The organism is Paenarthrobacter sp. 10L412 (genome assembly GCF_056395565.1).
In genome coordinates, this window is sequence record NZ_JBFTJT010000014.1 from 1 (window position 1) to 113,354 (window position 113,354).

Sequence of the window (113,354 nt, forward strand, 5' to 3'; positions counted from 1 at the left end):
GTCCTGACCCCGGCCGACTACGTGAACCACATCGACAAGTGGAACTTCACCGTTCCCTTCGTCTGTGGCGCCACCAACCTCGGTGAGGCCCTGCGCCGCATCAACGAAGGCGCGGCGATGATCCGTTCCAAGGGCGAAGCCGGCACCGGTGACGTTTCCAACGCCACCGGCCACATGCGCAAGATCCGTTCCGAGATCGCCAAGCTCGCAGCCCTCCCCGAGGACGAGCTGTATGTCGCGGCCAAGGAACTGCAGGCCCCGTACGAGCTGGTCAAGGAAGTCGCCGCGACGGGCAAGCTCCCGGTGGTGCTGTTCACCGCCGGCGGCATCGCGACCCCGGCTGATGCTGCGATGATGATGCAGCTCGGTGCCGACGGCGTCTTTGTTGGCTCGGGCATCTTCAAGTCCGGCAACCCCGCAGAGCGCGCTGCCGCCGTCGTGAAGGCGACCGCCTACTACGATGATCCCGACGTCATCGCCAAGGTCTCCCGCGGCCTGGGCGAAGCCATGGTCGGCATCAACGTCGACGAAATCCCCCAGCCCCACCGCCTCTCAGAGCGCGGCTGGTAAGTTTCGTAGGACGCCCACCGTTCCGTTTTGCGACCTGAGAAAGGAACCGATCGTGGTTCACAAAGTAAAAGCTGTCATCGCCAAGGAAAAGAACGCTCCGGTTACCTTGGAGACCATCCTTGTACCGGATCCAGGGCCGGGTGAGGCGTTGGTGGATCTCCTCACCTGCGGTGTGTGCCACACCGATCTGCACTACCAGCAGGGTGGCATCTCGGACGATTTCCCGTTCCTTCTTGGCCACGAGGCCACCGGCGTGGTCAGCGCGGTGGGCCCGGATGTCACGGAAGTCGCCCCAGGCGACAGGGTCATCCTGAACTGGAGGGCGGTGTGCGGTCAATGTCGTGCCTGCGCCAAGGGCCAGCCGCAGTATTGCTTCAACACCCACAACGCCACCCAGAAAATGACGCTGGAGGACGGCACTGAGCTTTCGCCGGCACTGGGAATCGGCGCCTTCGCCGAGAAGACCCTCGTTGCCGCGGGCCAATGCACCAAGGTGGATGATTCGGTGGATCCCGCCGCAGTAGGTCTGCTGGGATGCGGCGTGATGGCCGGCATCGGCGCGGCCATCAATACCGGTGAGGTCAAGCGTGGCGAATCCGTCGCCGTCATCGGGTGCGGCGGCGTCGGTATTGCCGCGATCGCCGGCGCCAAGCTGGCCGGCGCCACCACCATCATTGCCGTGGACATCGATGCCAACAAGGTGGACATGGCCAAGTCCCTGGGAGCCACCCACGGAGTGAACTCCAGCCTTGAGGATCCGGTAGAAGCCATCCGGGCCCTGACGGGAGGCAACGGCGCAGACCTGGTGATTGACGCCGTCGGACGTCCCGAAACTTACAAGCAGGCTTTCTATGCCCGCGACCTCGCAGGCCGCGTTGTCCTGGTTGGTGTTCCTTCGCCCACCGCCACCCTCGAGTTGCCGCTGCTGGATGTCTTCGGCCGCGGCGGTTCCTTGAAGTCCTCCTGGTACGGCGACTGCCTGCCTTCCCGCGACTTCCCGATGCTGGTGGAGCACTACAAGCAAGGCAACCTGAACCTGGACGCCTTCGTGACAGAACGCATCACGATCGACCAGGTGGAGGAAGCCTTCGCCCGGATGCAGGAGGGCAAAGTCCTTCGCTCCGTAGTGGAAATCGAGCCGGCGGTGGCGCTCTGATGGCCGTCACCGTACAGAACCGGGTCACCTCCGGAACGTTTTCGCTCGACGGCGGCACGTGGGACGTGGACAACAACGTCTGGATTGTTGGGGATGACCAGGAATGCGTCATCATCGATGCCCCGCACGATGCCCAGGCCATCATCGAGCAGGTGCAGGGCCGCAAAGTCCTGGCCATCCTGCTGACCCACGCCCACAACGATCACATTGGGGCCGTGCGGGAGGTTGCTGACGCCGTTGAAGCGCCTATCTACCTGCATCCCGAGGACCTGGTGTTGTGGGAACAGGTCTATCCGGACACCACGCCGGACAAGTACCTCAGCGACGGCGATGTTTTCACCGTTGCGGGAGCTGAATTGCGGGCCATCCACACGCCGGGCCACTCACCCGGTTCCACCTGCTTCCTGCTTGAAGAGCAGGACACGGTCTTCACCGGAGACACCTTGTTCAACGGTGGTCCGGGAGCAACCGGGCGGTCCTACAGCGATTACCCCACCATCCTGGCATCCATCAGGGAACGGCTCCTGACCCTGCCCGCCCACACTGTGGTGCGCACCGGGCATGGGGACAACACCACCATCGGAGCCGAGCGCGAGACGCTGGCCCTTCTAAAGCAGGACTAAGCAGCCGACTACCGGAGTCCCGCACTGTGCGCCAAAGCGATGGCCTCAGTGCGGGACCGGACGTCGAGCTTCCGGAAGAGGTTCCGGATATGAAATTTCACAGTATTTTCGCTGACGTTGAGTTCAGCTGCGATGGCCCGGTTACGTTGGCCTGCCGCCAGTAATTGAAGGACTTCCAGCTCCCTTGCCGCAAGGCCCCATGCCGCGACATCCCCCGCCGGCGCTGACGGCGGATCCAGCGGCAGCACAACCGAGATGTCGGCTCCCCAGCCCTGCATGACGTCCAGGCTCATCCTGCCGTTAACGGCTTGCACGCGTTGGCGCAAGCGTTCGATGTTGGGAGCCTCGGGGGATAGCTCGCCCCTGCCATCGTCACGGACATTGATGAGCAGGTTCTCGCCATCGCAGTCCCACTGTGCCCGGACACGATGCACGTCGGGTTGCTCGGCGATGGCCAGGACCAGGCCTCGAACCACGGCGCGGGCGGCGTGGGCTACTTCGCCCGGCAGAGCCCTGCCGTTCGCAGGCGGTTCAATGAACTGGATATCGATGTTGCTGAAGTGCATCAGCGGCCGGAGGTCCTCGCGAAGCCTTTCGAACGCCGTGCTGACCGGTTCCTCCACAAGATCGCTGGTGCGGTCGTTGAGGGTTCGCAGGCTGATGAGCGCCTTGACGGTCATGTCGGTCACGGCCGTCCTGGCTGCGTGGTCGTCCATGGAGTTGGATCTCAAGGCCGCGAGCACAGTTTCCAAGGTGGTGGAGTGCTGATCCACCAGCTCGGCAGTTACGCGGATCCGCTCCGCTGATGCGGCGCGGGACTCCAGAAGGTACGACGGCGGCGCGTCGGAGACCTTCTCCTGGATACGGGCCGCTGTGAGCCGCCAAAGGTAGGAGAGGACACGCTCCGCATCTTCTGCCTGGCCTTCTGCAGGATCCGTCAGGACCAGGAGGGCGTTGCTCGGTGTATAGCCCAAGGCCAGTACCGCCCGCTCTTTTCCCGCTACAACAGCCGTGCCTCGCCATGGGCCCTCATCCGGAATCGCGGCCCGTACACGGTCCAGTTCCGGGATGGAAACCCTGCTGACAATGCTTTCCTCGCCCGCCTTCTTTTGCGGCCGGCCCGTGCAGTCCTCGGTAAAGATCACCAGGGCGCTGGACTTGATGAAGGGTGCAAGGGCAGTACGCAGGCTCTCTGCAATACGCATCAGGGGTGCCTGCGCGATATCTGCGACTGCGTCCAGAAGCTGCCACGGAAGGGTCCCGGTATCCGGGCGGCGTTTGCTATCGGTCAGCTGGGTCATGGATGCAGCCTAGCCGTAACGTGAGCCAGCGCGCCAACGTTAACTACCCAAAAGGGTGGTATGAACTGCTCGTTTTCGGCGTTCCGCCTACCCGAACTGCCCGGAAGACTTGTCTATAGGCCCGAAAGGCTTGACCACCTATCCACGAAGGAGTGAATGTGAACGTCACCGCAGAAACAGCAACTGCCACGAGCGCGGACGTAGCCGGCAATGTATCCCTGATCCTCGGCGAAGTCGCTGACACTACTTCCGGCATTGACTACGCTCAGTTGGCCCGTCTTGCCGACAGGATCAAGGGGGCCGGCCGTGTGTTCCTTGCAGGAGCCGGACGCAGCGGCCTGGTCCTCAGGATGGCGGCCATGAGGCTGATGCACCTGGGCCTGACCGTCCACGTCGCCGGTGACACCACCACGCCAGCCATCAGTTCCGGAGACCTCCTGGTGGTCGCGTCCGGTTCAGGTACGACGTCCGGTGTGGTCAAAGCTGCCCAAACCGCACTTGAAGCAGGCGCACAGGTTGCTGCGATCACCACCAATGCCTCCTCACCCTTGGCGGGGCTGGCAGACGCGTTGGTGATTATCCCGGCGGCCCAAAAGACGGACCACGGTTCAAACATTTCGCGCCAGTACTCCGGCAGCCTCTTTGAGCAGGCGCTGTTCCTCGCCACGGAGTCGGTTTTCCAGACCCTCTGGGACGCCGCCGACGAACCCGCTGAACAGCTCTGGCTGCGTCACGCCAACCTTGAATAGGCCTGAGTTAGCTGCTCAGTTGAGCTAGCTGGCTGGGGCCGACTCCAACTCACCAACACAACCCACAAGAAAGTAAGAACACTATGAAACTTCAAGTCGCACTGGACCTCCTCACCATCGAGGCAGCCCTGGAACTGGCCGGCAAAGTAGCCGAGCACGTTGACATCATCGAGCTGGGCACGCCGCTGATCAAGGCAGAGGGCCTCTCCGCAGTAACGGCGATCAAGGAAGCACACCCCACCAAGATCGTCTTCGCCGACATGAAGACCATGGATGCTGGAGAACTCGAAGCCGACATCGCCTTCAAGGCCGGTGCCGACCTCGTCTCAGTGCTCGGAACGGCAGATGACTCCACCATTGCAGGTGCCGTCAAGGCAGCCCAGACCCGCAACAAGGGCATCGTGGTTGACCTGATCGGCGTTGCTGACAAGGTCACCCGTGCAAAGGAAGCCCGCGCTCTGGGCGCCAAGTTCATCGAGTTCCACGCTGGCCTGGACGAGCAAGCCCAGCCTGGCTTCGACCTTCGCGGACTCCTTAACGCCGGTGAAGAAGCCCGTGTACCGTTCTCGGTTGCAGGCGGCGTCAACCTCTCCACCATCCAGGCAGTGCAGCTGGCCGGTGCCGACGTAGCCGTGGCCGGCAGCGCCATCTACAGTGCCCTTGACCCGGAACTGGCTGCCAAGGAACTCAAAGCCGCCATCCAGTAAGGCCTGTTACCACCTCACGCAACCCGCTTGATGCAGCCGCCCGGAAAGTACCCTTTCAAAGGTACTTTCCGGGCGCCTCGCTTTGTGTGCCTCACTTTTTCGGACGTCAGGTTTCCGGGCTCCGAAGGTGCGCCTGTTCCAGCAGCTCCGTGAGCCAAGGCCGCTGCGCATGGCGGAACGTCAACCCCTCCGGGAGGCCTTGGACCGTGGGCTTCGAGCCGACAATGTCGATGGTGATGCGGCCACTTCCCATGGGGGCGTTGCCGATGTGGAGGTCTCCGAAGGACGGCGGCAAAACGGGGTCCAGCCAGACGCCGCCCAACGAAATGTGGGCGTCGTAGCGCATGAGGCCCATGACCAGTTGAATGGGCGTTGTGGCAGCCCATGCCTGGGGTGAGCAGGCGGTTGGGTAAGGAACGGGTTCGCTGAACTGTTTCCGGTCGAAGCCGCAGAAGAGTTCCGGGAGCCGGCCACCTGAATACTGGGCGGCTTCCAGCAAGGCTGTGGCAATCCGTTGTGCTTCTTCCACAAATCCGTACCGCAGCAGCCCTTGGACGATCAACGCATTGTCGTGCGGCCAGACTGAGCCGTTGTGGTAGCTGGCCGGGTTGTAGGCGCCCATGTTGCTGGCCAACGTCCGGATTCCCCATCCACTGAACATTTCCGGGGACATCAGGTGCTCCACGACAGAGGGGGCCTTGTCCTCATCCATCAAGCCAAACCACATGGAGTGGCCCATGTTTGAGGCGCATGCGTCCACAGGCCGCTTGTCGCGGTCCAACGCGACGGCATAATAGCCCTTGTCCGGAAGCCAAAACTCTTCGTTGAACTTCTGCTTGAGGCGATCCGCGCGTTCCTGAAGCTCTGCAGCCAAGGTGAGGTCGCCGGCGTCGTACGCCATCCACGCCCGCGACGTATAGGCGCCGTGCACGTACGCCTGGACTTCGCACAGCGCCAAGGGAGGTTCAGCAAGGGTGCCATCGGCAAAGTTGATGCCGTCCCAGGAATCCTTCCATCCTTGGTTGATGAGCCCGTGCTCGTTGGGCCGCGCGTACTCCACAAAACCATCGCCGTCCCGGTCGCCGTAATCGCGGATCCACTCAAGGGCGCGGTCAGCGTTGGGCAGGAGGGCGGAGATAGTGTCCTTGGAGAATCCCCAGCGGCTGACCGATCCCAGGACAACCACGAAGAGTGGGGTTGCATCAACGCTGCCGTAGTACGCGGACTTTCTGCCGAGAGCGAGGCCGCTGGAGACGTCGAGCCTCACCTCATGCAGGATCTTGCCCGGTTCTTCCTCGCTGATCGGATCCACCACTGTTCCCTGGCGATCGGCCAACGTTCGCAGCGTGCCCAGGGCCAGTGACGGGTCCACCGGCAGGGCCATTTCCGAAGCCCACAGCGAGTCACGGCCAAACAACGTCATGAACCACGGCGCGCCGGCAGCAACCACTACCCTGTCCGGATGTTCCGGGTCCTGGATCCGGAGGGCGCCCAGGTCCTCATAGCTGCGGCGGAGCGTGCTTTCGATGGAGTGGTTGCTGATCTGCAATGCAGGGATCCTGGCCACCCACTCCTGCCTGCGCCTATCGCTGGGGGAGAGCTCACCCTGGCTTGGATGGGCGAACGGCACCGGCGTCCCGGCTCCATCAACGGTGGGCACCACGCTCACGCGGGTACTCCAGCTCCCAAAAGGCGGAATTTTAGCGGTGAAGCCCAAAGCCTTTGCTCCCGCACCCGCACCTTCGGCCTGGATCACGACGCTTTTTCGGAAACCCTCCCACTTGCCGCGAATTTCCAGGGAATTGCCCTCAGGAAGCCGGGTTTCAGTCCAATGACGGGTAATCCTGGCCTCCTTTACCTCAAAAAGGTCCGCGAAGTCAGACTCGACCGTCAGCAGGATTCGGCAATCCGCCGCGTTGGTGGAGTAGTTCCGGACCGTAATCTTCTCCAGGATTCCGGCTCCTACCTCGCGCAGGCGCTCCACCAGCAGCGGACTGTCCGCATATCCATCGGAACGCGGCACCCGGCAGGCAAAGAGCGCACGGTAAGGTTCCTTGGTCTCCGCCGCCAGTGGCTCAAGTGGTTGTCCGTTGACCGTCAATTCCCATTTGGACAGGATCCGGGTGTCCAGATGGAAGACACCCTGGGGTAGCTCCGGGCGGATGTCTCCGTTGGCAGCAGAAATGCAGAATGATGAGCCTTCCACCAGCGTGACCGTACCGGAACCAAGGGGCCCGGCGGCAGTATCGGCGTTCCATCCAGCCACGTCTGTGCCTCCAATCAGGGCGGAACGATGCCCCACACAAACCGTTGCACGGCTCGCCTGGATGCCGAGGCAGCCCGTATGTGTGGACGTATCCGAAGCTACGCCGATGCGGCGGTGGGCACCAGAGGCGCAAAGGTTCGATTGACGCTGTCGCCGCAGCGAATGCAATGCAGAGTTAACCTACTTTCCGGTACAGGCGAACCTCAGGAGGACTATAGTGGGTGAACAGGACATTCGCTGATGCAGCCCGGCGGCCCGTTTTTTCTTCCGCCACCGGAGGCCCCGCAATGACCGACACCCAAATCAGTAGTTTTCTGAGTGACTGTGTGGTGTTTGATGACGACACCGAGGAGGGTCTGGATTTTGACACCCTCTACGGCCTCTACATCAGTTGGTGCGTCCTCGGACGCAAAGTGCCCATTCCTGATTCCGCTTTTAGGACCGCCCTTGAACTTGAAGGATTGCGCGCCAGGAAAGATCATGGCCAGCGTCTCTACCCCGGCCTGAACATGGTGGGCCCCGCAGCCAGGGACTACGTGTTGAACAGTGTCCCCGTCTGGACGGAAACCGACACCACGGTCCCTGCGTTGACCCAAATAGATGAGGACTCGGTTCCTTCCTTGAGGTAACCCCCTGAGTTCCGGAATTGTTGTACAGCTGATGCCCTTAGGATGCCTTCCTCGGGGCATCAGCTGTATACACAGACTCGAAAGAGAGTAGTAATTTGAAGCCGTCCATCGTCTGGTTCCGCGACGACCTGAGGGTCAGGGACAACCCTGCCTTGCGTGCCGCCGTCGATGATGGCGCGGCGGTGGCCCTCTACGTCCTGGACGAAGAATCGCCCGGTATCCGCCCCCACGGCGGTGCCGCGCGGTGGTGGCTGCACTACTCGCTGGCGGCACTGCGGGACGATCTCGCGGCGCTCGGAATACCGCTGCTGCTGCGTTGGGGACCGGCCGCCCCGATGGTTCAGGAGATCACGACGACGATCGGCGCCGGCGCGCTGTTCTGGAACCGCCGTTACGGCCCTGCGGAGCGGACGGTCGACGCCGGGATCAAGACGTGGGCTCGTGAGGCCGGCATGCATGTGGAGAGTTTTCAGGCGTCCCTGCTTCATGAGCCGTGGGAAGTCACCACCAAGACGGGCGGGCAGTACAAGGTTTTCACCCCTTTCTGGCGGACCGTCTCAGCGCAGGACTTCCGGGACCCGTTGGCTGTGCCGGACGAAGGGCGAAGCTACGCTGGCGAACTCCCTGCGTACGATTCGCTGGAGTCATGGCACCTGCTGCCCACCACCCCGGACTGGTCCGCAGGGTTGCGGGAGGCGTGGACGCCCGGATCGGCTGCCGGACACCAACGGCTCAAGCAATTCGTGGCGGATGGACTCACCAATTACAGCGAAGGCCGAAATCGCCCGGATATCGATGGCAGCAGTTGCCTCTCGCCTTATCTGCGGTGGGGTGAGCTCAGCCCCTTTGAGGTATGGCATGCGCTGGCTTCCAACAGATCGGAAAGCACAAGTATTTTCGCTTCCGAGCTCGGCTGGCGCGAATTCTGTTGGCACCAGTACTTCCACAACCCGGAACTCGCCACAGCGAACCTGCGCAAGGAGTTTGACCGCTTCCCGTGGGCTTGGCCCGATAGAGACGGTCACGAGTCTGCAGCCGGGGAGCTCCGCGCCTGGCAGCGGGGCCGCACCGGTTTCCCCATGGTGGACGCCGGGCAGCGGCAACTCTGGCAAACAGGGTGGATGCACAACCGGGTGAGGATGGTCGCGGCGAGCTTCCTGGTGAAAAACCTCGGCATCCATTGGCAACTCGGCGAGCAGTGGTTCTGGGACACCCTTGTGGACGCTGACCCGGCGTCCAACCCTGCCAACTGGCAGTGGGTGGCGGGCTCAGGGGCGGACGCTTCGCCGTTCTTCAGGATCTTCAATCCCCAAGCCCAACGCCTCAAATTCGATCCCCAGGGCAAGTACATAGCCCGCTGGATCCAGGAGTTCGGCACGCCGGATTATCCGGAGGAAATCGTGGATCTCAAGACCACCCGGCAGGATGCCCTGGAGGCCTACAAGGGACTCAAAGAGGTGCACTAGCTACTGCCCGCTGATGAACAGGGCAGGAAAAACGTCCTCTGGAAATTAGTAGGAAGTCCGAGTATATTCGGTTCAGAGATGACTTGGACCACAGTCGCTGAGGCGTTCCGGCCGATTACTGGAGCCAGCCGCACGGCAGTCATTCAACGATGCAAAGGAGCATTCCACCATGGTGCGCGAGCTTTCACACTACGTAGACGGCCAGAGGATCGACGGCACGTCCGGTCGGTTCAGCGATGTCTACGATCCCTGCACGGGCGAAGTGCAGGCGCGGCTTCCGCTGGCCAACGCGGACGAGGTCCGCAACGCGATCGCAAATGCCGAGAAGGGCCAGCTCGAATGGGCGGCCATGAACCCGCAGCGCCGGGGACGCATCCTGCTGAAGTTCGTGGATCTGGTCAACGAGAACATGGACGAGCTCGCCCAGCTCCTGTCCTCCGAGCACGGCAAAACGCTTGCCGATGCCAAGGGAGACATCCAGCGCGGCATCGAGGTAGTCGAATTCTCCGCAGGGGCGCCACACCTGCTCAAGGGTGAGTTCTCGGACAACGCGGGGCAGGGCATTGACGTGCACTCACTGCGCCAACCGCTGGGCGTGGTTGCCGGTATTACGCCGTTCAACTTCCCAGCCATGATCCCCCTCTGGAAGTCGGGCCCCGCGCTCGCAGCCGGCAATGCCTTCATCCTTAAGCCCTCGGAACGGGATCCCTCCGTTCCGCTGCGGCTCGCCGAGTTGTACAGCGAAGCCGGTGTTCCCAATGGCGTCTTCAACGTGATCAACGGTGACAAAGAAGCCGTCGACGCCTTGCTTGAGGATCCGCGCGTCAAAGCCATTGGCTTCGTTGGATCCACACCGATCGCCCAATACATCTACGCCACGGCGGCGGCACACGGGAAGCGTGCCCAGTGCTTCGGCGGGGCGAAGAACCACATGGTGATCATGCCCGACGCCGATCTGGACATGGCTGCCGACGCCCTGATTGGTGCCGGCTACGGCTCCGCCGGCGAACGGTGCATGGCGATCTCGGTTGCAGTTCCCGTCGGCCAGGAAACCGCGGACGCGTTGGTGGCCAAGCTGACCGAACGTGTGAAGGACCTGAAGGTGGGCCACAGCCTGGACAAGGACGCTGACTTTGGGCCAGTGGTTGCTGCCTCGGCGAAGGAACGGATCGAAGGTTACATCCAGTCCGGCGTGGACGAAGGTGCAACCCTGGTCACCGATGGTCGCGGGCTCACCGTTGAAGGCTATGACGGCGGCTTCTGGGTTGGCCCCACGCTCTTCGACAATGTCACCAAGGACATGAAGATCTACAAGGAAGAGATCTTCGGCCCGGTTCTCAGCGTGCTGCGCGCGGCTGACTATGACGAGGCGCTCAGGCTCTGCAGCGAGCACGAGTTTGGCAACGGCGTCGCAATTTTCACCCGCGACGGCGACTCCGCCCGCGACTTCGCCAGCCGAGTAGAGGTAGGCATGGTGGGCATCAACGTGCCCATCCCAGTGCCGATCGCTTATTACACGTTCGGCGGCTGGAAGGCCTCCGGCTTCGGCGACCTGAACCAGCACGGCGCCGACGCCTTCCGCTTCTACACCAAGACCAAAACCGTGACGTCGCGGTGGCCCTCCGGCATTCGCCAGGGCGCCAGCTTCATCATGCCGGCAGGCAGCTGATGGGGGCTTTGGACACAGAAGAAGTTCTTTTCCAGCGCCGCGGCCACCTTGGCATCGTGACGCTCAACCGGCCCCAGGCAGTCAACGCCCTCAGCGCGGGAATGGTGAAAGCCATGCTCCAGCAGTTGGCTGCCTGGGCTGATGACGACGCCGTGGCAACCGTCCTGGTGCACGGCGCTGGCGACCGTGGGCTGTGCGCCGGCGGAGACATTGTGGCCATCTATAAGGACATGTTGCAGGGCGGAACGGAAACGGCGGAGTTCTGGGCCGACGAGTACCGGCTGAACTCGCTCATTGCCCGTTACCCCAAGCCCTATGTCGCCTTCATGGACGGGTTGGTGCTGGGCGGCGGCGTCGGGGTTTCGGCGCACGGCTCGGTGCGCATCGTCACTGAGCGGACGCGCACAGGCATGCCTGAGACCACCATTGGGTTCGTGCCCGACGTCGGCGGCACCCTTTTGCTGTCCCGCTCGCCCGGGGAGACAGGAACCCACGCGGCCCTGACCGGCGCCCACCTCACCGGGGCGGACGCCTTGTTCCTTGGGCTCGCGGACCACTTCGTGCCGTCCGAAAGCCTCCCTGCTTTGGCGGAGGCGCTGGAAAGCTCGACGGCGGAGGACGCCGTCGGGCGCTTTGCCCAAGCCGCGCCGGACTCGCCCCTGGCCGCCCAGCAGGAGTGGATCAATGCCGCCTACGCGCAGGACGACCCGGAGGAGATCGTACGGAGTTTGCGCTCGCTGGGGGATTCGTCGCCGGAGGCAGCTTCCGCGGCCGACACCATTGAGACGAAGTCGCCCACATCTGTGAAGGTCACTTTGGCATCCCTGCGACGCGTGCGGGGAATGTCGCTGGAGGAAGCACTGGACCAGGAGTACCGGGTGGGATTGCGCTGCCTGGCCGGGCCCGATTTTCGGGAGGGGATCCGGGCACAGGTAGTGGACAAGGACCGGAACCCTCAGTGGAAACCGCCCACGTTGTCCGAGGTGCGCGAGTCCGACGTCGAGGCCTACTTTGCGCCGCTCGGTGAGCGGGAGTTGGGGCTCGCAGTTAACCAGTTGAAGGAGACGATATGACAGAGAACGCAGCATCGGCAACGGGACTCATCGCTTTCCTCGGACTCGGCCATATGGGCGGGCCCATGGCCGCCAATCTGATCAAAGCCGGGCACGAGGTGATCGGCTATGACCCTGTGCCGGCGGCCGTCGAGGCAGCCAAGGCCCACGGGATTCCCATGGCGTCCACCGCACAGGAAGCCGTGGATGGTGCCGCCGTGGTGTTGACCATGTTGCCCAGCGGCAAGCACGTGCTGGACGCGTACCGCGGTGTTGACGGGCCCGGACTGTTGTCAGTTGCCGCGCCGGATACCTTGTTCCTGGATTGCTCCACGATCAATGTTGACGAGGCCCGGGAGGCCGCTGTCATTGCCTTGGAAGCGGGCCACCGTTCCGTGGATGCGCCGGTTTCCGGGGGCGTTGTGGGTGCCGAGGCCGGCACCCTGACTTTTATGGTGGGCGCCTTGCCGGAAGATTTTGAGACCGTCCAGCCCATCCTGGAACTCATGGGCAAGAGGATCGTGCACTGTGGCGATCACGGTGCAGGGCAAGCAGCCAAGGTCTGCAACAACATGATCCTGGGTGTGTCCATGATTGCTGTCGCAGAGGCCTTCGTGCTCGGCGAGAAACTTGGACTCACGCACCAGGCACTGTTTGATGTCGCTTCCAACGCTTCCGGTCAGTGTTGGGCCCTCACCACCAACTGTCCTGTTCCCGGTCCCGTCCCCACCAGCCCGGCCAACCGCGACTACCAGCCCGGTTTTGCGGGGGCACTGATGGCCAAGGACTTGAGGCTGGCCGTAAATGCGTTGGAAAGCACTGGAGTTGCAGGAGAAATGGGGCCGTTGGCATCCCGGATCTACGATGCCTACGCCGCTGGCGAGGGTGCCGGACGTGACTTCTCAGGCATCATCACGGACATACGCGACAAGTCTGCGTGAGAGGTTGGAACTGAACTTATGACGATTTTGGCGGAGAGGGAGAGCATGACGGAGCAGTACGGGAACATCCTGGTGGAACGCCGGGGCCGCGTTGGGTTGGTGACCTTGAACCGGCCGCAGGCGCTGAACGCGCTGAACACGGCACTCATGAACGAACTTGTGGATGCAGTCACCGCAATGGACACCGATCCTGATATCGGCGCCGTGGTCATCACGGGATCCGCCAAGGCGTTCGCGGCGGGGGCCGACATCAAGGAGATGTCCTCCAAGAGCTACATGGAAATGTATGCGGCCGATTGGTTCCGCCGTTGGGAGGACCTCACGCGACTCCGCATCCCCGTCATTGCCGCGGTCTCCGGCTTTGCCTTGGGCGGGGGCTGCGAATTGGCGATGATGGCGGACTTCATCATTGCCGGGGACAACGCCAAGTTCGGCCAACCGGAGATCAACTTGGGTGTCATCCCCGGAATGGGCGGCTCCCAGCGGCTCACCCGTGCCGTGGGTAAGGCCAAGGCGATGGACATGGTCCTCACGGGCCGATTCATGGACGCCGAGGAAGCTGAACGCTCAGGCCTTGTCTCCAGGATTGTCCCCGCAGCTGAAGTCATTGACGAGGCCGTGAAAGCCGCCGAAGTCATCGCTTCCAAGTCCAAGCCCGCAGCCATGGTGGCCAAGGAAGCCGTCAATGCCGCGTTTGAAATGGGCCTGGCACAGGGAGTGCTCTTCGAACGGCGGGTGTTCCACTCACTGTTCGCCACTGAGGACCAGAAGGAAGGCATGGCCGCGTTCAGCGAGAAGCGGCAGCCCGAGTTCAAGCACCGGTAGTTGATTGGCCCCATCCTTCGTTGTGAGGCCCGCTTTGCGCCCATGACGCGACGCGTAGCGCGCAAAGCAGGCCCCGCAACGTAGTTTTGGGATGCACGAGGATAGACTCGTTGGCACCGACAAATGGGGAGAGAACATGTCAACGGAGATCGTTCAAACCGGCCAAACGGAAGCATCCGTCCAACCGATCAACCGCCAGGCCATCGTCGCAGCAGCGATGGCAGTGCTGGCCCTCGTTGGTCTGTTCTTCGCGGGGATGGCCGTCATCGCAATTTTCGTTGTGGGCGCAGGTCACGTGGCCCTCAACCAGATCCAGCAACGTGGAGAACGCGGACGGCCCTTCGCGATTGGTGCACTTGTTGTTGGCTATGGCATCGGCCTGCTGTCCTTGGCCTCAGCCCTCATCTTCGCGTTCACTTCCGCTATTCACTAACGCTTTCTCCGTCACTACCCGGTAGTTGCCCCCTCTTAAAGAAGGGATAGCCAGGCAACGAGGTGGGGACATGATGACGGCTCGGTTCTGCGATAACGATGACTGTTTGGATGAGTGGCACTGGACACAACTCGGGGAGTTTCCTGAGCCATGCCCGGAGCAGGCTGAGGAGGCGCCCCTTACTGCGGATCTACCCCTAAGCCAGGACGTCTGACGGAGCGACGTCTGACGGGACGACGTCTGACGGGACCAGGGCCGCATCGAAGAACGCCCGTTCCAACCGGACGGCTACGGCGAACGTCTTTGCGACACGGCTGCGGTCTTCCGGGGATACAGGTTCGACGGCGTTGAACTCGTCGCATAGCCAGGTCACCCAGGCGTTGTACTCGGGATTGTTGTGCAGGCGGATCCACTCCGAATGTTTCGGTGCGGCCGGCCATGAGGCAGGATCCCCGGCTCGCGCGGCCCAGTCCCCGTACAGCCATTCGGCAACAAGGAGGACGGCCAGGACGTCCGGGTAGGAGCGGGTAGCCAAGGCGCTGCGCATGAGGGCGTCGAAGTCGCGGGTCACGATTCCAAGTGCGGGTGCGCTCCTGTCAGCCTCCGGAACGTCCAGTTCGTTGAAACAATCCTGGAAGTACGAGTTCTCGTCCGAGGCGAATGCGCCCAGTACCCGCGCGAACACCAGCCGGGAAGGCAGCGACGGAGCTGAAGCCACTGCTTGTCCGAGGAGCGCTGTGAAGGCGTCGCAGAACTGGTAATCCTGCACAAGGTAGCGCCGCAGGTCGTCATCGGAAAGGCTCCCGCTGAGCAACTGATCCACGAACGGATGATTGACGGCTGCGTCCCAATCATTGATGCACTCGTGCTTGAGTTCTTCGGCAAAGCCCACGTGTTTCCTCCTGAAGTGTCAGCAACGCACCCTAGCAGCCGGTGGCGACTTCGGACAGTACGACGCCGGCCGGGCAGTCAGACTGACTACCCGGCCGGCGTCGCTGTTCCTTGGGCTATGTGGCCCGTTCAGCAGAGTCTCCCGCTCCTTTCCGCGCGCATCGGGTCCGGCCAGTTGCCGACGAAGTCGGGCCAAAAGCCGATGTCCCGGCTGGCGGATGCCTTTGCGTGGGTGCGGACGGGGACCTGGATCTTGCGAAGCATGAGTGCCTCCTGACTAATGGATATGCCTGCGTCGGTTGTCGCAGGTGGTGGTGCCTGCCAAAGCAGGAGCCACCGCATTAGTCAGGTCGGGACCCTGGATCGTACGAAGGTTGTGGTGCTGCGCTTCGCTGGGGGTCCACGACAGGTCCAGCTCGAGGCGGCGGCAATGGTGAGAGGACCTCCGGAATGTCCGACGCCCCGGGGGCGGAAGCGCTTGAGCCGCGGGCTCCTGATGAGCCCGCAGCACTTGGCGTCAAGGCTGGATGAAGCGGCGGGTCCGGAACGGGATTCACTGGACCGGGCATCACGGCGGGCGGAATGCCCACTGGATCATGCATGGACAACGGCAGGGGGAGGCTGATGCCTCCGAGCAGAGGAGCTCCGGCTTGCGTGGACTGGAGTACGACGGCGAGCGGCAGCGTGGGAGCGCCTGCCGGGGAGGTAGTGGCTTCCCGGAGGGTCGGCACCGCAGGCGGAGCGACGTCGAGCGGGGTTGGCGACTGATTCGGCAGCGGGTCCGGTAGGGGGCCTGGCAGCGGAGGAAGCGGGTCCGGTAGGGGGCCGGGCAACCCCGGCACATCGGGCAAGCCAGGCAGCGCGGGCACTGGAAGAATGTCAGGTACTTCGGGCAGGAGGCCCGGGACATCCTCCACTGGAAGTAGCCCCTGTACCTCGGGCACCACGACGTCGAGGGGAGCCTCCGGGACAGTCACAGACGGAAGAGCGGGAACTGAGGGAACAGTTGGCACGGCGGGAACAGTTGGAACTGCGGGAACCGCCGGAACCTCCGGCAGCGGGTCCAGAGTGGAAACCACTGAGTCCACGGTGTCAGCCACAGGCGTGAGGGACGTCTCCGAACTCTGCGTGAGCGCCGTTGTACCGCCAGGAAGCGGAAGAATGTCCGTCGCTGCTGAGGAAGGTCCGGCCAGCCATATCATCCACGAAGTTGACCCCAGCGCGGCCAAGAGGAAAGGGCGCAGAAGTACGCTGCGGCGTTGTCCTCTTAGGCGTTGTCCCGGGTCCTTGGCCATGGCTCCACCCCCAACTGCGGCAATGGAACTTTAGGATACGCTCGCAAGCGCCGTGAGTCACTCCTCCGTGAAATCTCCGGCATCCCTGCGGAAGGTGCCCAGGACGCGGATGAGGTGATCGACGTCGTCGGCTCCGAAGCCCGAGTTGCCGAAGACCTCGGAGTTAAGAGCCGCCGTCGCCTTCTTCGCCAGGGTGCGGCCTTCGGCGGTGAGTTCGATCAGGGTGGTCCGTCCGTCGGTTGGGTGCGGGGAACGTGCCACCAGGCCGGCCTTTTCCAGACGGTCGACGGCGTTGGTTACCGAGGTAGGGTGCACCTGCAGGAGCGCACTCGCCTTGTTCATGGGGAGTGCGCCGCTGCGGGCGAAACTCAGCAGCGCGAGGAGTTCGTAGCGTGCGAACGTCAGTCCGAACGGTTTGAGGACCGTCTCGATGCGCGCAAGCAGGATCTGCTGGGTGCGCATGATCGCGGTGATGGCAGCCATGGGCGCGGCAACATCGCCCCAACCATGCCTTTCCCAGTTGCGTTGGGCGTCGGCGATGGGGTCGCGGGGGAGTGGGGTGCCCATGGGCCTCCTTCTTTGCTCGGGTGGCTAGTCTTTCAGATTCGGGAACTCTTCTTCGGTGTACTCCAGGCCGAGACCTGCCGGCAGCGGTCCACTACCGTGCCGTGCCACTTCTGTGCCGCGAAGTTCCACACGCCTGATCTTGCCTGAAATGGTCTTGGGCAGTTCGCCGAATTCGAGTCGCCGGATGCGCTTGAAGGGCGCCAAGTGCTCGCGGCAGTATCGCAAGATGTCCTCGGCGACGGCGGGTCCGGGTTCGTAGCCGGCGGCGAGCACCACGAACGCTTTCGGCACTGACAGCTTCACGGGGTCCGGAGAAGGCACGACGGCGGCCTCCGCCACTGCGGGGTGTTCGATCAGTACGCTTTCGAGTTCGAAGGGCGACAAACGGTAGTCGGAGGATTTGAAGACGTCGTCGTCCCGGCCCACATACGTGATGACGCCGTCGGCGTCCCTGCTGGCCATGTCGCCGGTGTGGTAGTAACCGTCGCGGAAGGCTTCTGCTGTTTTCGCTTCGTCGCCGAAGTAGCTCTTCATGAGCCCCACGGGGCGAGGGTCCAAGCGCAGGCACAGTTCGCCGTCGTCGGCTTCCTTGCCGGTGAGTGGATCGACCAGGACGACGTCGTACCCGGGCAGCGGCCGGCCCATGGAACCGATCTTCACCGGCTGTCCCGGCGTGTTAGCGATCTGGACGGTGGATTCGGTCTGGCCGAAACCGTCGCGGATAGTGACGCCCCACGCTTCCTCCACCTGGCCGATGACCTCGGCGTTCAGCGGTTCGCCGGCGGACACTACCTTGTGTGGCGGCGAGGTCAGTTGCGCGAGGTCCGCCTGGATGAGCATGCGCCAGACGGTGGGCGGTGCACAGAAACTCGTGACTCCTTCGCGGCCCATTTGGTCCATGAGGGCGGCCGCATTGAAGCGTTCGTAGTTGTAGATGAAGACGCAGGCCTCGGCGATCCAGGGTGTGAAGACGTTGGACCAGGCGTGCTTGGCCCAACCGGGGGAGGCGACGTTGAGGTGCACGTCGCCGGGTTCAAGGCCGATCCAGTACATCGTGGAAAGGTGGCCCACGGGGTAGGAGGTGTGGGTGTGCTCCACGAGCTTGGCGCGCGACGTGGTGCCGGACGTGAAGTACAGCAGCATCGTCTCGTCGGCTTTGGTGGGGGCGTCGGGCGTGAACTCCTGCGGAGCGGAGAAGGAATCTGCGTACTGCCTGGCCTCCGCGTTGGCGTGTTCCCCGCCGATCTCGATCAGCGTGTAATCGCCCTCGACGCCGGTGAACTTGCCGATGTTGGCGCTACCCACGGCCACCCAATTGGCACCGCCCCGTTCTACCCGGTCCTGCAGATCGCGGGCACCCATGAGGGTGGTGGTGGGGATCATGACAATGCCCAGCTTGATGCCGGCAAGCATGAGCTCCCAGAGCTCCACTTGGTTGCCGAGCATGATGATCATGTGGTCCCCGCGCTTGACGCCCTCGCTGCGCAGCCAGTTGGCGAGTTGGGAGGACCGCTGCGAAAGGTCCGCAAACGTGCGCCGGGTGGAACTGCCGTCCTGCTCAACGATGACCAGTGCCGGCTTGTTTCCCCGTTCCGGATCCGCAGCGATCTGGTCGAACCAGTCCAGGGCGAAGTTGAACTCGTCAAAACGTGGCCATTCGAATTCCGCGTGCGCCTGCTTGTAGTCCTCGCGCAGTTCCAGCAGCCGGTCACGGGCCGCACGGAAGTCTTCTGTGACTGTCATAGTCCGCCTTTCGCTGGGGATTACTGTCTCGGCGCCATCGCCGAGCATCCCGCCTAGTGGTCCACATCACCTTGCAATATACTAGGACATCCAAGGGTTTGGAAGAGCCTGCGTTGGACATGACGAAGGGGTCAAATGCTCGACGAAAAAGCAGCTGCCGGCACCGTTACCAGCGGCGAACCGAAACAGAAAGTCCTCCCTCCTTATCCGGAGGCGGACCTAATGCATGTAGTTGACCTGCTTCCTGCGGGGGAGCGGGCGCGGTACGCGGAGGTACGGGAGTTCCTCCAAACGCGGATCCGCGCTGCCAGCATCGAATACTGGAACCGCGAAGAGTTCCCGTTCGGGCTCTTGGCCGAGATGGCCAAATATGGGCTCGGCGGGCTGCAGACCGACGGCTCCTCCAAGCTGTTCAAGGGCCTCATGTACACGGAGATCGCCCGGGCAGACGTGTCGCTTTCCGCACTCGTGGGCATCCACAACGAGCTCATTGTCGGCATGATCCATGAGCTGGGCTCTCCCGAACAAAAACGGAAGTGGCTGCCCGGGCTGGAGGCCTTCACCCAGTTGGGCGCCTTCGCGCTCACGGAACCGGACCATGGCTCGGACATCGCCGGAGGACTCTCGACGACGGCGCGACGCGACGGCGGCGAATGGGTCATCAACGGCGCCAAGCGCTGGATTGGGGCCGGCACGATTGCCGACTTCGCCCTGGTGTGGGCCCGTGATGTGTCTGATCACCAGATCAAGGGCTTCATTGTGGAGACGGACCGGGCAGGTTACTCGGCCACCAAGATCACCAACAAGATCGGCCTCCGCATCATGCAGAATGCGGACATCACGCTGGACGACGTCCGGATTCCTGTGGAAAACATGCTGCCCGGTGCCACGGCGTTCTCGCGGGCCAATGACCTGTTGCGGGATTCGCGGGCCTGGGTTGGTTGGCAAGCTGCAGGCATCCAGCTTGCGGCCTTCGATATCGCCCGCTCCTACGCGCTGGAACGCAAGCAGTTCGGCAAGGAATTGGCCAGGTTCCAGCTCATCCAGCAGCAACTTGCGGACATCCTGGGCAATGCCAATGCCTCGCTGTCCTTGATGGTGGAACTGGCACGCATCCAGCAGGCCGGGAAGCTGGAAATGGTGCAGGCCGCGATGTGCAAAGCAACCACAACGCGCTTGGCGCGCTCGTCCGTGGCTATGGGCCGATCGCTGATGGGCGGAAACGGCATCACCACGGATTACGAGATGGGCAAGCTCTTCGGCGACGCCGAGATCCTGTACACCTACGAAGGCAGCTACGAGATCAACTCCATGATCGTGGCCAGGGCGGTAACGGGAAAGTCGGCGTTCGTCTAAGACGACAAAGAGGGCATCTCTTCGCCGGTGGAACGCTGGCGAAGAGATGCCCTCTTGTTGGAAACTGCTATGAACTTTGGGTTAGGACCTGGACGGGCTCCGGGGAGGCAGGCTCCGTCGATGCCGGCTCCGGGGAGGCTGGTTCGGGGGAGGGGGCCGCGGCTGCGTGCTCGGCCAGGACTCCCGTCCGGTGCCTGATACGGAGGCGGTAGAGAAGTGTTCCGCCGATAATCACCGCAGCAACGAACATGACGCCGCCCCATTGCAGATACCACTCGAAGGGCGGCACAGAGTTGTAAATCTCCGGCCGTGGCCAAATCAGGTTCAGCGTCATCGCGCCGCCCCAAAGCACTGCCAGGATGTTCACGGGCAGTCCCCATTTGCCGAGACTGAATCCTGGTTCTGACCCGTCGTCCTTCAGGGGCCACTTCTTCAGGAAGCGGCGCCGCAGCATCGGCACCGTGACCAGCAGGTAGGAGAGGTAAATCAGGACGATGCTGATGCTGGAGAGAATGGTGAAGATGGCCGGCTGGGAGATGTTGACGATCAGCGGAATCACTGCCACTACGCCGATAACGATGGCAGCGACTGTCGGGGTTTTGCGGGTAGGGTGCACTTTGCTGAGCTGGCGGCTGAAGGGAAGGTTGTTGTCCCTGGCCATGGCGAACATCATCCGGATAGCTGCTGCGTGTACGGCCAGGGTGCAGACCACTACGGCCACGACGATGCAAACCAGGAATGCCTTGCCGAAGGGGCCGCCCAGCACGGAAAGCACGATGTACTGGAGTCCGCCATCGGCAGCTCCGAGCTTGGGATCGGAAAGATCGGGTGCGGCCAGGATGCCGCCCAGGAGGAGGAGTCCTCCCAAAAGGAAGGACGCCGTAACGGCACGCAGAATGGCCTTGGGGGCCGTGCGCTTGGGGTCCTTGGTTTCTTCGCCCAGGGAGCTTGCTGTGTCGAATCCGTACATGACGTAGCCGGAGGCCATGGCGGCAATCATGAACACCCCGAAGAAGCCCAGAGGATGTCCTTCGCCAAATCCGGCAGTATCCAGGAGGACTTCCGGTCCGCGGACGGAATGCCATATCAGCGCCGCGATCAGCAGGACGGCCGCAACCAGTTCCACGAACACGCCCACGCTGTTGATCATGGTCATGAGTTTCACGCCGAAAGCGTTGATGAGCGTGGAAATGCCGATCATGATGCTGGCAAGGATGACGCCGTTGACGGCGAAGTCGTAAGGGCCTGCTCCATCGCCCACCAGTTGGAAGCCACTCCAGATCTGCGGCAACGTGATTTGAAGGGCCAAGGCAACGGAACCCAGAGCCATGATCGAGGAAATGAGGAGCAACCAGCCTGCCAGCCAGGCCCACGTTCCGCTTGAGAGCCGTTTGGCCCAGTTGTAGACCGATCCCGCCACCGGGTAGCGGCCGGCCAGTTCCGCAAAGCACAGGGCCACCATCAGCTGGCCGACGAAGACGATGGGCCATGACCACGCGTAGGCGGGCCCGGCCGTGGAAAAGCCGAAGTAAAAGAGTTGAAAAACGCCGGTGAGGATGGAGATGTAACTGACGCCGGCGGCGAAGCTGGCGAACTTGCCGATGCTGCGGTCAAGGGTTTGGGCGTAGCCAAACTCGTCCATGCCGCTTGCATCGCTCTTGCGTGGTCCTAATTTGCTGGGTTCTGACATTCGAACTCCTAACTCAGACGTGCACCGAATGGTGATGACCTGCGGCCGCCATTGGTCGCAGTCGAAATCAAAGGGCCGGGCACCACTGTGTGCCTGACGGCTGTTTCCCCCATTGTTGTAACGGGGCTGGCTGGGCCTTCGATGTGGTCGAAGTCCAGGCCATGCCCGCCAAGCCGCAACCGTATAGGTGTGGCGTGGGTCATAAGACGAGGTTAGTTCAGATTGAACAGGCGTTCAAGACTTGTTTATGAACAAATGTTCAAGAATAATGCAAGTGCCCTTGCCCGGCTTCAGCGCTCGCGGGCACTGAAATGTGGGCATGGAAACGTGGGCACTGAAACGCCGGTGGGGGCGCTGGGTGCACCCTCCACCAGTGTTTTCAGTGGCAATCACCTGCTCAGGCGGGGGTCAAGCTGAAGTCCGCCTCCGCCGTCGTGGTTTCATCCGTCCGGCTGGCCTTGATGAGGTCCGCGCACCGCTCGCCAATCATCATGACGGTGATGTTGGGGTTCACGGTGACGTGTTCCGGCATGACGGAGGCATCGGCAACGCGCAGGCCTGCAACGCCCTTGACCCGCAACTCGGGATCCAGCGGTGACATGTCATCGTCCACGGGACCCATCCGGACAGTGCCGACGGGGTGGTAAACCGTGTTGTGCGTCTTGCGGATGTAATCCTGCAGTTCCTCGTCCGTCCGTGCCTCGATACCAGGGGAGAGCTCCCGACCGGCCCATTCAGCCATGGCCGGCTGCGCGGCGATTTCCCGGGCCTTGCGGATACCGGCAACCATGACGCGCATGTCGTGGCCCTCCGGATCCGTGAAGTAGCGGGGGTCGACCATGGGCTTGTCGCGGAAGTCCCGGCTGCGCAGCCGGACTGTCCCGCGGGAACGGGCATGGGTGACGTTCGGCGTGAGGCTGAAGCCATTCTCCGTGGTGGGGTAGCCGTACCGAAGGGTGTTCATGTCGAACGGGACAGAGCCGTAATGCATCATCAGGTCCGGGCGGTCCAAACCCTCTTCGGTGGGGGTGAAGATGCCAATCTCCCACCACTGGGTGGAGGTCTGGACCATCGGCTGCTTGGCCTCGAACTGCACCACGCCTTCCGGGTGGTCCTGCAGGTGCTCGCCGACGCCGGGGGAGTCGACCACCACGTCGATGCCGTGCGCGGCCAGATGCGCGGCCGGGCCGATGCCGGAGAGCATGAGGAGCTTGGGGGAGTCGATGGCGCCGGTGGACAGGATGACCTCGCGATGCGCTGTGAGCCGGTGGGTCCGGCCGAAGGCCGAGTCAACGACGTCGACGCCGGTGCAGCGCTTATCTGCGTCGAACACCAGTTGGCGGGCACGCAGGCCGGTCAGCAGCGTGAAGTTTTCACGATCGATGATGGGGTGGATGTAGGAGACGGAGCTGGAGGAACGCGTCCCGTCCGAGCGGCGGTTGATCTGGAAGAAGTTGGCGCCGTTGATCACAGTGCTGCCGTCATTGAACTTTGCGCGGGGGATGCCGGCCTGCTCGCAGGCGTCAAGGAGCGCGACGCCGGTGGGATCCGTCGGGGGCACGTTCATCAGGTGCACGGGTCCCGAGTCGCCATGGTGGGGAGCATCCGGGCCCGCGTCCTCATTGGTTTCCAGCCGCTGGTATAGAGGCCAGGCGGCAGCAGCGTTCCAACCGGTGGCGCCGTACTTTGACTCCCACTCGTCCAGGTCTTCGCGAGGAGCCCAGAATGCGATGCAGGAGTTGTGGCTGGAGCAGCCGCCCATGACTTTGGCGCGGGCGTGGCGCATGAAGGAGTTGCCGTTCTCCTGCGGTTCCACCGGGTAGTCCCAGTCATAGCCCGACTCCAGCAGTTCCATCCACCGGTCAAGCTGCAGGATCTCGGGGAGGCCGCGGTCATCCGGACCAGCTTCAACCAGCGCCACGGTAACGGAAGGATCCTCGCTCAGTCGGGCGGCTACAGCGGCTCCGGCAGAGCCGCCGCCGATGACGACGTAGTCGAACCCTCGGTCATTGAGGTTCTCGATGTTGTCGGTGTGCATCTATTTCTCCTTGCTGCGGTCAGCGAACCAGCCGGTTACCTGCGGGTTGGTGTTCTGGTAGATGTGCTTGGCTTCCTGGTATTCAGCGAGTCCGGTGGGACCGAGCTCGCGGCCGACGCCGGACTGGCCGAAGCCGCCCCATTCGGCCTGTGGAAGGTAGGGGTGGTAGTCGTTGATCCAAACGGTGCCGTGCCGCAGCCGGCCTGCTACCCGCTGCGCCTTGCCTGCATCCTGGGTCCAGACGGCGCCGGCCAGCCCGTAGATGGTGTCGTTCGCGGTGGCTACGGCTTCGTCTTCAGTGCGGAAGGTTTCCACCGTTACAACCGGGCCGAAGGCTTCGTCGATGACAACGGACATTCCCCGTTGGACGCGGTCCAGAATGGTCGGCTGGTAGTAATAACCGGCGTCGTACTTCTCCCCTTCAGGGGCCGCGCCACCACAACGCAACCGCGCACCTTCCGCCACGCCACGCTGGACGTAGGCATCCACCTTCTCGCGGTGGGCTGCGGAAATCAGCGGTCCGGTTTCGGCGGACTCATCGAACGGGCCGCCGAGGCGGATGTCCTCTGCCCTGCGGACCAGCTCGTCGACGAAGCGCTCGGCGATGGATTCCTCCACCACCAGCCGCGCCCCAGCGGAGCAGACCTGGCCTGAGTGCACAAAGGCGCCGTTCAACGCATTGTCGACGGCGGCGTCGAAGTCAGCGTCAGCAAACACGACGTTGGGGTTCTTGCCGCCGAGCTCCAGCGCCACCTTTTTAACCGTGCCGGATGCAGCCGCGGCAATACGCTTGCCGGTTTCCAGGCCGCCCGTAAAGGAGACCAGGTCAATGTCAGGGTGCTCCGAAAGGGGTGCGCCCGCTTTGGCGCCAGGGCCTGTCACGAGGTTGGCGACGCCGTCCGGCAGGCCAAGGTCCTTGAGCAACTGCATGGCAAGGATTGCCGTGGACGGGGTCAGTTCGGCGGGCTTGAGGACGAAGGTGCAGCCAGCGGCCAAGGCGGGAGCGATCTTCCACGCAGCCTGCAGCAGCGGGTAGTTCCACGGCGTGATCAAGCCGCAGACGCCAACGGGTTCGTAGACGATTTTGCTGGCGACGGCGTTGTCCCCGGCATCGACCACGCGGCCCGCCGACTGTCCGGCGAGCCTTCCGAAGTATTCGAAGCAGGCAGCGATGTCGTCAATGTCGATACGGCTTTCGATGATCCGCTTGCCGGTGTCCAGCGATTCGGCACGGGCGAACTTCTCCCGGCGTTCGCGCAGTTCAGCGGCGACCTTCAGCAGGAACGCGCCACGTTCAGGTGCGGGGACTGAAGACCAGACGCCCGAGTCAAAGGCCGCACGAGCGGCAGAAATGGCACGCTCGGCATCTTCGCGGCCAGCCTCGGACACTGTGGCGACCAGTTCGCCGTCGGCCGGGTTGTGGATTTGACGGACCGCGCCGGACGCAGCCGGCTCCCACGAGCCGTTGATGAAAAGAGTGGATGCGGAATCGGAGAATGTGGCTTGGGTCATACTTTGCAGATTAGTGCATCTTGAACATCTGTTCAAGAGTCAGTATGAACAAATGTTCAAGATTGCGGGATGCGCGTTCCGGGGTGACCAGGCACTGCCACTGCCCTTCCGGGGCGGACAACAACGGCGCCCTACCGTTGCCGGAAGGGCGCCGTCGTCGTCCGAAGGGGCTATTCGTAGAATTCGATGCGTGGCTCTCCGACCACGCCACCGCGTTTCATGGCTTCCTGGAGTTCGGGATTGGCGAAGAAGGCCTGGGCCTTCTCTACTGAGTCAAAATAATGCAGCACGAGCACGGTGTCGGGGTCGTCCGCCTTCCGGTGGAATGATTCCTGAGTAACGCCGCCCGCGGCCTGAAGATCGGCAACGCTTTTATAGACGTCATGCCATGCACCAAAATCAGCCACTTTGTGTGTAACAACGGACAGTGCCATGGACTTCTCCTTAAGGTGGTGTAGCTCAAAACCCGGGGCGGCGGGGGCCGGCGTCCCGCGTCAGGCTCTGCGAGCCATTCGCAACGCTAGACCGGCCCAGATACTCGGTCAATAGACCCGCATACTGTCCGGCTACTGCTGGTTCAACCACTCCTCAAAGCGGGTGTTATAAATGGTCGCTTCGCTGCCGGGAAGCAGCTCGCCATCCTGGAGCATGGCATTGAAGTAGCGCGCGCTGGGGTCAGTGACAACCTCGCGGGGGTCGCCACGGAAGCTGAGGCCCTTGCGGATGAGCTCATCGAGACCGAACTGCTCGGGACCGGCGACCTCAACGGTGGCGTTTCGTGGACTTCCGACTGCCGTACGGGCAACAGCGGTGGCCACGTCCTCAGCGGCCATGGGCTGGATCAGGGCGGGTGACAGACGAACAGTGTTTCCGTCAGTCGCGGCCTGGGCGATGCTCTTGACGAACTCGAAAAACTGCGTCGCGTGAACAATCGAATACGGAACGCCCGATTCCTTGATGAGCTTTTCCTGAGCGATTTTCGCCCGGAAGTAGCCACTCTCAAGCAGGCGCTCCGTGCCCACGACCGACAGCGCGACATGGTGCCCAACGCCGGCCTCCTTCTCCGCGGCGAGCTGGTTGCGGGTGGAGGTGGTAAAGAAATCGAGCACAGCCGCATCTTCAAACGAGGGCGAGTTCGACACATCGACTACAGTGTCGGCTCCCTGCAAGACATCCGCGAGGCCCTCGCCCGTGAGCGTGTTCACCCCCGAGTCAGGGGAAGCGGCCACTGCTTCGTGTCCATGTTCGCTGAGTTTGCTGACCAGTTTCGAGCCGATCAGGCCAGTGCCGCCGATAACTACGATCTTCATGATCTTTCCTTCCGATAAGTGGCGTGAGGGATGCAGTGACATCCGTCCACCAGGTATGACCGGGTACCAACACAATCTGTGACAGCCTGAGCAAAGAAGGGCCGTGCTACGACGTCACGTTCAGCCATTCCTTGAGGGTGATGTCCCCGATGCGGGACTCACCCAGGGGAACGATGCTTGTCTCTTCGATCGGTATGCCGAAGTAGCCGGCTTGGGTGTCAACAACCACTGGGCGGGGATCATTGTGGGCCTCGAGAACCCGCCCCACGAATTCATTAATTCCTGCGCGCTCAGGGCCTGCCATTTCCAGGACGCCGTCAATCGCTGGCGAGACGGCCGTCTCCGCCACAATGCGGGCAACGTCGGCAGCAGCCATCGGCTGCATCAGGTAATTTGTCGCATAGATCGACCCGTCGCGCATTCCTGCATTGGCGATGATCGGGATGAACTCGAAGAATTGAGTTGCCCGCAGAATCGTGTACGGCACTCCGCCTTCTCTAACAGCTTTCTCCTGCGCGGTTTTTCCGGCGAAGTAGCCGACGTTGATACGGTCGGTTCCAACGACCGACAGTGCCACATGATGCTGCACCCCGGCCCGTTTCCCGGCAGCGAGAAGATTGCTGGATGAAGTGGAGAAGAAGGGAACGACTACCTTCTCGTCGAAATCGGAAGTGTTCGTCAAGTCGACAACCACGTCCGCCCCCACCATCACCTCATCCAATCCATGGCCGGTCACGGAATCCACCCCCGTGGAAGGGGACGCCGCTTTCGCCTCATGGCCCTGACTGCTGAGGATCTCCACAACCTGCTTGCCGATCAGGCCTGTGCCGCCAATTACAACGATCTTCATGATGATCTTTCCCTCCGATGTTGGCTTAGCGGAATGTAGTGCCATTCCGTCCACCAGCTATGACCGGGTACCGGATCAATCTGTGACAGTCAGCCCCCGACGCTGGTCACGCCGGAGAGTTTGTCGGGATTCATGGTCCACAACAGCCGATCAATACCATCGGTAGACGCAGTGAGGGTCACTACCGCAAACACCACCCCGTCCCGGGCCAGTCGTGCGGAGGGCCGGCCGTTGGCCATGAAAGCCTGGGTGTCGACGCCAAGCCAGAAACGCGAGGCGAACGCCTGATAGTACTTGGCGACGCGTTCCCGTCCGACAACGGGGAACTTCGAAGCCCGAACCTTCCCACCGCCGTCGGAGTAACTGACCACATCAGCGGCGAACAGAGCCTCCAACGCCTCCAGGTTGCCGGTTCGCGCAGCAGCCAGGAATGCCTCCAGCAGATTCCGTTGCTCGCTCACGCTCACCTCAGCACGTTTCTCCTCGGCAAGGCGTTTGCGCGCGCGGCTGACCAACTGGCGGGCATTCCCTTCTGTCTGTTGGATGACCTCAGCGATCTGCTCATACGGGTAGTCGAAAGCTTGCCGCAGCACGTACGCTGCACGTTCGGTCGGCGATAACTTTTCCAGTATCAGCAACACCGCAAATTCGAGCGCTTCACCACGCAAGGCACCCAGTTCAGGGTCGGCGCTTGTGTCCACAGGCTCGGGCAGCCAGGGACCAACGTACGTCTCACGACGGACACGTGCCGACTGCCCGACATTGATGGCAAGACGGGTGGCGGTAGTCGCCAGGAAGGCCGGCGCATGCCGAACCAGGCTGCGATCACATGTCTGCCATCGAACCCACGTCTCCTGGACGATGTCTTCCGCCTCGCTGACGCTTCCGAGCATGCGATAGGCGATCCCGAACAATCGAGGACGGACGTCAGCGAAAATTGTCGATGCCGTTTCCAATTCGGCCGCTGACCCCGTGTCGGCATCCATGCGCCCAATATTACTGCTCGAAGAGTTGGACGCTGGCCGTCGAAGCCTGAGCCCAGGTGACCTACGACGGCGGGCGAATCTGGCGGTAAATTGGTATTCCAATTCTTACTCCACACTCACTCGACGAGTTTGTCAGCGGTCGTGACCGGTCGACGCATGTGCTTCGCAATCTCGTGCGATACGGGCGCGATGGCTTCGTGCTCGATGCCACGAGCAGGAGACCAGACAAGATTCACCTGCAAGCTCGAATCAAGATCCGGATAGTCGCTGCGGTTATGACAGCCGCGTGTTTCACGGCGTTCACGGGCAGCTTCGAGCGTCGCACGCGCGGCAAGAGCGGCTGCCTTCAAGTCGAAAGCGTGTGCAAGATCCTGATATCCGGCGATGTCGGGATGCACGCCCACGTCGGTGATGCGGGCCTCAATGTCGTCGAGCTCCGCCAGGCCCTGCTTGAGACCTTCTTCGTTCCGCACAACACCCGCATGCTCGGTCATGGTGTCCCGGATGGCCCGCTGAAGTACGCGGACGTTCTCGCGGCCATTGGCGATGAGCAGGTCATCTATCTCTTTTCGAGCTTCATTCACAGCTTCCGCTGACCGCACGTGTGCAGTTAGGGAGTCTGAATACTCAGCGGCGGCTTTGCCGACGATCCTGCCGAAGACCAGTAGCTCGATCAGCGAGTTGCCTCCCAAACGGTTGGCGCCATGGAGGCCGCTTGAGGCCTCCCCGATTGCGTAGAGACCCGCGACATCCGTGCTGTGATCGTCGGGACGGACCCAGACGCCGCCCATGGAGTAATGCGCTGTTGGTGCGATTTCCATTGGCGTCGTCGTGATGTCGAGCATCTGCAATTCGAGCATGGTCTGATAAACACGCGGCAGGCGACGCATGATGGTCTCCCGCGGCAGATGTGAAATGTCCAGCCACACGCCACCATTGGGCGTGCCGCGGCCCTGTTGAATCTCTGTATAACAAGCCAAAGCCACCCGATCTCTGGTGGAGAGCTCCATGCGCTCTGGATCGTATTTGGCCATGAATCGTTCGCCGAGGGCGTTGGTGAGGATGCCGCCCTCGCCGCGCGCGGCTTCCGAGATGAGCGTTCCTGCAGCATTCTCTGGCTCAAGAATGCCTGAGGGATGGAACTGGACCAACTCGGGGTCGCGGATGCGGCCGCCTGCGAGCACTGCCAGACGGAAGGAATCACCAGTGTTTTCGTCCCGCCGGCTGGACGTGCGTCGCCAGATGCGGGTGTGCCCTCCGGCAGCGAGGACCACGGCGTCGGCATGGATCCGATAGTGCGTCCCGTCGGAGAGTCGGAAGCCATAGGCGCCGAAGACCCTGCCCTCGGTGACGAGGATGCGCGTGATGTAAACATCGTCCAATATCGGTACGTCGAGCTCCGCGGCGCGATTCACAAGCGTGCGCTGAATTTCGAGCCCCGTATAGTCGCCGCTGAACGCCGTCCGGCGGAACGTATGAGCACCGAAGAAACGCTGGCTGATCCGTCCATCTTCCTCGCGGGCGAACGGCATGCCATAGCGTTCCAAGTCGCTGATACCCTGCGCGGCCCCCTTGGTGACGATCTCCACGATCTCAGGGTTCGCAAGATCGTAGCTCTCCAGGATTGTGTCGGCGGCGTGCTGCTGCCAACTGTCATCCGCATCCATTGTGCCGAGAGCGGCGTTGATGCCTCCCGCGGCGAGCGACGTGTGGGCGTCAGTTCTGGGCCTTTTGCCGACAGCGAGCACATCTACACCCAGCTCGGCCAGTTCGATGGCCGCGCGGAGTCCGGCGCCTCCCGTGCCAATGACGAGCACCGACGTCGACACGAGCAGTTCCTGAGGCTTCATCACTACATTCCATTCACTCGGGATATCTGAAGTTAAGATTCCTTGAGGCGCGCGCCGGTATGTCACCTTGGATTTCTTTGGCGCAGCAAGTCCTCCGGTCTCGTCACCAACTAAGACCGGACAGCCCTCGGATTTGTGACAGAAGAAACGACATCTCGTTCCGGGCGTTAGCTGTCCTCGGCCCGTGCTGCCCTCTTCAACTCAGCGATCCTCAGCCGTAAGAAGATGATGGTCAGGACCAGGGCGTACACGGCCAGGACGGACACCGCGATCACGAAGACCGCGTAAAGGATCCCGAGGATTCCGAAGGCTGGACTTAAATTCACTACTACCCCCAATAGTCGTTGAGCCCCAATGCTACGCAAACCACCAGCGATTCCCATGGAGGCGGGAAGCCTAGGTTCTTTGTCATCCAAGCTCGGCTCGGCGGCGAGCCTCGGCTCCGTACTCTGACCAACCGCCTGCGTAGAGACGGCCGCGGCCGAGTCCTGCATGCTCCAGGGCGAGAAGGTTGTGGCAGGCCGTGACGCCCGATCCACAGTAAGAGACGACGGCGTTCGCATCTTCGATCCCAACCTTCGCAAACGCTCGTCGGACCTCGGCGATCGGGCGCAGGCGTCCATCAGGGGCGAGGTTTCCACGGCACGGGACGTTCACTGCGCCGGGGATGTGTCCGGCTTGGGGGTCGGTGGGCAGTTGGAGGCTTCCGTCGAAGCGGTCGGCATTGCGGGCGTCGACGATGATCCCGGCAACCCCTGCCGTGATGTCCTCGAGCTGGGTGAGATGCGCCTCCAGCCACGGAGAGGGCGTGAAGGTCGCGGGTGTCGGCGTCGCGGGCTTCGTCTCCAGCGGTCCCGTCCACGCGGCAATCCCGCCGTCGAGCAACGCCGCCCGGTGCCCGAGCGCACGCAGCATCCACACGAGCCGCGCGGCGATGACTCCTCCGGCGTCGTCATAGGCGACGACGGTCGTGTCGTCGCCAATTCCCAGAGAGGACATTCCCTGTGCGAACACTTCAGGGTCGGGGAGCGGGTTCAGCCCCTGTGGTCCCGAACTCCCAGACAGCCATGAATCCAGGTCCACGAACACCGCATCCGGAAGGTGGCCGCCGTCGTACGCTTCACGGCCCGAGGCGCCGTCGAGGTACCACCGAACATCAGCGGTGACAACGTTGCTTCGGTGCGCGTGGAGCCAGGCGGCATCAACAAAGGGCGGAAGGTCCTCTTGGGTTATCCGGCTGTCATCCATACAGTGCAGGCTAAAGGACGCGTCCACTATTCGAGCAAAAACGTCTCACTATGCGGTCCTTAGCTGAGCGGGTACTCGCGCTGGACCTTGGCGACTTTGGGGTCGTTCTCGTCCGCTCCGTAGTCGGAGTTTCGCGTGATGTCCTTTCCGTCGGGGAGCTTCATCGCACGGAAGACCAGCGACAGGACAACGGCAACGATCAGGTTGATCGCGAAGGCCACGACGGCGATGTAGACCTGCACGTTGGTGCCGGGGATGGCAGCGATGGAGCCACCGAAATTGGCCTTCGTCACCGGATTCACCACGTTGTAAGCCGCAACGGTTCCGTAGATGATTCCGGCTACCCAGCCTGCGAAGAGCGCCCAGCGATGGAACCAGCGGGTGTAAAGTCCTGCCACGATCGCCGGGAATGTCTGCAGGATCCAGATACCGCCGAGAAGCTGCATGTTGATTGCGGCAGACTGGTCCATTGCGATGACGAAGATCAGTGCCCCGAACTTCACCACGAGCGAGGCGATCTTGGAGACCTTCGCTTCCTGCCGCGGGTCGGCGTCGGGCTTTATCAGGTCGCGGTAGATATTGCGGGTAAACAAGTTGGCAGCTGCGATCGACATGATGGCTGCTGGGACCAGCGCGCCGATCGCGATGGCGGCCAAGGCGACCCCCGCAAACCACGCGGGGAAGTTGTCCAGGAACAACTGCGGAACCACTAGCTGCGGATTGACGGCACCGTTGAGGTCAACGGGCTTGGTGCCCGCCGCGATGGCCGCGTAGCCAAGGAGGGCAAGGAATCCCAGCATCAGCGAGTACAACGGAAGCACTGCCGCATTCTTGCGGATCGTGTTCCTGCTCTTGGTCGCCAGGACGCCGGTCACCGAGTGCGGGTACATGAACAGCGCCATGGCCGAGCCAAGCGCTAGTGTTCAATATGCCGAGTAGCTGGCCGCGCCTGGGATAAAGACGCCAGCCGGTTTGCCTGTAGCGGGACTGACGGCGTCGAGTTTCGTCTGGGCAGCGCCGAAGATGTTGTCCCAGCCCCCGAACTTGATCGGCATATAGATCACCGCGACGATGACGGCCAGATAGATCAAAAGATCCTTCACGACGGCGATAAGCGCCGGGGCGCGCAGGCCCGAGGTGTACGTGTAGGCGGCCAGGACCACGAAAGCAATGATCAACGGCAAGTCTGTCAACAGTGCATTCTCCGCGCTGCCAAGGCCTAAGACCGTGAGCACGGCTTTGATGCCAACCAATTGCAGCGCGATGTACGGCATGGTCGCGACAATGCCAGTAAGTGCCACGGCAACGGTCAACGCCCTGCTGCCATAGCGACCGCCAACGAAGTCCGCCGGGGTGACGAACCCATGCCGGTGCGAGACCGACCACAGCCGGCTCATCAGCAGGAACACGATCGGGTAAAGCACGATCGTATACGGCACCGCGAAGAAGCCGCTCACTGCTCCCGTGGCCCACATGGCCGCCGGGACTGCCACGAACGTGTACGCCGTGTAGAGGTCGCCACCGAGGAGGAACCACGTCACCCACGTTCCAAAACCGCGGCCACCCAGCCCCCACTCATCGAGGCTGTGCAGGCCGGTCTCTCTGTCCGCACGCCACCGTGCAGCGAAGAAACCCAAAACCGCCACGAGGATGAAGAGAGCGACGACGATGGCGAGCGCGATGCCGTTGACGGGACGATCGCCTGTGGTCTCTACCGGTACGGCGAGCGCGTTCATGGTTCCTGCTCCTCGGCGCGTGCGCTGCGCGCGACAGTGCGGCGGCGCTGATCCTCCTTCGTAACGAGCCGGTAGGAGATGCCTATCAAGCCCGCAGTGATCGGGACCCAGAGCATTTGGTACCAGTAGAAGAATGGCATACCGAACAGCCGGGGCTTATCAATTGCGTACGCCGGGACGAACAAGGGAACCAGAACGGAGATGGCTAGCAGGATTCCGGCCGCAATATACGGACCGGGTCTTGCTGGCCCGCGAGTCGGCAGATCGGGAGTTGACATCGACGCCTCCTTATAGAGACGGCCCCCGGATCGGGATGGGCTCCCGGGACGTGCCGGTGGCCAGTCGGGCCATGAATACACCCATATTCAGAATAGATTCTGGACTAATTCTTTGACAGGTAAGGCCCTTTATTTTCGTCTGTCCGGTGCGGAACAGCGCGATCCTAGCCACTTTGACGGCGTCCGTTGCCGGCAACTGTCAATTCCCAACGCCGGCCATTGACTGACACACTGAGTGAATGCTGACTCAGGACGAGGTGCTCAAAGCTGCTGTAGAAAGGGCCGACGCCCTTGCGCGACGTGACGGAGAATCTTTGATTCGTCTGCTGCACCCCAAGTTTTGCTGGATCTCGCATCAAGGCGAGCGGTTCGACCGCGATACATACGTTCGATCAAACATCGGCGGTCAGAACAATTGGCACTCGCAAAGCCTCGAACAGCCCGCGATCACGATCTTCTTTACGACCGCTGTCCTGACGTGCATCGCTTCTGACGATGTATCCACGGCGGCCGGCCGGAGGCAAAATCGCATGCCCATGACCCAAGTCTGGATCCAGGAAGAGGACAGAACGCTACTGGTCGCCGGACATGCAGGTCCGCTTCTATAGCCACGCCCAGGGTCAACTATGTTCCGGGTCTAACCGGCATCTTCATCGAGCTCATGGCGACCACGTCGGGCCAGCATATGAGCATCCTGTCGCTGTTCTGCCCATAGGCGATCGATGAGGAGTGAGCGTCCGCCAAGCCGTTCACCTGCCGGTCGGCGCGGGCGCTGTTTGCCAGCATCGGACGGGAGGTGAAGGTGAACCTGGCGGTGCGTGTATGCCGCGCCAAAAAAGGACGGTGCTGGGACGAACATCCGTTGAAAGTTCCTGTTCCACTCGATAACCCAGTGTGGTACGAATGGGACGAGAGCAAGCAACTCTCTTGCAACTTAGGGTTTGTCCGAATATTTGGAAAGGTAAGGACTAAGGTGCTCATACTCGGAGTTGTTCTACTAATCCTTGGTTATATTTTCAACATTGGAATCCTGATAACTATTGGGTGGATTGTGGCTGTTATCGGCCTCATCCTTTTGGTGCTCGGTGCAATCGGACGCCCTCTTGCCGGAAGACGGTACTGGTACTAATCGCGGCCCCGCGCCGCTACAGAGCATCCATCCGCGTTCCCGCTACTCGACGACGGACATCGGCAAGCCGCCCCCATGTACCGACGGCGTGATGCTGTCGAGCTGCCAGCCATCCGCGGTTGCCCGGAACATCGCCGTTTGAGGCAGCGAGTAGCTGGACGGGACGTTGCTTGGTCCATTCGCTGCCGAGGCCTGGTGTTGCTCGGTGAATTCCTTGAAACGGACGCTCGCTTCCGAGCCGGCCACCTCGATTGACTCCACCGTGATCGTCGTCGAAAAGTCCGTGTACCAGAAACCCATCGACTTGAAGCCGGCCTTTGACCTCGCCACCACTGGAAGGTCCCTCGCCAGCTTTGTCTGGTAGGCCGCCGTCGACTGGACGTCGCTGAGATGCGGCTCCGGGGGAACGTCGAGGGCAGTGCCGTTGCGGTCCTCGACGGCAGCCTGGATGATGCCCGAAAGTTCAGAGGACGACGGGCTGGGCACAGCTGCTGAGGGAGACCCGACCGTGAGCGGCCCGGCAACAGGCTGGCATCCGGAAAGGGCAAACCCAAGCAGCACCGCGATGGCAGCCAGACCGCGCTTCATCACTGCCGGTCGTCGTGACGCGAAGGGGCGAAAGCGATCTGCTCTGTGCGGGCAATGCCTCGCTCGATGGCAGCCTTGTCGATGCCCAGGAGCGTGGTGAGCCACATGCCGTTTTGCACCACGACGATGTCTGCTGCGCGCTCCTTACTCTCATCGGCAGAAAGCTCGGGTTTGGCATTCCCTATGAGTGTGGCGAGCCCGTCCAGATACCGGTCGAACGCCGCAGCGTTGATCCGTGCAAAGTCCTCGTGAGCCTGGGCGAGGGCCCAGAGGTGGAGGCGGAGGGACAGATACGGCGTGGTCAGGAGATCGGGGTCTGCAACGCGCCTAAGTGACTCTCGAAGTTGCTCCTCAGGGGTTGAGGCCGGCTCCGGCTCCACCAACATGAGGTCGTGCTGTTCAATTTGGTGCAGCACCGCACGGATCAAGCTCGACTTGTCTTCGTAGTAGTAGTTCACGAGCCCCAGTGCGACGCCGGCTTCACGCGCCACGGCCCGCATATTGATGCCCGAAATGCCATGGCGGGACAGCAGTTCCAAGGCCGCTTCGAGAATGCGTGTCTGCCTATCGACCTGTTCGCTGGACTTTACGGTGCTTGTACCCATTCGGCCAGACTATTGCCAAACCCGGATCGGCGCATCCTGGCTCCCTAGAGGTTCTCCTCCGCGTAAACCCGGAGGGCATCCCGAACGAACGTTGCTCCGGACTCTCCGCCGTAATTGGCGGCAAATCGAGGGTCCGCAACGTACATTTCGCCGAGGCCTGTGACGTAGCCCTTCACGTCTCCACCGGGAGTGGCGGACGGTGTGCCGGGGATTCCGCGCAGCCATTCGACGTGGCGCCTTGCCAGTTCCTGTGCTTCAGCGCTGTCGGGTGCGATTCCGGACGTGGCGGCGGAGATCCAGTCACTCCCCAGTTTCCGGGAGCGATCCTTCCATTGCTGCTTTTCTTCGGCGCTCATGCCGCGCCACCAGGCGTCACTTGTGGCATAAGCGTCCTTGCCCCAGCGCTGCTCTACCTCGTCCTTGTACTGCGTGTGGTCGAAGCCATCAAACATGTCCTGTGCCATGTACTTTCCATCCCCTTTCAATGTGTCAATGGTTTGCCGCACCGACGCCATCTGTCGCGCCAGGCGGTCCTGCTCTTGCCCAAGCCATTCCAGGTGGCCGCTCAACGCCTTGACGGTGTCGGTCTCCCGGGCAAGCACGTCAGCAATTGCAGGCAAACCCAGTCCAAGCTCCCTGAGCAGGAGGATCCGCTGGAGCTGCACCAAGGCCGGACCGTCGTAATAGCGGTAGCCGTTATGGCCGGTCCGGCTTGGCTTGAGCAGCCCAATGTCGTCGTAGTGACGCAGCGTGCGGCTGGTGGTCCCTGCCATCTTGGCGATTTCCTGGATCGACCAGTCCATGTGTCCTCCGTCCTGGCCCTCTCGTTCCTGGCTTGTCCTTTGACAGTAATGGTTGACGTTACGTCAAGGTCAAGGGGGTGGATCGGAGGAATCAGTCGGCCAGGATCAGGTACAGCGCGCGGCGGGTTTCATCGAGCTTCTCGATTGCTGCCCTCCGTTGTTCGTCGGTTGCCGCGGCACGGAACTGGTGGACGACCCCCATGAGTTTCCCGATGCTTTGGTGGAACTCCTGCATGTTTCCATCGGCCTCGGCGTTCCAGGCATTGGCGAGCTCTTCCTCGTGCTCGGCAACGTAGGCGCGGCCATCGTCCGTCAACGTGAATTCTGTCCGACGTCCCTCGCCCACAGCTGTGATGAGCTCTTCATCAACCAGCTGCTGGAGCGTGGGGTAAACAGATCCGGGGCTGGGCCGCCATGTTCCGGACGTCTTTTCTGCAATCGTCCTGATGAGCCCATAGCCGTTGGATGGCGACTCGGCCAGCAAAGACAGGATGGCTGCCCTGACGTCGCCGCGGTTTGCCCGCCGCCCGCCACCGGGACCAAAGCCCCTTGGGCCGAAACCGCCCGGGCCGAAGCCCCCGGGTCCGAAACCAGGTCCGAAACCGCCGGGCCCAAAGCCGGGTCCGCCGTGTCCATGCGGGCCGCGGCGGCCCTTGCCCCGATTGAAGCGGCCTCTTCCCTGGCCGTGTTCGGGGAGTCCGGAGCCATGCTCCGGGAAGGTGTTGTCGTGTTCGTGGATGCCTTTCATAACAGCATCGTCCTTTCGGGATAAGTGTTCGCCGAAGGAGCGTCGGCGATAGTTAACGATATATCGGTAACTATCGCGACGTCAAGAGTCTTAAACGCGAAAGCTGCCCCCGCCCAAAGCGGGCAGGGGCAGCAGGAGAGATGCTACGAGAGGGGAGTGACGTAAGCGCCCGAGATGCCGCCATCCACCAGGAAAGTGGAGGCCGTGATGAAGGAAGCGTCGTCACTCGCAAGGAAAGCGACGGCTGCGGCCAGTTCTTCCGGTTCCGCGAAACGTCCCAGAGGAACATGCACCAACCGCCGTGCTGCCTTCTCGGGATCCTTGGCGAAGAGTTCCTTCAGCAGGGGAGTGTTCACCGGTCCCGGGCAGAGGGCGTTGATGCGAATGCCCTGCCGGGCAAACTCGACGCCGAGTTCCCGGCTCATGGACAGGACGCCACCCTTTGAGGCGCTGTAGGAAATCTGGGATGTTGCGGCTCCCATGACAGCCACGAACGATGCCGTGTTGATGATGGATCCCTTGCCCTGCTCCTGCATGTAAGGAATGGCGTACTTGCAGCAGTAGTAGACGGAGGTCAGGTTCACTTCCTGCACCCTGCGCCAGGCGTCGATTCCGGTGTCCAGGATCGAAGCGTCGTCGGCGGGAGAGATGCCCGCGTTGTTGAAGGCGATGTCCACGCTGCCGTACGTCTCCTTGGTCTGGGCGTAGAGGTTGCGGACTTCTTCTTCACTGGTCACGTCTACTTTGACGAACAGGCCACCTACTTCGCTGGCTGCCGCAATCCCGGAGGTCGGTTCGATGTCGGCGATCACGACGTTGGCGCCCTCGGCTGCCATCCGACGCGCTGTGGCCAGACCGATGCCACTGGCACCGCCCGTGATGACTGCGCTGCGGCCGGCGAGACGGTTGGAAACTACTGCTTGCATTGGTGCTCTCCTTTGAAAAAGTGGAAAAAGATCAGGATGACTGGGTGGAAATGAAGACGTTCTTGACCTCGCTGAAGGCGTCAAGGGCGTCTGGGCCGAGCTCGCGGCCAAGGCCGGACTGCTTGAAGCCGCCGAACGGGGTGGAGTACCGGACGGACGAATGGGAGTTCACGGAGAGGTTGCCCGATTCGACTCCCCGGGCAACGCGCAGTGCCCGGTCCACTTTGGACGTCCAAATGGAGCCGGACAATCCGTACTCGGTGTTGTTGGCGATCCGGATAGCATCTGCTTCGTCATCGAATGGGACCACTGCAACAACCGGGCCGAAGATTTCGTCGGTGAAGGACGGTGCCTTCAGATCCGGTGTGAGCACCGTGGGAGGGAACCAGAAGCCCGGTCCTTCCGGCGCCTTCCCCTGGAAGGCGACCGGGGCGCCGTCGGGCACGAAAGCCGAAACCGTGTCCAACTGCTGGGCCGAGATCAGCGGGCCCATGGTGGTGGATGGATTTGCGGGGTCTCCGACACGCATGCCGAGGACCTCTGGTTCCAACAGTTCCAGGAAGCGCTCGTAGACGCTGCGCTGCACGAGGATCCTGGAACGTGCGCAGCAGTCCTGGCCCGCGTTGTCGAAGGCGCCACCCGGAGCGGCGGCCGCAGCCATCTCAAGATCGGCGTCGTCGAAAATGATGTTGGCGCTCTTGCCTCCCAGCTCCAGCGTCACCCGCTTCACCTGGTCCGCGCAGCCTGCCATGATCTGCTTGCCCACCCCGGTTGAGCCGGTGAACACCACCTTCCTGACCGCCGGATGCGTGACGAACCGCTGGCCGACCACGGAACCCTTGCCCGGAATCACTTGGAAGACGCCCTCAGGAAGCCCCGCTTCAAGAGCCAGTTCACCTAGGCGGATGGCAGTCAGCGGTGTCACCTCCGCCGGTTTGAGCACCACAGTATTGCCTGCGGCCAGTGCGGGCGCGAATCCCCATCCTGCAATGGGCATCGGGAAGTTCCAGGGAACAATGATGCCAACAACGCCCAGCGGCTCGTGGAAGGTCATGTTGACGCCGCCTGCCACAGGAATTTGGCGGCCGAAATGACGTTCCGGCGCGGCGGAGTAGTAATTGAGGACGTCGCGGACGTTGCCCGCTTCCCATCGCGCATTGCCAACGGTGTGGCCCGCGTTGCGCACCTCCAGTTGCGCGAGGTTCTCCAGATCATTGTCGACGGCGGCAGCGAACCGTCGCAGCAGCAACGCCCGGTCCGCGGGGGCCACCGCCCGCCACGTCTCGTAGGCGGCGGCTGCCTTGGCAATGGCGGCATCCGTTTCCGCCACGCCAGCGAGCGGAACGGTCTGGATGACCTCCTCGGTGGCCGGATTGATCACATCAAACACTGTTGCTGTCATGCGGGGGACATCGCTTTCATGGTTGCGGTCTGGTCTGAGCGGTAGCCGGCGGCAGCCTCCACAAAGCCGCGGAACAGCCGGAGATCATTGGGGTTGTGTTCCGGATGGAACTGGACGCCAAGAACCCAGCCGTCCCCGGTGGTTTCGATGGCCTGCACCAGGCCATCGGCCGAGCGGGCTGTCACGCGCAGGGTTTCGGGCACGACGTCCAGGGCCTGGTGGTGGTAACACGGCGAAGTGGCGGAAGCACCCAGGAGGTGGTGAATGAGGCTGCCCGGCGTTGTGTCGAATGCCGCCTCACCATAGACACCGGGTGCTGGCTGACTGTTGCTGCCAGGAATGACATCCGGGATGTGCTGGATCAGCGTTCCGCCCAAAACCACGTTGAGAAGCTGCGCTCCCCGGCAAATCGCGAACAGCGGAAGCTCTCTTTCAAGCGCGGCACGGATGAGCGCTGAGTCATGCTTGTCCCGCAGTGGTTGGGACTTGGTGGTGGGATGCGGTGCCTGGCCGTACAGGGAAGGATCGACGTCGGGACCTCCCACCACAATCAGGCCGTCCACCAGGTCCAGCACGGATTCGTCGGTGCCCAGCGGAGGCAGCAGGATCGGTGTTGCTCCGGCTGCGACCACTGCCTCCACGTACGATCCGGGGAGAATCGCCGCCGTCGTATTCCACACTCCCCAGGAGGCGTCCTGGAGGTAACTGGTGAGCGCGATTCTGGGCTTGTACGGTTGCCCGTAAGTTTCAGAGCCGTTCGAAGCCACGGACCCGCTCCCAATCTGTGATGGCGCTGTCGTAGGCGGTGAGCTCCACGTTGGCGGCGTGGACGTAGTGGTCCACAACGTCGTCACCGAAAGCCTTGCGCGCAATGCTGCTCTCGGCCAGGAGGTCCCGCGCGTCCCGCAAGGTAGTGGGCAGCCGTTCCGCGTCAGATTCGTAGGCGTTGCCCTTGGTGATTGCCGGCAACTTGAGATCGTTCTCGATGCCATGGATGACAGCGGCGATCATCGCAGCCACTGCGAGGTAGGGGTTCACGTCGCCGCCGCCCACGCGGTTCTCAGTGCGGAGGCCCCGGCCGTGGCCCACCACGCGGAGTGCGCAGCTGCGGTTATCCAAACCCCAGGCGATCGCTGTGGGCGCGAAGCTGCCCTCTACGAAACGTTTGTAGGAATTGATGTTCGGTGCCAGGAAATAGGCCAGTTCGCGCAGCGCCGCGAGTTGACCGGCCACGAACCGTTCCATCAGGGGACTGAAGCCGTGTTCGCCGTCGCCCGCCAGCACGGGGTTGCCGTCCAGGTCGGTGAGGCTGAAGTGGATGTGGCAGGAGTTGCCTTCACGCTCGTTGAACTTGGACATGAACGTGATGCTCTTGCCGTGCTGGTCGGCGATTTCCTTGGCGCCGTTCTTGTAAAACGTGTGTTTATCGCAGGCGGCGAGGGCCTCATCGAAGCGGAACGTGATTTCCTGCTGCCCGAGGTTGCATTCGCCCTTGGACGACTCGACCACCAAGCCGGCGCCTTCCATGTTGTTGCGGATGGAGCGGATCACTGGTTCCAACCGGGCTGTGGCAAGGAGCGAGTAGTCCACGTTGTACTGGGTCGACGGCGCGAGGCCCGTGTAGTTCTTCTGCCAGGCCTGGTTGTAGGAGTCATCAAACATCAGGAACTCCAGCTCGGTCCCTGCGTGGGCCCGGTAGCCCAGCTTTTCGAGTCGCTCGATCTGGGCTTTCAGGATCTGCCGTGGTGATGCTGCCACCGGCGTCCGGTCCGTCCACAGGACATCGCACTGCACAATGGCTGTGCCTTCAAGCCATGGAACCCGGCGAAGCGTGGAAACGTCCGGCAGCATCACCATGTCCCCGTAGCCCGTTTCCCAGGACGACATCGCGTAACCGTCCACGGTTTGCATTTCAACATCCACGGCGAGGAGGTAGTTACAGCCCTCGGCGCCGTGGTCCAGAACGTCTTCGAGGAAGGAGCGTGCACCGCAGCGCTTGCCTTGGAGGCGTCCCAGGGCGTCGGTGATGGCGACAATGACAGTATCGATTTCGCCGCTTGCAACGGATTCGCGCAGTTCGTCGACGGTGAGCTGCCGGTTCCGGCTGGACTCTTGGATGTGGGAATTCATGATGTCTCCGCAGTGTGGTTCTGTGAGTGGATGTCAGGTTCTGCTGGCTGCTACTTCAGTTCGGCCTCGGCCATGGCGAGTTGGGCGAACTCTTCTTCGGGTGCGCCCGCCACGATCCGGTGCCTGCTGTAGAGCCAGTAGTAGAGAAGGGCAGCGGCAAAAATCGCTGCCGTGATGGAAGCGGCAAAGACGTCGACGACGAACGTCGCCACGACTGCCACGGCGGACAGGACCAGGGCAATCGACGTCGTGACGATTCCGCCCGGCGTCCTGTAGCCGCGTTCCAGGTTGGGTTCCTTCTTGCGAAGGACGATGTGCGAGAGGTTCAGCAGGACGTAGGAAACCGTCGCGCCGAAGACTGCGATGTTGATGAGCAAGGCACCATCCCGCGTCAGGGCAGCCAGCAGGAAGCCCACCGTGCCCGGGACGATCAATGCCCAGTAAGGGGTGCGCCGCGCGCCGGTCAAGGAGAGCCAGCGGGGCAGGTATCCGGCCCGGGACAGGGCGAACAGCTGCCGTGAGTAGGCGTAAATGATGGAGAAGAAGCTGGCCACCAATCCGGCCAGGCCGGCGTAATTGATGAAGTCGGCCAGGAAAGTGTTGCCGCCGTATGCAATCCGTAGTGCTTCAGGAAGGGGGTTGTCGGATTCGCTCATGGCTTGCGAGCCGGCTGCACCCGGGACCAGGACCAGCATGAGTGCGCCGAAGATGACCAGGATAATGACGGCCACAATGATTCCCCGGGGCATGTCCCGCTTGGGATTGGACGTTTCCTCGGCCGCGAGGGGAACGCCCTCCACTGCCAGGAAGAACCAGATCCCGTAGACCAATGCCGCCAGGATGCCGCTGATGCCCATGGGCAGGAAGGCGCTGGAGCCTGCGGATCCATCGGGGACAATATCGAACAAGCGAGTGGAATCGAACTTTGGCAGAAGGCCGACGACGGCGGCGGCCAGGGCGATGGTGGCCACTGCGGTGATGGCGAACATGATCTTCAGGGCTTCGCCGACTCCGCGGATGTGGATTCCGATGAAGATGACGTACGTTACCAGGTAGACCGGCCATGAGTTGGTGAGGCCAAAGAGGCCAAGCGCCTCCACATAGCCGCCGATGAAGGTGGCAATAGCGGCAGGGGCCACCGCGTATTCGATGAGGACCGCCATACCTGTCGCGAATCCACCGAGGGGTCCCAGGGCCCGGCGGGCGAACGCATAGCCAGCCCCCGCCGTCGGGAGCGTTGAAGAAAGTTCAGCGAGTCCGAAAACCATGCACGTGTACATAACGGCCATGAGCAGGAAAGCGATCAGCAGTCCGCCCCAGCCTCCTTGTGCCAGGCCCAGGTTCCAGCCAGCGAAATCGCCGGAAATCACGTAGGCCACGCCGAGTCCCGCGAGGAGAACCCATCCGGCGGCACCCCGTTTGAGGCGCCGGTGCTTCAAATACTCATCCTCGCCGCCGGGCGGCTGGTGCACTGTTTCCATGCGTGTTCCTATCGTCTGAGGAATGCTTCTGGGAAAAGTCGAGCGGGGGATCATTCAGATCCTAAAGGACTGTTTTCAGTCCAAAGTGTGCTTCAAAGTCTGGAGCGTGATTCGCCATGAGTCAAGAGTTTTCTGAAAAACCTGATGACTTGGATCACAATTGAGGGCGTGTCCAATGGTTTTTTTGATGACCTTTATTGGTCAGCGTGGGTAGCATGGAGGCAGCAGCGCCCTGTGAATGGCCTCACTGATTGGCGCAGCCCGCATTCCGTGGAAGGAGATGCCGTGCCGGACTCACCGTTTGGCCCGTCGTTCTCGATGCTGCGCCCAGTCAGGGGCGGCAACGCGTTCGAAGAGACCATCGAACACATCCTGCAGACCATCAAGCTGGGGATCTTCGCTCCCGCCGAAAAACTGCCGCCCGAGCGTGAACTGGCCGAACAACTCGGAGTCTCCCGCGCCACCCTTCGCGATGCCTTGGGGGAGTTGCAGAGTGCCGGCTATTTGGAAGTGCAGCGCGGCCGGTACGGCGGAACGTACGTGTCCACAACTGCAGTCCAGCGCCAGCCGGACCAAGGGCCGCTCGACCCCGCCGAGGTGGAGGACGTCCTGCTCTTCAGGTCCATCATCGAGCCTGCCGCTGCGTCTTTGGCCGCCAAAGCGGACTTGTCCGCGGCTGCCCGGAGGCACCTGCAGGTTTGCCTCTCCGAAGTGAGCGCTTCCCCCGCTGTGGGCTACCGACCCCGTGACGCCCGGTTCCATATCGCAGTCGCCGAATTGTCCGGCTCCGCAAGCTTGGTGGGCGCGGTGGCCGAAACACGATCCAGGCTCAACGAACTCCTGGACCGGATTCCCTTGCTCAGCACCAACCTGGAGCATGCCAACGAACAACACACCGAGATCGCCGAAGCGATTCTGCGCGGCGACGCCCCCGCCGCCGAACGGGCCACCATCGAACACCTGGAAGGAACGGCTTCACTGCTGCGCGGCTTCCTCGCCTGACGTTCTCTCACATCCAACGGGATTTTGGCGATCCTTCTCTCACGTCCAACGGGTTTTTGGCGATCGTTCTCTCAGGTCCGACGCCGGCCGGGTCGAATCACAGCCAGATCGAATCGCGGCGCAATATGGTTGAGCCTTTGTCATGCGGCTGACTAGTGTTGGACACATGCGCGAACTCCAGGCCAAGATCATCGAGGAAATGGGCGTCCAGCCCCGGATCAACCCCCAAGAGGAGGTCCGCAAACGGGTTACGTTCCTGAAGGAATACGTGAAAGCCACGGGCACGAACGGCTTTGTGCTGGGCATTTCCGGGGGACTTGACTCCACTCTTGCCGGCCGATTGGCGCAGCTGGCTGTCGAGGAACTGGAAGCTGAAGGCGTCAACGCGAACTTCGTCGCGGTCCGGCTCCCCTACGGTATCCAGCACGACGAAGACGACGCCCAGGCGGCCTTGGACTTCGTCAAGGCCAAGACCGAACGGACCTTCAACATCTCCCGCGCAGTGGACGGGTTCGAGGAAGAGTTCGAGAAAACCACCGGCGCTGAAATCTCCGACTTCCACAAAGGCAACACCAAGGCCCGCGCACGCATGGTTGCCCAGTATGCAATCGCCGGCGAACACAATTACTTGGTGGTCGGCACAGACCACGGCGCCGAGTCCGTCACGGGCTTCTTCACTAAATATGGCGACGGCGGTGCGGACATCCTGCCGCTGTTCGGTCTGAACAAGCGCCAGAACCGCGAGCTCCTTGCCGAGCTGGGCGCTTCCGCGCGACTTTGGCAGAAGGTTCCCACGGCTGACCTGCTGGACGACAAGCCGGGCCGTACCGATGAAGACGAGCTCGGAGTCACGTACGACCAGATCGACGACTACCTTGAAGGCCGCGAAGTTCCCGACGGCGTCGCTGAAATCATTGAGCAGAAGTACCTCCGTACGCGCCACAAGCGCACTGTGCCGGTCACCATCTTCGACATGTGGTGGAAGTAGCCCTCCAGGTTCCTCTCGCACATCCAACGGGCTTTTAGGGATCGTTCTTTCACATCCAGCGGGCTTTTAGGGATCGTTCTTTCACATCCAGCGGGTGTTTGGCGATTGTTCTCTCACGTCCCACCGAGCTTCGACGAGTATCGCGGTGACCGAAGCCAGCTTGGGTCAGCCTTTGCTGGATCCCATTGCTCCTGGCCGCCCTGCGCCACAGGGTGAACGAGGCGTCGGGAGACCTTCAGCGTCCGGTATGGCCACGCCATTGAATGTTTGGCTGTCTCCGCTTCAATGGACTGGTAGAAGTCCTCTACTTTTGCTTCATGGCAAAGAAGGCGCTGAGTTCACCGCGAGCTCCCCGGCGATCTGTTTCACCGGCCTGCCAGGGACAAAACGAGTCGCATCGCCTCGCTTGAGGAAAGCCGGATCGTATCTTCGCCTGAACGTTGTCTGACGCGAAGCTCCCATCATGCCTTCTCAGAAGTATCTTCGCGGCCGCACCGCCCGACGTCGAGCCTTAGCGCATGGCGGCCATCTCGCCGCCGCGCAGCACGTGAGAGAGGGATCCCCAAAAAGGGCCGCGGGACGTGAGAGAGGGATCCCCAAAAAGGCCGCGGGACGTGAGAGAGGGATCCCTTAAAGCCCGCAGGATGTGAGAGAACGATCCCAAAAAGGCGACCGGACGTGCGAGAACAACCGCCCAGAACGCGCAGGATGTGAGAGAACGATCCCCAAAACGCGCGGACTTAGGCCGGGACCGGACCCGTGGAGCCTCGGACTGTGAGGTGGGTGGGCATGACTGCCAGGCGACGGGTGGAACCGGCGTGCAGCGGATCCAATTGGGCGAGCAGCATGGAGACTGCCACGCGTCCGGCCTGCTCAATGGGCGAGGCAATCGTGGTCAGGGGCGGGTTGCAGAAGTCCGCGCCGAAGATATCGTCGCAGCCCACGATGCTCATATCCTCAGGGACGCGGATGCCCCGCTCGCGAAGCCGCTGCAGCATGCCGATGGCCAGGAGGTCGTTGAAGACGATGCAGGCGGTGGCGCCTGTGCGAGCCGCAGCGTCGGCAGCTGCCGCGCCTGATGTCGTCTTGGGAGTGAAGGGGCCGACGTGGGAGGTGGTCAGTCCCCGTTCACGGCTTTCCTCTTCGAACGTCTTCCAGCGCTTGGCGTTGGACCATGACGACGCCGGTCCGCCGACGTAGCAGATCTTGGAATGTCCCAGTGAGGTGAGGTGTTCCAGGGCCTGAACCACGGCGCCGGGCGTGTCGATCATCACTGTGGGGGCGTTGGCCGAGGACCTGTTGATCGTGACGATGGCCTGTGTGGAGGCTGCTTCGAGTATTTGCGCATCCGTGAGGCGGGAGGCAGCCAGGATGAAACCGTCTGCCGTCCGCTGCATTTTGCGCAGGGTATCGGCTTCCATCTCAGCGGACTCTTCCGTGTCCACGAGTAGCTGGGTATAGCCGGCGGCTTTTAGCTGGTTCTGGGTGCCCCGGATGATGTCGAAGTAGAAGGGGTTGGTGACGTCGGGCACCAGGAGGGCGATGGCGTTGGTCCGCCCGGAACTGAGCCCTCGCGCTTGGGAGCTGGGCACGTAATTCAGCGAGGCTGCCGCTTGCTCAACGCGCTCGCGGGTCACGCGGTTCACCCTGCCCGGATTGGACAATGCCCGGGACACGGTTGAGGTTGCGACTCCCGCTAGTTCCGCAACGTCACGGATGGTGGGAGGTGCCGCCGTCGCACGGGCTTTTGCATCTGCCATGTGGCAATTGCAGCACTTTTGGCAACTTTTGGCAAACGCTTGCCGCATTGATTGCCAACTCCCTAGACTCGTCAACGAAGCCCCTGTGACGCACGACACCACACCTGCGGGCTTGGTATCCAAGGAGGAAACAATGAGGTTTGCACCATCAGCGAAGCTGGCCGCCGTCATCGCTACGGCTGCGCTGGCTTTGACGGCCTGCGGGGGAAGCAGCAGCAGTTCCGAAAGCTCCGGAGGTGCCGTGGATGGGACCGGCAAGAAACTGAGCGTCCTGGTCGCCGTCAGTAGCCAGTACCCCGAGCAGCAGAAGGCATGGTTCAAGGACATTGCGGCCAAGTTCAAGGCAAAGACGGGCGCCGATGTTGAATTTGAGACGTTCGCATCCGCCAATGACGAACTGACCCGGATCCAAACGTCCGTGGTTTCCGGCCAGGGCCCTGACGTCTACAGCCTGGGCACCACCTTCACGCCCACCGCATACGCAACCAAAGCCTTCGTGACTCTCTCCGACGATGACTGGAAGAAGGTAGGCGGCAAAGACCGTTTCAACCAGGCTGCACTGGGCATCTCCGGCCCGGACCCTGAGCACCGGGCGGGCATTCCCTTCGTCAGCCGTCCCTTCGTCATGGCGTACAACAAGGACATCCTCGCGGCTGCAGGCATTGATAAGCCGGCCACCACGTGGGACGAACTCGCCGAGCAAGCCAAGAAGATGACCAACGCCGGCACGGGCACCTTCGGCCTCGCCACCGGCTACAAGGACAACTTCGACCCGTGGAAGTTCATTTGGGCGATGTCCGTCCAGGCCGGAAACCCCTTGGTGGATGGCGACAAGCTGAAGATGGACGATCCCACCGTCAAGAAAGCCTACGAGACCTACTTCGGCTGGCTGACCAAAGACAAAGTAGTGGATCCGGCTGCGATTGGCTGGAGCAACAGCAACGCTGTAGCTGCGTTCGCCTCGGGCAAGGCCGGCTACCTGATGATGACGACGTCGAGTTCAATCCCCACCCTGGACAAGTCCGCTGTCGCAGGCAAATACGCGTACTCCATCATGCCCACTACAGCACCGGGTGAAACTTCTCCCAAGGGCGACGGCGACAAAGCGGCCAGCATCCTCTCCGGCGACAACGTGGTGGTGGCGGACTACTCACAGCAGAAGGACCTGGCGTTCGCATACGTCGAGCTCATTACGTCAAAGGATGAGCAGTTGAACTACCAGAAGATCTTCGGGGACCTCCCGGCGAACGCTGACGCATTGGCATCGCTGGCAGACCCGAAGCTCCAGCCGATTGCCGATGCCGCGGGCAAGTCGAAGGCGACCCCCTTCACCGGCGCCTGGGGCGACATCCAGCTGGGCCTCCTGAACGTCACGGTTCAGTCCATTCCGGAGCTGGCCAAGGGCGCTGTGGACGACGCAGCCTTGGAGCAGCGGCTCAAGGATGCCCAGGCAAAGGGACAAGCATCCCTCGACCGGGCTGCGAAGTCCTAGGCAGGATCTCCCATGTCCACTGATTCCTTCAGGGAAATGAAGGCCGCGACGGGCCCGGCTGCCGAAGGGCAGCTGGCCCGGACGGGCACAACAGCCCAAGCGTCCGACGGCGGCACGTCACCGAACGCCGGCACGGGTATTATCCAGCCAGTTGGACGCGGGAAGAAACCCGTCCGCAGGAAGGGTTTGAGCGAGCGCAACCGCCCCTTGTGGATGTTGATCCCCGGCGGGCTCCTGATGTTCATCATCATTGTCCTGCCGCTGTTCCTTGGCATCTACATGTCCGCCCTCAACCTGGACCAGTATTCGCTCCGCAAGTGGGTCAGCGCACCGTTTATCGGCGTCGGGAATTTTGTGGAGGCCTTGACCGACTCGCCGCTGCTTCACTCGGTGTGGTTGAGCGTCAGCTACTCGCTGATCGCCATGATTGTCACGCTGCCGCTGGGTATTGCCGCGGCGGTGGCAACCCAGAACTCGTTCAAGGGCCGCGCGGTGATCCGATCGATCTTCCTGATCCCTTACGTGCTGCCGTCGTTCGTGGTCGCCACTGTGTGGCGCACAATGTTCCAGCCCAATGGCGTGGTGGACTCCGCCTTGGGAACGTTCGGGGTGGATGCCGGGCTTTGGCTTAACGGGCCGCAGACCTATTGGACACTGATCCTGGTCCAGATCTGGGCTTCGTGGCCGTTCATCTATCTCCTGGCACTTTCGGGCTTGCAGTCCGTGGACCATGAAGTCCATGAGGCCTCTGCCCTGGATGGTGCGTTGTGGTGGAACAAGCTGCGCTACGTCATCTTTCCGTACCTCAAGGGACCCCTCGCGCTGGCGTTCCTGATCGGCATGCTGCACCACATCAACAATTTCACGCTTCCGTTCGTGCTGTTCGGTGTTCCGGCTCCCGCCGACGTCGAGGTCCTTCCGATCCTCACGTACGTGACCAGCTTCCAGAGCTTCCGCTTCGGCCTCAGCGCCGCCATGGCGTTTGTTTCCCTGGTGCTGATAGCCATTCCGTTGTTCATCTACCTGCGCGCCGTCAAGCTGGACGACGCCGAGACGCCTGGAGGCAAGAAGTGAGCGCATCAACCACCTCCGTCCGCGGCACGGCCAGCCGCGGCACGTCGACAACCACGTTCCGGCCCGGCTCAAAACGGCAACATGAAGTAACCCGTCTCCTGCCCGTGCCCATGCTGGCGATTATCCTCACCGTTCTGTGTGCGATCGTCCTCATCCCTGTCGCCTACATTTTCCTGGCTTCGGTCAACTCGGATATCGGCGTGGCCAATGGCGAGTTCTGGCCGTCCACGTTTTCCGTGGAGAACTACACCAAGATCTGGTCCAGCGTCGGGCTGGCCAAGGGCCTGACCAACAGCGTCCTCGTGGCCGGAGCCACGGCCGTGGTGTCCGCGGGGATGTCCGTTTCCATCGCCTACGTGCTGGTCAGGTATCAGTTCCGTGGGCGGCTCAGCATCCTCCGTGGCCTGTTGGCGCTGCAGTCCGTGCCCGGCACGCTCATGGTCCTGCCGGTGTTCGTTCTCTTCTCGTCAGCGGCCAGCTACCTCGGCGTCCAGGTCATCGGCACCCAGTGGGGCCTGTTCATTACCTACCTCACCTTCGCCATGCCGTTCTCAACCTGGGTGATGGTCACCTACCTGCGTGGCTTGCCGCGCGAACTGGAAGAGGCTGCAAGGATCGACGGCGCCAGTAACCTTGGCGTCCTGGTCCGCATCATCCTTCCCCTCAGCTGGCCCGGAATCGTGGTCTCGGGCATCTTCGCCTTCCTGCTCGGATGGAACGATGTCCTGTTCGCCTCGGTCATGACCCGCCCCGATAGCCAGACAGCCGCCGTCGCACTGCAGATCTTCGGAGCTTCCCAGGAAGGCGGAGCAATCCCGTTGTACGGCCAGATGATGGCAGCTTCGCTCGTCTGCGCAGCACCAGTGGTGATCCTGTACCTGATTTTCCAGCGTTACCTAGTGGGCGGACTTACCGCCGGAGGAGTCAAATAGCAATGACCGGTTCAGCAACAGTCGAATGGACGCTTTCGGGCTTCGGTGACGAAATCGACGACGACCCCGTGCTGCAGATCGCGGTACTTCAAGCCTTGGGCGCCAACCACATAGAGGTCCGCAGCGCGTGGGGTACCAACATCGTGGACCTCAATGCCGAGCAACTTGGCAAGCTCAAAAAACTTCTGGATTCAGCGGGCATGGGAGTCTCGGCCATCGCCTCGCCCATCGGCAAAGTGGATGTCACGCTGCCTGTGGAACACGAGGTGGAGCGACTCCGGCGGGCGGTCAACGCAGCGCACGTCCTCGGTGCCCGTTACATCCGGATCTTCTCCTTCTACTACGGCGAGGACGTGGCAGTGGACAGCATCCGTGAGGACGTCATCGAGCGGATGCGTGCCCTTGCTGACGTGGCCGAAGAAGCCGGCGTTGTCCTGCTTCATGAAAACGAGAAGGACATTTTCGGGGACACCCCGGACCGGGTCCTGGACATCATCGAATCTGTTGCCTCGCCGGCCTTGAAGGTGGCATGGGATCCGGCCAACTTCGTGCAGGTGGGCGTTAAACCCTTTGACGAGGGCTACGCCAAGCTCCGTCCCCACCTGGAGTACCTGCAGGTCAAGGACGCGCGGTTCGCCGACGGCGTGGTGGTTCCTGCGGGAGAGGGCGACGGCGATGTGTTGCGGACCGTTGAGGCGTTGAAATCCGATGGCTTCGTGGGATTCGCGAGCCTCGAACCGCACTTGGCAGGCGCCCACGGACTGGGCGGCTTCTCTGGTCCCACAGCTTTCGGGATGGCCGCGCGGGCGTTTGCAAAAGTCGTGAATGAAGCAGGAGTGGAAACCAAGTGAGCACAGAAACAAAGAAACCGGTTATCAATGTCGCCATCGCCGGCTGCGGCACCATTGGCCGCACACACGCAGCAGCAGTCGGAGAATTGCCCGAGCTTCGCGTTACGGCACTGGTGGATGAAATCCCGGAAGCCGCAGATGCACTGGCCCAAGAGATCGAGGACGGCGGGTCCACCAAACCAGCCATGTTCCGGACTCTGGGCGAAGCGTTCGCGGGAGCCGACGTCGATCTCGTCATCATCGCTACCCCGAGTGGGCTTCACATCCAGCAGGCGCTGGAAGTCCTCGAAGTTGGCAAGCACGTTGTCATCGAAAAGCCGCTCGACGTGAACCTGGACCGGGCCGACGAGATTATTGCCGCTGCCAAGGCTGCCGAAGCCAAAGGACTCGTGGCGAGCGTCATCAGCCAACACCGCTTTGACCCCGCGAGCGTTGTGGTGGACCAGGCCCGACGGGCAGGTCGCTTTGGCCGGCTGACCTCCGCCATTGCTTCCGTTAGCTGGTATCGCAGCCAGGGCTATTACGATTCCGGTGCCTGGCGTGGCACCTGGGCCATGGACGGCGGGGGTGCCGTGATGAACCAGGGCGTCCACACCGTGGACCTGCTCCTGTGGTTCCTTGGACGGCCCGTGGAAATCAGCGCCAAGACCGCGCTCCTGGCGCACACGGATCTGGAAGTGGAGGACACAGCCGTCGCAACCCTCACCTTCGAGTCCGGCGCGCTCGCCGTCCTGCACGCAACAACGGCTGCCTACCCGGGCCTGACAGTCCGGCTGCAGGTCATGGGAAGCAAGGGTTCCGCCGTGATCGACAACGACAACCTCGAGTACTTCCACGCCGCTGGCTCGGATGCAGAGACGGAAAGCGGACCGATGGGCCTTCGTGGCGCCGGCAACCAGGCCGAAGAGGAGTTGGCCAAATTCCCTGAACCCCCACAGCAGACGAACTTGGACCCCACGGTCTACCCCGCCGGCCATATTCGCCAGTATCGCGATGTTGTGGAGGCCATCCACGAGGGCCGTCCCGCAGGAGTCACTGTCCAGGACGCCGTCACTGCCCTGGCCACTGTCCGTGCGCTGTACGTCTCGGCAACCCTCGGCCGCCCGGTCCTGATCGCCGATGTGATGGCTGGCAAATACAACGACGTTGAAGTGCGCACCGGCAACGGTCACTTCGAGGAGGTTACGGCATGAAATTCTCCGTCTTCACGGCCTCGACGCCGGATTGGACTCCGCAGCAAGCCGTGACAGAACTGTCGGCCCAGGGCTGGCACGGCATCGAATGGCGTGTCACAGACCAGGCCGACGCCCCGGAACCCGGTTTCTGGGCTGGAAACAGAGCAACCTGGCCCATGACTGGCCTTGAGGACTCGCTCCGGGAGATCGCGCGGCTCACCTCCGAGGCCGGACTCGAGTACTCCGGCTTGGGCGGCTACGCACGATGCGACGATCACGACGGCGTCGAAAGGGTTCTCGCGGCGACAGCCGCCTTGGGCGCCCGCCAAGTCAGGGTCAATGTGCTGCCGCTGGGCAACTCAACCATGGGCGGGCAGGAGCCGAGCGGGTTGTCCTACCCGGAGCTTTTCGACGCGACGCGTGAGCACTATGAATGGGTTGCCGGGAGGGCTGCGCACCACGGTGTCAAAGCGCTCGTCGAGTTGCACCACGGCACGGTGACAGCCTCGGCGTCATCGGCGCGCAGGCTCCTTGAGGGCCTTGATCCGAATCATGTGGGGGTCATCCATGACCTCGGCAACCTGTTGATCGAAGGCTGGGAATCTCCGCTGCCGGCACTGGAATTGCTGGGCCCATACCTGGCACACGTCCATGTGAAGAATGCCCGTTGGGTCCGCACTGATGAGCGTGACGAGGCCGGGGCGGCGGTGTGGGTGAACGAGTGGGCTCCACTCACCGAGGGGCAGGGGAGCGTCCTGGCCTACTTCAAGGCCTTGGCCGAGGTGGGCTATGACGCGTGGGTGACTGTGGAGGACTTCTCCACCGACCTTCCACTGGCCGAGCGCACAGCGGGCAACCTGGACTTCCTCCGCCGCACCGCCGAACTCGCAGGATTGTCCGTCAACGCAAGCCTTCCCGCAGGCTCCCTCTCGAAAGGCTGACCCATGACCGAGTCGCTTGCCACCCATCCGGACCGGCTGTTGCCAGCGGACCCCGGAACTCGTGCGATAGCCCGCACGTTGCTGGCCCGGGTCCAGGACCTGCCCATCATCTCCCCGCACGGACACGTTGATGCCGCAGTGATCGAGCACAACACCCCGTTCCCGGATCCGGCCGCATTGCTTGTTACTCCGGACCACTACGTCACCCGGCTCATCCACGCTTCCGGCGTACCGTTGGAACAGCTCCAGCCGGGCGCCGGGGCGCGGGAAGTCTGGCGGCTTTTCTGCGAATCCTGGCCTCTTTTTGACGGCACGGCTTCCGGATACTGGCTGCGGACCCAGTTCGAGACAGTCTTTGCGCTGCCGGGCGATTTGAGTGCTGACACGGCCGATGCCACCTTCGATGCCATCTCGGCAAAGCTCGCCGAGCCGGGATTCCGACCCCGCGAGCTCTTCAAAGAGTTCAATATCGAAGTACTTGCCACCACCGACGACCCCCTGGACAACCTCGCAAGTCACCGTGCGCTTGCGGCTGATCCTTCATTCCATGGACGGGTCCTGCCAACGTTCCGCCCGGATGCGTACCTGAATATCGCCCATCCGTCGTGGGGAGCCAACGTTGAGCGGCTCATTGAAACAGCGTCCGACGGCGGCACCGGCTACCGCGGATACCTCGCCGCTCTGGAAAACCGCCGTCGCTATTTTGTGGAGCATGGCGCCGTCTCAGCGGACCACGGCGTCCGCACCCCGGCCACCCTCAAACTGGATGGTGCAGAGGCCGAACGGCTGTTCGAACGAGCCCGGTCCGGCCAGGCAACGGCAGCGGATCGCGACGTTTTCGAAGCGCACATGATGTACCAGATGGCGAGGATGTCCGTGGAGGACGGCCTCGTCATGACAATCCATCCAGGTTCCTTCCGAAACCACCATCAGCCCACATTCGAGGCGTTCGGCGCCGACACCGGCCACGATATCCCCGTCGCGACGAACTACACGGAGGCCATCCGGCCGCTGCTGCAGGACTTCGGGACAGCGAAGGACTTCCATCTGGTGCTGTTTACCTTGGACGAGACGGTCTTCTCCCGCGAACTCGCACCGCTTGCCGGCTTCTACCCATCCGTTTACATCGGTGCTCCGTGGTGGTTCCTGGACGCGCCGGATGCCATGCTCCGTTTCCGGTCGGCAGTTACGGAGACCGCCGGCTTCTCAAGGTCTTCGGGATTCATTGATGACACCCGCGCGTTCTGCTCCATCCCCGCCAGGCATGATGCCTCACGCCGGATCGAAGCTTCCTTCCTGGCGCGGCTCGTTGCCGAGCACCGCATCAGCGAGGATCGCGCGCACGAGCTGATTGTCGACGTCGTCGATTCCTCACCACGAAGGGTGTTCAAACTGTGAGTGTCGAGCAGAACCGGTCCGCGGAACTCCCGCGGCTCAACCGTACCGTGAGGCCCGTGCCCAAACCGCCGGTCCGCATGGTGCATCTGGGCCTTGGCGCGTTCCACCGCTCGCACCAGGCCTGGTACACGCAGCATGCCGGCGATTCTGCGGAATGGGGGATCGCGGCCTTCAGTGGTCGCCGCCCCGATGCCGCAGCAGTTCTGGCGGAACAGGACGGCCTGTTCACCGTGGTGGAGCGGTCAGGCACCGGCGACTCGTTCGAGATCATCGGGAGCATCGCGGAGGCGGTGGACGGGGCCGACGTCGGACGCTTGGCGGAGTTGGTGGCGGGACCGGACACTGCCGTTGTCACTCTTACCATCACTGAGGCCGCATACGCAGCGGTTGGTTCCGACATGGATCACAACTCGACGCCGTTGGCCCGCTTGGTGACCGCCCTCGCCGCCCGCCGGGACGCTGGGATGGGACCACTCGCCGTCGTGAGCTGCGACAATCTCGCCCATAACGGAACCGTAGCCCGGCAGGCTGTTGGCGCCCTGGCTCGTGCGAAGGATGAGGCCCTTGCGGCATGGATCGAATCCAACGTCAGCTTTGTCAGTACCTCAGTTGACCGCATCACACCGCGGACCACGGGGGAAGATGTTGCCGTAGTCGGCGAACAGTGCGGTTATCGGGACCAAGCTGCCGTGGTTACTGAGCCCTTCCATAACTGGATCCTCAGTGGCGGCTTTCCGGCTGGCCGGCCTCGCTGGGAAGACGCTGGAGCAGTCTTCGTGGAGGACATTGAGCCCTACGAGAACCGGAAGCTCTGGTTGCTGAACGGTGCCCACTCGATCCTGGCCTATGCCGGACAGCTCAGGAGCCACTCAACAGTGGCTGAGGCACTGTCCGACCCCGTGTGCAAGGATGCCGTAGAGGCATTCTGGAATGAAGCGGCGCGGCACCTTCCCGGTGATGCGCTGGGGATTCCGAAATATCGCCGGGCGCTGTTGGAACGTTTCGGAAATGCCCGGATCGCCCACCATCTTTCCCAGATTGCCATGGACGGGACCACCAAGCTTCGCATGCGGGCTTTGCCGGTCCTTGACGCCGAACGTGCTGCCGGACGATCGGGAGATGGGGCCGCGCGGATGATCGCAGCCTGGATCGCATACTTGTCCTCCACAGATGACTTCCAGGACCCGCTCGCCTCTGGGATCAAGGAAGCCAAAACGCTCGACGGCGAACACCGCACTGCAGCGCTGCTGGCACTTGTCAGCCCTGAGCTCGCCACGCATCCTGCTCTCGTTGCACAGATTCACCGGCTCCAGGACCCTCTGGCCGCCACCATCTCCCACGCTTAATATCCATCGAAAGGATCCCTCGACCATGAAAATCATTGCCGCTGAAGTCTTCGTGACCAGCCCCTCCCGGAACTTCGTCACCCTGCGCATCACCACGGAGGACGGTGTAACGGGCATCGGCGACGCGACGCTCAACGGCCGGGAACTCGCCGTCGCAGCCTACCTCAAAGAGCATGTGGCGCAGCTGTTGATCGGAAAGGATCCGCACCGGATCGAGGACACCTGGCAGTTCCTGTACCGCAGCTCCTACTGGCGCCGTGGGCCGGTGACCATGGCCGCGATTGCTGCCGTGGACATGGCGTTGTGGGACATCAAGGGCAAGGTGGCCGGGATGCCCGTCTACCAGTTGCTCGGTGGCGCTTCCCGTAACGGGCTGCGTGCCTACGGGCATGCCTCGGGTTCGGACATCCCCTCGTTGTTCGACTCCGTTCGCGAGCACCTGGAGCTGGGTTACAAGTCCATCCGGATCCAGACCGCGGTCCCAGGCATCAAGGCTGTGTATGGTGTGGCAGCGCAAGCCCAGGCCTCCGGTGAACGCTACGATTACGAGCCTGCCGGCCGTGGCAATTTCCCGCTGGAGGAGGACTGGGACACCCGGGCATACCTGCGCCATTTGCCCACTGTTTTCGAGGCCGTGCGCAATGAGTTCGGCCCGGAAATTCCGCTGCTGCACGACGGCCACCATCGCATGACACCCATTCAGGCAGCCAAGCTTGGCAAGGCACTGGAGCCCTATGACCTGTTCTGGTTGGAGGACTGCACACCGGCCGAGAACCAGGAAGGGCTGCGCCTGGTCCGCCAGCACACCACCACGCCGCTGGCCATCGGCGAAATCTTCAACACTGTGTGGGACTACCAGACGCTCATCAAGGAACAGTTGATCGACTACGTCCGCGCGGCCTCTACCCACTTTGGCGGCATCTCGCCGTTGAAGAAGGTCATGGACTTCGCCGCGCAGTACCAGATCAAGTCCGGCTTCCACGGACCTACGGACATCTCCCCGGTGGGCTTCGCTGCCCAGTTGCACGTTGGCTTGGCCATCCACAATTACGGCATCCAGGAATACATGCAGCACTCGGACAAGACCAACGAGGTCTTCCAGCAGTCCATGACGTTCAAGGACGGCTACCTGCACCCCGGAGACGAGCCCGGCATCGGCGTGGAATTCAACGAAGAAGCAGCTGCCGCCTTCCCGTACCAGCAGGCATACCTGCCGTACAACCGGCTCGTGGACGGCACGGTCCATGACTGGTAAATCCGGTTCTGCGGCACGAGGCGCCCATCCGCACATTGTGGTGATGGGCGTGGCCGGCTGCGGCAAAAGCACTGTCGGCGCAGCCATCGCTGAGCGGCTCGGAGCCGAATTCCTCGACGGTGACACGCTGCACCCACAATCGAACATCGACAAAATGGCCTCGGGTACTCCGCTGAACGATGAGGACCGCGCACCTTGGCTGGCCGAAATCGGGAGGCGATTCACGGCGTCGAACTCTGCTCTTGTGATTGCCTGCAGCGCGCTCAAGCGCGCCTACCGGGACATCATCCGCAGCGGCGATCCGTCCGTGGTGTTCGTGCACCTGCACGGGACGTGGGAGTTGTTGGATGAACGCATGAAAGCACGTCCGGGACACTTCATGCCAGCCTCGCTGCTGGATTCGCAACTCGCAACGCTTGAGCCGTTGCAAACCGATGAGGCCGGCTTGGTAGTGGACATCGATCAACCCGTGGAGAAGATCGTGAACGGGGTAGTCGCAGCCCTCGAAGGAGCCCGGTCCTAGTCCGATGCCATGGAAGCCCGGCACTGCCCACAAGGCGGTGCCGGGCTCTTCCTTTTGGTCCCGAAAGCATGAAATGGGAAAGTGTGAACGCTAACAACGTTGTAAATCAAGACTTCCGGATGAGGTTCCTACCTGCAATCATTTTGTGATCCAATCCACTTGACCGACGGTATTGTTAGCGTTCACAATGGCAGTCGTATCACCTTGAAGTAGCCTGTGCCGCCCCCAGCGCACAGGCCTACCCAGCTTCACCGTGCCGGACGCACAGATGCTCCGGCTGCATCAGAGTTCGCGGCAATGCTGCCGCGGAAGGAGAGCATCGTGAGATTAAAGAAACTCCTGGGCGCCGTAGCGGTTGTCCTTACCTTGACCGTGGGAGCCACGGGCTGCGGTAGCCGTGGAGGAGCTGCAGAATCCAGCAGCACCGCCAAGCCCAGCGATTCGCTGGTCGGCATTTCGATGCCGACGCAGACGTCCGAGCGTTGGATTGCCGATGGCGCCAACGTTGAGAAGTCCTTGAAGGACCTTGGTTACAAGACTGACCTTCAGTTCGCCAACGATGACATCCCTACGCAGGTCTCCCAGATTGAGAACATGCTGACCAAGGGCGCCAAGGCCCTGATCATCGCAGCAATTGATGGCACCACGCTGACCGACGTCCTGGCGAAGGCCAAGGAACAGAACGTCAAGGTCATCGCCTACGACCGCCTCATCAACGGAACACCGAACGTTGATTACTACACCACCTTCGACAACTACACCGTGGGAGTCCAGCAGGCTACGTCACTGCTCACCGGCCTTGGCCTGGTGGACGCAAGTGGCAAGAAGGTTGATGGCAAGGGCCCGTTCAACGTGGAGCTCTTCGCCGGAAGCCCGGATGACAACAACGCCAACTTCTTCTGGACTGGCGCCATGGACACCCTCAAGCCCTACCTGGATGCAGGCACCCTGAAGGTTCCCAGCGGCCAGACCAAGTTCGAGCAGGCAGCCATCCTGCGCTGGCAGGCACCCGTTGCCCAGAAGCGCATGGAAGACATCCTGACCTCGGCTTACAGCTCCGGCACCAAGCTGGACGGCGTGCTCTCCCCGTATGACGGCCTCTCCATCGGCATCATCTCGGCCCTGACCAGCACTGGTGGCTACTCCACCGGAAAGCTGCCGGTAGTTACCGGCCAGGACGCCGAGAAGGGCTCCGTGAAGTCCATCATCGCCGGCGAGCAGTACTCCACGATCTTCAAGGACACCCGCCAGCTCGGCGCGCAGGCCGTGAAGATGGTTGACGCCGTGCTCAAGGGCAACGAGCCGGAAACCAACGACACCAAGACCTACAACAACAAGGTCAAGGTTGTTCCGGCCTTCCTCCTGAAGTCCGTCATCATCACCAAGGACAACTACAAGAAGGAACTCATCGACTCGGGCTACTACAAGGAATCCGACGTCAAGTAAGCATTTCCTTCGGGTTGTGGTCCCGCTTCCAAAGCGGGGCGGGGCCACAACCCACCATGAGCCGGCCGAATCCCCGGCCAGGCAAAGTTTCCAACCAGTCAGTGGGAATTGACGATGAACGTACCCATTCTTCAAATGCGAGGAATAACCAAGACCTTCCCCGGGGTCAAGGCCCTTCAGGACGTCACCCTGGATGTAAACCGCGGCGAAGTCCACGCCATCTGTGGAGAGAACGGCGCCGGGAAATCCACCCTGATGAAGGTGTTGTCCGGGGTGTACCCGCACAACTCCTTTGACGGCGACATTCTTTTTGAGAACGAACCCTGCGAGTTCAACAGCATCTCGGACAGCGAGAAGCGCGGGATCGTGATCATCCACCAGGAGCTGGCCCTTAGCCCGTACCTTTCCATCGCTGAGAACATTTACCTCGGCAACGAGCTGGCAAACAACGGCTGGGTGGATTGGCGGAAAACCAACCTCGAAGCCGCCAAGCTGCTTGCCCGTGTAGGTCTGAGCGAAAACCCCGTCACACCCATCCAGCACATCAGTGTTGGCAAGCAGCAGCTGGTGGAGATTGCCAAGGCACTCTCCAAAGAGGTGAAGCTCCTCATCCTGGACGAGCCAACCGCTGCGCTGAACGATGAAGACTCGGACCACCTGCTGGACCTCATCCTGCACCTCAAAGGCCAGGGCGTCACCAGCATCATCATCAGCCACAAACTCAACGAGATCCGCAAGGTGGCTGACGCCGTCACGATCATCCGCGATGGCAAGTCCATTGAGACCCTGCGGCTGGACCAGGGCCAGATCACCCAGGAACGCATCATCCGCGGCATGGTGGGACGTGACCTTGAAAGCCTCTATCCGGACCGGACCCCGAACATCGGCGAGGAAGTCCTCCGTATTGAAGACTGGACCGTTCAGCATCCCCAGGACCACAGCCGCACCGTGGTGCACAATGCCAACCTGAATGTCCGCAAGGGCGAAGTGGTGGGCTTGGCCGGCCTTATGGGCGCGGGCCGCACCGAGTTGGCCATGAGCGTGTTCGGCCGGACGTACGGACGCGCCGTTTCGGGCAAGGTCTACAAGTACGGCGAAGAGATCAACACTTCCACCGTTTCCGACGCGATCGATCATGGCATTGCCTACGCCACCGAGGACCGCAAGCACTATGGCCTGAACCTGATCGAGGACATCAAACGGAACATCTCCATGGCAGCGCTGAGCAAGCTGGCCAAACGCGGGTGGGTTGATGGCAACAAAGAAACCACCGTTGCCAACCACTACCGGAAGAGCATGAACATCAAGGCGCCGTCCGTGGCAGCCATCACTGGCAAGCTCTCCGGCGGTAACCAGCAAAAAGTCGTGCTGAGCAAGTGGATGTTCTCGGATCCGGACGTGCTGATCCTGGACGAACCAACCCGGGGCATCGACGTCGGCGCCAAGTTCGAGATCTACACGATCATCAACGAACTCGCAGCCGCTGGGAAAGCCGTAATCGTGATCTCCTCGGAGCTGCCTGAGCTCCTGGGCATTTGCGACAGGATCTACACGCTGTCCGCAGGGCACATCACCGGCGAGGTTCCCATCGCCGAGGCCACCCAGGAAACCCTCATGCACTTCATGACTCAAGAGAAGGAATAGCCAACATGTCCGCCCTACGAGAATCCCTTGGCTTCCTCACAAGCCGCCTCCGCCAGGTTGGCATCTTCGTCGCCCTGATCCTGATCGTTATCCTCTTCCAGGTCCTGACCAACGGCATCCTGCTTGAACCGCAGAACGTCAGCAACCTGGTGGTCCAGAACAGCTACATCCTGATCCTTGCCATTGGCATGGTGATGGTCATCATCGCCGGCCACATCGACCTCTCCGTCGGATCAATCGCCGGGTTCATCGGTGCCGTTGCCGGTGTGATGATCGTGCACTGGGGCTGGGCGTGGTGGCTGGCCATCCCGGCTTGCCTTCTGGTAGGTGCCTTGGTGGGTGCCTGGCAGGGTTACTGGATTGCCTATGTGGGCATTCCCGCCTTCATCGTCACCCTGGCCGGCATGCTCATCTTCCGCGGCCTGACGCTCATCACCCTGAAGAACCAGCAGATCACCCCGTTCCCCAACGAGTTGCGGGCGCTCGGTGGAGGCTTCCTCCCCGATATCTCCGGCGGCACATCCGTACTGGAATGGCTGACAGTCATCCTGGGCGTTGGCGGCACGGCAGCCATCCTCTTCCAAGCCATCAAGGAACGTCGGGTCCGGCGCAAGTTCAACCTTGAGAACGAGCCGATGGCATGGTTTGCCGTCAAGAACGGCTTCATTGCCGTGCTGATGCTCATCATCACGTTCCTGCTGGCCAGCTACCGTGGAACGCCGATTGTGCTGATCGTGCTGGCAGTCCTCGTGATCCTGTACTCGGCATTGATGAACAACAGCATCTTCGGGCGCCACACCTACGCCATTGGTGGCAATCTGCATGCAGCAGAGCTCTCCGGCATCAAGACCAAGAAGGTAACCTTCCGGCTGTTCGTCAACATGGGCGTCCTCGCCGCATTGGCCGGCCTGGTGTTCACGGCACGACTGAACTCTGCCCAGCCTGCTGGCGGTACCGGCTTTGAACTGGACTCCATTGCTGCCGCCTTCATCGGTGGCGCGGCCGTCCAAGGCGGCATCGGTACCGTTGCGGGAGCGATGATCGGTGGCCTCATCATGGGCGTCCTGAACAACGGTATGTCCATCCTTGGCCTGGGAACCGATTACCAGCAGCTGATCAAGGGCCTGGTTCTCCTCCTTGCGGTCGGCTTCGACATCTTCAACAAGAACCGGACCGGTGCTGGTGGAGGATCCTCAATCAGCCGCCGCTTCAAGTGGAAGACCACGCCTCCGGCAACCGAAGCTACGAAGCCTGCCACGACTGAACCTGTGCGGGTAGACGCCAAGTAGCAAAAGTCCTTGGGATTGGCCCGCATCCTGCTCCGAGCTGAGCTGTCCTGCTCAGAGTGAGGAGCCGGATGCGGGCCAATCCTGCCATACGAATCCATAAAGTGAGGTGCGGATGTCTCCCGGGGCAACACCGAGCAGGCCACCCGTCATGGGGGATGTAGCCAAGTTGGCCGGGGTCTCGCACCAGACCGTTTCCCGTGTCCTGAATAACCACCCCAACGTGAGCGGGAAGACCAAGGAACGCGTGGAATCGGCCATCGCCAGCCTTGGATACCGGCGCAACACGGCTGCTCGCAGCTTGGTGACGCGGCGGTCCCGGACCATAGGCGTGCTGGCCTGCGAAACCGGCCAGTACGGACCCGCCAATACCTTGCTGGGAGTCGAACAGGCGGGCCGGGAAGCAGGCTATTTCGTCAGCATCGCCAACCTCCGCGAAGTGACCGCCGACAGCATCAACGACGCCGTCGCCCATTTTCGCAACCAGTCAGTGGAGGGGGTGGTTATCCTTGTTCCGCATCCGGATGTTCTGGCTGCCCTCCGTGACGTCGCCGTACCGTTTCCCATGGTGGCCGTGGGCGCAGGAACCGGGAACCAACTGACGGGTGCTTCACTGAACCAGCGTTTGGGAGCTCGGTTGGCTGTGGAACATCTCATCGGGCTCGGACACCGCCACATCGGACACATTTCCGGTCCGCCCCACTGGATTGACGCGGCTGAGCGCATCAAGGGATGGCAGGAGGCACTCGGCAACGCCGGCTTGGAGGCCCACGTTCTTCTCCAAGGGGGATGGGATGCCGCCTCGGGATACGAAGCAGGCCTGGCGCTCATTGAACAGCGCAAACTCGACGATCAGCCCACCGTCACCGCCGTCTTTGTCGCGAACGACCAAATGGCTGTGGGAGTCCTTCGCGCCCTCCAGGAAGCAGGGTTGCGGGTCCCGGAAGACATCAGCGTGGTGGGTTATGACGATCAGCCTGAAGCTGCGTTCTTCCTGCCGCCACTGACCACCATCAAGCAGGACTTTGAAGAACTCGGCCGCCGTTGCATGTCCGCAGTGCTCCAGCAGTTGGAAAGCGAAGCAGGCAACGAGGAGCAGATCGTAAATCCCCGGCTGGTTGTCCGCTCCACTACTGCTGCCCCTGCGCTTCGTTCAGCTCCGTCGCCACTAAACTAGAAGCCATGACTTCCACCAGTACCCCCGCAGCAGACACTGCAACCGCCCGTGCCCGCCTTCTTGAACTCATCAAAGAGTTGGCGGTGGTCCGCGGAAAGGTGATCCTCTCCAGCGGCAAGGAAGCTGACTACTACATCGACCTCCGCCGCATCACCCTGCACCACGAGGCCTCCAAGCTGGTGGGCCAGGTCATGTTGGCAATGATCGACGACGCCGGGATCCCGGTTGAGTGCGCTGGCGGACTCACCATGGGTGCCGACCCCGTAGGTACCGCTGTCATGCACGCCGCCGCCGACGCCGGGCGCGCCGTGGACGCTTTCGTTGTCCGCAAGGCCCAGAAGTCGTACGGCATGGGCCGCCAGGTGGAAGGTCCCTCGGTTGAGGGCCGCAATGTGGTTGTCCTCGAGGACACGTCCACCACCGGCGGGTCCGCACTGACCGCCGTCGAGGGTGTCCGCAAGGCCGGCGGCAATGTGGTTGCCGTCGCCGTCATCGTGGACCGTGACACCGGCGCCAAAGAGAAGATCGAAGCCGAAACCGGCGTGCCGTACCTCTTTGCCTTCGGCAAGGACGAGCTGGGCCTTAACTAGGGAGTTTGTGTACAGGCGATGCCCCTAAAAGCGTATTTTAGGGGCAACAACTGTGCACAAACTACGGGGCTGTAAGGCAGTGCCCGCGAAGCCTATGCTAGCTGCGTGGACGTTCAAGTAGGGAAGCTCCAGGCTCCGCCGGAGGTGAACGAAAACCTCCCGGGCCAGAGCTCTGCCATGCCCGGATCCGGATCAGTTGATGCTGCCGATCCGGCTGACTGGGCACGGATCCTGCCCCACGTTTCGCGGATAAAGCGGACATCGCGCCGCAACTTCCTCATCACTGCAGGGGTTTCGCTGGCGCTGGCCGGAGACATGCTGTTTACCCGGCGCGTGCAGGCCGAGCGGCGGGCCACCAAGATCCTCCGCGTCCCGGACTCATACTCGGATCTCTACTTTCCCAAGTCCAGTTGGATCCTTTTCCCCGGGTACAAAACCAGCTGGGAAGAGGCGCAGTGGATCCTGAACTCACTGCGCCCTGCCCTTCACCAGCGCGGCCGCCTTGCCGCCATCGGGTATTCCAACCTTGGCCTGGACGTTGATGAGATCGTCCGCGAACTCATTCTCCACGTGCGCGAGCTGGGGCTGGAGAAGCTGTATTTCTACGGCCACAGCTTCGGTGGGATGCTCGCCACGCAAGTCGCCGCCCGTCTGCTGGAGCTGCATGGTGTGGAGACCCAGCTGATCGTCCTGGATTCCAGTCCCTTCAGCCGCTCGGATGTGCTGGATCAGAGCTGGTTCGACGGCGTGGTGTTCCTCTATGAGAACGGCTTCCGCATCCCGTCAGTCCTGCGCGGCGGATATGAACTGGGGGAGAGGGTGGCGCACAAGGACGAACGCACCTGGCGGCAGATCCTGGACCAAAGCCTGGAGCAGCTCTCGCCGATCGCCCCATCCAGCGTCCTGATCCAGACGGAGTCGGCGTACATTTACCACTTCGATGGCCTGCGTCTCGCCGGCAAAATCGGCTCGGCCAAAATGGCATTCCTCGGCAACTCCAAGGACAACACGGTCAACTACGAGTCCGCACGCGCTGGGTGGAGCAAGGTCTTCGCGGCGAACATGAAGCTCCCGGTGCTCAGCACAGAGGGTGCCCGGCCAGCGCATGCCAGCCCGCAATGGAGTGCCGACATTTACCGGCCCCTGTTGGAGCGGGTCCAAAATGAGCTGGAACCGTTGCCGCCTGCGCCTGACGAGCCGGCGTACCAGGAGCCAAATGGACGGGTTATCCGGCCGGCATAGGTCTTCTTGCTGGGATTTGCGTGGGTTCCTGACCCTGTTTGGCTGGATTCGGGGCAGAAATCAGCCCAAATGGGTTGTTTTTGGGTGGCTGCGGCGTCAAAGAGGGTCAGGAAGCTGCGGCCCTCGCTGACTCAACCCCGCAGCGCTTCAACCTCGCAGCGCTTCAACCTCGACGGCGGTGAGGCCTGCCTCCCGCAGGAAGCCGCGGGCGTCCCCGAACTCCCGTGCGAAGCCGACCAGGAAATGCCGGATCGCGGCTTCCGGGCTTTGCAGGATCATCAGGTCAGGGCTGAAGTACTGCGCCGGCGTGGACGGCACGTGGAGCCGCCACGTCTCGGCCATGACCTGCAGCAGGTTTGGAAGGTTGCCCGTGGTGGCCGTGTAATCCTTCACCACGGCCTCGTCCGATTCGCCCGCGGCCATGAGTGCAATCGCCGACACCACTCCGGTCCGGTCCTTGCCCAGCGAACAATGAACCAGCGTGCGCTTGCCTTCCGCGACGGGAACCAGGGCATCGGCAACCCACTCGGGCCGGACGCGGATCCAGCCCAAATACAGATCTCCCAGGTCCTCCGGAGTTTCCACTGCCTGCAGCGACCCCGCCACTGCGTTCGGATCCAGGGGATTATGGATGAGCTCGACGGCGGGTGCAGCGACGGCGGTACTCCCGCCACCGCCGTCGGGCCTGGTCGCGTTCGAAGGAGAGGAACCGTCCGGAACCAGCCACGGAACCAAGGACCGCTCGAGCTCGCTGCGCAAGTCCATGATGGCCTGGATGCCATGCTCCGCCAGGAACCCCGATGTCGCGGCAGCATCCAGGCCAAACGGCTGGCTCCCCCTCAGTATCCGGCCGCCGGCCAGAGGACGGAGGTTGAGCACAGCCATGACAGGACTCCTTTGGCTCTAGATCTGGCTCTTGAGGTCGGCCACGGAGTTCAGGATCTGGTTGGGTCGGAACGGGAAGGACACGATTTCCTCGCGTTGGGTGATACCGCTGAGCACCAGGACCGTGTGGAGCCCGGCTTCCATCCCTGCCACGATATCGGTGTCCATGCGGTCGCCAATCATGGCCGTGGTCTCCGAGTGGGCGTCGATCTGGTTCATGGCGGAGCGGAACATCATGGGGTTTGGCTTGCCCACGATGTACGGCTCGCGGCCCGTTGCCTTGGTGATCATTGCCGCGATTGCGCCGGTTGCCGGCATGGGGCCGTCCTTGGAAGGGCCGGTGGCATCAGGGTTGGTCGCGATGAAACGGGCGCCTGCCAGGATGTGGCGGACGGCCATGGTGATCGCCTCGAAAGAGTAGGTGCGGGTTTCGCCGAGCACCACGAAGTCAGGTTCCGTGTCCGTGAGGATGAATCCGGCTTCGTGCAATGCGGTGGTGAGGCCGGCCTCGCCGATGGTGTAGGCGCGGTTGCCGGAATCAGAGGACTGGACCTGGTCCTTGAGGAACTGGGCTGTGGCAAGCGCCGAGGTCCAGATATTCTCCTCCGGAACTTCCAGGCCGGAGGCGCGGAGGCGGGCTGCGAGGTCGCGCGGGGTGAAGATGGAATTGTTGGTCAGGACAAGGAAGCGCTTGGACGTATCCACCCAGCGCTGGATGAGCTCGGCTGCACCGGGGATTGCCTGGTTTTCATGAACCAGCACGCCGTCCATGTCCGTGAGCCAGCATTCGATTTCGTGGCCGTTCCGGTAAACCGACGCGGACGTGTGGGGCGTGGATTCTTCTGCCATATTTGCCTCCGGCTGGGATTGGTCGTGCACTGCCTCCCAGTCTTTCATTATTCGCAGCGGGAGACATCCCGCTGCCGGTAGTGGCGTTAACTATAAACTCAGTGTATAGATGAGGGTGTGAACAACTCACTCACCCTCCTGGGCCTTTTGAATCGCGAGCCTAGCTACGGCTACGACCTCAAACACTCTTATGACCGATACTTCGGAGCAGGCAAGGCGCTGGCCTACGGACAGGTGTATTCCACGCTGGCGAGGATGGTCCGTGATGAGTTGATCCGGGCTTTGGGCGAAGAGACCGGCGGAGGTCCGGATCGAAAAAAGTATGCGATCACAGACGCCGGAGAAGCCACGGTGCGTGAGTGGCTGTTCACGCCTGACATTCCCTCCGAATCCCTGCAAAGCAACCTCTTTGCGAAAACCGTCATCGCACTGCTGTTGGATGACGACGCGGAGCGGTTGCTTGATGTGCAGCGCAGCCAACACATGGCCCGGATGCGGGAACTGACGCGCGCGAAGAAGGAAGCAGGCCTGCTGCAGGTACTGATGTGTGACCACGGCCTGTTCCACATCGAAGCGGACTTGAGATGGATCGACCTCACGGCTGCCCGGCTGTCCCAACTCAAAAAGGAGCTTCAGAGCGTATGATCACCAAAACACCCATCCTGAGTGCCCGCGGGTTGCGCCACTCCTTTGGTCCGACGGAGGCCCTCCGGGGAATAGACCTGGACGTCCATGCGGGGGAAGTGCTGGCTGTCATGGGCCCATCCGGATCCGGGAAGTCCACGCTGCTGCACTGCCTGGCCGGGGTCCTCGTGCCCGACGACGGGACCGTTACGTACAACGCGCTCGGCCAAGGGCCCATGCTCCTCAACGAACTGAAGGAGACGAAGCGGACCCGGCTGCGGCTGACGGACTTTGGGTTCGTCTTTCAGTTCGGGCAGTTGCTACCGGAACTCAGCGCGGTCGATAACGTCAGCATCCCGTTGCTGCTTGACGGGATCAAACGACCTGAAGCGTTGCAACGATCCAGAGACATACTGCAACGTCTTGGCTTGGACGGGTTGGGCGAAAAGCTGCCTGGCGAATTGTCGGGTGGCCAAGCCCAACGCGTCGCTGTTGGCCGAGCCTTGGTGACGTCCCCTGCGGTGTTGTTCGCTGATGAACCCACCGGCTCGTTGGACTCCCTCGCCTCGGAAAACGTGCTGACCTTGATGCTGGATCTTGTCCGCGAAGCCGGGACGACCGTGGTGATGATCACCCACGATGCCCGAACGGCTGCCTATGCCGATCGGGAAGTCATTGTGCGCGACGGTGTTTTAGGTGCCGGATACCGGGTGTCCGCGTGAACACGGGACTTTTCCGGCTGGCAGTGGCAGGCAGCCGTTCCGCCTACGGCAGGTTGGCCGGAATCGCTGGAGGAGTCGTCGTCGGGGTGTGTCTTTTGTTATTGCTCTGGGGTGGCGCCAACGGATTGCAAGCCCGGGACGATCGTGGCGCCTGGTTGCGCGAAACGGGGCATCCGTCCGTATCGGATTCGATCGATGCTTCGGGCCTTGCCGTTCCCATCCCCTTGACTCCGGAAGCGGTGCTCATGCGGGCCAACGGACAGGAGATCTTCCGGGACCGACTCATTGAGCGTCGCGATTTCGCTGCACTTCCATCGGCCGTCGTGAGCATCCCGGGAGTCGATAGCCCTCCGGAACCGGGGAGCTACTATGCCTCGCCGGCGTTACAACGCCTGATCGATTCGACGCCACGCGATCAGCTCGGAGACCGCTTTGGGGAGTTTGCCGGTGTGATCAGCGATGCTGCCCTGCCCGGACCCGATTCCCTGGTGGTCATCACCGGGGCCTCTGAGGCAGAACTTCGCAAGAGCGGAAACGCCTCGTTGGTTTCGGACTTCACCAGCAACCCGTACGGAGGCAGCGCCGCCTCTTACACCACAGTGCTCCTTATGGGAGCCTTAGCAGTCTTCTTCCCCGTGTTGCTGTTGATCAGCATCGTCACAGATTTAGGAGCCGCGCAGCGACGGGAACGGTTTGCGACCCTGCGGCTCATTGGGGCGTCTCCCGGCACCGTCTCCCGCATTGCCGGCGTCGAAATCGCCATCCCGAGCCTGATCGGTGCCGTGATGGGTCTTGGCGTGGCGGGGATGTTGAGGCCTGCCACTGCCCAGATACCGATCAACGACACCAGAATGTTTGCTTCAGATCTGCACACCGGATGGGCCGCCAATGTGGCAGTGGTGGCTGTAGTCGTGCTGGCCTCGGCACTTGTCGCCGCCGTTCGAACGGCGCGCGCAGACGTTGGGCCTCTAGGGGTGACGAGGGTGGTTCATGAGAAGAAGCCAACAACTTGGCGAACAGTGCCGCTGGTTATGGGGCTCGCCTTCATGACTTTCGCGGTAGTTCTCATCCGTGTTCTGGATTTTCGGCTGCCATGGCTTGAGTCCCCGCTTCTGGTGGGCGGATTCATGATGGTCCTTGCAGGCATCGTCGTGATCGGCCCGTGGCTGACTCGCGTGGTGAGCCGAATGGGCTTGCATCAGGCACGAAGCGCGGCAGCAATCGTTGCCGCAAGCCGTATTCAAAAGACTCCGGCCGCTACCTTCCGGTCCGTATCAGGGCTTGTGATTGCGGTGTTTGTTGTCTCGGTTTTCGCCGGAGCATCCAGCATCCTGCAATCCACCGAGAGCCCACAGCCGCGCCCCGGGTTGATGCAGCCCACCAGCCTCCACGCAACAATGAGGTCTGGAGAGACGCAGGTCCGGGTGGAGGAAACAGCCGCCGCTGCGAAGGAATTGCCGGGAATTCTCAGCGCCACCATTGGCTATGGCCCTGCTGTGCTTTCGGACCGGGGCGCCGGATCTGAGCTCTACTTCCGGGCCTCAGAAGCTCGAGCCTTGGGGTTCGACGACATTCCAGCAGCAGAAATTGTTGCAGTGGACAGCGCCTTCCTCTACTTCTGGACAGCTCAGCCCCTGGCCCTGAAACCGGCTCCCGATGGGACTCTGGCCGGTCTTGTTCCGGTTGTCATGGTGGTGGACACCGACGGCACTGCTGAGGCCGTGGACCGCGCCCGGACTGCGTTGAGCCGCTCGGGCGTCACGGCCACGCCGGCGTCCTCCAAGTCTGACTTTCAATTGCAATCATCCAAACGCCTGATCCATGGCCTTGCCGTGCTTGCGTACCTCGGCATGTTCGTTGCGGTCGCCATCGCAGGGCTTTCACTCGCGGTGGGTACTGCCTCGGCCATCCTGGACCGGCAAAGGGTTCTTGGGCTTATGCGTCTCATGGGGATGCCAGCGTCAATTCTGCGTCGAATCGTTGCCCGGGAAGCTGCAGTTCCCCTCCTGAGCGTGCTGCTGCTTGCCATTGGCCTCGGGTTCCTCACGGCCTGGCTCATGGTCACGGCCCTCAACGACGCATACCAACTCTCCTGGCCGGAGCCCGGATACTTCATTGCCTTGGCTCTGAGCCTGGTCCTGGCACTCAGTGCTGTCATCGCCACCTTTGGCCTGATCCGGCGAACTACTTCCGTTACGGCTACACGCTTCGAATAAAAAGGCGGTTCGAAGGGAGACATCCCGTGGTGTGCCTGCGTGGGTAGTTCTGCCCATGTGGATATTCGGCTTTGACTTGCGTTGGGCGGCTCAGCCCCGACTACGCTTGTTCCGGCGCAGGCGTGCCACCACCGTGGGTCGGGGGATCGACATGGTGGATTTTTTGTGTCGCCGCACTTCAGCAGGTCCCCAGCACTCGATCGACAACCGGATATCCCCAGATACGCCGGTACTCAACGCATTTGAAAGGGCCTGTCATGAGCAACAACAATGGAGTGCCGCAGCCTCCGTACAATCCCGACGGCGTGCCGCAGCCGCGCTACGACACCGGCCAGGAGCAGTATCGGCAGTATCAGCCGGGCCAGACCCAGCCGATGTACCAGCCGGAAGCGCAGGGGCAGGAAGGCCAGACCCAAGCTTTCCCCACACAGCCGGCAGCGACCCAGGCTTTCCCCGCGCAACAATTCCCAACCCAGCAGGGTTACCCTGACGGCGAGTACGCGGAAACCGTCCACCGATACCCACAAACTCAGCAGGGCCAGCCTGGCTACCCTGGCCAGCCCGGCTACCTCGGCCAGCCTGGCGGACCCAGCCAGGGCCCGGGTGACCACAACAAAAAGGCGCTCTTCCTCATCCTCGGCGGGGTCGCCGTCGTCGTGATCATTGCGCTGGTAGTGGTGTTCGCATGGTTGATTCCTTCGGTGACCAAACCCGTGGCCGTAGAGAGTCCCGTGCCTTCGGCCAGTGCCTCAGACGAGGCGTCCGACGCAGCGGCCGAGCCGTCCGATGACCCGTCCGGCGAGGCAAGCGCCTCCTCCGAGATTCCGGAAGGCGCCATCCCGCTGCCCAGCGTGTGGGAGAAATTCGCCGGCCCAACCAATGTTCCGGCCGACGGCGACCCGCTGTTCAGTAAGTGGGTCACGGGCGAGTCTTCCTTCCAGTACCTGGCCGAGTGGACGCATGACGAATCCTTCGGGATCACCAAGGACCCCACGACTGGTGAAGAAATCCAGAAGAAGGCCCAAGGCACGGTGGAGGCGGACGGCGACGGCATTGCCCTTGCGTATGCATTCTTCGCCGAGTCCGACGAAGGCAAGTTCGGCAAGGATCCGAAAGAGATCAAGGCCGCGATCGAAGACATCGAGGCCCGGTACAAGGGCATGACCGCCACGGAACTGCCCCAGAACCTGGTAGGCCACAAGTGCACCTCGGACTTCAAGACCTCGATGCCTGAGATCCGCGAGTTCCGCCGTGGCGCAGCAGTAGTCATTGGCTTCACCTGCACCAACGCGCGCGGCGAAGAAATCCAGGCAGCCAACCTGTTCTCTGTGACGCCGTGGGGAACTCCGCAGATGCTGGGCGTTAGCGGGCACAAGACCTACTGGGATGCCCACCCCGGACTGATGGAGCAGCTGGCCAACTCGTACCGCATCAACAAGTGGAAGATGGTCTAGACGCTCGGGCAAAGAGGCAAAGACCGGGCAGGGCTAAAGTTGAGGGGTGACTGACCTTCCCCCCAACACGGCCCTGCCCACCCCTGCCCACACCGCATCAGACGCTGACGGAACGGCAGAAGGCTGGACTGAAGCGAAGCCGGAGGTCGGCGTCGGGCCCTGGGAAGGCGAGTGGCCGGTTGGCGATCACTGGGACCCGGACCTGCTCAGGGACGGCGACCGCCGCAACGTGGTGGACCAGTACAGGTATTGGAAGCACGAGGCGATCGTCGCGGACCTGGATTCCAAGCGGCACGAATTCCACATCGCGATCGAGAACTGGCAGCACGACCTCAACATCGGCACGGTTGTGCGCACCGCCAATGCGTTCCTCGCCAAAGAGGTCCACATCATCGGTCGACGGCGGTGGAACCGTCGTGGGGCCATGGTCACCGACCGCTACCAGCACGTCCGCCACCACCCCACTGTTGAGGAGTTCGTTCAGTGGGCGCAGGGGGAGGGGCTTGCCGTGATCGGCATCGATATCTTCCCGGATTCCGTGCCGCTGGAGACCTACGACCTCCCGGAAAAGTGCGTCCTGGTATTCGGGCAGGAAGGCCCGGGCCTCACGCCCGAGGTGCATGAAGCCGCCGTTGCCACGTTGTCCATTGAGCAGTTCGGCTCCACGCGTTCCATGAATGCTGCCTCTGCTGCGGCGATCGCGATGCACGCGTGGGTTCGCCGGCACGTGTTCCAGCAGCCGGTGCGTTAGGCCCACTTCCTGATCCGCGGAGGCTAGCTACTCTTCGCTCGGAAATCCGGGTAGGCCGTCGATGCTCAGCGCGTTCCTCTCGGCCCGGTACGCAATCATGCCGTCCGTGCCCTTCTTCTCGGCCTGCAAGCGGAGAAGGTCACGCTCGCCAGCCGTCTCCATGACAGGGACGCCCCAGCCGCAGGAGTCACTGATTCGTGTGACATCCACTGTGATGACGGCCCGCGTGCTCGGGTGTTCGGGGTGGAGAGCCACTACTTCTTCAAATTCTGCTTCACCGGGAAGGAACACCGAGCCTTGGCCGTGGAGTCGAACGATTCTTGGCCGGCTGCCGAACGAAGTGAACATGAGGCACACCCGGCCATTTTCCCGGAGGTGTGCGATGGTCTCCACGCCGCTGCCGGTGTAATCCACCCAACCCACCCGGCGAGGGCCCAGGACCGAGAAAGAGTCGTGGCCGCGAGGTGACATGTTCACATGTCCGTCTGCTCCCAGCGGCGCGGTCGCAACAAACCACATGGGCTGTTCCTCGATCCACGATTTGAGGTCCTTGTCGATGGAATCGAAGAGTTTAGCCACGGTCAAAGCATACAAACGAGCGGGCACCTTGTGCCGCAACTTGGGGTTCAAATGCCAACCCGGCGGAAGTGTTAAGAGCCCCAGTGACCCGAAACACGGCGTCCCGGCGGATATCGCTAGGATGGGAGCTAGCCGTAAGCGGTCTACTCCAGGGTTACCAACCCACAGACGAATTCAGCATAGGAGTCACCATGCCCATTGCAACCCCAGAGATTTACTCCGAGATGATCGACCGCGCGAAGGCTGGCGGATTCGCTTTCCCCGCGGTCAACGTGACGTCGTCGCAGACTCTGAACGCTGCGATCCGCGGTTTCGCCGAGGCCGAATCCGACGGCATCATCCAGGTTTCCACCGGTGGCGCAGCCTACTGGTCCGGCGCTTCGGTCAAGGACATGGTTGCCGGTTCGCTCGGTTTCGCCGCGTTCGCCCGCGAAGTGGCCAAGAACTACAACGTCAACATCGCCCTGCACACGGACCACTGCCCGCAGGACAAGCTTGCAGACTTCGTCCTTCCGCTGCTCTCTGCTTCCGAGGAAGCCGTCAAGGCCGGCAAGGACCCCATCTTCAACTCGCACATGTGGGACGGCTCGCACGAGACCCTCTCCGAGAACCTGCGCATCGGCCGCGAACTGCTTGAGCGCGCAGCTGCAGCGAAGATCATCCTCGAGGTCGAAATCGGCACCGTCGGTGGCGAAGAAGACGGCGTTGAGAACGAAATCAACGAGAAGCTCTACACCACCACCGAAGACGCTCTCGCAACCATCGAGGCCCTGGGTGCCGGCGAAAACGGCCGTTACCTCACCGCCCTGACCTTCGGCAACGTGCACGGCGTGTACAAGCCGGGCAACGTCAAGCTCCGCCCCGAACTGCTCAAGCAGATCCAGTCCGAGGTTGGCGCCAAGATCGGCAAGGACAACCCGTTCGACCTCGTGTTCCACGGCGGCTCGGGCTCCTCCGAGCAGGAAATCGCTGACGCTGTTTCCTACGGTGTCATCAAGATGAATATCGACACCGACACCCAGTACGCGTTCACCCGCCCGGTTGCCGGCCACATGTTCTCCAACTACGACGGCGTCCTGAAGGTCGACGGCGAAATGGGCAACAAGAAGACCTATGACCCCCGCGTCTGGGGCGCTTCCGCCGAAGCCGGTATGGCCGCGCGCATCGTCGAAGCAGCCCAGCAGCTCGGATCGGTCGGCAAGACTTTCTAATGTCCGACGAATTCCGCAAGAACCTGATGGGGCCGGAGCCCACGCTCCTGCCCGCCGAAACCGAGATCTACCAGCACCTGGCTCTCGGCAAGGAAGCGCTGGACCTCGTGGAGAAAAACCCCACGTCGTCTCTTCTCTGGGCAATCCTCGCCGAGGAAGCCTGGGCTGAGGGCCGCACCATCGACTCTTACGCCTACGCCCGCGTGGGCTACCACCGAGGACTGGACTCGCTGCGCCGCAACGGATGGCGCGGTGTGGGACCGATCCCGTGGGAGCACGAGCCCAATCAGGGCTTCCTGCGCGCGCTCTACGCACTGGGTCGCGCCGCCGCTGCAATCGGCGAGCCCGAAGAGCCCGAGCGGATCGAGAAGTTCCTGAACGACTCAGACCCGAAGGCCAAGGCAGCGATCGAGGCCAGCTAAGGCCTGAGCTGCTCAAGCAAACGACGACGGCGGCCCTCACCAAAAGGTGGGGGCCGCCGTCGTTAGCTCGTTGTGGGGCCTGTTGTGCGTGCCTAGGTGTGTGTCAAGGGCGCAGAGCAGGCCCCACAATGAAGGGGGAGACTAAGCCTTGCGCGGGATGCCCGTGCGTGCCATTGCCTCGGCATAGGCGCCGTGGATGGCATCCAGGTATTCCTGCTGGCGGGCGGGGGTGCCAGCGAAGGAACGGCCACCCAGGGAACGGACCTTGAAGGTCTTGAAACCGCGGCGGGCGATGCTGGCAGGAGCGGCCTTCATCAATTGGTCAGCAAGGCGGTGTGCTTCATTGCCGTGTGCCACAAGGGCGGAAGTGCGCGGCAGGATCGCGAGCAAGCGCAGGAGCGGCTTCAAGCCTTCGGTGATGTTGGCCGGCGTCAGCTTGCCCGGTTCCTCGTTGGGCTCGATCCAGGGGTACGCGTTCCACGGCATCATGAGCTCGGGGCGGAGACCCAGCTGCCACTGCATGCCGAGCATGCGAGTGGCTGCTTCTTCGTCACCCGGGTTGATGAAACCTTCGCCGGAGTTGGTGCGCTGATTGGAGAAAAGGCTGACGATGCGGCAGTCATCCATGCTGTGGGCGGGGTCGATGTAGAGGACCTCGCTGCCCGGCTTCTGCTCCTTGATGGAGTCGCACAGCTCGTTGACCTCGGCGATGTGCGGTTCGTAGCGGCGGTTCCAGAGGATTTCTTCGGGTGATTCAGTCGCCAGTTCTTGCATCAGGGGTTTGGTCTCCTAGGTGTTACTGCGCGCACCTTTCCAAGGGGCCGCGGGCATGCCGCTGCCGAACCTCAAAGGGTGCTGTTGGGGGCTAACTAACCTTACCGGACTATGGGCCCTGCAGCACCCTGTTTCGGCGCGCCCCCAAATGAGACACGGCGTGTTGCCCGGCATCGTGGCGGACGTCTCCACGGTGGGGCGCGAATTCCGGCATGATTCGGGATATGGAGAGACGAGAATCATCCGCTGCCGCTATTTCCGCTTTCGAAGGGCTGGGGGCCGATCTGGCCTCCGCCGGTGTGGTGATGGGCAAGATGTTCGGTGCCACCTCACTGATGCTGAACAAGAAGGCGCTGGCTTGCCTGAACGGGGACAAGGTTGCCTTCAAATTGGGTAAGGACACACCCGAACATGCGCGAGCACTGGCCCTCCCTGGCGCTGAACTGTTCGATCCCTCGGGAATGAACCGCCCTTTCAAAGACTGGGTGGAGCTCCCGTTGTCCTCACAGTCAGAGTGGCCTTCCTTCGCCGAAGCGGCGTTGCAATCCGCGGCAGGGGAGTGAACCGCCCTCCATGCTTCGCGCCGCCGTCGAGCCTGAACATTAACCCATTTGTGCAGGTCAAAGCCGTTGACTTTGACCTGCACAGATGATGGGTTGGGGCTACTGGTTTTGGGGGAACCTGTTCTGGAACCCCCGAATCCCGGCACCGGTCTTAGACAGCATCATTCGCATCATCTACCTCGGGGGTAAACGTGGTTGCATCAACAGAAGCGTCACCAGAATCAGGGCAGCGTCCCGGCAAAGCACCAAAAGTCCGAGCGATCCTGGCAGGTGGCCTGGTCCTTGGAGTGGGTGCGGCGATCACCTTGGCCGCGTGGAACAGCTCCGAGTTTGCCCAAGGCACCTTCACAGCAGGCTCCTTCAACCTCCAGGGAAGCATCAACGGAACCACCTTCACTGAGAATCCGGTGGGCTCACCCGCCACGTTGGCATTCACTACCAACCCGACCAACCTTTCGCCGGGTGACGTCGTAACCGCTCCGTTCGCTGTCAGGCTGGATGCGGCGTCAAGCTACGACGCCACGGTGACCATCTCCACGCAAGGATCCACGGGGTCCGTGGCAGGCCTGACGTACGAGCTCACGCAGTCTGAAGCTTTTGGTTGCTCCGAAACTGTCACGGAAACATTGGTGGCGGCCGGGCAAACGCTGGGGACGACGCCGGCAAGCGTCACCTTTCCCTTGACTCAAGGAGCCGGTACTGACCCCGGAGCGCCTGTGAACCTCTGCTTCAGGGTGACCGCCGGGGCAGTTGTCCAAGCCCAAACAGGGTCCACCACGTGGGAATTCGCCGCACAGTCTCAGTGATCCATGGGTCATCGACGAGCAAAAACCAAGCGCGGTGTAGTTTTCCTTCGTATCCGTGCGCTCCTCGCAGGGGCATTGGCATTGGGACTCGGCGGCTCTGTCACACTCGCGTCCTGGACTGACAGCGATTTTGCCTCCGGTTCGTTTGGAACAAGCGTTTTCCAAACTGAATCCAATGTGACCAAGCCGTATGACGCCTTGGGTACATGGAGCACCAACGACGCTTCGCCCGGCGCCACTTTGGTGTTCGATGCTACCGCCATGAGCCCGGGCACCGTTTTCTATGCGCCGTTTGCCATCAGGACCAGGGCAACATCCATTGCCGGCGAGGTGGTGCTCGGGATTCCCGTGGTGACCAGCAGCGGAACGGGGGTCACAGACTTGGGTGCGGCGCTGCGGTATCGGGTAGTTCGATCAGCCACATGCCAGGCGTCGTCGTTCACAGGGAGCCCGAATTTTGTGGTGGGTAGCGATGGCGTCAAGCCTTTGACAATGGGTCAGGCAGCCGGCGTCGTGAATCCGCTGGCGGCGGCCACGGCGACCCTGCCCGGGGCAGCCACGCAATTCTGTTTTGAAGTGTCGCTTCCGGCTGGGGCAAACAATGCGTTGCAGGGCCAGACGGCAACCGCGACCTGGCAGTTCACTGCTACCTCAAGCTCATGAGCACCCCCAGGATCCGGTCAGGCCAGTTTCAGCACCGCTTGCGGGAAACGCTGCTGAACATTGCTGCCGCGGGCGGCGCTGTCTGCCTCGTCGCCGTCGTTCTTGCAGTGGCGTTCAACATCACCCTGATCCTGTTCAAAACCGGTTCCATGTCGCCCACCATCCCGGCAGGTTCGCTGGCTGTGGTTCGCGAGATTCCGGCTGCGGACATCAAGATAGGCGATGTTGTCACGGTGGACCGGCCAGGAAAGCTGCCCATCACGCACAGGATCCAGACCGTTGGGCCGGCGGACGGTGCTGCCCGCATCATCACCATGAAGGGTGATGCCAACGCCGAGGCTGATCCGGCGCCCTACGTCGTCGAGCGGGTCCGAATCGTCCTTTGGTCCGCCCCCGGCCTTGCCTATCCCTTGGCTGCTGCCGCCAATCCGGTGGTGTTGGGCGCAACAACCGTCTGCGTAGCGGCGCTGGTGAGTTGGGTGCTCTGGCCCCGAAACGGCTCCCGAAACGGCTCAGGGCGCGGCCAGCGCCGCAAAAGAGGGCAACATGCTGCTGCCTAGGTTGGGGGCCTTGGCCGGGCTGCTCGCTCTCTTTTTGTTGGCTGCCATTCCGGCGCACGCCGAAGAAGGACCTTCCGGTTGGTTGGAGCTCGACGCTGGCCCGGCCGGGGAAGTTCATCGTCTCACCCCTGGTGGGAGGGCGGATTGGGCGGTAGACGTGCAGGCACGGGGCGAGCCTGCCGGTTTGCTGGAAGTGTGGATCCAGCCGACCGAAACTGCAGGTCCGGATAGTGAATCCAGGGGACTTCGGGACTTCCTCAGCGTGCAATTACGGTCCTGTGAACAGCCATGGAATGGCACCATGTGCGCGAGAGGTGAACGGAGCTTGCTTGAGCCCACGGATCTAAATCTTGCCGAGGGCTTAAGGATCGACCTCATGAAAGACGGCAGCACCTGGTCCAACGGGTCCTACGTCCTTGTGAGCGCGGCGCTCGCGGAGGACGTTCCCGCAGAGTTCCAAGGGAGCCGCACACAAATTGTGCTCGGCGTCCATGGTTCGGGCGACGCGGCTGGAGATCCCAGCCCCGGTGCGGTCACCGCACGTCCGGGCGGGCCGCCGTCGTCCATGGGCTTGGCTGACACCGGCGCAAGGCTTGGTGGCGCCGCGATGTTGGGCGTGCTGGCCGTCGCCGCAGGGTTCGCTCTTGCCCATTGGCGGAGTGCGCAGGCATGAAGAAGCGGCTCGGTCGGCTGGGTTCCGTGGCGATGGCATTGGCCCTGCTGATCTTCCCATCGCTGCTCATCTCCGCCTCAAGCCCGCCCGAGGTGACGGAGGCGTCCTGGCAGCGGAGTGAATTCGGAACGGGTAGCGTCGGGACCATCACGATTCCGCCTGCAACGTTGACGGCTGCGTGTGAGTATCATCCCGTATTTCTTGGCGCCGGCGCATACGTCAGGGTCTTTTGGAAACCTCCGGCCAGCTACCCAAACCTGACCGACGCCGTGATTGACGTCCACCTGGTCACTGCAGGATCCGCAGTGACCACGCTTCAGGGATATCCCGGAGCTGCGAACACCACTGGTTCTGCTGCCGGCTACACGACGGACATTCCGGCCACGCTTCTTGGCGGCATTATTGGATTCAACACCCAGTTCCAAGTGGATATCTACATCACCTCGGCCGGCTGGAAGTCCACGCCCGTGTCGGTCAGGGCCAATGCGGGCTTGGTTGCCGGCGTCGGAGGGTCCTGCACCAATCTCTGAGCTGTCATCCCGGATGCTCCAAAAGTTGGGCAAAACGTCCTTGAAAGGCTCCTTGACACCAGAGTTTCAGGCCCCATCGGCTAAACTTGGCTGGTAAGAGCCCCGAAACTCTTGCGTACGCTGCCGTCCGCGGCAGGCTGCACCGGTAAGTCGGGGCATTCTCATGTACGGCGTCGAGTCCTGGCCATCCGGCTTGGTCTCGCCCGAAAGAATGGGGGAGGATCCCATGCCCGCTATCGTGATCGTCGGAGCCCAGTGGGGCGACGAAGGCAAAGGCAAAGCTACCGATCTGCTCGGTGGCCGTGTTGACTACGTGGTTAAGCCCAACGGCGGCAACAACGCCGGGCACACCGTGGTGGTTGGCGGTGAGAAGTATGAGCTGAAGCTCCTTCCCGCGGGCATTCTGAGCCCCAACGCAATTCCCATTATTGGCAACGGCTGCGTGGTGAACCTCGAGGCACTCTTCCAGGAAATCGACGGCCTTGAGGCCCGTGGCGCGGACACCTCCCGCCTGCGCGTATCGGCCAACGCGCACCTCGTCGCCCCTTACCACCAGGTTCTGGACAAGGTCACGGAGCGCTTCCTCGGCAGCCGCGCCATCGGCACTACCGGCCGCGGCATCGGTCCGGCTTACATGGACAAGGTGGCCCGTCTGGGCATCCGCGTCCAGGACGTCTTCGATGAATCGATCCTCCGCCAGAAGGTGGAAGGTTCGCTGCGCCAGAAGAACGAACTCCTGGTCAAGGTCTACAACCGTCGCGACATCGTGGTGGACGAGATCGTTGACTACTTCCTCTCTTTCGCTGAGCGCCTGCGCCCGCTGGTTATCGACAGCACGCTGGAGCTGAACAACGCGCTGGACGAAGGCAAGGTTGTGCTCATGGAAGGTGGCCAGGCTACGTTCCTGGACGTTGACCACGGCACGTACCCGTTCGTCACCTCATCCAACCCGACGGCGGGCGGTGCGTCCGTTGGCTCGGGCATTGGCCCTACCCGTATTTCCCGTTCCATCGGCATCATCAAGGCTTACACCACACGTGTTGGCGCCGGCCCGTTCCCCACGGAACTGTTCGACGAAATGGGCGTGTACCTGCAGAAGACCGGTGGCGAGTTCGGTGTGAACACCGGCCGTCCGCGCCGTTGCGGTTGGTACGACGCCGTGCTGGCGCGCCACGCTTCCCGCGTCAACGGCTTCACGGACTACTTCGTGACCAAACTGGACGTCCTCACGGGCATAGAGCAGATCCCGGTCTGCGTTGCCTACGATGTGGACGGCGTCCGTCACGACGAAATGCCCATGACGCAGACCGAGTTCCACCACGCAGTGCCGATCTTCGAGTACTTCGACGGCTGGACCGAGGACATCACCGCGGCCCGCACTCTGGAGGACCTCCCGGAGAACGCCCGCAACTACGTGCTGGCTCTGGAAAAACTCTCCGGCACGCGCTTCTCGGCCATCGGCGTCGGCCCTGACCGGGACCAGACGATCGTGGTTCACGATTTGATCAACGACTAAGTTTTACCGCAATTTACGACGACGGCGGGTCACCCTCGGTTTCCATGTTGAACCGGCGGGTGGCCCGCCGTTTTGGATAGGCCGTCTTGGTCACGGGATGCCAGCGACCGCCTTCTCCGCAGCTTCCATTCTCAACCTCGCGGCCTGGACGATGATGCCGACTGCGGCAGAAGCCATGATGACCACTCCGTAGGCCTGCAGAGTGGGCACGAGTCCCCAGATGGGCGCGAGCAGGCCCGCGATGATGACCGGCACGCTGAATGCCAGATAAGCCGCCGTATAGATGGCGGAGAAGACACCAGCGCGTTGATGGGGCTGAATATGCGGCGCGATCAGGCGAAGTTGCCCTCCAAAGGAGCCGCCGAATCCGAGACCGCCAAGTACGGCGCCGATCCAGACGGCCGCAAGCCATTTTTCACTGACTCCCAGGAGGACCGCCACTATCCCGACCAGGATGAGGGACACTCCAACAAGGGAGCCATGCCGGGCAGGGTGCCGGGCGAACACAAGTCCTGCAACGGCGGCGGCGAATGGACCCAGAAATGCGGAGAAACCTGCCACCAGGCCCCCATCCAGTGCAAAGTGCAGCCGGAGCAGTGGGGGGAAGAGCCCCAGGAAGAAGGCTGGGAACATCCAGCCCGCGATGTGAACCGGGATGCCCGCGGCAAATTCTCGGCGGATGCCAGCTGGGAGACTGAGCCGGGGTGTGAGGGATCGGGCTGCGCCGGGGCGTTTTGGAGTTGTTTCAGCTGTGAAGCTGACAAAAACGATGGCCAGGAGCATGACGCCCGTGAGAATGGCGAAAATGAGCATGTTGGCGTCAGCTGTGAACTGAACCGCAGCGCCAGTCACGAGGGCTCCGATGCCCAGACCACCAGCCACCGACGCGCCGGCAATGCCGCCGGCGAGTTTTTTAAGGTGTGATGGTGCTTGCTCGACGATGGCTGCGTTAAAAGCGCTGGTCGCAATGCCGGTGGCGATTCCTTGCAGGGCCCGCGCGATGATCACCCAGGTAATGGTGGATGCAACCATGAACGCGATCATGGAAATCAGCTCGGTATACAGCGCAATCAGCATGACTGGGCGCCTGCCCAGGTGATCCGAAAGTGAGCCTCCCACCAGCAGCGCTGCCAGCAGGCCTATTGCGTAGATGGCGAAGGCGAGGCTGAGGGTGGCTGCCGAAAAGCCCCACTCCTGCTGCCGGAGCGAGAGCAAAGGCGTGGGCGCCCCTGCCGCGAAAAAGAATGCGGCGAAGGCCAACGCCAGCCCGGGAAAAGCCGTCTTAGCCGGGAAAGTGCTGGGCGGGCGCGTGGCGCGGGATGGTGACAATGTACGGGACAAGGGAAGACTCCTTAGACAGAACGGTCTAATCCCAGTTAGACAGACCTGTTCAATAAAGTCAAGAAATTTTAGACAGATCTGTCTGATATGCTTTTTGCATGGCCTCCACCAAACTTCCGGCTCGTCAGCGTCTCCTCGATGCTGCAGACAAGTTGTTTTATGCCGAGGGTGTCCACACTGTTGGCATTGACCGCCTTATCGAGGAGGCAGGCGTAGCCAAGGGCTCGCTCTTCTACAATTTTTCGGGCAAGGATGATCTCGTCGCCGCCTACCTGGAGGGTCGCGACCGTCAACGGCGCGAACGCATTGCGAGGTTCCAGCAGGGCTTGGATGATCCGGTCGACAAGCTCTTGGCCATCTTTGATGCCCTGCAGGAAACGGTCTCTTCTCCCGGATGGAGGGGATGTCCCTTCGCCAATGCCAGCGCAGAGGCACTTCCCGGAAGTGTGGAGGCCGAGGCACTCCGGGCCTTCCGGGACTGGCTTTCAAACGCGATGCTTTCCCTCTGTGAAGAAGCAGGCTTTGTTGAACCGGCAGGCGTGGCCGCCCGGCTCCGGCTGCTCTACGACGGAGCTGTATCGAATTCAAATCTCGATGCGCAACCAGAAGCTGTGGGCTGGGCTAAAGAGCTGGCCGCGAAAGTTCTGCACGACTCACCTCGCTCGTCGGAATAGCCTCGCGGGGAGGGCAGTTGTCGCAAGAATGAAGGCAATTACCTATAGCGAGTATGGAAATCCGGACGTCCTTGAGCTGACCGAGCAGCCAATGCCTAAGGTGGGGCCCGGCATGGTCCTGGTGAAGGTGAAGGCGGCGTCGGTAAATCCTGTCGACTGGAAGATTATGGCAGGCTACCTGGACTCCTTCATGGATCTGCAATTCCCGGCCATTCCCGGGTGGGATGTAGCGGGGGTGGTGGAGTCTGTGGGAATCGATGCACCGCACTTCAAGCCCGGCGCCGAAGTCATCTCCTATGGCCGCAAGGACTACGTTCACGGCGGCAGTTTTGCTGAATACATTGCGCTCCCGGAGAGACTTCTTGCCAGGAAGCCGGACTCCCTGGATTGGAACGAGTCGGCCGGGCTTCCTTTGGCCGGGCTCACGGCTTTCCAAGTGCTCAATCGTCTCGGGCTCAGGGCGGGCGAGACGGTTTTGATCCATGGCGGTTCTGGCGGTGTCGGATCCCTCGGCGTTCAGATCGCAGTGGCGCTCGGTGCGCGGGTCATCGCGACCGCGTCGGAAAGGAACCACGAATTCCTCAAGGCCCTCGGAGCCGAAGCTGTGGCATATGGTGAGGGGCTGTCCGACCGCGTGCGTACTCTGAGTCCTGCCGGAGTGGACGTCGTGGCCGACTTTGCGGGTGGAAACCTCGAGGCGACGCTGGATGTCCTGTCCGAGGGAGGCCGGCATGCATCCATTGCAGACAGTGAGGTGGAGGCACATGGCGGAACCTGGATGTGGGTGAATCCTGTTGGTGCCGAACTGCAGCAGCTCGCTGACTTGGTGGACGAACACAAGATCCGGGTAGAGGTGGCAGAGGCACTTCCCTTGGCCAAAGCAGCGGATGCCTTCCGGCTCAACATGGAGGGGCATACTCGCGGAAAGATTGTGCTCACCGTGGAGCCTTAGTCCAAGAGTTCAGTATGATCCAAGCCTACTTATGTTCAATTCATACCTAAGTGGGTTATGCTCTTCCTACCCCCTAGGAAAGAGCGAAGATGCTTCTTGAACGAGACCTCATTCAAGCCACCGGCTTCCGCAATGTCCGCGAAGGCGATCGCGTTACCGGATTTCAGGTCAGGGTCCGCATGCCTTCCTACCGCGGCATGGCCGCCTCCCTCATCGATGGCATTGCCGTTCATGTGGGAAATCTAGTGGACGTACCCGCCGAGGTTCCGCTCTGGACCTTCAGCGGCAACACCTACAGCCTCCGCGAGCTCTGGGCCAGTGAGGGCGTGCGATGGCAGTTGGAAGAAGCCGCCGTCGTCACCGTTCCGCTGGAAGGTGGCCTGCCGCAAGGCGTGCATGATGTCCATGTCGAGCTGAAGCTCCGCATGTCCTACATCCCGCTTGAGCACCAGCCCACGGTCCACCGCAGCTCGCGGCAGATCACGCTGGGGCCCGAGGGCGGCGATGGAGTCTTCCGCTACGGGGTCTCCCTCTACAGCTTTATGCACGACTACGGAACGGTCTTGGACCTGGAAACCGCCTTGGCCGCAGTGGCAGATACGGGAGCCACCGGCGTCGAAATTTTGGGGGAGGGCCATGTGCCCAACTACCCGGAGCCCACGGCGGCCTGGACTGAGAAGTGGTTCGCCTTGCTGGAGAAGTACTCCCTCGAACCGACCAATTACGGCTCGTGGATCGATACGAGACTGCATCCAGGCCGGAGCATGACGGCCGTGGAAGGTGCCGCCGCACTGCAACGTGACTTGAGGCTGGCCCACCGTCTGGGCTTTGGATTCGTCCGTCCCAAGATCGGAGTTGTCTCCAGCGACCTCATTCCGGACCCGATCTGGACCGAGTCCGTGGAGCGTTCCCTGGATCTTGCCCATGAGCTGGGGGTGGTTATCTGCCCCGAAATCCACTCGCCCACGCCCATCAAGCACCCGGTGGTGGACGACTACATTGCCCTCATTGAGCGCACGGGCACCAAGAACTTTGGCCTGTTGATCGATACCGGAATCTTCCAGGACAGGCCCATCCCGCTGCGGGAGGGCGAGACCAGGGAAACCAGGCCCGCTTTCCTCGACGGTATCGGCGTGGACCCGGCAGACTTTGCCGGGATCGCGCAGTACGTCGTCTTCATCCAGGCGAAGTTCCATGACATCGATGAACACCTGGAAGACCAGCAAATTCCGTGGCGTCCCGTCCTTAAAGCCCTGAAAGACGCTGGGTACAACGGCTACTTGTCCAGCGAGTACGAGGGCGAGAGGACGCCGTGGCGTTCCATCGAGCAAGTTCGCCGCCAGCATTCGCTCATCCGCAAGATCGCATCCGAACTCGCCTGACCTCAGAGTCAGAGACGTCAGAGAAATCCCCACAGTAAGAGAAGAACAATGCCCAATGGACTGATTCACGAAGACAGCTTGCGAACCCACCCCGAAGGCCTCGCTTTATCGCTGACCCTTCCCTGGTACCGGAGCCTCTGGCTCTCGTCCGTCTCCACGCTCAAGCTGACAGTGGACGGTGAAGAGGTTCCGCAGCAGGACCTCTCGTTCGAGCTCGGCGGAACCATCTACGCGCTGGAAGAACTTCCGGCCCAGGCTGAAACTCTGTGGTTCCTGCAGGAGCACCCGCTTCTCATTGTCAAACGTCCTGCGCCGGTGAAACTGGGTGAGCAACATGCCATCCGCATCTTCGGTGAGCTGCGCCTTCCGTACATGCAGATCGCGGCCGGACAGGACGGTGGGCCCGGAATGTACGTGCCGAACTTCGTCAACCAGGCTCTTGAGCTGACCGTTGTGGACCATGACGCGCCGCCACCTAAAACCACGACGCCGGTCACGCCACCGCCGCCGAAAGCGGACGAGGATCCATTCTCCTTGGGGTTGACCCTCTACTCGGCAAGTGCGGAGTTCCGGGCTGGATGGTATGACTTCGATGGGTTGCTGAACAGGGTGGCAGAGCTCGGAATCGGACCCGGAATCGAAATCGTCGCCTCCCAAGTGCTGCCCACCTACCCCGCGGTGAGTGATGACTTCGCCAAGTCCTGGCATGCAGCCTTCGACAAACACGGTTTCGATGCGAGTTCCTTTGGGGCGAATCTGGACATGGGCCGCCGGCGGGACCGCGACATGAACCCGGACGAAGAATACGAATTTACAGAGACGCTCTTCCACGGGGCAAAGAAGTTGGGATTCCCGCTGGTCCGGATCCAGAGCGCAAAGCCGGAGCTGCTGCGGCGCCTGCTCCCGCTCGCGGAACAATTGGAACTCAAGCTGGCGTACGAGATCCATGCTCCTTTGGGACCGAATTCCCCCGAGATCATGAAAGTCCGTGACGTTTACGACGAATTGGATTCGCCGTTACTGGGCTTCGTGGCCGATTTCTCTTCCACCATGCACAGCATGTCTCCAACATTGTTGCGGGCGGTCTCGCGGGCCGGACTCGATGAAGAAGCGCTGGAGCGCCTGCAGGCCATCTGGTCCACGGATGCTTCAATGCGTGCGCGGCAGGATGAGTTCATCGGGTACCTCCGAAGCCGTGACTTTGATCCCGCCCGGCTCGGCTCGTTCGCCCACCTCGCTTTCAACATGCACGGACATGTCAGCCCGGGCGATTGGGCTGACATCATGCCGCAAATCATGCACGTACATGCGAAGTTCTATGACATCGACGAAGGCGGCAACGAACCTGCCATCGACTACCCGGAACTCGTCCGCGTGTTTGTGGAAGGTGGTTACCGAGGCTACTGGTCCAGTGAATGGGAAGGACATGCCTTCGCCGAGTTGGGCGAAGTGGACCCCCTGCTGCTGGTTCGGAAGCAGCACGACCTCATTAGGCGCAGCATGCGCGCGGCGGTTGCCAAAGTCTGACGCGGGAGCTCCGCCTGCAGCCCGGCCGGTTCTCCGGCCGGGCTCTACGCGTTGGCCTCGGTTTCGGCAGCGACGATCGCGGCGGCTTCCTCGAAGAGGCCGCGCATCCAAATGTGCTCGGAGTCGGCGTTGTGGACCGGATGCCACCACAGGGCGTTGACCAACGGCGTGGCCGGAAACGGCAGCGGCAGGATCCGGACGCCGCCCAAGCGACGGGCAATGGGGGCCAAGGCTGCCTGGATGAGACCGATCCTGTTGGTTCCTGCGACGAAGTGGGGGAGTGCTTGGAAGCTTTCCACCACTACTTCCACGCGCGGCTCAATGCCCAACTGCTGAATCTGGCGCTCAGCGGACGTGAACGCTGAGCGCGACTGATAAGTCATGACCCACGGCAGGTTGGCGATGTTGTCCATGGAGACCTCCTCGCCCACGTCGTCGTTGGTTTCTGAAACAACGGCAAGCCAATCGTCGCGCCACAGATCCACAAACGGGAGGCCCGTAAGGATCCCGTGGGGAATCACCATGCCATCTGCCGCCCTCAAACGGTTGGCAGCGTCCTCGACCACTACGGGATTGTGAAGCATGAACCGGAAGCGGACTCCAGGTGCACGCTCGGCTGCCAGCTCGGAAACGACCTTTCCGACAGTGGTGAAACCGTAGTCCGATCCATAGATGGAAAACTCCCGCGCCGATTCGTTGGGCTCCCAACTGGCCTGGCTCTCGAAGACGCGTCGGGCGGCGTCGAGGGCCAGTGTGGTGTGTTCGGCGAGCCTCAGTGCGAAAGGGGTGAGCTCGTAGGTGTTCCCGCGGCGGGCAAGGATCGGATCGCCAAAGTGGTTCCTCAGGCGGGCCAACGAAGCACTCAAAGCTGGCTGGCTCAAGTGCAGGCGCTCGGCCGCGCGGGTCACGCTGCGTTCGGTAATGAGGGCATCCAGGGACGTCAGCAGGTTGAGGTCGAGCCTGGAAAGCAGGGCGTGGTCCGTCACGACGGCAATCCTTTGAGTCGGGGCCTTGGGAAACAGAAGGCGTAGCAGGACCAGTGTATCCACGGGCCTGATGACGTTTCCGCCGTCGATCTGGAGCACCCACGGAGCTACGTGCAGTCCGCCTTTACACGAAACAGCCGGACTTATGTGCGGCATCTGAAATACTTATGTGTCTTTCTGGCAAATGCCGTGCATACTGATGAGTGACGGGGGTCACGGCGCTCCCGATAAAGACAAAGAAGTCAGAAAGGCTGAAAATGACACAGCACCGCTTTCGAGGACTGAAGCTCGGCGTTCTCGTCATCCCAACCGCTGCTGCACTTGCACTGACAGGCTGCTCAGGCTCCACTACTGCCGGCAGCGCAGGCGGCTCCAAAGAATTCTCCTTGACGTTCGCTACCTCCAACACCATTGAGAGCCCGTTCCAGAAGCTCGGCGAGCAGTACATGGCAGCGCACCCCGACGTGAAGATCACGTTCAACGCGCAGCCGAACGACTCCTACGACCAGACCGTCCGCACGCAGCTGCAGGCCGGTAACGCCTCGGACGTCATCGTTACGTCGCCCGGATCGGGAACAGGCCGAAGCATCCTTCCGCTGGTTGATGCAAACTTCCTGGAACCCCTGGACGATTCGGCCAACAAGTTGGTTCCAGTGGGCAGCGAAGCCTTGTTCGGCAAGGACGGCAAGGTCTACGGGCAGGCTGCCGAGATGACCGTCGTCGGGCTCGTGACCAACGAGACCGCCGCCAAGGCCTCCGGTGTCTCCGACTTCCCCAGCGACTTCTCGTCCCTGGAAAAGCAATGCTCCTCGCTGAACTCCTCCGGTAAGTCCTTCTTTGCTCTGGCCGGATCAGCCGCACCCAACACTGGCCTGATGGCTATGTCCCTCGCGGCCTCCCGGGTTTACGCGGAGGACCCCAAGTGGAACGAAAAGCGTGCGAGCAAGGAATCCACCTTCGCCGACTCCCAGGGCTGGAAGGACGCGCTGCAGGCCGTCGTCAAGCTCAACGAGGCAGGTTGCTTCCAGAAGGGCGCAGCAGGCGCAGGCTTCGACGCCATCACCAAGGGCCTCGCGAGTGGCTCGTCCCTTGCCGGCTTCATCCCGGCTCCTTCGTGGAAGCAGCTCAAGAGCGCAGCGGCCGATTCCGACTTTGCAGTCCGTGCCCTTCCGTCCGAGAAGAGCTCCGACAAGGGCTTCGTTTACGCCAGTGCGAACTACTCCTTCTCCATCAACGCCGGCTCCAAGAACAAGGATGCCGCCAAGGCTTTCCTGGACTGGGCTGCCGAACCTGAGCAGACCAAGGCCTTCGCAGAAATTGATGGCGCGCTTCCCGTGAGCGGTTTGGACAGCTACGACTACGCCTCCGGCGCTTACAAGAACGTCGGCGACCTCATCAAGGACGGCAAGTACGGTCCGCTTCCCAACAGCCAGTGGCCAAACTCCGCAGTCTACGATGCCCTCGCCACCGGCGTTCAGGGCCTCTTGACAGGCCAGAAGTCGGTTGACCAGGTGCTGCAGGCCATGGATGCGGCCTGGGGCTAAACAGATTCACACCACCCAAAGTTCCGACGACTCAAAGGGACGAGCAAGGATTACCATGACTGCGACGATGCAATCGAAAACCGAAGCAGCAGATGCGCCCCGGCGAGGCAGGCGAAACCCGGGACCGGGCCGAAAGGTCCGTTCCCGGGGTGGTTCCCTGCAGTTCGGCCACTGGTGGTGGGCGCTCCCCGGGATCGCCCTCGTCATCGCCATCCACTACGTAGCCACGGGAATTGGTGGCTACTTCGCCTTCACCAACTGGACCGGTATTGGCTCGTTCAAAGTGGTTGGCCTGGCAAACTTCGAGGCAATCTTCAAGGACCCGACCAAGCTCGGCGCCTTGCTGAATACCCTCTTCCTGGCCTTTTCCTCCGTGTTCATCAGCAACGTTGCCGGGCTCTTCATCGCTTTGGGCCTGAACCGGGTAATAAAAACACGGTACGTACTCCGCACGTTGTTCTTCATGCCTGTGGTCCTCAGCCCGCTGGCAACTGCCTACATCTGGAAGTACATCTTCGATTTCGACGGCCCCATCAATGTCTTCCTGGCATCGATTGGCGCTGGTGACCTGGCCAAGCCGTGGTTGGCGGACCCACAGTGGGCCATCTGGACTGTACTGATTGTCCTGGTCTGGGGAAGCACCGGTTTCGCCATGGTGATCTTCATGGCAGGTTTGGCAGGCGTGCCGGTGGAAATCGAGGAGGCCGCAGCCATCGATGGCGCAAACATGTGGCAGCGCTTCTGGAACGTCACCCTTCCAGCTATCCGCCCCGCCGTGGCCATCGCATCAACCCTGGGCATTGTTCAGGGGCTCAGGGTCTTCGACCCCATCATGGCACTCACCGGCGGAGGCCCGGCAGGTGCTACGGAAACCCTTGCCACGCAGGTCTACAAGCAGGCATTTGCGCTCGGCAACTTCGGCGGCGGCGCCGCCTTGGCCCTGGTGCTGGCCGTCATCATCCTGTTCTTCGCCGTAATCCAGCAGCGGCTGACGCGATCGAACCCCGAGGACTAACAATGTTCCGCTACACAAAACTCACCGTTCTCCGCGAAATCGGGCTGTGGGCATTGGCCCTCCTCTTTCTTTCCCCCTTCTACTTCCTGGTGACCACTGCACTGAAATCCGATGGTGAGATCTACACAACCTCGCCGCTGGCACCGCCGTCGAGCCCTGACTTCAGCAACTTCACCGCAGTCCTGACCGCCCAAGGCAATTCAAATGTGGTGCTTGGCCTGGTGAACAGCGTCATCATCACCACCGGCAGCATCCTTGGCCTGATCGCCCTTGGGTCCATCACGGGATACGTCATTTCACGGTCAACCCGCCGTTGGAGCAAAGGCGCCTACTACCTGTTCCTCATCGCCATCATCCTGCCAGGGCAGCTGGGAGCGGTTCCCCTTTACATGGGCGCTCGTTCCTTGGGTCTTACCGGCTCGGCGTGGGGCCTGATCGTCCTGTACACGGGCATGCTCCTGCCCCTTTCGATCTTCCTCTATGCGAACTTCTTCCGCGGCCTGGGTACGGACTACGAAGAAGCAGCCACCATTGACGGCGCCAGCAAAACGCAGGTCTTCTCCAAGGTTGTTTTCCCGATGATGGCCCCGGCCACTGGTACGGTGACCATCTTCGCCGGACTGATCGTGTGGAACGACTTCTTCACGTCCCTGATCTTCCTGGGCGGCTCCAGCAACCAGACACTTCCGGTGGCGATGTACTACTTCATCGGCTCCTTGGTGTCGCAGTGGAACTCGATCTTCGCGATCGTGATCGTGTCCATGATTCCGATCCTCGCCCTGTTCCTCTTTGCCCAGAAGCGCTTCATCCAGGGCTTCTCCGGCGGCCTGAAGGGCTAACGCCGTCCAGGCAACCCCCTTGTTTTAGAAATCCACTTCATCTTCCAGGAGAGAACCATGTTTAAACTTGCGCCGAATATCGACCTTTTGTTCTCCGAAGCAGGCGAAAGTGCTGCTGACCGTGTGCGTGCTGCGGCGGCCGCGGGCTTTGATGCCGTCGAGATGTGGGGTCCAACGGGCAAGGACATTCCAGCCCTGAAGGCCGCATTGGAGGAAACCGGAGTGCAACTCACCGCCCAACTGGCGGAGCCGCGGATGCAGTTCATGATCCCTCCCAAAAACCACGAACCGTTCTACGAGGGGCTCGATGCCGGCGTCGAGGTTGCCCGACAGCTCGGCTGTCCTCGCATTGTGGTTGGAAGCGGAACCGGCTTCGGCGGCCGCAAGAGGCAGGACCAGCTGGACGAACTCATCGAAATTTTCACCAGCGGCGTGAACCACATCCAGGGTTCCGGCATCACCTTGGTCCTGGAGCCCGTCAACGTGCGCGTGGACCACCCGGGAGCCCTCCTGGACCGGACGACGGAGGCCGTCTACATTGCGCGCGGCGTGAATTCACCCAACTTCGGCGTTCTCTACGACCTCTACCACTCCACGGTTGAAGGCGAAGATGTGGCCGCGGAACTGGCCAACGCAGGCGATCTCATCAAGTACGTTCAGATTGCGGACGCTCCGGGCCGTGGCGAACCCGGTTCCGGTTCAATCGATTGGAACGCGCGGCTGGGAGACCTGGAGGCCAGCGGTTACAGCGGGCCCATCGGGCTCGAGTACTACCCAACCATCGACTCCGCTAAGTCCGTCCGACGCATCCAGGAATTGGTGGCCGCCCGGTGAGTCAGCGGTCCTACCCGGCGGCAGTCGACGTCGTCATTGTGGGCAGCGGTCCTACGGCGTCCACCTACGCGCGAATCCTGAGCGAGGAAGCGCCTGAGGCCACCATCGCAATGTTCGAGGTGGGCCCAACCGTCAGTAATCCTCCCGGCGCACATGTGAAGAACATCGCTGATGAGCAGCTTCGCACCGCCGCGCAGCTGGCATCGGAAGGTCCAGGCGCGGGCGCCGCGACCGTCAACTCGCCCGGTGCCGTGAAGAGCGGCGAACGCAGGGCGCGGCCAGGAACCTACTTGCTCAGCGAGGGCTATGCCTTCCCGGGCGAGGACGGCATGCCCGTTGCCGCAATGTCCAGCAACGTCGGTGGCATGGGGGCGCACTGGACGGCGGCGTGCCCCCGCCCTTCCGGCCAGGAACGCATCAGTTTCATTCCAGACCTGGATGGATTGCTCGACGACGCCGAGCGCCTTCTGGGCGTCACCACCCATGCCTTTGACGGCGCGCCCTTCTCGGGTCTCGTCCGCGAGCGGTTGTCTGCGGTGGTCGACGAGGGGCGCGAGCCCGCCCTGCGTGTACAGCCCATGCCTCTTGCGGTCCACCGCGAACAGGATGGCCGCCTCATGTGGTCCGGCGCCGACGTCGTCATGGGTGAGGCAACCAGGCAGAATCCGCTCTTCGAACTGTTCGACGAGTCGCTGGTCACCAAAGTAATGCTCGACGGCGGCAGGGCCGCGGGCGTCGAAGTCCAGGACCGCCGGACTGGCGGGAGTCATACGGTCGCCGCGCGCTTCGTGGTGGTGGCGGCGGATGCGTTGCGGACCCCTCAACTGCTCTGGGCTTCGGGGATCCGGCCGGAGGCACTGGGCCGCTACCTCAATGATCAGCCGCAGGTGGTGTTCGCCAGTCGCCTGGAAGGCGTCGAAGCTTCTGCCGAACCTGCTGCGCCGCAAAGCCAAGCGGGTCTCAGCCAACAAAGTGGTGTCGCGTGGGTTCCGTACACCGATGATGTCCCTTTCCACGGCCAGATCATGCAGTTGGATGCCTCGCCAGTGCCTTTGGCTGACGACGATCCCGTGGTGCCCGGTTCGATTGTGGGCCTGGGGCTGTTTTGCGCTAAGGATTTACAGCGCGAGGATCGCGTGGTCTTTGACGACGACGCCCGGGACGCCTACGGAATGCCGGCCATGCGCATCCATTACTGCCTGACGGAGCGCGACCATGAGGTGATCGAGCAGGCAAAGGCAGAGATTGTTCGGCTCGGGAAGGCAGTGGGACGTCCCTTGGACGAGCGTCCCTTTGCGCTGCCGCCCGGCGCATCACTGCACTATCAGGGCTCGACGCGGATGGGCCAGGCAGACGACGGGGACAGTGTTTGCTCGCCCGATAGCGAAGTGTGGGCAGCCCCAGGTCTTTTCGTGGCTGGCAACGGGGTTATTCCTACCGCTACGGCCTGCAACCCAACGCTGACCGCTGTGGCCCTGGCTGTTCGTGGAGCCCGCAAAATCGCGGAAGAGTTGGACAGCTCTTTACTTATGTCAGAATCAGACAATAGAATTACTAAATAAGGAAGAAGTCGTTGCGGAAGCTCACAGCACCGCAGCAAGACAAGGAGATCCCATGATTGCCGACCGCATGATCGAGCAGGGAACGCTTACAACAGAAGGCGGCCGAACCGCCGTCGAAGTCCGTATTCCGTGGTACCGGGCCCTGCCGGGTTCTTGCATTGCCGGGGCGGCGCTCACCATCGACGGTGTGGCGGCTCCCGAGGAGTCGCTGCGCTGGACCATGAACAACCGCACCTTCAGCTTTGGCGAACTTGTGGAGGAAACGGACGAGTGGTGGTTCCCGCTGGATTCGGCCGTTCTTTCCGGCGAGCTGCCCCTGCCGGATCCGGAGGCGCAGCACGAAGTACGCGTGGACCTCAAGCTCTACATCCCCTACATCACCACTGACCACGGGGTGTTGCACATCGAAGAGAACGACACCAAAACCATGAAGGTAGGACAGCGATGACCGGCCTCGGCACTCCCATCCAGGGCGTAACCCTCTACAGCTTCACCCGCGCCTTCCACAGCCGGCAGTACGACCTCGACGGCCTGATCCGCAAGGTAGCCGCAGATGGTTTTGGACCAGGTCTTGAAATCATTGGATTCTCAAGCCTGCGGGGCTTCCCGGACCGGATCGATGACTCCTTCGTAGGCCACTTCCGTGACCTCGTGTCCGAAGTGGACCTGGTGCCCACCTCCCTGGCCGTCAACGTTGACACCGGCATCCGACGCGACCGCCTCATGAACCACGACGAGCTCGTGGAGTACATGCGCAAGCAAATCGAGGTCGCTTCACGGCTGGGATTTCCGATTGCCCGGGTTCAGATCTCGTTGACGCCGGATGCCATGGAAAGCCTGCTTCCGGTGGCAGAAAAGTATGGCGTGACCCTGGCTCTTGAAGTCCACGCACACCAGCACGGCGCCCACGAGCTGATCCTCGCTCTCCGGGACCGCTTCGAGAAGCTAGGCTCTCCGCTTCTTGGCTTCACAGCAGACTGGGGTGCCACCGTCAGCGGCTTCGCGCCCTCGCTGCTGGAAGCTTATCGACGCCGCGGCGCATCCGAAGCGCTGCTCCAGCAGGTTGTGGCCATGTGGAACGGCTTCTACGCAGAAGGCCCTCCCACCACTGAGAAGGCCCACGGCGAACGCTTCGGCGCCTTCATTGGCTTGGCCGCCCGCAATGGCCGTCCCGATCTGGGCATCGACTTCGCGATCAACGGAACCGGTCTCTTTGGTCCGGCCCCGATCAATACCTGGCTGGAAATCATGCCGTTCGTCCGTCATGTGCACGGCAAGTTCTTCGGCATCGACAAGAACGGCGAGGAACCCTCTGTTCCAGTCCGGGATCTGGTCCGCCAGCTTGTAGAGAACGGCTACTCCGGTGCGATCTCCAGCGAATACGAGGGCTGGCACTGGAACAACTGGCAGGACCCGTTCGACATCATCCGCGGCGAACAGGCAGTCCAGCTTTCCGCCGCTGCCGACGCCGGCTCAAGGATGATCACGGATCCTGCAGAAGCCCGCAGCATCCTCAACAGCCACCTCACCCAGCCGGTCCTCGGCTGAGAAGAACGGATAACCACCATGTCAACAGGCATCGCCGGCTCGGGCATCGAGCTGGGCATTACCCTCTACTCCCTGACCTCTGAATTCGCCGCGGGTCTGTACACTCCCGAGACGCTCATCAAGGCCGTGGCCGACGAAGGGCTCGGTCCCGGCGTCGAATTCAACATTGCCCAGATGTTGCGCACCTATCCGGACGTCGACGACGACTTCGTCAAGCTCTGGCGCGACAGCATGGACCGCTACGGACTGACGCCCAGCGCTGTTGGAACCAACTTGGACATGGGCCGACGCAAGGACCGGGACATGACTCCGGACGAGGAATTCGACTTCTTTGCGCGTCAGCTGAAGACAGCGAACAAGCTCGGCTTCCACAAGATCGTCATCCGGTCAGCCGGCAAGGAGCTGCTACGGCGGCTGCTTCCCCTCGCTGAGAAATACGACCAGAAGCTCGGCTACGAAATCCACGCACCGCAGGGTCCGAACGACCCCAAGATCCTGCAGATCCGCGAGATGTACGAGGAACTCGGAAGTGACCGCCTGGGCTTCACGGCTGATTTCAGTTCCACGATGCACAGCCTCTCACCCACCCTCTTCCGGACGCTGACGCAGATGGGTCTTCCTAAAGAACACTTCGCGGTCATGCAGGACATCTGGCGCAAGCCTTTGCCCATGCAGGAACGCAACCAGGAATTTGAGGACTATCTGCGTTCCAACAACTTCGATCCGGCGAATCTGGGGCCGTTTACCCGGCTGGCGTTCAACATGCACGGCCTGGTGGCTCCCGAGGAGTGGCTGGACATCATGCCGCAGATGTTCCACGTGCACGCCAAGTTCTACGACATCGACGAGAACGGCAATGAGCCGGCCATGGACATCCCGCGCATTGTCCGCCAATTCGTCAAGGGCGGCTACACAGGATTCCTCTCCAGCGAATGGGAAGGCCACGCCTTCGCCGACCTCGGCGAATCGGACCCGATCGACCTCGTCAAGAAGCAGCACGCACTCATGCGCCGGGCCATCGAAGACTCCATAGTACTGGCCTAGGAGATGTCCATGCCAGCAACCGATACCGACCTCAGCGCGGAGATCCGGCAGCTCCGGACGGAACTGAAGGAAGCCCAGCGCTTGGCTCGCCGCGCGAACGACCGCGGCGAGATCGAGAACCTCTTCAATCGATACATGTACCTGCACAACGCATTCCAGGATGAGCAGATCATTCCCCTGTGGGTAAAGCCGGGGACTCCCGGAATCCGCGCCAGGTATACCAATGCGGGCCAATACACGGACCATGAAAGTGTCATCCGCTACCACCGGGACCGTCCGAATCCCGTGGGTAAGCTGATCCTGCACTACACCACAACACCGGTTATCGAAGTTGCGGCCGACGGCGAAACTGCCAAGGGCGTATGGATCATGACCGGCAACGAATCCGGTCTGACGGATCCCGAGGTGGCCAAGGAAAGTCCGGACTACATGTACTCTCCGGGCGAAGTGCAGGGCAAGAAGGTCTGGGCCCACTGGGTCTGGTGCAAGTACGCCGTGGACTTCCTCCGCCAGGACGGTGAATGGAAGATCTGGAAGTTCCGCTGCTACGAACTGCTGCGGGCGCCGTTCGAAGAAAACTGGATCAGCTTCGCTGAAAAGAACCAGCACGCGTTCGCCCTGGACCTCATGTACTTCGGCGACGACGGGAAGCCCGTTTTCATGCCGTCCGCTGACGAGCCAGTGCCAACCGAGTACCACCCGTATAGCCCATCGGCCAGGCAGACACTCGAGCCGCAGCCGCCGGTACCCCACCCAACCTTCACAGAGACTTTTGAGTAAGGATCATTATGGCAACCCACAACTCCCTGTTCCAGGACGCTGACGTCCGCCGGCACCCCGAGGGTATCTCTGTCTCCGTGCAGTTGCCTTGGTACCGCAGCCTGTGGCTGTCCGCCGTCGACGACGTCGCAGCAACCGTCGACGGCGTGGATATCCCCAAGTCCGCACTGCGGTTTGAACTGCAGGGTCGCTCCTATTCCATCGAGGAACTCCCGGACCAATGGGAAACCCTGTGGTTCGTGGCCGACAAACCAGACATCATCATTCCGCTGGAGCGTGTCCCCGAATCAGGTGAGGAGATCGACGTCGAGGTCATCCTTACCCTCCGCCTGCTGTACATGCAGATCGCACCCATGCGCTACGTGGGCAACCGCGTGGCTGTAGAGCGAAAGGTTGTGCTGGCATGAAAAGCCTTCGGGTGGCCATGATCGGCTATGGGTTCATGGGTGCTGCCCACTCCCAGGGTTGGCGCACGGCCCCCCGGGTTTTCGACCTGCCGGCCGATGCTGAGATGGCTGTGATCGTGGGTCGTGATGCCGCAGCGGTAGCAAAGGCTGCCAGGAAGTGGGGCTGGGCCGAATCGGCAACCGACTGGCGCGAAGTGATCGCCCGCGACGACATCGACGTCGTGGACATCGTGACGCCCGGCGACTCCCACGCGGAGATTGCCGTTGCAGCTCTGGACGCGGGCAAACACGTACTGTGCGAGAAGCCTCTGGCCAACACAGTGGCCGAAGCCGAGGCGATGGCAGCCGCAGCCGAGCGGGCCGCGGCGAGGGGTGTAAAGGCCATGGTTGGCTTCACCTACCGTCGCGTGCCGGCGGTGACTTTCCTGCGGCAGCTTATTGCCGAGGGAGTGGTGGGCCGGATTGCCCATGTCCGTGCCTCGTACCGCCAGGACTGGCTGGTGGACCCGGACATGCCACTTGCATGGCGGCTGCAGAAAGAGCACGCGGGTTCCGGGGCGTTGGGGGACATCGGAGCCCACGCCATTGACTTGGTGGAGTTTGTCACCGGCATGGACGTGGAAAGGGTATCCGGTGTGCTGGACACGATCGTCAAGCAACGGCCGCTCCTCAGTGCTGGATCCGGCCTCTCTGGAAAGGCAGCCGCAGGCTACGGGCAGGTGACCGTAGATGATATCGCCATCTTCACGGGCCGCTTGGCCTCAGGTGCACTCGCCTCCTTCGAAGCCACGCGCTTCGCGACCGGGCGCAAGAATGCGCTCGCGATTGAGATTTCCGGGGACAAGGGGGCTTTGGCTTTCGACCTCGAAGACCTGAACAGCATCCAGTTCTACGACAGGACCGCCCCCGCCGACCAGCAGGGATTCCGCAAGATCCTGGTCACCGAGCCTGTGCATCCCTACGTCGCTGCCTGGTGGCCGGCCGGGCACATGCTTGGCTACGAGCACGGCTTCTCCCACCAGGTCAAGGACCTGGTGGAGGGCATTGTCCGGAACACGGACCCGCACCCGACATTTGCCGACGGCTTGAGGGTCCAACGTGTTCTGGATGCCGTGGAACGCAGCTCCACCAACGATTCTGCCTGGACGCGCGTCGCTGCAGACGTCCCGGTCCAGGCGTAGGTTTCCAAGCGTAGGAAGGACGAAAGACATGGCACGACCAATAACCCTGTTCACTGGGCAGTGGGCGGATTTGCCGTTCGAAGAGGTCGCCCGGCTCGCTGGAGAGTGGGGCTATGACGGGCTTGAAATCGCGTGCTGGGGCGACCACCTTGACCCTTGGCGATGGGACGACGAAGCCTACGTTCAAGGCAAGCGTGACATCCTGGAACGCAATGGCCTCAAGGTATGGACCATCGCCAACCATCTCAAGGGACAGGCAGTCTGCGACGATCCCGTTGACCAGCGGCACCGTGACATCCTGCCGGATGTTGTGTGGGGCGACGGCGATCCCGAGGGGGTGCGCCAGCGGGCCGCTGAGGAAATGAAGAACACGGCGCGCCTGGCGGCAAAGCTTGGCGTCAAGACGGTTACCGGCTTCACTGGCTCATCGATCTGGAAGTACGTTGCGATGTTCCCGCCGGCCAGCGAAAAGATGGTCGACGCCGGCTACCAGGACTTCGCGGACAGGTGGAACCCCATCCTGGACGTGTTCGACGAAGTGGGTGTGCGCTTCGCCCACGAAGTGCACCCGTCCGAGATTGCCTACGATTACTGGACCACCCAGCGGACCTTGGAGGCCATTGGCCACCGGGAGTCGTTCGGCCTGAACTGGGACCCCAGCCACATGGTCTGGCAGGACATCGACCCCGTCGGATTCCTTTGGGACTTCCGCGATCGCGTCTACCACGTGCACTGCAAGGACACGAAGAAGCGCCTCAGCAACGGTCGGAATGGCCGGCTGTCCTCGCACCTGTCTTGGGCCGATCCTCGTCGGGGTTGGGATTTCATTTCGACAGGCCATGGGGATGTTCCTTGGGAGGACGCCTTCCGGATGTTGAATGCGATTGATTACAGCGGCCCGCTGTCTGTCGAATGGGAAGATGCCGGAATGGATCGCTTGGTCGGTGCCCCCGAGGCGCTGGGTTTCGTCAGGAAGCTCTCCTCCTACGAGCCGTCCGCTGCTGCTTTCGACGCCGCATTCAGCACGAAGTAGGAACATGGAAACCCATGTACCCGCCCACTGGACACTTGCCGCCAGCTCCTTCAACTGGACGCCGGAAATCATCACCGCCAAAAGGACGAGCGCCGAGATTGTTGCAGCCATAGCCCAGGACAACGTCTCCAAGGTTGTGGAACTGGAACCTGGACTGTTGTGGCGGACGTTTCCGTCACCGCAGGATCAGGAAGTAGACGAGTTCCGGAGCCTGCTGGAGTCCGTGGGTGGAAGCGTCAGCATCGTCGGCTGCAGTCTCGACGACTACGTGACGACGACGGTTCGCCGCACCACCGCGCAGCGCCTGGAGTTCCTGGTGCCCCAACTCAAGGCCGCCCACCGTGTCGGGGCCGCAGGCGTCCGGCTCCCGATCGGGCAGGCTGGACCCGAATTGCTCAAACTGGTCCAACCGCTGCTGCACGATCTGGATCTGGTTCTCTATGAGGAAATCCAAGGCCAGCAGCACCCGCGGAATCCCCAGGTATTGCCTGCGCTGGACCACATCGCGGCGTTGGACGATGAGCGGATCCGGGTTCTGGTGGACGTCAGCATGTTGATGCCTGCCCTCCCGGAGACGTATCTGGAGGAACTGGCCAAAGGAGGCCTCGCTCCCGAACTGCTTGCGCGGCTGAGGGCCGACTGGAAAGATCCGGCGACGAATGATGCCGTCATGGCCGCTCTGCGCTCTGATTCCGTTCCCCGCGGGATTCACACCCTTTTCATGAACCTTCTGATCCGCTTTGGGCGAAGTGACGCCACGGAGCTGAGGGAAATCCTGCCGCTGGTTGGCGCCTTCCACCTGAAGTTCTGGGACCTTGAGGACGACGACGGGCGGGTGTCCCAGCCTCTGCAGGACCTCGGCCGGCTCTTGGATGGGGAAGGCTTTGCAGGGACGCTGACCAGCGAGTGGGGAGGCCACGAATGGCTCCAGGACGATCCGGGCGATACGACCCGTCGTCATCTGGAGCTTTCGCGCAGCGCGCTGATGACATTTTCAGATGAAGGAGTGGGCGATGTTGCGGAACGCACTGCGTGAGGATGCTTTAACCTCCGGCCCGGAGGGGTATGAACTGCGGATAGGCCTGCCGTGGATTCGCTCCATGCCATTGTCCTGCATCCTGGGCCTGTCCCTGACTCTCGCTGGGTGGTCGCCCGCGGCAGTCAGGGTGAGGCTCGGCAACCGGACTGTCCGGACGGACGAGTTGAGTGCTGAGCCTGGATGGTGGTTCATTCAGGATCGGCTGGTCCTGGTATTCCCGGCGGGTGGTTTCAGCAGCGGCGATGACGTACATGACGTCGCTGTGGACTTTGAGCTGATGATCCCGTACCTGAGTGGCGGGGCAGCCGGACCGTTGGTCCTGCCATTTCACCTCGAGGCATCGCTGCGGACCTCCCAGGAAGTGCTTGAGGGAGTTTCGCGGGACGTTGCCTAGACGGGGCTAGCTCATCGCCATGCTCTTGACGGGGCGTGGTTTTCCTTGGGCAAACCAGCGGGGGAACGTTGCTTCGAAGAGCTGTTCGCGTGCCAACTCCACTCCACCCCGCAGTGGTTCCCGTTCGTCGTTCACGGACAGCAGGATTCGAAGATCCCTGGTGGCCAACGGCAGGGACAACTCGTAGACGCGCTGCCGTACTTCGGCCAGGTACACCTCGCCGGCGGATGCCATGGCTCCGCCGATCACGATGATTCCCGGATTAAACATGTTGACCAATGCCGCGATCGATTCACCAACCACCCTGGCCGAACGCTGAAGAAGCCGTACCGCCAATGCGTCGCCGCTGATGGCTGCAAGCGCAATGCCTTCGGGGGAGAGCGGCTGTCCACGCTCTACGGAGGTGGCCAGGGGGCCGGTGGCGCCTTCCTCGATGGCAAGTTCAGCGTCCCGGATCAAGGCCCAGCCACCGGCCACGGCTTCCAGGCAGCCAACCTTGCCGCACCGGCATAGCGCGTCCGAGTCGGGAACGCGGACATGCCCGATGTCGCCCGCCGCGCCATTGGCACCCCGGTGAATGCGTCCCTGCGACAGCAGGCCGGCGCCGATTCCCGAACCGATCTTGCAATAAATGAGGTCAGCGTAGGCATCCCGACGACGCGCCCGCTCACCCAGCGCCAGCAGGTTGACGTCGTTGTCCACCCACACGGGGGCGTCAAAGCGTTCCTCGAATGGAGTCCGGACGTCGTAGCCGTTCCAACCGGGCATGATGGGCGGCGCAACCGGCTGTCCGCTCTCAAAATCGACAGGACCGGGAACGCCAACAACCACGGACCAAACGGGCAATTCACCGGCGTCTTCAAGGAGTTCATCCAGGAGTGACATTGCCGCTTCCAGGGTTTCGGCGGGCCCGCGGGAAATGTCCCACTCGCGATGCCTTTGCTCGATGATGTCCCCGTCCAAGGCTGCATATCCAACCCGGATGTGGAGGGCGCCGAGGGCGCACACGATGATTCGCCCTTGTTCCGAGCGGAAACGGAGGGTCCTGGGGGCACGGCCTCCTGACGAGGCTCCGAACTCACCGTCGCCCAGGAAGCCCATCTGGATCGCCTGGTCCACTCGTTGAGTCACGACGCCGCGGCCAAGGCCTGTGACCCGGCCGATCTCGGGGCGGGTGGTTGCTTCCCCCGTGCGCACAAGGTTCACGATTCGCAGCAAACTCGTGACTTCGTCTGTCTGCGCGCCGAACCGGAGCGTCGAATCTGTGGTCATAACTCCAAATTGTCCCACAAGACGGCCACTAATGTGTGGATTTTCGTGAACTATAGCCAGAACCGGATGAACTTAGGAATAATACCGACAAAAGGAGTGTGTCATGACATGGAACGTAGGCTTTCTCGGCGCTGGGCCCGGGGCGGGCGCCCTTCACCTTCCCACTGTGGGCCGTTTGCCCAGTACCTTCCGCGTGGCACATATCGCAGATGCGGGCAGTGGCAGGGCGCAAGCACTTGCCGAACCGTTAGGTGCCACATGGTCAAAAGGGGACGCCGATTTGCTCGCTGATTCAGAGGTTGAGGTGGTGGCAATATGCAGTCCTCCGGCTGAACACGCGCGGCAGCTCCTCGCTGCCGTGAAGGCGGGAAAGAAAGCGATCTTCTGCGAAAAGCCCCTGGCCACCAGTGTTGAGGCGGCCAAGGAAGTTGTAGCCGCGTGTCAGGACGCCGGAACAATCCTGCTGGTGGGGACAAACCACTTGCACGACGCCGGATGGCTGCGGGCGCGGCAATTGCTGGAGCGACAGGGGTTGGGGCAACAAGGACTGGAGCAACAAGGACTGGAGCAACTGGGACTGGAGCAACAAGGGCGGCTCGGCTCCATCGCCGTGACGCTCGCGCTGCCGCCCAACGACCGGTATCACCGGCTGGTCTCCGAAGGGGGCCACCCTCAGCCGCGGACCGGTGACCGCCCTGACTCGCGAAGCCCCGGCGTTGCCGCCCAGATCGTGAAACAGCTGCTGACGGGCCTTGCCGTTCACGATCTTCCCGCAGTCCGGCATTTCGCCCCTGACATCGAGCGGATTGAGTACGCCCGCTTTGTGCCGCCGATCGGATACGCGGTGGGGTACAAAGCCAGCGGCGTTAGCGTCCAGTTGGCTCTGACCATGCTGCCGGCGGGCCCCGACGCCCTGTGGCGGATGACTTTCTCCTCCGCTGAAGGACGCCTGGACCTTGATTTCCCGCCTCCATTTGTCCACGCAGGAAGTGGGTGGGTCTCGGTGGTGGACGCCGATGGTTCCCGCAGGGAGTATCCCTCCGTGGACCAGGATGGTTACGAGGCGGAGTGGCTGCACTTCGCCCAACTCCTCGAAGGCCACATCCCTGTCGACTACCACCAGGTCCTGGCGGATGCCCTGTACCCGCTGGAACTGGCCGACGATGTCTTCGCCGCCATGACCGAGGGAGTTCGTCGATGAGCCCGGCGCGTCCCGTTGTGGCAGCAGGATCCCTGCACTATCGGGCGGCAGTAGCAGAGCTTCCTGCCAGCGCGCGTCTAAGTGACCATGCGAGCGAGGGGGTGGTGGTTGTTCCAGAGGAGGGTCCATGGTGGACATCCCTGGTGGAGGTGCAGGCAGCGGGGGCTTTGGCGGTGGTCGTCTCAAACCCGAAGAGCGTGCCGCTGGCTGCGTTTGAGGCGTTGGAGGCGCTGGCTGGGTTTTTGGGGGAAGAGCCCGTGACTGTGCCGGTGGTGGTGGAGGGACCCCGGTTGCGGTCCGACGTCGTCGTTAATGCGCTCGACGCGAGGGCTGGAAGTCCGGCTTCGATGGTGACAGTTGAAGGTGCGGCGTCGGCAGGCGAGATGGAGGCAACCTTGCGCGACGGTCTCAGGTGGGCCGCTGTCCTCGCCGGCGGGCCGCTCAGCTACTGCGGCGGTGGGGACGGGATCTTTCTGCTCGAAGCCGCCGGCGCATCCGGCCCGGTTCCTGTGACCGTCGGGGTGCGGCAATTGACAGGGGATGCGCGTGATCCGCTGCTTCGGGTGATGGCGCTGGGTGAGGTCCGTACTGAGGTGGAGTGTGGCAGGGCCGGGGCAAGCATCCGCCTGAAGACGACCACGGGCCATGGAACAACGCTGGCCCCGCTGCGGTATGAAACGTCAGCTCGCCTTGCACTCCGCAGGGCACTGGACGCCTGCTCCTCAGGCGAGCGGCTGACCGAGCTCGATCACTTGCTGGAGGACCACAGACTCGTTTCAACCCTCCTCGATCCACATAAGCAAGACTGATCTGCGGCATAGCCAATATCCTCTTCCTTGATGTGCTCGGGTGGCCAGAGACTTGATGTGGGCAGACTTACAGACCATTGAAAGGATCGAAGATGATCAAGCTTCTCTCCCACCTCTCCTACGTGGCGATTACCACCCCCGACGTCGAAGCCTCCGTTGATTTCTATGTCAACCAGGTAGGACTCAAGGTTGTAGACCGCGTCGACGGCGCCGTGTACTTGCGTTGCTGGGGCGACTACTACCGCTACAGCGTGGTTGTCGTTCCTGGCGAAGAGCCGGCATTGGAAACCATGGCATGGCGGACGTCCAGCGCTGAGGCCCTCGAGGAAGCCGCTCGGCGCATCGAGGCCGCAGGGGCCAGCGGCGAATGGATCGATGTCCATGGAATCGGACGCGCTTACCGGTTTGTTGGGCCCTGGGGTCACAGCATGACGCTGCACTGGGATGTAACCCGGTACCAGGGCGAGGGCCAGGACCTTTCCATCTACCCGGACCGTCCGGCACGTCGCAGCAAGGTGGCGGGCGCACCCCGCCAGCTGGACCACGTGACCATCGCAACCAGTGACGTGGACGGGTTCGCCAAGTGGTACAACGACGTTCTCGGCTTCCGCATCATGGCCCGGACCGTCCTGGACGGAGCACCCATTTCCGTGTTCTCCGTCCTGACCACCAACGAAAAATCCCACGACCTCGGAGTAGTCCTGGACGGCTCCACCCGCGCCGGGCGCATCAACCACTACGCGTTCTGGGTAGACACCCGTGAAGAGCTCCTGATCGCGGCGGACACGCTGATGGAAAACGGCATTCCGATCGAGTACGGCCCCTCCATCCATGGCATCGGTGAGCAGAACTTCCTCTACTACCGCGAGCCTTCCAGCCTGCGCATCGAGCTCAACACCGGCGGTTACCGTAACTACGTTCCGGACTGGGAGCCCAACACGTGGACCCCGTCCATTGGTTCGAACAACATGTACCGGAATGGAGCCATGCCGATGTCCATGACTGAATCCTTCCCCCCAGCGGACGGCCCGAGTGCCACCGAAGAAGGCGTACCGGAGGAGATCAAGGAAGCCTTGTTCAACCCCTACGCGCGCCAGGGCCAAGGCTAGAAATGCTTGCCTAAGCCTAGGAATGCCTGCCGGGAGCTGCGCCGCGGCTCCCGACGGGTGGCATCACGGACATCCATGCCGGTAATGCCCGCTATAAACACAAACTGATTTACTTATGTCGATTTCCGACATTCAATGAAAAGCGGGCCGAAGATGGCCCGCGAGGGGAGTTACGTCATGACGACGACGTCAGGCCAGTTGGAAGCACCGTTTGCACTGGCACGTTACCGGGACGGTGACCAAGTTCGGCTGGGCCTCGTCTCCGGTGACCGCATCCGGCCTCTGGGTCCGGAGGAACTCCATGCCGCCGATCTCAATGCCTTCCTGGCCGCTCCCGACTGGGACCATCTGGGAGAGCTTGCCGAAGGTGAGGGCCCATGGCTGCCGCTGGAAAGCGTTGTGCTCACCGCTCCGGTGCACCCCAGACAGGTGCTCCAGACGGGAGCCAACTACAGGACCCACGTCATAGACCTCGTCGTCGCAGGCTTGGACAAGGACGATCCGCGCTCGCCGGAGGAGGCCCGCGAATGGGCCGGCAGGATGATGGATGACCGCCAGGCAAACGGTGAGCCCTACTTCTTCATCGGCCTTCCCGCCTGCGTGGTTGGCGACGACGTACCGCTGGTCCTTCCTGCCTACAGCGAGAAGCACGACTGGGAACTGGAACTCGCCGTAGTTATCGGAGCTGAGGCTTTCCGGGTAAGCCGTGAGGACGCCATGCAGCATGTTGCGGGGTACACGGTGGTCAACGACATCACCACCCGGGACTTGGTTTTCCGACGCGATATGAAGGAAATCGGCACGGACTGGTACCGCGGCAAGAACGCGCCCGGGTTCCTTCCGACTGGTCCCTTCCTGGTCCCATCGCAGTTCGTGGACCCTGCCAAGCTCAAGGTGCGCCTGGAACTCAACGGTGACGTCATGCAGGACGCCACCACGGACGATCTCCTCTTTGATATCCCCGCTCTGGTCTCTGCCGCCTCACAGAACATGCCGCTCCTGCCTGGTGACTTGCTGCTGACGGGAAGCCCGGCTGGCAATGGAGCCCATTGGGGGAGGCTGCTCCGGGACGGCGATGTCATGACGGGAAGCATCCAAGGACTTGGAACGCAGATGGTGCGCTGCATTTCTGAACAAGCCCAGGACGGAACGCCATGAACATGGACAACCCTGACATGCTTGACCGCAACGATCCCGAGGGTGAGATCTCGCGTCGCGGCAAGGCCTACCGGAATTGGGGCCGGTGGGGCGAAGAGGACGTCCTCGGCACGCTGAACTTCATTGACGCTGCCAAGAGGAAGCAAGCGGCCGCTTTGGTGCAGGACGGCGACGTCACCTCACTATCGCAACCATTCGATATGAATGGGCCACAAAAAGGCTGGCGACGCCGGACCAACCCGGTACACACCATGCTGGACACCGGAACCGATGCCGAACGGGGCACGCAGGGATTTCCCCATGGGCTAGGTGGCGCGGATGACGTCATTTCCATGCCGCTTCAGTGCTCCACCCAATGGGACGGCCTTGGCCACATCTTTGACCACGGTGCCGCCTGGAACGGTCGCAGGGCCGGCGATGTGGTGACGAGCGACGGCGACCTTGTCACCGGAATTGAGCACGCGGCAGCGGCTCCTGTGTCCCGGGGCGTCCTGCTGGATCTTGGCCGCCATCTTCACCCGGACACTGGAGAGCTGCCGGACGGCTATGCCATCACCACGGCAGATCTGGAGTCCTGCATCGAAGCCCAGGGTGCCAGCAGCGTTGTTGGCACGGGTGACATCGTGCTGGTGAGGACCGGCCAGTTGACACGTGCGCGCAGGGACGGCTGGGGCGATTACGCGGGAGGCCCGGCGCCCGGACTTTCCTTGACGACGGCTGGCTGGCTGCACAGTACTGAGATCGCGGCCATCGCCACCGATACCTGGGGTTTCGAAGTCCGTCCGAACGAGTTTGATGTTCCGGCCTTCCAGCCACTTCATCAGGTGGTCATTCCCAACATGGGACTCACGGTAGGCGAATTGTGGGACCTGGACCACCTCGCGGAGAAGTGCCGTGAACGCGGCCGCTACGAGTTCCTCCTCGTCGCGGCCCCGTTGCCGATTACCGGTGCCGTTGGTTCGCCCATCAATCCCATCGCGATCCTCTAACCAACCCGACAACAACCAAGGGGTAATCATGACAGCAGTCCAGAAGGTAGCGATCGCCGGCAGCGGTGTTGCTGCCATGGCGGCCGCCATCCAGCTCGCCAAGGCGGGGGTCGCCGTCGACGTTTTTGAAGCGAAGCCGGAACTGAGCGCGCTCGGCTCGGGCATCACGCTGCAGGGCAATGCGCTTCGTGTCTTCGACGCCCTGGGCGTCTGGGAAGACGTGCGCGAAAAGGGCATGGCTTTCGAGGGGCTGACCCTGCGGGCGCCTGGTCCTGATGCGCCCGTCATCGCCCAACTCCCCGAGGTAAAAACCGGGGGGCCGGACTACCCCGCGTGCATGGGGATGTATCGTCCGGACCTCGCCCGGATCCTGCTGCAGCACGCCGAAAAAGCCGGAGCGAAGGTCAGCTTCGGATCCAAAGTCACCGGATTTGATGTCCGTGATGACCACAAGGTGGAGGTGTTTGTTAACGAGGCCCCTGCGGGAAGCTACGATCTTCTGATTGGTGCGGACGGCGTGAATTCCTCTATCCGGGGACTCATGGGCATCGACACCTCCCCGGAGACCACGGGTATGGGCATCTGGCGCGCCTTCGTCTCCCGCCCCAAGGAAGTGGAACACAGCGAGCTGTACTACGGCGGCCCGGTCTATATTGCCGGCTACACGCCCACGGGCGAGGACACCATGTACGCGTTCCTGGTTGAGAAGGCGCAGGACCGTTTCGGGGTTTCGGACGAGGAAGCCGTGAACATCATGCGCGCGGAGTCCATGGCATACGGGGGCCCGTGGGCTTCCATCCGCGAGGATCTGGGCTCGGCAGCGAAGGTCAACTACACCTGGTTCACCAAGCACCTGGTGCCCGGCCGCTGGAACCGCGGCCCGGTGGTGATCATCGGTGACGCCGCTCACAGTTGCCCACCCACCATCGCGCAGGGTGCCGCACAGGCGCTTGAAGACGCTGTGGTTCTGGCTGAGCTGCTGGTTGGCTCGGATGCCCTCAACGACAAGCTCTGGGACAGCTTCCATGAGCGTCGGATTCCACGCGTTCAGGCTGTGGTGGAGGCATCCGTTCAGTTGGGCCAGTGGCAGATCGAGGGCAAGAAGGATGCAGACGCTCCGGGCTTGCTCTTCGGCATTGCGCAGAAGATGGCGGTTCCGGCATGACGATCGATGTTCACGCGCACGTGCTCCTGCCGTCCCTTCAGGCCGAGGTTGAACGGCGTGCCCCGGAGGCCTTCAAGGCTGCTGCAGAGTTGGAGGCCCGACGCAACGGACCTGAAAGCCTCGCAGCTTCCGGACGCATGATCGGCGAACGGTTTCCACGGCTGACCGACGTGAACGCACGGCTGGCTGCCATGGACGCACAAGGCGTGGATCACCAATGGGTCAGTGCATCCCCGAACCACTTCTATCCCTGGGCCGAAGAAGGTCTTGCCGTGTGGAGCGCCACGGAGGCCAACCGCCTTGTGGCGGAGCACGTTGCCCAGGCGCCGGAGCGGCTGACGGGCCTGGGCCTGGTTCCGCTGCAGCATCCTGAGCGGATTGTGGAATGCGTCGATGACGCCATCCTCGGCAGGGGTCTTGCGGGTATCGAAATTTCCTCGTTTGCCGGCGACGTCGAGTTGTCCGACGAAGGGCTGGAACCCTTCTGGTCGCGGGTGGAGGAGTTGGGTGTCGTGGTCTTCCTGCACCCGTTCGGCTGCAGTCTGGATGAGCGCCTGGACAGGTACTACTTGTCCAACACTGTGGGCCAGCCGGCCGAGAACGCCGTAGCCCTTTCGCACCTGATCTTCTCGGGAGTGCTGGACCGGCACCCCGGCCTGAAAATCCTGGCTGCCCACGGCGGTGGTTACCTTCCCACAGCCATCGGCCGCTCCGACCATGCTTGGCGGGTACGCCCGGAAGCCCACGGTTGCAGTGAGGTGCCGTCAAGCTATTTGCGCCGGATCTGGTTCGATACGGTGGTGCACGATCCTTCGGCTTTGCGCCACCTCGTGGACGTTGCCGGACCCTCGCAGGTGCTCATGGGTAGCGACTTCCCGTTCGACATGGGTCCGGAAGATCCCGTAGCCGAAGTCCGCGCCGCAGGGCTGCCGGATGATGTCACGGACGGGATTCTTTCCACCAATGCAGAGGCGTTGCTGGCGCAGCGGGTGCGGGCATGAAGGTTGCACGCTGGCAGGACGGCGCAGAAACAGGCGAGGGCTTCATCATCGAGGACACCGTGGTGGCGTTCCCGAACGGCCTGCGGGTGGCCGAGGTTCTGGCGCGCGGTCTAGAAGGTGCCCGTGAACTGTACGGGCGAGTGAAGCATGACGGCGGCCGGCCACTGGACGCTGTCCAGCTGCTTGCGCCGTTGGTTCCGGCTGCGATCAGGGATTTCGTTGCCTTCGAGGAACATGTTGAAGGAGTCAGCGCTTCTGTTGACGGCAAAAGCGAAGTAGTGCCTGAGTGGTACGAGGCGCCGACGTTCTATTTCACGAATCCCCACACGGTGTTGGGCCCGGGTGAGCCTGTCACTCCTCCTGTGACGCAGCGTCTCGACTTCGAGCTGGAGATCGCCGCAGTGCTTGGTGGTCCCGGAGGTGCCAACCTTGCCGGCGACGAGGCTGCTGAAGCGATTTTCGGCTACACCATCATGAACGACTGGTCCGCGAGGGACATCCAGTCGAGGGAAATGAAGGTCCGGCTTGGCCCTGCCAAAGGAAAGGACTTTGGCACCAGCCTGGGGCCGTGGATCGTCACGGCGGACGAGCTGGAACCGTACGTGGATGACGATGGGTTCCTGGCACTGAGGGCGGAGGTCTTCATCAATGGTGAACGGGTTGGGGAGGACTTGGTCTCCAACATGGGGTGGACCTTCCCCGAGCTCGTTTCCTACGCATCCAGGAACTCCCGGGTCGTGTTTGGGGATGTCCTGGGTTCGGGCACCGTGGGCAATGGAGGGTGCCTGGGTGAATTGTGGGGGCGAAGGGGTGAACTTAGCCCTGCGCCGCTCACGGCCGGCGACGAAGTGCGCATGGTGGTGGAAGGCATTGGTGAGCTGACAGGCACGGTGGGTGCCGCCGTCGAGGGCCCTCTTGTGCCTCGGGCCAGGAACCGAAGCCGCGCCCGCATTAGGGTCTAATAGGAACAATCTTCTGTTGCTTTTAGACCAAAGTTCAATATAAAATGAAAGTGGCGTCGGGATCCCCGCAAGGATCCGTTCTCGGCAGTGAGGATGCTGCCGAGGCACAAACCGTCGCGTCGACGGCCCGATCGTTCGGGCAGAAACCCCATGCCACTTTCTACTTTGAGACTTCGGTTCCTCGTCGCTTCCCTCCTGACCGTGTCCTTCCTGGGGGCACTGGACCACACGGTGGTCTCCACCTCGCTGGCCACCATCGCCGGGGAACTCGGAGCCCTGGAACTCATGAGCTGGGTTGTGGTGGGATACACGCTCGCCAGTACCGTCCTGTTGCCCGTGCTGGGCAAACTCGGGGACGTCCTGGGGCCACGACGAGTCTTTCTCGCTTCCCTGGTGATCTTCCTGCTCGCATCCCTCGCTTGCGGATTCGCGCAAGACATCACCTGGCTGATTGCTTCCCGGGTGATTCAGGGAATGAGTTCGGCCGGGCTGCAGCTCATGTCGCAGACCATTGTTGCCAAGGTGACCACGCCGCGTGAGCGTCCGCGGTACCTGGCGATCATCGGAGCTGCCTTCCCCATCGCGATCCTGGTGGGCCCCGTCCTCGGCGGAGCGATCACTGACTACTGGGGCTGGTCCTGGGTTTTCTGGATCAACATCCCTGTGGGGGTTATCGCCTTGGTTTTGGCCTTTGTCGCGGTTCCTCGACTTGAGCGGGGCCAGATTCCGAAGCACTACGACGTGGCCGGCGCGTGCGCCTTCACGCTGGGCCTCGTCTTCCTGGTCTTGGGCGTCACATGGACCGCCGAACGAAGCGTTGGTGTTCAGGCCGTAGCGGCCCTGGCCGTCAGTGTGGTGGCTTTGATGGCCTTCTTCATCATCGAACGCCGCGCACCAGAGCCAATCGTCCCGTTGCGGTTCTTCGCCAACAGGACCATAGCCGCCGGCACCGCGCTCTCGGCGATTATCGGCGTCGGGCTTTTCTCCATCACCGCGTACCTGCCCACCTACTTCCAGATGGCCTACCGGATCAGCGTCACAGTATCCGGACTGGTGCCCATAGCCACCGTCCTGGGCATGCTGATCAGCAACCTTCTCACCGGATGGCTCGCCAGCCGCACCGGCCGGTATCGGATCTTTCCCATTATTGGAACGTGCATGGGGGCGATGGGGCTGTTCGTGATGGCCTGGCTGCCGATCGGACTTCCCCTGTGGGTGCCGATGCTCGTCATGGGCTTTGTGGGGATGGGAACGGGATCCTTCATGAGCCTCATTGTTGCGGTAGTTCAAAGCGCCGCACCATCCAAGCAGACTGGAAGCATCACCGCAACGGTCAACCTCGTGCGACAGGTCGGCTCCACCGTAGCCACCGCCATCATTGGCGGAACCATTGGTTCCGGCGTCGCGGCGCTGCTCCCCGCGGGCATGGACGCCGCAAACCTCACACCCCATGCGGTTCACCAGGCTCCGTCTGAAACCCAGGACGTCGTCGCGGGAATCTATGGTGCTGTGTTCTCCCCAATCTTCATCGCGCTCGCCGTTACCTATGCCATTGGCATCATCGCCGCCGTCCTGCTGCCGCACGGACGGTTGGCGGACGAACCACAAACCACCCAACCAGAAGTCTCCGAGACCCTTTCGGCCTGACCTTGCACCAACTGACCTTGCACCAAGGAGAAACAATGTCCAAGAATCCGACCATCGCCATTGTTGGCAGCGGGCCGATCGGCTCAACGTACGCACGGTTGCTTGTGGAAGGCACCCCGGACGCCCACGTGATCATGTTTGAAGCCGGACCGCAGTTGACCGGCCGGCCAGGTGAAAGCGTTCGCAACATCGTTGACCCCGATCAGAAGGCCAGGGCGCGGGAGATGTCGCAGGGGCCGCAGTCCGGCGCGTTCCGGGAGTCGCTGGGTATTCCGGCGGGGACCGTGACTGAGGGCATGTTCACGGCCCGCCAAGGTACCCACCTCCTTGATTTCGGTGGGCAGGGATCGGCCCACGCCGAAACTTTCCCCGCCGCTGCAGCGGCGACCAACGTCGGTGGGCAGGGGGCGCACTGGACGTGCGCAACGCCGTCGCCGGCTTTCAGTGAGAAGATCCCGTTCATCGCCGACGACGAGTGGGAGAACCTCAT

108 protein-coding genes and 1 pseudogene (1 of these 109 running past the window's edge) are annotated in these 113,354 nt (G+C 62.2%); 74 read left to right on the forward strand and 35 right to left on the reverse strand.

All coding sequences use genetic code 11. The features are described 5' to 3' along the window. The 3 genes from AC1DD7_RS18715 to AC1DD7_RS18725 all read left to right on the forward strand — a co-directional run. The coding region (locus tag AC1DD7_RS18715) for a beta/alpha barrel domain-containing protein (protein WP_477516118.1) at nucleotides 1–570 on the forward strand (570 nt) is incomplete at its 5' end. A gap of 52 nt (nucleotides 571–622) precedes the next feature. Continuing rightward, entirely contained in the window at nucleotides 623–1,726 is a 1,104-nt protein-coding gene (locus tag AC1DD7_RS18720; RefSeq protein WP_477516119.1) for an S-(hydroxymethyl)mycothiol dehydrogenase, read from the forward strand. Further along, nucleotides 1,726–2,349 (forward strand): MBL fold metallo-hydrolase, encoded by a 624-nt coding sequence (locus tag AC1DD7_RS18725; protein ID WP_477516120.1) that lies wholly within the window; start codon nucleotides 1,726–1,728, stop codon nucleotides 2,347–2,349. Before AC1DD7_RS18720 ends, AC1DD7_RS18725 begins: the two co-directional genes overlap by 1 nt. Before the next feature lie 8 nt (nucleotides 2,350–2,357). Here the strand turns inward: AC1DD7_RS18725 and AC1DD7_RS18730 are convergent, their stop codons facing one another. Next, on the reverse strand, nucleotides 2,358–3,650 hold the full coding sequence (locus AC1DD7_RS18730; protein WP_477516121.1) for a helix-turn-helix transcriptional regulator: 1,293 nt from the start codon (nucleotides 3,648–3,650) through the stop codon (nucleotides 2,358–2,360). 158 nt (nucleotides 3,651–3,808) lie between these two features. On the opposite strand from AC1DD7_RS18730, the gene hxlB reads away from it, so the two are divergent. Together hxlB and hxlA are read left to right on the forward strand one after the other, a co-directional pair. Continuing rightward, nucleotides 3,809–4,399: a 6-phospho-3-hexuloisomerase gene (gene hxlB, locus AC1DD7_RS18735; protein WP_477516122.1), complete on the forward strand. Its 591-nt coding sequence runs from the start codon at nucleotides 3,809–3,811 to the stop codon at nucleotides 4,397–4,399. A gap of 83 nt (nucleotides 4,400–4,482) precedes the next feature. After that, the gene (hxlA, locus tag AC1DD7_RS18740; protein WP_477516123.1) at nucleotides 4,483–5,106 is read left to right on the forward strand and encodes a 3-hexulose-6-phosphate synthase; all 624 of its coding nucleotides are present in this window, start codon (nucleotides 4,483–4,485) and stop codon (nucleotides 5,104–5,106) included. A gap of 106 nt (nucleotides 5,107–5,212) precedes the next feature. On the opposite strand, the gene AC1DD7_RS18745 is transcribed toward hxlA, so the two are convergent. Further along, complete coding sequence (locus tag AC1DD7_RS18745) at nucleotides 5,213–7,372, reverse strand: amylo-alpha-1,6-glucosidase (RefSeq protein WP_477516124.1); 2,160 nt, start codon at nucleotides 7,370–7,372, stop codon at nucleotides 5,213–5,215. 287 nt (nucleotides 7,373–7,659) lie between these two features. Here AC1DD7_RS18745 and AC1DD7_RS18750 point away from each other — a divergent pair, with 287 nt between their 5' ends. From AC1DD7_RS18750 to AC1DD7_RS18780, 7 genes are all read left to right on the forward strand, one after another. Further along, nucleotides 7,660–8,001 (forward strand): hypothetical protein, encoded by a 342-nt coding sequence (locus AC1DD7_RS18750; RefSeq protein WP_477516125.1) that lies wholly within the window; start codon nucleotides 7,660–7,662, stop codon nucleotides 7,999–8,001. A gap of 95 nt (nucleotides 8,002–8,096) precedes the next feature. Further along, nucleotides 8,097–9,467, forward strand: a complete 1,371-nt coding sequence (locus AC1DD7_RS18755) for a cryptochrome/photolyase family protein (RefSeq protein WP_477516126.1) — start codon at nucleotides 8,097–8,099, stop codon at nucleotides 9,465–9,467. Nucleotides 9,468–9,636: 169 nt separating this feature from the next. Beyond that, nucleotides 9,637–11,136: a CoA-acylating methylmalonate-semialdehyde dehydrogenase gene (locus AC1DD7_RS18760; RefSeq protein WP_477516127.1), complete on the forward strand. Its 1,500-nt coding sequence runs from the start codon at nucleotides 9,637–9,639 to the stop codon at nucleotides 11,134–11,136. Next, a complete protein-coding gene (locus AC1DD7_RS18765; RefSeq protein ID WP_477516128.1) occupies nucleotides 11,136–12,209 on the forward strand; it encodes an enoyl-CoA hydratase/isomerase family protein in 1,074 nt (357 codons plus the stop codon). Before AC1DD7_RS18760 ends, AC1DD7_RS18765 begins: the two co-directional genes overlap by 1 nt. Further along, on the forward strand, nucleotides 12,206–13,129 hold the full coding sequence (gene mmsB, locus AC1DD7_RS18770) for a 3-hydroxyisobutyrate dehydrogenase (RefSeq protein ID WP_477516129.1): 924 nt from the start codon (nucleotides 12,206–12,208) through the stop codon (nucleotides 13,127–13,129). The genes AC1DD7_RS18765 and mmsB (AC1DD7_RS18770) overlap by 4 nt, the downstream gene beginning before the upstream one ends. 45 nt (nucleotides 13,130–13,174) lie before the next feature. Further along, complete coding sequence (locus tag AC1DD7_RS18775) at nucleotides 13,175–13,954, forward strand: enoyl-CoA hydratase (protein ID WP_442018242.1); 780 nt, start codon at nucleotides 13,175–13,177, stop codon at nucleotides 13,952–13,954. Nucleotides 13,955–14,090: 136 nt separating this feature from the next. After that, nucleotides 14,091–14,387: a DUF4190 domain-containing protein gene (locus tag AC1DD7_RS18780; RefSeq protein WP_477516130.1), complete on the forward strand. Its 297-nt coding sequence runs from the start codon at nucleotides 14,091–14,093 to the stop codon at nucleotides 14,385–14,387. 196 nt (nucleotides 14,388–14,583) lie between these two features. Here the strand turns inward: AC1DD7_RS18780 and AC1DD7_RS18785 are convergent, their stop codons facing one another. The 4 genes from AC1DD7_RS18785 to AC1DD7_RS18800 all read right to left on the reverse strand — a co-directional run bounded on the left by AC1DD7_RS18785 (nucleotide 14,584) and on the right by AC1DD7_RS18800 (nucleotide 18,883). Continuing rightward, nucleotides 14,584–15,279: a TenA family protein gene (locus AC1DD7_RS18785; protein ID WP_477516131.1), complete on the reverse strand. Its 696-nt coding sequence runs from the start codon at nucleotides 15,277–15,279 to the stop codon at nucleotides 14,584–14,586. A 340-nt stretch (nucleotides 15,280–15,619) separates the two neighbouring features. Then, nucleotides 15,620–16,480, reverse strand: coding sequence for a hypothetical protein (locus AC1DD7_RS18790; protein WP_477516132.1), 861 nt, complete (start codon nucleotides 16,478–16,480; stop codon nucleotides 15,620–15,622). A 150-nt stretch (nucleotides 16,481–16,630) separates the two neighbouring features. After that, entirely contained in the window at nucleotides 16,631–17,140 is a 510-nt protein-coding gene (locus tag AC1DD7_RS18795; RefSeq protein ID WP_223947755.1) for a MarR family winged helix-turn-helix transcriptional regulator, read from the reverse strand. 24 nt (nucleotides 17,141–17,164) lie between these two features. Further along, the gene (locus AC1DD7_RS18800) at nucleotides 17,165–18,883 is read right to left on the reverse strand and encodes an AMP-binding protein (RefSeq protein WP_477516133.1); all 1,719 of its coding nucleotides are present in this window, start codon (nucleotides 18,881–18,883) and stop codon (nucleotides 17,165–17,167) included. Between the two features lie 135 nt (nucleotides 18,884–19,018). Between AC1DD7_RS18800 and AC1DD7_RS18805 the strand changes: the two genes are divergently transcribed. Beyond that, complete coding sequence (locus AC1DD7_RS18805) at nucleotides 19,019–20,239, forward strand: acyl-CoA dehydrogenase family protein (protein ID WP_477516134.1); 1,221 nt, start codon at nucleotides 19,019–19,021, stop codon at nucleotides 20,237–20,239. A 67-nt stretch (nucleotides 20,240–20,306) separates the two neighbouring features. On the opposite strand, the gene AC1DD7_RS18810 is transcribed toward AC1DD7_RS18805, so the two are convergent. The 12 genes and pseudogenes from AC1DD7_RS18810 to AC1DD7_RS18865 all read right to left on the reverse strand — a co-directional run bounded on the left by AC1DD7_RS18810 (nucleotide 20,307) and on the right by AC1DD7_RS18865 (nucleotide 33,737). Further along, nucleotides 20,307–21,929 carry an APC family permease gene (locus AC1DD7_RS18810; protein ID WP_477516135.1) on the reverse strand — a complete coding sequence of 541 codons (1,623 nt, stop codon included), beginning with the start codon at nucleotides 21,927–21,929 and terminating at the stop codon, nucleotides 20,307–20,309. A gap of 397 nt (nucleotides 21,930–22,326) precedes the next feature. Then, entirely contained in the window at nucleotides 22,327–23,967 is a 1,641-nt protein-coding gene (locus AC1DD7_RS18815) for a GMC family oxidoreductase (RefSeq protein ID WP_477516136.1), read from the reverse strand. Next, nucleotides 23,968–25,479 (reverse strand): aldehyde dehydrogenase family protein, encoded by a 1,512-nt coding sequence (locus tag AC1DD7_RS18820; protein WP_477516137.1) that lies wholly within the window; start codon nucleotides 25,477–25,479, stop codon nucleotides 23,968–23,970. A 170-nt stretch (nucleotides 25,480–25,649) separates the two neighbouring features. Next, entirely contained in the window at nucleotides 25,650–25,913 is a 264-nt protein-coding gene (locus AC1DD7_RS18825) for an antibiotic biosynthesis monooxygenase family protein (RefSeq protein WP_431117827.1), read from the reverse strand. Nucleotides 25,914–26,045: 132 nt separating this feature from the next. Further along, entirely contained in the window at nucleotides 26,046–26,789 is a 744-nt protein-coding gene (locus AC1DD7_RS18830; protein WP_477516138.1) for an SDR family oxidoreductase, read from the reverse strand. Nucleotides 26,790–26,895: 106 nt separating this feature from the next. Then, nucleotides 26,896–27,639: an SDR family oxidoreductase gene (locus AC1DD7_RS18835; protein WP_477516139.1), complete on the reverse strand. Its 744-nt coding sequence runs from the start codon at nucleotides 27,637–27,639 to the stop codon at nucleotides 26,896–26,898. A gap of 89 nt (nucleotides 27,640–27,728) precedes the next feature. Continuing rightward, nucleotides 27,729–28,625 (reverse strand): RNA polymerase sigma-70 factor, encoded by an 897-nt coding sequence (locus AC1DD7_RS18840; protein WP_477516140.1) that lies wholly within the window; start codon nucleotides 28,623–28,625, stop codon nucleotides 27,729–27,731. 116 nt (nucleotides 28,626–28,741) lie between these two features. After that, complete coding sequence (locus AC1DD7_RS18845; RefSeq protein ID WP_477516141.1) at nucleotides 28,742–30,475, reverse strand: L-aspartate oxidase; 1,734 nt, start codon at nucleotides 30,473–30,475, stop codon at nucleotides 28,742–28,744. 167 nt (nucleotides 30,476–30,642) lie between these two features. Then, the gene (locus AC1DD7_RS18850; protein WP_477516142.1) at nucleotides 30,643–30,801 is read right to left on the reverse strand and encodes a hypothetical protein; all 159 of its coding nucleotides are present in this window, start codon (nucleotides 30,799–30,801) and stop codon (nucleotides 30,643–30,645) included. 82 nt (nucleotides 30,802–30,883) lie between these two features. Beyond that, complete coding sequence (locus tag AC1DD7_RS18855; RefSeq protein WP_477516143.1) at nucleotides 30,884–31,723, reverse strand: sulfurtransferase; 840 nt, start codon at nucleotides 31,721–31,723, stop codon at nucleotides 30,884–30,886. A 59-nt stretch (nucleotides 31,724–31,782) separates the two neighbouring features. Further along, a pseudogene (gene mctP / locus AC1DD7_RS18860) lies at nucleotides 31,783–33,459 on the reverse strand (monocarboxylate uptake permease MctP). Next, nucleotides 33,456–33,737, reverse strand: coding sequence for a DUF3311 domain-containing protein (locus tag AC1DD7_RS18865; protein ID WP_431117837.1), 282 nt, complete (start codon nucleotides 33,735–33,737; stop codon nucleotides 33,456–33,458). Before AC1DD7_RS18865 ends, mctP begins: the two are co-directional and overlap by 4 nt. A 239-nt stretch (nucleotides 33,738–33,976) precedes the next feature. Here AC1DD7_RS18865 and AC1DD7_RS18870 point away from each other — a divergent pair, with 239 nt between their 5' ends. Beyond that, the gene (locus tag AC1DD7_RS18870) at nucleotides 33,977–34,345 is read left to right on the forward strand and encodes a nuclear transport factor 2 family protein (RefSeq protein ID WP_477516144.1); all 369 of its coding nucleotides are present in this window, start codon (nucleotides 33,977–33,979) and stop codon (nucleotides 34,343–34,345) included. Nucleotides 34,346–34,908: 563 nt separating this feature from the next. Here the strand turns inward: AC1DD7_RS18870 and AC1DD7_RS18875 are convergent. From AC1DD7_RS18875 to eat, 9 genes are all read right to left on the reverse strand, one after another. Continuing rightward, nucleotides 34,909–35,454 (reverse strand): hypothetical protein, encoded by a 546-nt coding sequence (locus AC1DD7_RS18875; protein ID WP_477516145.1) that lies wholly within the window; start codon nucleotides 35,452–35,454, stop codon nucleotides 34,909–34,911. Further along, the gene (locus AC1DD7_RS18880) at nucleotides 35,454–36,059 is read right to left on the reverse strand and encodes a TetR/AcrR family transcriptional regulator (RefSeq protein WP_431117868.1); all 606 of its coding nucleotides are present in this window, start codon (nucleotides 36,057–36,059) and stop codon (nucleotides 35,454–35,456) included. The genes AC1DD7_RS18875 and AC1DD7_RS18880 overlap by 1 nt, the downstream gene beginning before the upstream one ends. A gap of 44 nt (nucleotides 36,060–36,103) precedes the next feature. Then, nucleotides 36,104–36,862: a MerR family transcriptional regulator gene (locus tag AC1DD7_RS18885; protein ID WP_477516146.1), complete on the reverse strand. Its 759-nt coding sequence runs from the start codon at nucleotides 36,860–36,862 to the stop codon at nucleotides 36,104–36,106. A gap of 91 nt (nucleotides 36,863–36,953) precedes the next feature. Next, on the reverse strand, nucleotides 36,954–37,610 hold the full coding sequence (locus AC1DD7_RS18890) for a PadR family transcriptional regulator (RefSeq protein WP_477516147.1): 657 nt from the start codon (nucleotides 37,608–37,610) through the stop codon (nucleotides 36,954–36,956). A gap of 143 nt (nucleotides 37,611–37,753) precedes the next feature. Then, nucleotides 37,754–38,536 carry a 3-oxoacyl-ACP reductase gene (locus tag AC1DD7_RS18895; protein WP_280626356.1) on the reverse strand — a complete coding sequence of 261 codons (783 nt, stop codon included), beginning with the start codon at nucleotides 38,534–38,536 and terminating at the stop codon, nucleotides 37,754–37,756. A gap of 31 nt (nucleotides 38,537–38,567) precedes the next feature. Continuing rightward, nucleotides 38,568–39,938, reverse strand: coding sequence for an aldehyde dehydrogenase family protein (locus AC1DD7_RS18900; RefSeq protein WP_477516148.1), 1,371 nt, complete (start codon nucleotides 39,936–39,938; stop codon nucleotides 38,568–38,570). After that, the gene (locus AC1DD7_RS18905; protein WP_477516149.1) at nucleotides 39,935–40,705 is read right to left on the reverse strand and encodes a gamma-glutamyl-gamma-aminobutyrate hydrolase family protein; all 771 of its coding nucleotides are present in this window, start codon (nucleotides 40,703–40,705) and stop codon (nucleotides 39,935–39,937) included. The genes AC1DD7_RS18900 and AC1DD7_RS18905 overlap by 4 nt, the downstream gene beginning before the upstream one ends. Continuing rightward, complete coding sequence (locus AC1DD7_RS18910; RefSeq protein WP_477516150.1) at nucleotides 40,686–42,068, reverse strand: glutamine synthetase family protein; 1,383 nt, start codon at nucleotides 42,066–42,068, stop codon at nucleotides 40,686–40,688. Before AC1DD7_RS18910 ends, AC1DD7_RS18905 begins: the two co-directional genes overlap by 20 nt. A 50-nt stretch (nucleotides 42,069–42,118) precedes the next feature. After that, the gene (gene eat, locus AC1DD7_RS18915; RefSeq protein ID WP_477516151.1) at nucleotides 42,119–43,549 is read right to left on the reverse strand and encodes an ethanolamine permease; all 1,431 of its coding nucleotides are present in this window, start codon (nucleotides 43,547–43,549) and stop codon (nucleotides 42,119–42,121) included. 285 nt (nucleotides 43,550–43,834) lie between these two features. On the opposite strand from eat, the gene AC1DD7_RS18920 reads away from it, so the two are divergent. Both AC1DD7_RS18920 and nadE read left to right on the forward strand, forming a co-directional pair. Beyond that, the gene (locus AC1DD7_RS18920; RefSeq protein ID WP_477516152.1) at nucleotides 43,835–44,551 is read left to right on the forward strand and encodes a FadR/GntR family transcriptional regulator; all 717 of its coding nucleotides are present in this window, start codon (nucleotides 43,835–43,837) and stop codon (nucleotides 44,549–44,551) included. 166 nt (nucleotides 44,552–44,717) lie between these two features. Further along, nucleotides 44,718–45,539, forward strand: coding sequence for an ammonia-dependent NAD(+) synthetase (nadE, locus tag AC1DD7_RS18925; protein WP_477516153.1), 822 nt, complete (start codon nucleotides 44,718–44,720; stop codon nucleotides 45,537–45,539). A gap of 740 nt (nucleotides 45,540–46,279) precedes the next feature. Here nadE and AC1DD7_RS18930 read toward each other — a convergent pair. Then, nucleotides 46,280–47,299 carry a LacI family DNA-binding transcriptional regulator gene (locus tag AC1DD7_RS18930; RefSeq protein WP_477516154.1) on the reverse strand — a complete coding sequence of 340 codons (1,020 nt, stop codon included), beginning with the start codon at nucleotides 47,297–47,299 and terminating at the stop codon, nucleotides 46,280–46,282. A 133-nt stretch (nucleotides 47,300–47,432) separates the two neighbouring features. Between AC1DD7_RS18930 and AC1DD7_RS18935 the strand changes: the two genes are divergently transcribed. The 16 genes from AC1DD7_RS18935 to AC1DD7_RS19010 all read left to right on the forward strand — a co-directional run bounded on the left by AC1DD7_RS18935 (nucleotide 47,433) and on the right by AC1DD7_RS19010 (nucleotide 65,671). Then, nucleotides 47,433–48,791: an ABC transporter substrate-binding protein gene (locus tag AC1DD7_RS18935; RefSeq protein WP_477516155.1), complete on the forward strand. Its 1,359-nt coding sequence runs from the start codon at nucleotides 47,433–47,435 to the stop codon at nucleotides 48,789–48,791. 12 nt (nucleotides 48,792–48,803) lie between these two features. Then, on the forward strand, nucleotides 48,804–49,865 hold the full coding sequence (locus AC1DD7_RS18940) for a carbohydrate ABC transporter permease (protein WP_477516156.1): 1,062 nt from the start codon (nucleotides 48,804–48,806) through the stop codon (nucleotides 49,863–49,865). Beyond that, on the forward strand, nucleotides 49,862–50,797 hold the full coding sequence (locus AC1DD7_RS18945) for a carbohydrate ABC transporter permease (protein ID WP_477516157.1): 936 nt from the start codon (nucleotides 49,862–49,864) through the stop codon (nucleotides 50,795–50,797). Before AC1DD7_RS18940 ends, AC1DD7_RS18945 begins: the two co-directional genes overlap by 4 nt. Nucleotides 50,798–50,799: 2 nt before the next feature. Further along, the gene (locus AC1DD7_RS18950; RefSeq protein ID WP_477516158.1) at nucleotides 50,800–51,648 is read left to right on the forward strand and encodes a sugar phosphate isomerase/epimerase family protein; all 849 of its coding nucleotides are present in this window, start codon (nucleotides 50,800–50,802) and stop codon (nucleotides 51,646–51,648) included. Next, nucleotides 51,645–52,841, forward strand: a complete 1,197-nt coding sequence (locus tag AC1DD7_RS18955; protein WP_477516159.1) for a Gfo/Idh/MocA family protein — start codon at nucleotides 51,645–51,647, stop codon at nucleotides 52,839–52,841. Before AC1DD7_RS18950 ends, AC1DD7_RS18955 begins: the two co-directional genes overlap by 4 nt. Further along, nucleotides 52,838–53,764, forward strand: coding sequence for a sugar phosphate isomerase/epimerase family protein (locus AC1DD7_RS18960; protein ID WP_477516160.1), 927 nt, complete (start codon nucleotides 52,838–52,840; stop codon nucleotides 53,762–53,764). The genes AC1DD7_RS18955 and AC1DD7_RS18960 overlap by 4 nt, the downstream gene beginning before the upstream one ends. A 3-nt stretch (nucleotides 53,765–53,767) precedes the next feature. After that, nucleotides 53,768–55,162, forward strand: a complete 1,395-nt coding sequence (uxaC, locus tag AC1DD7_RS18965; protein ID WP_477516161.1) for a glucuronate isomerase — start codon at nucleotides 53,768–53,770, stop codon at nucleotides 55,160–55,162. A 77-nt stretch (nucleotides 55,163–55,239) separates the two neighbouring features. Continuing rightward, complete coding sequence (locus AC1DD7_RS18970) at nucleotides 55,240–56,508, forward strand: mannitol dehydrogenase family protein (RefSeq protein ID WP_477516217.1); 1,269 nt, start codon at nucleotides 55,240–55,242, stop codon at nucleotides 56,506–56,508. A 25-nt stretch (nucleotides 56,509–56,533) separates the two neighbouring features. Next, nucleotides 56,534–57,763 carry a D-mannonate dehydratase ManD gene (gene manD, locus AC1DD7_RS18975; RefSeq protein WP_224093992.1) on the forward strand — a complete coding sequence of 410 codons (1,230 nt, stop codon included), beginning with the start codon at nucleotides 56,534–56,536 and terminating at the stop codon, nucleotides 57,761–57,763. Continuing rightward, nucleotides 57,753–58,286, forward strand: coding sequence for a gluconokinase (locus tag AC1DD7_RS18980; RefSeq protein WP_477516162.1), 534 nt, complete (start codon nucleotides 57,753–57,755; stop codon nucleotides 58,284–58,286). Before manD ends, AC1DD7_RS18980 begins: the two co-directional genes overlap by 11 nt. A 321-nt stretch (nucleotides 58,287–58,607) precedes the next feature. Next, complete coding sequence (gene chvE, locus AC1DD7_RS18985; RefSeq protein ID WP_224093994.1) at nucleotides 58,608–59,732, forward strand: multiple monosaccharide ABC transporter substrate-binding protein; 1,125 nt, start codon at nucleotides 58,608–58,610, stop codon at nucleotides 59,730–59,732. Between the two features lie 114 nt (nucleotides 59,733–59,846). Next, on the forward strand, nucleotides 59,847–61,376 hold the full coding sequence (gene mmsA / locus AC1DD7_RS18990) for a multiple monosaccharide ABC transporter ATP-binding protein (RefSeq protein ID WP_477516163.1): 1,530 nt from the start codon (nucleotides 59,847–59,849) through the stop codon (nucleotides 61,374–61,376). A 5-nt stretch (nucleotides 61,377–61,381) separates the two neighbouring features. After that, nucleotides 61,382–62,665, forward strand: a complete 1,284-nt coding sequence (gene mmsB, locus AC1DD7_RS18995) for a multiple monosaccharide ABC transporter permease (protein ID WP_431117900.1) — start codon at nucleotides 61,382–61,384, stop codon at nucleotides 62,663–62,665. Between the two features lie 148 nt (nucleotides 62,666–62,813). Continuing rightward, nucleotides 62,814–63,839, forward strand: coding sequence for a LacI family DNA-binding transcriptional regulator (locus tag AC1DD7_RS19000; protein WP_477516164.1), 1,026 nt, complete (start codon nucleotides 62,814–62,816; stop codon nucleotides 63,837–63,839). A gap of 5 nt (nucleotides 63,840–63,844) precedes the next feature. After that, entirely contained in the window at nucleotides 63,845–64,429 is a 585-nt protein-coding gene (pyrE, locus tag AC1DD7_RS19005; RefSeq protein ID WP_216922127.1) for an orotate phosphoribosyltransferase, read from the forward strand. Nucleotides 64,430–64,534: 105 nt separating this feature from the next. Beyond that, nucleotides 64,535–65,671, forward strand: a complete 1,137-nt coding sequence (locus AC1DD7_RS19010; RefSeq protein ID WP_477516165.1) for a thioesterase domain-containing protein — start codon at nucleotides 64,535–64,537, stop codon at nucleotides 65,669–65,671. 147 nt (nucleotides 65,672–65,818) lie between these two features. On the opposite strand, the gene AC1DD7_RS19015 is transcribed toward AC1DD7_RS19010, so the two are convergent. Beyond that, the gene (locus tag AC1DD7_RS19015; RefSeq protein ID WP_477516166.1) at nucleotides 65,819–66,556 is read right to left on the reverse strand and encodes a tyrosine-protein phosphatase; all 738 of its coding nucleotides are present in this window, start codon (nucleotides 66,554–66,556) and stop codon (nucleotides 65,819–65,821) included. Between the two features lie 18 nt (nucleotides 66,557–66,574). After that, on the reverse strand, nucleotides 66,575–67,405 hold the full coding sequence (locus AC1DD7_RS19020) for an HAD-IIA family hydrolase (protein ID WP_431117907.1): 831 nt from the start codon (nucleotides 67,403–67,405) through the stop codon (nucleotides 66,575–66,577). Nucleotides 67,406–67,522: 117 nt separating this feature from the next. Between AC1DD7_RS19020 and AC1DD7_RS19025 the strand changes: the two genes are divergently transcribed. The 5 genes from AC1DD7_RS19025 to AC1DD7_RS19045 all read left to right on the forward strand — a co-directional run bounded on the left by AC1DD7_RS19025 (nucleotide 67,523) and on the right by AC1DD7_RS19045 (nucleotide 73,172). Then, complete coding sequence (locus AC1DD7_RS19025) at nucleotides 67,523–68,050, forward strand: PadR family transcriptional regulator (RefSeq protein WP_477516167.1); 528 nt, start codon at nucleotides 67,523–67,525, stop codon at nucleotides 68,048–68,050. Continuing rightward, nucleotides 68,047–68,751: an ABC transporter ATP-binding protein gene (locus AC1DD7_RS19030; RefSeq protein ID WP_477516168.1), complete on the forward strand. Its 705-nt coding sequence runs from the start codon at nucleotides 68,047–68,049 to the stop codon at nucleotides 68,749–68,751. The genes AC1DD7_RS19025 and AC1DD7_RS19030 overlap by 4 nt, the downstream gene beginning before the upstream one ends. Further along, nucleotides 68,748–70,967, forward strand: a complete 2,220-nt coding sequence (locus tag AC1DD7_RS19035) for an FtsX-like permease family protein (RefSeq protein WP_477516169.1) — start codon at nucleotides 68,748–68,750, stop codon at nucleotides 70,965–70,967. The genes AC1DD7_RS19030 and AC1DD7_RS19035 overlap by 4 nt, the downstream gene beginning before the upstream one ends. Nucleotides 70,968–71,224: 257 nt before the next feature. Beyond that, nucleotides 71,225–72,421, forward strand: coding sequence for a hypothetical protein (locus AC1DD7_RS19040; protein ID WP_477516170.1), 1,197 nt, complete (start codon nucleotides 71,225–71,227; stop codon nucleotides 72,419–72,421). Between the two features lie 46 nt (nucleotides 72,422–72,467). Continuing rightward, nucleotides 72,468–73,172 (forward strand): TrmH family RNA methyltransferase, encoded by a 705-nt coding sequence (locus AC1DD7_RS19045; protein ID WP_477516171.1) that lies wholly within the window; start codon nucleotides 72,468–72,470, stop codon nucleotides 73,170–73,172. A gap of 27 nt (nucleotides 73,173–73,199) precedes the next feature. Here AC1DD7_RS19045 and AC1DD7_RS19050 read toward each other — a convergent pair whose 3' ends face one another. Continuing rightward, nucleotides 73,200–73,751: a pyridoxamine 5'-phosphate oxidase family protein gene (locus AC1DD7_RS19050; RefSeq protein WP_477516172.1), complete on the reverse strand. Its 552-nt coding sequence runs from the start codon at nucleotides 73,749–73,751 to the stop codon at nucleotides 73,200–73,202. A gap of 191 nt (nucleotides 73,752–73,942) precedes the next feature. Here AC1DD7_RS19050 and fbaA point away from each other — a divergent pair, with 191 nt between their 5' ends. Together fbaA and AC1DD7_RS19060 are read left to right on the forward strand one after the other, a co-directional pair. Further along, the gene (fbaA, locus tag AC1DD7_RS19055; protein ID WP_431117919.1) at nucleotides 73,943–74,962 is read left to right on the forward strand and encodes a class II fructose-bisphosphate aldolase; all 1,020 of its coding nucleotides are present in this window, start codon (nucleotides 73,943–73,945) and stop codon (nucleotides 74,960–74,962) included. Continuing rightward, a complete protein-coding gene (locus tag AC1DD7_RS19060; protein ID WP_216922107.1) occupies nucleotides 74,962–75,384 on the forward strand; it encodes a DUF3151 domain-containing protein in 423 nt (140 codons plus the stop codon). The genes fbaA and AC1DD7_RS19060 overlap by 1 nt, the downstream gene beginning before the upstream one ends. A gap of 141 nt (nucleotides 75,385–75,525) precedes the next feature. Here the strand turns inward: AC1DD7_RS19060 and AC1DD7_RS19065 are convergent, their stop codons facing one another. After that, a complete protein-coding gene (locus tag AC1DD7_RS19065) occupies nucleotides 75,526–76,158 on the reverse strand; it encodes a uracil-DNA glycosylase family protein (protein ID WP_431117920.1) in 633 nt (210 codons plus the stop codon). A gap of 224 nt (nucleotides 76,159–76,382) precedes the next feature. On the opposite strand from AC1DD7_RS19065, the gene AC1DD7_RS19070 reads away from it, so the two are divergent. The 7 genes from AC1DD7_RS19070 (at nucleotide 76,383) to AC1DD7_RS19100 (ending at nucleotide 81,469) form a co-directional block, all read left to right on the forward strand. Beyond that, the gene (locus tag AC1DD7_RS19070; RefSeq protein ID WP_477516173.1) at nucleotides 76,383–76,721 is read left to right on the forward strand and encodes a hypothetical protein; all 339 of its coding nucleotides are present in this window, start codon (nucleotides 76,383–76,385) and stop codon (nucleotides 76,719–76,721) included. Between the two features lie 191 nt (nucleotides 76,722–76,912). After that, complete coding sequence (locus AC1DD7_RS19075; protein ID WP_431117922.1) at nucleotides 76,913–77,527, forward strand: SipW-dependent-type signal peptide-containing protein; 615 nt, start codon at nucleotides 76,913–76,915, stop codon at nucleotides 77,525–77,527. Between the two features lie 3 nt (nucleotides 77,528–77,530). Continuing rightward, the gene (locus tag AC1DD7_RS19080; protein WP_477516174.1) at nucleotides 77,531–78,190 is read left to right on the forward strand and encodes a SipW-dependent-type signal peptide-containing protein; all 660 of its coding nucleotides are present in this window, start codon (nucleotides 77,531–77,533) and stop codon (nucleotides 78,188–78,190) included. Next, entirely contained in the window at nucleotides 78,187–78,750 is a 564-nt protein-coding gene (locus AC1DD7_RS19085; protein WP_477516175.1) for a signal peptidase I, read from the forward strand. Before AC1DD7_RS19080 ends, AC1DD7_RS19085 begins: the two co-directional genes overlap by 4 nt. Continuing rightward, the gene (locus AC1DD7_RS19090) at nucleotides 78,737–79,423 is read left to right on the forward strand and encodes a hypothetical protein (RefSeq protein ID WP_477516176.1); all 687 of its coding nucleotides are present in this window, start codon (nucleotides 78,737–78,739) and stop codon (nucleotides 79,421–79,423) included. The genes AC1DD7_RS19085 and AC1DD7_RS19090 overlap by 14 nt, the downstream gene beginning before the upstream one ends. After that, nucleotides 79,420–79,953, forward strand: a complete 534-nt coding sequence (locus tag AC1DD7_RS19095; protein WP_477516177.1) for a hypothetical protein — start codon at nucleotides 79,420–79,422, stop codon at nucleotides 79,951–79,953. Before AC1DD7_RS19090 ends, AC1DD7_RS19095 begins: the two co-directional genes overlap by 4 nt. A 226-nt stretch (nucleotides 79,954–80,179) precedes the next feature. Next, entirely contained in the window at nucleotides 80,180–81,469 is a 1,290-nt protein-coding gene (locus tag AC1DD7_RS19100; RefSeq protein WP_431117931.1) for an adenylosuccinate synthase, read from the forward strand. A 90-nt stretch (nucleotides 81,470–81,559) separates the two neighbouring features. Here the strand turns inward: AC1DD7_RS19100 and AC1DD7_RS19105 are convergent, their stop codons facing one another. Further along, nucleotides 81,560–82,810, reverse strand: a complete 1,251-nt coding sequence (locus AC1DD7_RS19105; RefSeq protein WP_477516178.1) for an MFS transporter — start codon at nucleotides 82,808–82,810, stop codon at nucleotides 81,560–81,562. Between the two features lie 98 nt (nucleotides 82,811–82,908). On the opposite strand from AC1DD7_RS19105, the gene AC1DD7_RS19110 reads away from it, so the two are divergent. From AC1DD7_RS19110 to AC1DD7_RS19125, 4 genes are all read left to right on the forward strand, one after another. Beyond that, entirely contained in the window at nucleotides 82,909–83,484 is a 576-nt protein-coding gene (locus tag AC1DD7_RS19110; protein ID WP_477516179.1) for a TetR/AcrR family transcriptional regulator, read from the forward strand. Nucleotides 83,485–83,512: 28 nt separating this feature from the next. Then, on the forward strand, nucleotides 83,513–84,436 hold the full coding sequence (locus AC1DD7_RS19115) for an NADP-dependent oxidoreductase (protein WP_477516180.1): 924 nt from the start codon (nucleotides 83,513–83,515) through the stop codon (nucleotides 84,434–84,436). A gap of 89 nt (nucleotides 84,437–84,525) precedes the next feature. Continuing rightward, on the forward strand, nucleotides 84,526–85,818 hold the full coding sequence (locus tag AC1DD7_RS19120; protein ID WP_477516181.1) for a C-glycoside deglycosidase beta subunit domain-containing protein: 1,293 nt from the start codon (nucleotides 84,526–84,528) through the stop codon (nucleotides 85,816–85,818). Between the two features lie 48 nt (nucleotides 85,819–85,866). Continuing rightward, on the forward strand, nucleotides 85,867–87,345 hold the full coding sequence (locus AC1DD7_RS19125) for a C-glycoside deglycosidase beta subunit domain-containing protein (protein ID WP_477516182.1): 1,479 nt from the start codon (nucleotides 85,867–85,869) through the stop codon (nucleotides 87,343–87,345). A 44-nt stretch (nucleotides 87,346–87,389) separates the two neighbouring features. Here the strand turns inward: AC1DD7_RS19125 and AC1DD7_RS19130 are convergent, their stop codons facing one another. Continuing rightward, a complete protein-coding gene (locus AC1DD7_RS19130; protein ID WP_477516183.1) occupies nucleotides 87,390–88,331 on the reverse strand; it encodes a LysR family transcriptional regulator in 942 nt (313 codons plus the stop codon). Nucleotides 88,332–88,588: 257 nt separating this feature from the next. Here AC1DD7_RS19130 and AC1DD7_RS19135 point away from each other — a divergent pair, with 257 nt between their 5' ends. Genes AC1DD7_RS19135 through AC1DD7_RS19200 form a run of 14 tightly spaced genes read left to right on the forward strand, consistent with a single transcriptional unit; the run spans nucleotide 88,589 to nucleotide 101,551 of the window. Further along, on the forward strand, nucleotides 88,589–89,875 hold the full coding sequence (locus AC1DD7_RS19135; protein ID WP_477516184.1) for an ABC transporter substrate-binding protein: 1,287 nt from the start codon (nucleotides 88,589–88,591) through the stop codon (nucleotides 89,873–89,875). Between the two features lie 55 nt (nucleotides 89,876–89,930). After that, nucleotides 89,931–90,890 (forward strand): carbohydrate ABC transporter permease, encoded by a 960-nt coding sequence (locus AC1DD7_RS19140; RefSeq protein ID WP_431117948.1) that lies wholly within the window; start codon nucleotides 89,931–89,933, stop codon nucleotides 90,888–90,890. A 2-nt stretch (nucleotides 90,891–90,892) separates the two neighbouring features. Beyond that, on the forward strand, nucleotides 90,893–91,729 hold the full coding sequence (locus AC1DD7_RS19145) for a carbohydrate ABC transporter permease (protein WP_477516185.1): 837 nt from the start codon (nucleotides 90,893–90,895) through the stop codon (nucleotides 91,727–91,729). Nucleotides 91,730–91,786: 57 nt separating this feature from the next. Then, nucleotides 91,787–92,563: a TIM barrel protein gene (locus AC1DD7_RS19150; RefSeq protein WP_477516186.1), complete on the forward strand. Its 777-nt coding sequence runs from the start codon at nucleotides 91,787–91,789 to the stop codon at nucleotides 92,561–92,563. Then, nucleotides 92,560–94,125 (forward strand): GMC oxidoreductase, encoded by a 1,566-nt coding sequence (locus AC1DD7_RS19155; RefSeq protein WP_477516187.1) that lies wholly within the window; start codon nucleotides 92,560–92,562, stop codon nucleotides 94,123–94,125. The genes AC1DD7_RS19150 and AC1DD7_RS19155 overlap by 4 nt, the downstream gene beginning before the upstream one ends. A 52-nt stretch (nucleotides 94,126–94,177) precedes the next feature. Beyond that, the gene (locus AC1DD7_RS19160; protein WP_477516188.1) at nucleotides 94,178–94,573 is read left to right on the forward strand and encodes a C-glycoside deglycosidase beta subunit domain-containing protein; all 396 of its coding nucleotides are present in this window, start codon (nucleotides 94,178–94,180) and stop codon (nucleotides 94,571–94,573) included. Next, nucleotides 94,570–95,673, forward strand: coding sequence for a sugar phosphate isomerase/epimerase family protein (locus AC1DD7_RS19165; RefSeq protein WP_477516189.1), 1,104 nt, complete (start codon nucleotides 94,570–94,572; stop codon nucleotides 95,671–95,673). The genes AC1DD7_RS19160 and AC1DD7_RS19165 overlap by 4 nt, the downstream gene beginning before the upstream one ends. 18 nt (nucleotides 95,674–95,691) lie before the next feature. After that, nucleotides 95,692–96,717 (forward strand): sugar phosphate isomerase/epimerase family protein, encoded by a 1,026-nt coding sequence (locus AC1DD7_RS19170; protein ID WP_431117957.1) that lies wholly within the window; start codon nucleotides 95,692–95,694, stop codon nucleotides 96,715–96,717. 9 nt (nucleotides 96,718–96,726) lie between these two features. Further along, nucleotides 96,727–97,497: a nuclear transport factor 2 family protein gene (locus AC1DD7_RS19175; protein WP_431117958.1), complete on the forward strand. Its 771-nt coding sequence runs from the start codon at nucleotides 96,727–96,729 to the stop codon at nucleotides 97,495–97,497. 8 nt (nucleotides 97,498–97,505) lie between these two features. Then, nucleotides 97,506–97,904, forward strand: a complete 399-nt coding sequence (locus tag AC1DD7_RS19180) for a C-glycoside deglycosidase beta subunit domain-containing protein (RefSeq protein ID WP_431117960.1) — start codon at nucleotides 97,506–97,508, stop codon at nucleotides 97,902–97,904. After that, entirely contained in the window at nucleotides 97,901–99,085 is a 1,185-nt protein-coding gene (locus tag AC1DD7_RS19185; protein ID WP_477516190.1) for a Gfo/Idh/MocA family protein, read from the forward strand. Before AC1DD7_RS19180 ends, AC1DD7_RS19185 begins: the two co-directional genes overlap by 4 nt. A gap of 28 nt (nucleotides 99,086–99,113) precedes the next feature. After that, entirely contained in the window at nucleotides 99,114–100,118 is a 1,005-nt protein-coding gene (locus AC1DD7_RS19190) for a sugar phosphate isomerase/epimerase family protein (RefSeq protein WP_477516191.1), read from the forward strand. 4 nt (nucleotides 100,119–100,122) lie between these two features. Beyond that, nucleotides 100,123–101,154, forward strand: coding sequence for a restriction endonuclease subunit R (locus AC1DD7_RS19195; protein ID WP_477516192.1), 1,032 nt, complete (start codon nucleotides 100,123–100,125; stop codon nucleotides 101,152–101,154). Beyond that, complete coding sequence (locus tag AC1DD7_RS19200) at nucleotides 101,132–101,551, forward strand: C-glycoside deglycosidase beta subunit domain-containing protein (RefSeq protein WP_477516193.1); 420 nt, start codon at nucleotides 101,132–101,134, stop codon at nucleotides 101,549–101,551. Before AC1DD7_RS19195 ends, AC1DD7_RS19200 begins: the two co-directional genes overlap by 23 nt. Before the next feature lie 6 nt (nucleotides 101,552–101,557). Here the strand turns inward: AC1DD7_RS19200 and AC1DD7_RS19205 are convergent, their stop codons facing one another. Further along, nucleotides 101,558–102,823, reverse strand: coding sequence for an ROK family protein (locus AC1DD7_RS19205; protein WP_477516194.1), 1,266 nt, complete (start codon nucleotides 102,821–102,823; stop codon nucleotides 101,558–101,560). A 103-nt stretch (nucleotides 102,824–102,926) separates the two neighbouring features. Between AC1DD7_RS19205 and AC1DD7_RS19210 the strand changes: the two genes are divergently transcribed. The 10 genes from AC1DD7_RS19210 to AC1DD7_RS19255 form a co-directional block, all read left to right on the forward strand. Then, nucleotides 102,927–104,024 (forward strand): Gfo/Idh/MocA family protein, encoded by a 1,098-nt coding sequence (locus AC1DD7_RS19210; RefSeq protein WP_477516195.1) that lies wholly within the window; start codon nucleotides 102,927–102,929, stop codon nucleotides 104,022–104,024. Beyond that, complete coding sequence (locus tag AC1DD7_RS19215) at nucleotides 104,021–104,833, forward strand: hypothetical protein (protein WP_477516196.1); 813 nt, start codon at nucleotides 104,021–104,023, stop codon at nucleotides 104,831–104,833. The genes AC1DD7_RS19210 and AC1DD7_RS19215 overlap by 4 nt, the downstream gene beginning before the upstream one ends. Nucleotides 104,834–104,925: 92 nt before the next feature. Continuing rightward, nucleotides 104,926–105,942 (forward strand): VOC family protein, encoded by a 1,017-nt coding sequence (locus tag AC1DD7_RS19220; protein ID WP_477516197.1) that lies wholly within the window; start codon nucleotides 104,926–104,928, stop codon nucleotides 105,940–105,942. A 177-nt stretch (nucleotides 105,943–106,119) separates the two neighbouring features. Further along, nucleotides 106,120–107,100, forward strand: a complete 981-nt coding sequence (locus tag AC1DD7_RS19225) for a fumarylacetoacetate hydrolase family protein (protein WP_477516198.1) — start codon at nucleotides 106,120–106,122, stop codon at nucleotides 107,098–107,100. Then, entirely contained in the window at nucleotides 107,097–108,089 is a 993-nt protein-coding gene (locus AC1DD7_RS19230; protein ID WP_477516199.1) for a cyclase family protein, read from the forward strand. Before AC1DD7_RS19225 ends, AC1DD7_RS19230 begins: the two co-directional genes overlap by 4 nt. A gap of 28 nt (nucleotides 108,090–108,117) precedes the next feature. Continuing rightward, nucleotides 108,118–109,254, forward strand: coding sequence for an FAD-dependent monooxygenase (locus AC1DD7_RS19235; RefSeq protein WP_477516200.1), 1,137 nt, complete (start codon nucleotides 108,118–108,120; stop codon nucleotides 109,252–109,254). Continuing rightward, nucleotides 109,251–110,255 carry an amidohydrolase family protein gene (locus AC1DD7_RS19240; protein WP_477516201.1) on the forward strand — a complete coding sequence of 335 codons (1,005 nt, stop codon included), beginning with the start codon at nucleotides 109,251–109,253 and terminating at the stop codon, nucleotides 110,253–110,255. The genes AC1DD7_RS19235 and AC1DD7_RS19240 overlap by 4 nt, the downstream gene beginning before the upstream one ends. Further along, nucleotides 110,252–111,217 (forward strand): fumarylacetoacetate hydrolase family protein, encoded by a 966-nt coding sequence (locus AC1DD7_RS19245; RefSeq protein ID WP_477516202.1) that lies wholly within the window; start codon nucleotides 110,252–110,254, stop codon nucleotides 111,215–111,217. Before AC1DD7_RS19240 ends, AC1DD7_RS19245 begins: the two co-directional genes overlap by 4 nt. 150 nt (nucleotides 111,218–111,367) lie before the next feature. Beyond that, nucleotides 111,368–112,864 carry an MDR family MFS transporter gene (locus tag AC1DD7_RS19250; RefSeq protein ID WP_477516203.1) on the forward strand — a complete coding sequence of 499 codons (1,497 nt, stop codon included), beginning with the start codon at nucleotides 111,368–111,370 and terminating at the stop codon, nucleotides 112,862–112,864. A gap of 35 nt (nucleotides 112,865–112,899) precedes the next feature. Then, nucleotides 112,900–113,354 carry the 5' portion of a GMC oxidoreductase gene (locus tag AC1DD7_RS19255; RefSeq protein ID WP_477516204.1) on the forward strand. The gene runs 1,159 nt beyond the window's last position, so the window shows 455 of its 1,614 coding nt (coding positions 1–455); its start codon is at nucleotides 112,900–112,902; its stop codon lies off the right edge, out of view.

Bases quoted from the DNA above. Each gene is read 5' to 3' on its own strand.
- AC1DD7_RS19215 (WP_477516196.1), top strand. From the start codon at position 104,021: ATGAGCCCGGCGCGTCCCGTTGTGGCAGCAGGATCCCTGCACTATCGG.
- AC1DD7_RS19185 (WP_477516190.1), top strand. From the start codon at position 97,901: ATGAAAAGCCTTCGGGTGGCCATGATCGGCTATGGGTTCATGGGTGCT.
- uxaC (WP_477516161.1), top strand. From the start codon at position 53,768: ATGACCGAGTCGCTTGCCACCCATCCGGACCGGCTGTTGCCAGCGGAC.
- mmsB (WP_431117900.1), top strand. From the start codon at position 61,382: ATGTCCGCCCTACGAGAATCCCTTGGCTTCCTCACAAGCCGCCTCCGC.
- AC1DD7_RS18865 (WP_431117837.1), bottom strand. From the start codon at position 33,737: ATGTCAACTCCCGATCTGCCGACTCGCGGGCCAGCAAGACCCGGTCCG.
- AC1DD7_RS18870 (WP_477516144.1), top strand. From the start codon at position 33,977: ATGCTGACTCAGGACGAGGTGCTCAAAGCTGCTGTAGAAAGGGCCGAC.
- AC1DD7_RS19090 (WP_477516176.1), top strand. From the start codon at position 78,737: ATGCTGCTGCCTAGGTTGGGGGCCTTGGCCGGGCTGCTCGCTCTCTTT.
- AC1DD7_RS18780 (WP_477516130.1), top strand. From the start codon at position 14,091: ATGTCAACGGAGATCGTTCAAACCGGCCAAACGGAAGCATCCGTCCAA.
- AC1DD7_RS18725 (WP_477516120.1), top strand. From the start codon at position 1,726: ATGGCCGTCACCGTACAGAACCGGGTCACCTCCGGAACGTTTTCGCTC.
- AC1DD7_RS19060 (WP_216922107.1), top strand. From the start codon at position 74,962: ATGTCCGACGAATTCCGCAAGAACCTGATGGGGCCGGAGCCCACGCTC.
- AC1DD7_RS19085 (WP_477516175.1), top strand. From the start codon at position 78,187: ATGAGCACCCCCAGGATCCGGTCAGGCCAGTTTCAGCACCGCTTGCGG.
- AC1DD7_RS19065 (WP_431117920.1), bottom strand. From the start codon at position 76,158: ATGCAAGAACTGGCGACTGAATCACCCGAAGAAATCCTCTGGAACCGC.
- AC1DD7_RS18825 (WP_431117827.1), bottom strand. From the start codon at position 25,913: ATGGCACTGTCCGTTGTTACACACAAAGTGGCTGATTTTGGTGCATGG.
- AC1DD7_RS19135 (WP_477516184.1), top strand. From the start codon at position 88,589: ATGACACAGCACCGCTTTCGAGGACTGAAGCTCGGCGTTCTCGTCATC.
- AC1DD7_RS19030 (WP_477516168.1), top strand. From the start codon at position 68,047: ATGATCACCAAAACACCCATCCTGAGTGCCCGCGGGTTGCGCCACTCC.
- AC1DD7_RS18940 (WP_477516156.1), top strand. From the start codon at position 48,804: ATGTCCACTGATTCCTTCAGGGAAATGAAGGCCGCGACGGGCCCGGCT.
- AC1DD7_RS18820 (WP_477516137.1), bottom strand. From the start codon at position 25,479: ATGACCCAAGCCACATTCTCCGATTCCGCATCCACTCTTTTCATCAAC.
- AC1DD7_RS19110 (WP_477516179.1), top strand. From the start codon at position 82,909: ATGGCCTCCACCAAACTTCCGGCTCGTCAGCGTCTCCTCGATGCTGCA.
- AC1DD7_RS18895 (WP_280626356.1), bottom strand. From the start codon at position 38,536: ATGCAAGCAGTAGTTTCCAACCGTCTCGCCGGCCGCAGCGCAGTCATC.
- AC1DD7_RS19220 (WP_477516197.1), top strand. From the start codon at position 104,926: ATGATCAAGCTTCTCTCCCACCTCTCCTACGTGGCGATTACCACCCCC.
- pyrE (WP_216922127.1), top strand. From the start codon at position 63,845: ATGACTTCCACCAGTACCCCCGCAGCAGACACTGCAACCGCCCGTGCC.
- AC1DD7_RS19040 (WP_477516170.1), top strand. From the start codon at position 71,225: ATGAGCAACAACAATGGAGTGCCGCAGCCTCCGTACAATCCCGACGGC.
- AC1DD7_RS18950 (WP_477516158.1), top strand. From the start codon at position 50,800: ATGACCGGTTCAGCAACAGTCGAATGGACGCTTTCGGGCTTCGGTGAC.
- eat (WP_477516151.1), bottom strand. From the start codon at position 43,549: ATGGAAACAGTGCACCAGCCGCCCGGCGGCGAGGATGAGTATTTGAAG.
- AC1DD7_RS18760 (WP_477516127.1), top strand. From the start codon at position 9,637: ATGGTGCGCGAGCTTTCACACTACGTAGACGGCCAGAGGATCGACGGC.
- AC1DD7_RS18835 (WP_477516139.1), bottom strand. From the start codon at position 27,639: ATGAAGATCGTTGTAATTGGCGGCACAGGCCTGATCGGCAAGCAGGTT.
- AC1DD7_RS18830 (WP_477516138.1), bottom strand. From the start codon at position 26,789: ATGAAGATCGTAGTTATCGGCGGCACTGGCCTGATCGGCTCGAAACTG.
- AC1DD7_RS19125 (WP_477516182.1), top strand. From the start codon at position 85,867: ATGCCCAATGGACTGATTCACGAAGACAGCTTGCGAACCCACCCCGAA.
- AC1DD7_RS19240 (WP_477516201.1), top strand. From the start codon at position 109,251: ATGACGATCGATGTTCACGCGCACGTGCTCCTGCCGTCCCTTCAGGCC.
- AC1DD7_RS19170 (WP_431117957.1), top strand. From the start codon at position 95,692: ATGTCAACAGGCATCGCCGGCTCGGGCATCGAGCTGGGCATTACCCTC.
- AC1DD7_RS19080 (WP_477516174.1), top strand. From the start codon at position 77,531: ATGGGTCATCGACGAGCAAAAACCAAGCGCGGTGTAGTTTTCCTTCGT.
- AC1DD7_RS19000 (WP_477516164.1), top strand. From the start codon at position 62,814: ATGGGGGATGTAGCCAAGTTGGCCGGGGTCTCGCACCAGACCGTTTCC.
- AC1DD7_RS18765 (WP_477516128.1), top strand. From the start codon at position 11,136: ATGGGGGCTTTGGACACAGAAGAAGTTCTTTTCCAGCGCCGCGGCCAC.
- AC1DD7_RS18810 (WP_477516135.1), bottom strand. From the start codon at position 21,929: ATGTCAGAACCCAGCAAATTAGGACCACGCAAGAGCGATGCAAGCGGC.
- mmsA (WP_477516163.1), top strand. From the start codon at position 59,847: ATGAACGTACCCATTCTTCAAATGCGAGGAATAACCAAGACCTTCCCC.
- AC1DD7_RS19095 (WP_477516177.1), top strand. From the start codon at position 79,420: ATGAAGAAGCGGCTCGGTCGGCTGGGTTCCGTGGCGATGGCATTGGCC.
- AC1DD7_RS19235 (WP_477516200.1), top strand. From the start codon at position 108,118: ATGACAGCAGTCCAGAAGGTAGCGATCGCCGGCAGCGGTGTTGCTGCC.
- AC1DD7_RS19165 (WP_477516189.1), top strand. From the start codon at position 94,570: ATGACCGGCCTCGGCACTCCCATCCAGGGCGTAACCCTCTACAGCTTC.
- AC1DD7_RS18890 (WP_477516147.1), bottom strand. From the start codon at position 37,610: ATGAAAGGCATCCACGAACACGACAACACCTTCCCGGAGCATGGCTCC.
- AC1DD7_RS19120 (WP_477516181.1), top strand. From the start codon at position 84,526: ATGCTTCTTGAACGAGACCTCATTCAAGCCACCGGCTTCCGCAATGTC.
- AC1DD7_RS19100 (WP_431117931.1), top strand. From the start codon at position 80,180: ATGCCCGCTATCGTGATCGTCGGAGCCCAGTGGGGCGACGAAGGCAAA.
- AC1DD7_RS19175 (WP_431117958.1), top strand. From the start codon at position 96,727: ATGCCAGCAACCGATACCGACCTCAGCGCGGAGATCCGGCAGCTCCGG.
- AC1DD7_RS19160 (WP_477516188.1), top strand. From the start codon at position 94,178: ATGATTGCCGACCGCATGATCGAGCAGGGAACGCTTACAACAGAAGGC.
- fbaA (WP_431117919.1), top strand. From the start codon at position 73,943: ATGCCCATTGCAACCCCAGAGATTTACTCCGAGATGATCGACCGCGCG.
- AC1DD7_RS19140 (WP_431117948.1), top strand. From the start codon at position 89,931: ATGACTGCGACGATGCAATCGAAAACCGAAGCAGCAGATGCGCCCCGG.
- AC1DD7_RS19190 (WP_477516191.1), top strand. From the start codon at position 99,114: ATGGCACGACCAATAACCCTGTTCACTGGGCAGTGGGCGGATTTGCCG.
- AC1DD7_RS19115 (WP_477516180.1), top strand. From the start codon at position 83,513: ATGAAGGCAATTACCTATAGCGAGTATGGAAATCCGGACGTCCTTGAG.
- AC1DD7_RS18980 (WP_477516162.1), top strand. From the start codon at position 57,753: ATGACTGGTAAATCCGGTTCTGCGGCACGAGGCGCCCATCCGCACATT.
- AC1DD7_RS19205 (WP_477516194.1), bottom strand. From the start codon at position 102,823: ATGACCACAGATTCGACGCTCCGGTTCGGCGCGCAGACAGACGAAGTC.
- AC1DD7_RS19150 (WP_477516186.1), top strand. From the start codon at position 91,787: ATGTTTAAACTTGCGCCGAATATCGACCTTTTGTTCTCCGAAGCAGGC.
- AC1DD7_RS19180 (WP_431117960.1), top strand. From the start codon at position 97,506: ATGGCAACCCACAACTCCCTGTTCCAGGACGCTGACGTCCGCCGGCAC.
- hxlA (WP_477516123.1), top strand. From the start codon at position 4,483: ATGAAACTTCAAGTCGCACTGGACCTCCTCACCATCGAGGCAGCCCTG.
- AC1DD7_RS18775 (WP_442018242.1), top strand. From the start codon at position 13,175: ATGACGGAGCAGTACGGGAACATCCTGGTGGAACGCCGGGGCCGCGTT.
- AC1DD7_RS19145 (WP_477516185.1), top strand. From the start codon at position 90,893: ATGTTCCGCTACACAAAACTCACCGTTCTCCGCGAAATCGGGCTGTGG.
- AC1DD7_RS18855 (WP_477516143.1), bottom strand. From the start codon at position 31,723: ATGGATGACAGCCGGATAACCCAAGAGGACCTTCCGCCCTTTGTTGAT.
- mmsB (WP_477516129.1), top strand. From the start codon at position 12,206: ATGACAGAGAACGCAGCATCGGCAACGGGACTCATCGCTTTCCTCGGA.
- AC1DD7_RS18970 (WP_477516217.1), top strand. From the start codon at position 55,240: ATGGTGCATCTGGGCCTTGGCGCGTTCCACCGCTCGCACCAGGCCTGG.
- AC1DD7_RS18935 (WP_477516155.1), top strand. From the start codon at position 47,433: ATGAGGTTTGCACCATCAGCGAAGCTGGCCGCCGTCATCGCTACGGCT.
- AC1DD7_RS18930 (WP_477516154.1), bottom strand. From the start codon at position 47,299: ATGGCAGATGCAAAAGCCCGTGCGACGGCGGCACCTCCCACCATCCGT.
- AC1DD7_RS18910 (WP_477516150.1), bottom strand. From the start codon at position 42,068: ATGAATTCCCACATCCAAGAGTCCAGCCGGAACCGGCAGCTCACCGTC.
- AC1DD7_RS18885 (WP_477516146.1), bottom strand. From the start codon at position 36,862: ATGGACTGGTCGATCCAGGAAATCGCCAAGATGGCAGGGACCACCAGC.
- AC1DD7_RS19195 (WP_477516192.1), top strand. From the start codon at position 100,123: ATGGAAACCCATGTACCCGCCCACTGGACACTTGCCGCCAGCTCCTTC.
- AC1DD7_RS19245 (WP_477516202.1), top strand. From the start codon at position 110,252: ATGAAGGTTGCACGCTGGCAGGACGGCGCAGAAACAGGCGAGGGCTTC.
- AC1DD7_RS18750 (WP_477516125.1), top strand. From the start codon at position 7,660: ATGACCGACACCCAAATCAGTAGTTTTCTGAGTGACTGTGTGGTGTTT.
- AC1DD7_RS19250 (WP_477516203.1), top strand. From the start codon at position 111,368: ATGCCACTTTCTACTTTGAGACTTCGGTTCCTCGTCGCTTCCCTCCTG.
- AC1DD7_RS18845 (WP_477516141.1), bottom strand. From the start codon at position 30,475: ATGAAGCCTCAGGAACTGCTCGTGTCGACGTCGGTGCTCGTCATTGGC.
- AC1DD7_RS18800 (WP_477516133.1), bottom strand. From the start codon at position 18,883: ATGACAGTCACAGAAGACTTCCGTGCGGCCCGTGACCGGCTGCTGGAA.
- nadE (WP_477516153.1), top strand. From the start codon at position 44,718: ATGCGCGAACTCCAGGCCAAGATCATCGAGGAAATGGGCGTCCAGCCC.
- AC1DD7_RS19230 (WP_477516199.1), top strand. From the start codon at position 107,097: ATGAACATGGACAACCCTGACATGCTTGACCGCAACGATCCCGAGGGT.
- AC1DD7_RS18815 (WP_477516136.1), bottom strand. From the start codon at position 23,967: ATGCACACCGACAACATCGAGAACCTCAATGACCGAGGGTTCGACTAC.
- AC1DD7_RS19210 (WP_477516195.1), top strand. From the start codon at position 102,927: ATGACATGGAACGTAGGCTTTCTCGGCGCTGGGCCCGGGGCGGGCGCC.
- AC1DD7_RS19070 (WP_477516173.1), top strand. From the start codon at position 76,383: ATGGAGAGACGAGAATCATCCGCTGCCGCTATTTCCGCTTTCGAAGGG.
- AC1DD7_RS18795 (WP_223947755.1), bottom strand. From the start codon at position 17,140: ATGGGCACCCCACTCCCCCGCGACCCCATCGCCGACGCCCAACGCAAC.
- AC1DD7_RS18805 (WP_477516134.1), top strand. From the start codon at position 19,019: ATGCTCGACGAAAAAGCAGCTGCCGGCACCGTTACCAGCGGCGAACCG.
- AC1DD7_RS19015 (WP_477516166.1), bottom strand. From the start codon at position 66,556: ATGGCTGTGCTCAACCTCCGTCCTCTGGCCGGCGGCCGGATACTGAGG.
- AC1DD7_RS18900 (WP_477516148.1), bottom strand. From the start codon at position 39,938: ATGACAGCAACAGTGTTTGATGTGATCAATCCGGCCACCGAGGAGGTC.
- manD (WP_224093992.1), top strand. From the start codon at position 56,534: ATGAAAATCATTGCCGCTGAAGTCTTCGTGACCAGCCCCTCCCGGAAC.
- AC1DD7_RS18960 (WP_477516160.1), top strand. From the start codon at position 52,838: ATGAAATTCTCCGTCTTCACGGCCTCGACGCCGGATTGGACTCCGCAG.
- AC1DD7_RS18730 (WP_477516121.1), bottom strand. From the start codon at position 3,650: ATGACCCAGCTGACCGATAGCAAACGCCGCCCGGATACCGGGACCCTT.
- AC1DD7_RS19020 (WP_431117907.1), bottom strand. From the start codon at position 67,405: ATGGCAGAAGAATCCACGCCCCACACGTCCGCGTCGGTTTACCGGAAC.
- AC1DD7_RS18840 (WP_477516140.1), bottom strand. From the start codon at position 28,625: ATGGATGCCGACACGGGGTCAGCGGCCGAATTGGAAACGGCATCGACA.
- AC1DD7_RS19200 (WP_477516193.1), top strand. From the start codon at position 101,132: ATGTTGCGGAACGCACTGCGTGAGGATGCTTTAACCTCCGGCCCGGAG.
- AC1DD7_RS18880 (WP_431117868.1), bottom strand. From the start codon at position 36,059: ATGGGTACAAGCACCGTAAAGTCCAGCGAACAGGTCGATAGGCAGACA.
- AC1DD7_RS18875 (WP_477516145.1), bottom strand. From the start codon at position 35,454: ATGAAGCGCGGTCTGGCTGCCATCGCGGTGCTGCTTGGGTTTGCCCTT.
- AC1DD7_RS19225 (WP_477516198.1), top strand. From the start codon at position 106,120: ATGACGACGACGTCAGGCCAGTTGGAAGCACCGTTTGCACTGGCACGT.
- AC1DD7_RS18790 (WP_477516132.1), bottom strand. From the start codon at position 16,480: ATGATATGGCTGGCCGGACCTTCCTCAGCAGCGACGGACATTCTTCCG.